The 111,659-nt window shown below is 69.2% G+C and carries 118 protein-coding genes, 1 pseudogene and 2 riboswitches (2 of these 121 only partly in view); of the genes and pseudogenes, 65 read left to right on the top strand and 54 right to left on the bottom strand.

What is annotated here, in order from left to right; translation table 11 throughout:
* The 5 genes from BN1193_RS06080 to ilvA all read left to right on the top strand — a co-directional run.
* Positions 1-484, top strand: partial view of an alanine racemase gene (locus BN1193_RS06080; RefSeq protein ID WP_040164882.1) — the 3' portion only. It extends 740 nt beyond the left edge of the window; 484 of the gene's 1,224 nt are visible here — the last part of the coding sequence; its start codon lies off the left edge, out of view; its stop codon occupies positions 482-484.
* 54 nt (positions 485-538) lie between these two features.
* Complete coding sequence (locus tag BN1193_RS06085) at positions 539-1,852, top strand: D-arabinono-1,4-lactone oxidase (RefSeq protein WP_040164884.1); 1,314 nt, start codon at positions 539-541, stop codon at positions 1,850-1,852.
* A gap of 90 nt (positions 1,853-1,942) precedes the next feature.
* A complete protein-coding gene (locus tag BN1193_RS06090; RefSeq protein WP_040165560.1) occupies positions 1,943-2,512 on the top strand; it encodes a LemA family protein in 570 nt (189 codons plus the stop codon).
* 55 nt (positions 2,513-2,567) lie between these two features.
* The gene (locus BN1193_RS06095; RefSeq protein ID WP_040164887.1) at positions 2,568-3,743 is read left to right on the top strand and encodes an AI-2E family transporter; all 1,176 of its coding nucleotides are present in this window, start codon (positions 2,568-2,570) and stop codon (positions 3,741-3,743) included.
* Positions 3,740-4,972 carry a threonine ammonia-lyase gene (gene ilvA, locus BN1193_RS06100; protein WP_040164888.1) on the top strand — a complete coding sequence of 411 codons (1,233 nt, stop codon included), beginning with the start codon at positions 3,740-3,742 and terminating at the stop codon, positions 4,970-4,972. Before BN1193_RS06095 ends, ilvA begins: the two co-directional genes overlap by 4 nt.
* Before the next feature lie 102 nt (positions 4,973-5,074).
* On the opposite strand, the gene greA is transcribed toward ilvA, so the two are convergent.
* On the bottom strand, positions 5,075-5,566 hold the full coding sequence (gene greA, locus BN1193_RS06105; protein ID WP_040164890.1) for a transcription elongation factor GreA: 492 nt from the start codon (positions 5,564-5,566) through the stop codon (positions 5,075-5,077).
* An 81-nt stretch (positions 5,567-5,647) separates the two neighbouring features.
* On the bottom strand, positions 5,648-6,043 hold the full coding sequence (locus BN1193_RS06110; protein WP_040164892.1) for a DUF4307 domain-containing protein: 396 nt from the start codon (positions 6,041-6,043) through the stop codon (positions 5,648-5,650).
* Positions 6,044-6,107: 64 nt separating this feature from the next.
* Between BN1193_RS06110 and BN1193_RS06115 the strand changes: the two genes are divergently transcribed.
* On the top strand, positions 6,108-6,425 hold the full coding sequence (locus tag BN1193_RS06115; protein ID WP_040164893.1) for a hypothetical protein: 318 nt from the start codon (positions 6,108-6,110) through the stop codon (positions 6,423-6,425).
* A 10-nt stretch (positions 6,426-6,435) separates the two neighbouring features.
* On the opposite strand, the gene trhA is transcribed toward BN1193_RS06115, so the two are convergent.
* The gene (gene trhA, locus BN1193_RS06120) at positions 6,436-7,173 is read right to left on the bottom strand and encodes a PAQR family membrane homeostasis protein TrhA (RefSeq protein WP_052460498.1); all 738 of its coding nucleotides are present in this window, start codon (positions 7,171-7,173) and stop codon (positions 6,436-6,438) included.
* A 68-nt stretch (positions 7,174-7,241) separates the two neighbouring features.
* Here trhA and BN1193_RS06125 point away from each other — a divergent pair, with 68 nt between their 5' ends.
* Positions 7,242-8,027, top strand: coding sequence for an isoprenyl transferase (locus tag BN1193_RS06125; RefSeq protein WP_040164895.1), 786 nt, complete (start codon positions 7,242-7,244; stop codon positions 8,025-8,027).
* Positions 8,028-8,318: 291 nt separating this feature from the next.
* On the top strand, positions 8,319-9,638 hold the full coding sequence (locus BN1193_RS06130) for a PhoH family protein (RefSeq protein ID WP_230206467.1): 1,320 nt from the start codon (positions 8,319-8,321) through the stop codon (positions 9,636-9,638).
* Between the two features lie 228 nt (positions 9,639-9,866).
* On the opposite strand, the gene BN1193_RS06135 is transcribed toward BN1193_RS06130, so the two are convergent.
* From BN1193_RS06135 to xseA, 7 genes are read right to left on the bottom strand one after another with little or no spacing between them, the layout of a single operon-like run.
* Entirely contained in the window at positions 9,867-10,526 is a 660-nt protein-coding gene (locus BN1193_RS06135; protein ID WP_040164898.1) for a response regulator transcription factor, read from the bottom strand.
* Positions 10,523-12,082, bottom strand: a complete 1,560-nt coding sequence (locus BN1193_RS06140) for a sensor histidine kinase (protein WP_040164900.1) — start codon at positions 12,080-12,082, stop codon at positions 10,523-10,525. Before BN1193_RS06140 ends, BN1193_RS06135 begins: the two co-directional genes overlap by 4 nt.
* 49 nt (positions 12,083-12,131) lie before the next feature.
* Positions 12,132-13,526: a class II fumarate hydratase gene (locus BN1193_RS06145; RefSeq protein WP_040164903.1), complete on the bottom strand. Its 1,395-nt coding sequence runs from the start codon at positions 13,524-13,526 to the stop codon at positions 12,132-12,134.
* 28 nt (positions 13,527-13,554) lie between these two features.
* A complete protein-coding gene (locus tag BN1193_RS06150; RefSeq protein ID WP_040164905.1) occupies positions 13,555-14,199 on the bottom strand; it encodes a carbonic anhydrase in 645 nt (214 codons plus the stop codon).
* Positions 14,196-14,852 carry a DUF4245 family protein gene (locus BN1193_RS06155; RefSeq protein WP_040164907.1) on the bottom strand — a complete coding sequence of 219 codons (657 nt, stop codon included), beginning with the start codon at positions 14,850-14,852 and terminating at the stop codon, positions 14,196-14,198. Before BN1193_RS06155 ends, BN1193_RS06150 begins: the two co-directional genes overlap by 4 nt.
* Positions 14,852-15,088 carry an exodeoxyribonuclease VII small subunit gene (locus BN1193_RS06160; RefSeq protein ID WP_094770314.1) on the bottom strand — a complete coding sequence of 79 codons (237 nt, stop codon included), beginning with the start codon at positions 15,086-15,088 and terminating at the stop codon, positions 14,852-14,854. The genes BN1193_RS06155 and BN1193_RS06160 overlap by 1 nt, the downstream gene beginning before the upstream one ends.
* Position 15,089: 1 nt before the next feature.
* On the bottom strand, positions 15,090-16,367 hold the full coding sequence (gene xseA, locus BN1193_RS06165) for an exodeoxyribonuclease VII large subunit (RefSeq protein WP_040164909.1): 1,278 nt from the start codon (positions 16,365-16,367) through the stop codon (positions 15,090-15,092).
* A 76-nt stretch (positions 16,368-16,443) separates the two neighbouring features.
* On the opposite strand from xseA, the gene BN1193_RS06170 reads away from it, so the two are divergent.
* Together BN1193_RS06170 and BN1193_RS06175 are read left to right on the top strand one after the other, a co-directional pair.
* Positions 16,444-17,478 carry a 4-hydroxy-3-methylbut-2-enyl diphosphate reductase gene (locus tag BN1193_RS06170; protein WP_052460499.1) on the top strand — a complete coding sequence of 345 codons (1,035 nt, stop codon included), beginning with the start codon at positions 16,444-16,446 and terminating at the stop codon, positions 17,476-17,478.
* Entirely contained in the window at positions 17,475-18,023 is a 549-nt protein-coding gene (locus tag BN1193_RS06175) for a DUF6264 family protein (RefSeq protein WP_040164911.1), read from the top strand. The genes BN1193_RS06170 and BN1193_RS06175 overlap by 4 nt, the downstream gene beginning before the upstream one ends.
* 105 nt (positions 18,024-18,128) lie before the next feature.
* Here the strand turns inward: BN1193_RS06175 and fbaA are convergent, their stop codons facing one another.
* Entirely contained in the window at positions 18,129-19,157 is a 1,029-nt protein-coding gene (gene fbaA / locus BN1193_RS06180; RefSeq protein ID WP_040164914.1) for a class II fructose-bisphosphate aldolase, read from the bottom strand.
* 189 nt (positions 19,158-19,346) lie between these two features.
* Here fbaA and glpX point away from each other — a divergent pair, with 189 nt between their 5' ends.
* On the top strand, positions 19,347-20,333 hold the full coding sequence (gene glpX / locus BN1193_RS06185; protein WP_040164916.1) for a class II fructose-bisphosphatase: 987 nt from the start codon (positions 19,347-19,349) through the stop codon (positions 20,331-20,333).
* Between the two features lie 162 nt (positions 20,334-20,495).
* A complete protein-coding gene (locus BN1193_RS06190) occupies positions 20,496-20,744 on the top strand; it encodes a hypothetical protein (protein ID WP_040164918.1) in 249 nt (82 codons plus the stop codon).
* Here the strand turns inward: BN1193_RS06190 and rmuC are convergent.
* Positions 20,738-22,009, bottom strand: a complete 1,272-nt coding sequence (gene rmuC, locus BN1193_RS06195) for a DNA recombination protein RmuC (RefSeq protein ID WP_040164920.1) — start codon at positions 22,007-22,009, stop codon at positions 20,738-20,740. The two genes, BN1193_RS06190 and rmuC, sit on opposite strands and share 7 nt — an antisense overlap.
* 31 nt (positions 22,010-22,040) lie before the next feature.
* Positions 22,041-22,634: an exonuclease domain-containing protein gene (locus BN1193_RS06200; protein WP_040164922.1), complete on the bottom strand. Its 594-nt coding sequence runs from the start codon at positions 22,632-22,634 to the stop codon at positions 22,041-22,043.
* A 71-nt stretch (positions 22,635-22,705) separates the two neighbouring features.
* Between BN1193_RS06200 and BN1193_RS06205 the strand changes: the two genes are divergently transcribed.
* The 3 genes from BN1193_RS06205 to BN1193_RS06215 are packed head-to-tail and all read left to right on the top strand — an operon-like array spanning position 22,706 to position 25,081.
* A complete protein-coding gene (locus BN1193_RS06205) occupies positions 22,706-23,455 on the top strand; it encodes a class I SAM-dependent methyltransferase (RefSeq protein WP_040164924.1) in 750 nt (249 codons plus the stop codon).
* A 43-nt stretch (positions 23,456-23,498) separates the two neighbouring features.
* Complete coding sequence (gene ychF, locus BN1193_RS06210) at positions 23,499-24,572, top strand: redox-regulated ATPase YchF (protein ID WP_040164926.1); 1,074 nt, start codon at positions 23,499-23,501, stop codon at positions 24,570-24,572.
* 50 nt (positions 24,573-24,622) lie between these two features.
* A complete protein-coding gene (locus BN1193_RS06215) occupies positions 24,623-25,081 on the top strand; it encodes an AAA family ATPase (protein ID WP_052460583.1) in 459 nt (152 codons plus the stop codon).
* A gap of 262 nt (positions 25,082-25,343) precedes the next feature.
* Here BN1193_RS06215 and BN1193_RS18475 read toward each other — a convergent pair whose 3' ends face one another.
* Positions 25,344-25,640, bottom strand: coding sequence for a VOC family protein (locus BN1193_RS18475; protein WP_326845046.1), 297 nt, complete (start codon positions 25,638-25,640; stop codon positions 25,344-25,346).
* Between the two features lie 45 nt (positions 25,641-25,685).
* On the opposite strand from BN1193_RS18475, the gene BN1193_RS06225 reads away from it, so the two are divergent.
* Positions 25,686-26,042, top strand: a complete 357-nt coding sequence (locus BN1193_RS06225; protein WP_141396633.1) for a MarR family winged helix-turn-helix transcriptional regulator — start codon at positions 25,686-25,688, stop codon at positions 26,040-26,042.
* A gap of 64 nt (positions 26,043-26,106) precedes the next feature.
* Positions 26,107-26,499: an ankyrin repeat domain-containing protein gene (locus BN1193_RS06230; RefSeq protein WP_195907818.1), complete on the top strand. Its 393-nt coding sequence runs from the start codon at positions 26,107-26,109 to the stop codon at positions 26,497-26,499.
* Positions 26,500-26,650: 151 nt separating this feature from the next.
* On the opposite strand, the gene BN1193_RS06235 is transcribed toward BN1193_RS06230, so the two are convergent.
* From BN1193_RS06235 to BN1193_RS06260, 6 genes are all read right to left on the bottom strand, one after another.
* Positions 26,651-27,346: a class I SAM-dependent methyltransferase gene (locus BN1193_RS06235; protein WP_230206431.1), complete on the bottom strand. Its 696-nt coding sequence runs from the start codon at positions 27,344-27,346 to the stop codon at positions 26,651-26,653.
* Positions 27,347-27,375: 29 nt separating this feature from the next.
* Positions 27,376-27,822, bottom strand: a complete 447-nt coding sequence (locus BN1193_RS06240) for an SRPBCC family protein (protein ID WP_052460502.1) — start codon at positions 27,820-27,822, stop codon at positions 27,376-27,378.
* Positions 27,819-28,142 (bottom strand): ArsR/SmtB family transcription factor, encoded by a 324-nt coding sequence (locus tag BN1193_RS06245; RefSeq protein ID WP_052460503.1) that lies wholly within the window; start codon positions 28,140-28,142, stop codon positions 27,819-27,821. The genes BN1193_RS06240 and BN1193_RS06245 overlap by 4 nt, the downstream gene beginning before the upstream one ends.
* Positions 28,143-28,293: 151 nt before the next feature.
* Positions 28,294-28,767, bottom strand: coding sequence for a MarR family winged helix-turn-helix transcriptional regulator (locus BN1193_RS06250; RefSeq protein ID WP_040164932.1), 474 nt, complete (start codon positions 28,765-28,767; stop codon positions 28,294-28,296).
* A gap of 39 nt (positions 28,768-28,806) precedes the next feature.
* The gene (locus BN1193_RS06255; RefSeq protein WP_195907819.1) at positions 28,807-29,454 is read right to left on the bottom strand and encodes a DUF998 domain-containing protein; all 648 of its coding nucleotides are present in this window, start codon (positions 29,452-29,454) and stop codon (positions 28,807-28,809) included.
* Positions 29,455-29,625: 171 nt separating this feature from the next.
* Positions 29,626-30,321: an alpha/beta fold hydrolase gene (locus tag BN1193_RS06260; RefSeq protein ID WP_040164935.1), complete on the bottom strand. Its 696-nt coding sequence runs from the start codon at positions 30,319-30,321 to the stop codon at positions 29,626-29,628.
* A 123-nt stretch (positions 30,322-30,444) separates the two neighbouring features.
* On the opposite strand from BN1193_RS06260, the gene BN1193_RS06265 reads away from it, so the two are divergent.
* From BN1193_RS06265 to BN1193_RS06285, 5 genes are all read left to right on the top strand, one after another.
* Positions 30,445-30,894, top strand: coding sequence for a MarR family winged helix-turn-helix transcriptional regulator (locus BN1193_RS06265; RefSeq protein ID WP_040164936.1), 450 nt, complete (start codon positions 30,445-30,447; stop codon positions 30,892-30,894).
* Between the two features lie 65 nt (positions 30,895-30,959).
* Positions 30,960-31,781, top strand: a complete 822-nt coding sequence (locus BN1193_RS06270) for a siderophore-interacting protein (protein ID WP_040164937.1) — start codon at positions 30,960-30,962, stop codon at positions 31,779-31,781.
* A gap of 160 nt (positions 31,782-31,941) precedes the next feature.
* Entirely contained in the window at positions 31,942-33,405 is a 1,464-nt protein-coding gene (locus BN1193_RS06275) for an MFS transporter (RefSeq protein ID WP_326845047.1), read from the top strand.
* A gap of 29 nt (positions 33,406-33,434) precedes the next feature.
* The gene (locus tag BN1193_RS06280; RefSeq protein ID WP_040164939.1) at positions 33,435-33,839 is read left to right on the top strand and encodes a VOC family protein; all 405 of its coding nucleotides are present in this window, start codon (positions 33,435-33,437) and stop codon (positions 33,837-33,839) included.
* Positions 33,840-33,862: 23 nt separating this feature from the next.
* Positions 33,863-34,315 carry a GNAT family N-acetyltransferase gene (locus BN1193_RS06285; RefSeq protein ID WP_040164941.1) on the top strand — a complete coding sequence of 151 codons (453 nt, stop codon included), beginning with the start codon at positions 33,863-33,865 and terminating at the stop codon, positions 34,313-34,315.
* Between the two features lie 188 nt (positions 34,316-34,503).
* Here the strand turns inward: BN1193_RS06285 and BN1193_RS06290 are convergent, their stop codons facing one another.
* Complete coding sequence (locus BN1193_RS06290; RefSeq protein WP_040164942.1) at positions 34,504-34,818, bottom strand: MmcQ/YjbR family DNA-binding protein; 315 nt, start codon at positions 34,816-34,818, stop codon at positions 34,504-34,506.
* A 59-nt stretch (positions 34,819-34,877) separates the two neighbouring features.
* On the opposite strand from BN1193_RS06290, the gene BN1193_RS06295 reads away from it, so the two are divergent.
* Positions 34,878-35,291, top strand: a complete 414-nt coding sequence (locus BN1193_RS06295; RefSeq protein WP_040164943.1) for an NUDIX hydrolase — start codon at positions 34,878-34,880, stop codon at positions 35,289-35,291.
* Positions 35,292-35,326: 35 nt separating this feature from the next.
* Here the strand turns inward: BN1193_RS06295 and BN1193_RS06300 are convergent, their stop codons facing one another.
* Together BN1193_RS06300 and BN1193_RS06305 are read right to left on the bottom strand one after the other, a co-directional pair.
* Positions 35,327-35,698, bottom strand: a complete 372-nt coding sequence (locus BN1193_RS06300) for a transcriptional regulator (protein WP_052460504.1) — start codon at positions 35,696-35,698, stop codon at positions 35,327-35,329.
* The gene (locus tag BN1193_RS06305) at positions 35,691-36,251 is read right to left on the bottom strand and encodes a hypothetical protein (RefSeq protein ID WP_040164944.1); all 561 of its coding nucleotides are present in this window, start codon (positions 36,249-36,251) and stop codon (positions 35,691-35,693) included. Before BN1193_RS06305 ends, BN1193_RS06300 begins: the two co-directional genes overlap by 8 nt.
* Positions 36,252-36,367: 116 nt before the next feature.
* Here BN1193_RS06305 and BN1193_RS06310 point away from each other — a divergent pair, with 116 nt between their 5' ends.
* Both BN1193_RS06310 and BN1193_RS18260 read left to right on the top strand, forming a co-directional pair.
* A complete protein-coding gene (locus tag BN1193_RS06310) occupies positions 36,368-36,565 on the top strand; it encodes a hypothetical protein (RefSeq protein WP_040164945.1) in 198 nt (65 codons plus the stop codon).
* Between the two features lie 157 nt (positions 36,566-36,722).
* Positions 36,723-37,496 carry a GNAT family N-acetyltransferase gene (locus tag BN1193_RS18260; protein WP_230206432.1) on the top strand — a complete coding sequence of 258 codons (774 nt, stop codon included), beginning with the start codon at positions 36,723-36,725 and terminating at the stop codon, positions 37,494-37,496.
* 523 nt (positions 37,497-38,019) lie between these two features.
* Here BN1193_RS18260 and BN1193_RS06330 read toward each other — a convergent pair.
* Positions 38,020-38,409 carry a hypothetical protein gene (locus BN1193_RS06330; RefSeq protein WP_040164947.1) on the bottom strand — a complete coding sequence of 130 codons (390 nt, stop codon included), beginning with the start codon at positions 38,407-38,409 and terminating at the stop codon, positions 38,020-38,022.
* 119 nt (positions 38,410-38,528) lie between these two features.
* Here BN1193_RS06330 and BN1193_RS06335 point away from each other — a divergent pair, with 119 nt between their 5' ends.
* From BN1193_RS06335 to BN1193_RS06355, 5 genes are all read left to right on the top strand, one after another.
* Positions 38,529-40,055 carry an MFS transporter gene (locus tag BN1193_RS06335; protein ID WP_040165573.1) on the top strand — a complete coding sequence of 509 codons (1,527 nt, stop codon included), beginning with the start codon at positions 38,529-38,531 and terminating at the stop codon, positions 40,053-40,055.
* Positions 40,042-40,599, top strand: a complete 558-nt coding sequence (locus tag BN1193_RS06340) for a TetR/AcrR family transcriptional regulator (RefSeq protein ID WP_040164948.1) — start codon at positions 40,042-40,044, stop codon at positions 40,597-40,599. Before BN1193_RS06335 ends, BN1193_RS06340 begins: the two co-directional genes overlap by 14 nt.
* 455 nt (positions 40,600-41,054) lie before the next feature.
* Positions 41,055-42,467, top strand: coding sequence for a GTP pyrophosphokinase (locus BN1193_RS06345; RefSeq protein ID WP_040164949.1), 1,413 nt, complete (start codon positions 41,055-41,057; stop codon positions 42,465-42,467).
* A 150-nt stretch (positions 42,468-42,617) separates the two neighbouring features.
* A complete protein-coding gene (locus BN1193_RS06350) occupies positions 42,618-42,998 on the top strand; it encodes a DUF2695 domain-containing protein (RefSeq protein ID WP_052460506.1) in 381 nt (126 codons plus the stop codon).
* Positions 42,999-43,076: 78 nt separating this feature from the next.
* Positions 43,077-43,979 (top strand): alpha/beta hydrolase, encoded by a 903-nt coding sequence (locus BN1193_RS06355; RefSeq protein ID WP_195907820.1) that lies wholly within the window; start codon positions 43,077-43,079, stop codon positions 43,977-43,979.
* On the opposite strand, the gene BN1193_RS06360 is transcribed toward BN1193_RS06355, so the two are convergent.
* The 3 genes from BN1193_RS06360 to BN1193_RS06370 are packed head-to-tail and all read right to left on the bottom strand — an operon-like array spanning position 43,928 to position 45,319.
* On the bottom strand, positions 43,928-44,275 hold the full coding sequence (locus tag BN1193_RS06360; RefSeq protein ID WP_052460508.1) for a hypothetical protein: 348 nt from the start codon (positions 44,273-44,275) through the stop codon (positions 43,928-43,930). The two genes, BN1193_RS06355 and BN1193_RS06360, sit on opposite strands and share 52 nt — an antisense overlap.
* Complete coding sequence (gene arfB, locus BN1193_RS06365) at positions 44,276-44,716, bottom strand: alternative ribosome rescue aminoacyl-tRNA hydrolase ArfB (RefSeq protein ID WP_040165581.1); 441 nt, start codon at positions 44,714-44,716, stop codon at positions 44,276-44,278. It abuts the gene before it with no gap.
* Between the two features lie 27 nt (positions 44,717-44,743).
* Positions 44,744-45,319, bottom strand: coding sequence for a 1-acyl-sn-glycerol-3-phosphate acyltransferase (locus BN1193_RS06370; RefSeq protein WP_040164950.1), 576 nt, complete (start codon positions 45,317-45,319; stop codon positions 44,744-44,746).
* Positions 45,320-45,450: 131 nt separating this feature from the next.
* Here BN1193_RS06370 and BN1193_RS06375 point away from each other — a divergent pair, with 131 nt between their 5' ends.
* Together BN1193_RS06375 and BN1193_RS06380 are read left to right on the top strand one after the other, a co-directional pair.
* On the top strand, positions 45,451-45,837 hold the full coding sequence (locus BN1193_RS06375; RefSeq protein ID WP_230206433.1) for an HIT family protein: 387 nt from the start codon (positions 45,451-45,453) through the stop codon (positions 45,835-45,837).
* Positions 45,838-45,981: 144 nt separating this feature from the next.
* The gene (locus tag BN1193_RS06380; protein WP_040164951.1) at positions 45,982-46,368 is read left to right on the top strand and encodes a hypothetical protein; all 387 of its coding nucleotides are present in this window, start codon (positions 45,982-45,984) and stop codon (positions 46,366-46,368) included.
* Positions 46,369-46,374: 6 nt separating this feature from the next.
* On the opposite strand, the gene BN1193_RS06385 is transcribed toward BN1193_RS06380, so the two are convergent.
* On the bottom strand, positions 46,375-47,022 hold the full coding sequence (locus BN1193_RS06385; protein ID WP_052460509.1) for a CPBP family glutamic-type intramembrane protease: 648 nt from the start codon (positions 47,020-47,022) through the stop codon (positions 46,375-46,377).
* A gap of 24 nt (positions 47,023-47,046) precedes the next feature.
* Between BN1193_RS06385 and BN1193_RS06390 the strand changes: the two genes are divergently transcribed.
* Positions 47,047-48,024 carry an NAD(P)H-binding protein gene (locus BN1193_RS06390; RefSeq protein ID WP_040164954.1) on the top strand — a complete coding sequence of 326 codons (978 nt, stop codon included), beginning with the start codon at positions 47,047-47,049 and terminating at the stop codon, positions 48,022-48,024.
* A 4-nt stretch (positions 48,025-48,028) separates the two neighbouring features.
* Here the strand turns inward: BN1193_RS06390 and BN1193_RS06395 are convergent, their stop codons facing one another.
* From BN1193_RS06395 to BN1193_RS06415, 5 genes are all read right to left on the bottom strand, one after another.
* Positions 48,029-48,382, bottom strand: coding sequence for a cupin domain-containing protein (locus BN1193_RS06395; RefSeq protein WP_040164955.1), 354 nt, complete (start codon positions 48,380-48,382; stop codon positions 48,029-48,031).
* A gap of 112 nt (positions 48,383-48,494) precedes the next feature.
* Positions 48,495-49,682, bottom strand: a complete 1,188-nt coding sequence (locus tag BN1193_RS06400; protein WP_040165584.1) for a glycoside hydrolase family 3 N-terminal domain-containing protein — start codon at positions 49,680-49,682, stop codon at positions 48,495-48,497.
* Positions 49,683-49,718: 36 nt separating this feature from the next.
* A complete protein-coding gene (locus BN1193_RS06405) occupies positions 49,719-49,946 on the bottom strand; it encodes a hypothetical protein (protein WP_040164957.1) in 228 nt (75 codons plus the stop codon).
* Positions 49,947-50,037: 91 nt separating this feature from the next.
* Positions 50,038-50,787 carry an ABC transporter permease gene (locus BN1193_RS06410; protein ID WP_040165585.1) on the bottom strand — a complete coding sequence of 250 codons (750 nt, stop codon included), beginning with the start codon at positions 50,785-50,787 and terminating at the stop codon, positions 50,038-50,040.
* Positions 50,788-50,795: 8 nt separating this feature from the next.
* On the bottom strand, positions 50,796-51,944 hold the full coding sequence (locus BN1193_RS06415) for an AI-2E family transporter (RefSeq protein ID WP_230206434.1): 1,149 nt from the start codon (positions 51,942-51,944) through the stop codon (positions 50,796-50,798).
* 138 nt (positions 51,945-52,082) lie between these two features.
* Here BN1193_RS06415 and BN1193_RS06420 point away from each other — a divergent pair, with 138 nt between their 5' ends.
* The gene (locus BN1193_RS06420; protein WP_052460511.1) at positions 52,083-52,376 is read left to right on the top strand and encodes a hypothetical protein; all 294 of its coding nucleotides are present in this window, start codon (positions 52,083-52,085) and stop codon (positions 52,374-52,376) included.
* Positions 52,377-52,564: 188 nt separating this feature from the next.
* Here BN1193_RS06420 and BN1193_RS06425 read toward each other — a convergent pair whose 3' ends face one another.
* Complete coding sequence (locus BN1193_RS06425; protein ID WP_040164959.1) at positions 52,565-54,019, bottom strand: MDR family MFS transporter; 1,455 nt, start codon at positions 54,017-54,019, stop codon at positions 52,565-52,567.
* Between the two features lie 128 nt (positions 54,020-54,147).
* On the opposite strand from BN1193_RS06425, the gene BN1193_RS06430 reads away from it, so the two are divergent.
* On the top strand, positions 54,148-54,783 hold the full coding sequence (locus BN1193_RS06430) for a DUF1345 domain-containing protein (RefSeq protein WP_040164961.1): 636 nt from the start codon (positions 54,148-54,150) through the stop codon (positions 54,781-54,783).
* Here the strand turns inward: BN1193_RS06430 and BN1193_RS18015 are convergent, their stop codons facing one another.
* Positions 54,784-54,933 carry a hypothetical protein gene (locus BN1193_RS18015; RefSeq protein ID WP_154670781.1) on the bottom strand — a complete coding sequence of 50 codons (150 nt, stop codon included), beginning with the start codon at positions 54,931-54,933 and terminating at the stop codon, positions 54,784-54,786. It lies immediately after the preceding gene.
* A gap of 427 nt (positions 54,934-55,360) precedes the next feature.
* Between BN1193_RS18015 and BN1193_RS06435 the strand changes: the two genes are divergently transcribed.
* Together BN1193_RS06435 and BN1193_RS06440 are read left to right on the top strand one after the other, a co-directional pair.
* Positions 55,361-56,752, top strand: coding sequence for an HNH endonuclease signature motif containing protein (locus BN1193_RS06435; RefSeq protein ID WP_040164963.1), 1,392 nt, complete (start codon positions 55,361-55,363; stop codon positions 56,750-56,752).
* A gap of 613 nt (positions 56,753-57,365) precedes the next feature.
* Positions 57,366-59,369: an ABC transporter ATP-binding protein gene (locus BN1193_RS06440; RefSeq protein WP_094770319.1), complete on the top strand. Its 2,004-nt coding sequence runs from the start codon at positions 57,366-57,368 to the stop codon at positions 59,367-59,369.
* A 28-nt stretch (positions 59,370-59,397) separates the two neighbouring features.
* Here BN1193_RS06440 and BN1193_RS06445 read toward each other — a convergent pair whose 3' ends face one another.
* Positions 59,398-60,369, bottom strand: coding sequence for a glycosyltransferase family 2 protein (locus BN1193_RS06445; protein WP_195907821.1), 972 nt, complete (start codon positions 60,367-60,369; stop codon positions 59,398-59,400).
* Between the two features lie 246 nt (positions 60,370-60,615).
* Here BN1193_RS06445 and BN1193_RS06450 point away from each other — a divergent pair, with 246 nt between their 5' ends.
* From BN1193_RS06450 to gcvP, 4 genes are all read left to right on the top strand, one after another.
* The gene (locus BN1193_RS06450) at positions 60,616-60,789 is read left to right on the top strand and encodes a hypothetical protein (RefSeq protein ID WP_230206435.1); all 174 of its coding nucleotides are present in this window, start codon (positions 60,616-60,618) and stop codon (positions 60,787-60,789) included.
* Positions 60,790-60,837: 48 nt separating this feature from the next.
* Positions 60,838-60,921, top strand: a riboswitch (glycine riboswitch).
* 1 nt (position 60,922) lies between these two features.
* Positions 60,923-61,008, top strand: a riboswitch (glycine riboswitch).
* Between the two features lie 48 nt (positions 61,009-61,056).
* Positions 61,057-62,229 carry a glycine cleavage system aminomethyltransferase GcvT gene (gene gcvT, locus BN1193_RS06455; RefSeq protein WP_040164965.1) on the top strand — a complete coding sequence of 391 codons (1,173 nt, stop codon included), beginning with the start codon at positions 61,057-61,059 and terminating at the stop codon, positions 62,227-62,229.
* On the top strand, positions 62,226-62,609 hold the full coding sequence (gene gcvH / locus BN1193_RS06460; protein WP_040164967.1) for a glycine cleavage system protein GcvH: 384 nt from the start codon (positions 62,226-62,228) through the stop codon (positions 62,607-62,609). Before gcvT ends, gcvH begins: the two co-directional genes overlap by 4 nt.
* The gene (gene gcvP / locus BN1193_RS06465) at positions 62,606-65,476 is read left to right on the top strand and encodes an aminomethyl-transferring glycine dehydrogenase (protein WP_040164969.1); all 2,871 of its coding nucleotides are present in this window, start codon (positions 62,606-62,608) and stop codon (positions 65,474-65,476) included. Before gcvH ends, gcvP begins: the two co-directional genes overlap by 4 nt.
* Positions 65,477-65,570: 94 nt before the next feature.
* On the opposite strand, the gene BN1193_RS06470 is transcribed toward gcvP, so the two are convergent.
* Positions 65,571-66,515 (bottom strand): hypothetical protein, encoded by a 945-nt coding sequence (locus tag BN1193_RS06470; RefSeq protein WP_141396635.1) that lies wholly within the window; start codon positions 66,513-66,515, stop codon positions 65,571-65,573.
* Positions 66,516-66,669: 154 nt separating this feature from the next.
* A complete protein-coding gene (locus BN1193_RS06475; protein WP_040164970.1) occupies positions 66,670-67,431 on the bottom strand; it encodes a CPBP family intramembrane glutamic endopeptidase in 762 nt (253 codons plus the stop codon).
* Positions 67,432-67,630: 199 nt separating this feature from the next.
* Here BN1193_RS06475 and BN1193_RS06480 point away from each other — a divergent pair, with 199 nt between their 5' ends.
* From BN1193_RS06480 to BN1193_RS06500, 5 genes are all read left to right on the top strand, one after another.
* The gene (locus tag BN1193_RS06480; RefSeq protein ID WP_094770320.1) at positions 67,631-69,265 is read left to right on the top strand and encodes a peptide ABC transporter substrate-binding protein; all 1,635 of its coding nucleotides are present in this window, start codon (positions 67,631-67,633) and stop codon (positions 69,263-69,265) included.
* Between the two features lie 156 nt (positions 69,266-69,421).
* On the top strand, positions 69,422-70,351 hold the full coding sequence (locus tag BN1193_RS06485; RefSeq protein WP_040164971.1) for an ABC transporter permease: 930 nt from the start codon (positions 69,422-69,424) through the stop codon (positions 70,349-70,351).
* Between the two features lie 79 nt (positions 70,352-70,430).
* Entirely contained in the window at positions 70,431-71,372 is a 942-nt protein-coding gene (locus BN1193_RS06490) for an ABC transporter permease (protein ID WP_040165594.1), read from the top strand.
* On the top strand, positions 71,369-73,063 hold the full coding sequence (locus BN1193_RS06495) for a dipeptide ABC transporter ATP-binding protein (protein ID WP_052460514.1): 1,695 nt from the start codon (positions 71,369-71,371) through the stop codon (positions 73,061-73,063). The genes BN1193_RS06490 and BN1193_RS06495 overlap by 4 nt, the downstream gene beginning before the upstream one ends.
* A 98-nt stretch (positions 73,064-73,161) precedes the next feature.
* Positions 73,162-73,722 (top strand): PH domain-containing protein, encoded by a 561-nt coding sequence (locus tag BN1193_RS06500; protein WP_141396636.1) that lies wholly within the window; start codon positions 73,162-73,164, stop codon positions 73,720-73,722.
* A 242-nt stretch (positions 73,723-73,964) separates the two neighbouring features.
* On the opposite strand, the gene BN1193_RS06505 is transcribed toward BN1193_RS06500, so the two are convergent.
* From BN1193_RS06505 to BN1193_RS06520, 4 genes are all read right to left on the bottom strand, one after another.
* On the bottom strand, positions 73,965-75,671 hold the full coding sequence (locus BN1193_RS06505; RefSeq protein WP_040164975.1) for an ABC transporter family substrate-binding protein: 1,707 nt from the start codon (positions 75,669-75,671) through the stop codon (positions 73,965-73,967).
* Positions 75,672-75,753: 82 nt separating this feature from the next.
* Positions 75,754-77,817 carry an ABC transporter ATP-binding protein gene (locus BN1193_RS06510; protein ID WP_040164976.1) on the bottom strand — a complete coding sequence of 688 codons (2,064 nt, stop codon included), beginning with the start codon at positions 77,815-77,817 and terminating at the stop codon, positions 75,754-75,756.
* Positions 77,814-78,824 carry an ABC transporter permease gene (locus BN1193_RS06515; protein WP_094770321.1) on the bottom strand — a complete coding sequence of 337 codons (1,011 nt, stop codon included), beginning with the start codon at positions 78,822-78,824 and terminating at the stop codon, positions 77,814-77,816. The genes BN1193_RS06510 and BN1193_RS06515 overlap by 4 nt, the downstream gene beginning before the upstream one ends.
* The gene (locus BN1193_RS06520) at positions 78,824-79,765 is read right to left on the bottom strand and encodes an ABC transporter permease (RefSeq protein ID WP_230206436.1); all 942 of its coding nucleotides are present in this window, start codon (positions 79,763-79,765) and stop codon (positions 78,824-78,826) included. Before BN1193_RS06520 ends, BN1193_RS06515 begins: the two co-directional genes overlap by 1 nt.
* Positions 79,766-80,083: 318 nt before the next feature.
* Here BN1193_RS06520 and typA point away from each other — a divergent pair, with 318 nt between their 5' ends.
* Positions 80,084-81,994, top strand: a complete 1,911-nt coding sequence (gene typA, locus BN1193_RS06525) for a translational GTPase TypA (protein WP_040164978.1) — start codon at positions 80,084-80,086, stop codon at positions 81,992-81,994.
* Between the two features lie 241 nt (positions 81,995-82,235).
* On the opposite strand, the gene BN1193_RS06530 is transcribed toward typA, so the two are convergent.
* Positions 82,236-82,784: a helix-turn-helix domain-containing protein gene (locus BN1193_RS06530; protein WP_040164979.1), complete on the bottom strand. Its 549-nt coding sequence runs from the start codon at positions 82,782-82,784 to the stop codon at positions 82,236-82,238.
* 82 nt (positions 82,785-82,866) lie between these two features.
* On the opposite strand from BN1193_RS06530, the gene BN1193_RS06535 reads away from it, so the two are divergent.
* The 6 genes from BN1193_RS06535 to BN1193_RS06560 all read left to right on the top strand — a co-directional run bounded on the left by BN1193_RS06535 (position 82,867) and on the right by BN1193_RS06560 (position 87,269).
* Positions 82,867-83,589 (top strand): AzlC family ABC transporter permease, encoded by a 723-nt coding sequence (locus tag BN1193_RS06535; protein WP_052460515.1) that lies wholly within the window; start codon positions 82,867-82,869, stop codon positions 83,587-83,589.
* Positions 83,586-83,900, top strand: coding sequence for an AzlD domain-containing protein (locus BN1193_RS06540; protein ID WP_040164980.1), 315 nt, complete (start codon positions 83,586-83,588; stop codon positions 83,898-83,900). Before BN1193_RS06535 ends, BN1193_RS06540 begins: the two co-directional genes overlap by 4 nt.
* Before the next feature lie 39 nt (positions 83,901-83,939).
* The gene (locus BN1193_RS06545; RefSeq protein WP_040164981.1) at positions 83,940-84,332 is read left to right on the top strand and encodes a hypothetical protein; all 393 of its coding nucleotides are present in this window, start codon (positions 83,940-83,942) and stop codon (positions 84,330-84,332) included.
* A 47-nt stretch (positions 84,333-84,379) separates the two neighbouring features.
* Entirely contained in the window at positions 84,380-84,703 is a 324-nt protein-coding gene (gene fdxA, locus BN1193_RS06550) for a ferredoxin (RefSeq protein ID WP_040164982.1), read from the top strand.
* Complete coding sequence (gene dapC / locus BN1193_RS06555) at positions 84,700-85,809, top strand: succinyldiaminopimelate transaminase (RefSeq protein WP_040164983.1); 1,110 nt, start codon at positions 84,700-84,702, stop codon at positions 85,807-85,809. The genes fdxA and dapC overlap by 4 nt, the downstream gene beginning before the upstream one ends.
* 164 nt (positions 85,810-85,973) lie before the next feature.
* Complete coding sequence (locus BN1193_RS06560) at positions 85,974-87,269, top strand: citrate synthase (RefSeq protein WP_094770322.1); 1,296 nt, start codon at positions 85,974-85,976, stop codon at positions 87,267-87,269.
* Between the two features lie 111 nt (positions 87,270-87,380).
* On the opposite strand, the gene BN1193_RS06565 is transcribed toward BN1193_RS06560, so the two are convergent.
* On the bottom strand, positions 87,381-88,313 hold the full coding sequence (locus tag BN1193_RS06565) for a DapH/DapD/GlmU-related protein (RefSeq protein ID WP_040164984.1): 933 nt from the start codon (positions 88,311-88,313) through the stop codon (positions 87,381-87,383).
* 92 nt (positions 88,314-88,405) lie between these two features.
* Here BN1193_RS06565 and dapE point away from each other — a divergent pair, with 92 nt between their 5' ends.
* The 3 genes from dapE to BN1193_RS06580 all read left to right on the top strand — a co-directional run bounded on the left by dapE (position 88,406) and on the right by BN1193_RS06580 (position 90,979).
* Positions 88,406-89,476 carry a succinyl-diaminopimelate desuccinylase gene (gene dapE / locus BN1193_RS06570; RefSeq protein WP_040165603.1) on the top strand — a complete coding sequence of 357 codons (1,071 nt, stop codon included), beginning with the start codon at positions 88,406-88,408 and terminating at the stop codon, positions 89,474-89,476.
* Entirely contained in the window at positions 89,464-90,696 is a 1,233-nt protein-coding gene (locus BN1193_RS06575) for a glycosyltransferase family 39 protein (RefSeq protein WP_040164985.1), read from the top strand. Before dapE ends, BN1193_RS06575 begins: the two co-directional genes overlap by 13 nt.
* Positions 90,697-90,805: 109 nt before the next feature.
* Entirely contained in the window at positions 90,806-90,979 is a 174-nt protein-coding gene (locus BN1193_RS06580; RefSeq protein WP_094770323.1) for a DUF3117 domain-containing protein, read from the top strand.
* 70 nt (positions 90,980-91,049) lie between these two features.
* On the opposite strand, the gene BN1193_RS06585 is transcribed toward BN1193_RS06580, so the two are convergent.
* Entirely contained in the window at positions 91,050-91,685 is a 636-nt protein-coding gene (locus tag BN1193_RS06585; protein WP_040164986.1) for an O-methyltransferase, read from the bottom strand.
* Positions 91,686-91,758: 73 nt separating this feature from the next.
* Between BN1193_RS06585 and BN1193_RS06590 the strand changes: the two genes are divergently transcribed.
* Complete coding sequence (locus BN1193_RS06590) at positions 91,759-92,142, top strand: Sec-independent protein translocase family protein (protein WP_052460516.1); 384 nt, start codon at positions 91,759-91,761, stop codon at positions 92,140-92,142.
* Between the two features lie 9 nt (positions 92,143-92,151).
* On the opposite strand, the gene BN1193_RS06595 is transcribed toward BN1193_RS06590, so the two are convergent.
* Genes BN1193_RS06595 through BN1193_RS06605 form a run of 3 tightly spaced genes read right to left on the bottom strand, consistent with a single transcriptional unit; the run spans position 92,152 to position 95,056 of the window.
* Entirely contained in the window at positions 92,152-93,282 is a 1,131-nt protein-coding gene (locus BN1193_RS06595; RefSeq protein ID WP_040164987.1) for an Mrp/NBP35 family ATP-binding protein, read from the bottom strand.
* Positions 93,279-93,800 carry a DUF1003 domain-containing protein gene (locus BN1193_RS06600; RefSeq protein ID WP_040164988.1) on the bottom strand — a complete coding sequence of 174 codons (522 nt, stop codon included), beginning with the start codon at positions 93,798-93,800 and terminating at the stop codon, positions 93,279-93,281. Before BN1193_RS06600 ends, BN1193_RS06595 begins: the two co-directional genes overlap by 4 nt.
* Entirely contained in the window at positions 93,800-95,056 is a 1,257-nt protein-coding gene (locus BN1193_RS06605; protein WP_040164990.1) for a magnesium transporter MgtE N-terminal domain-containing protein, read from the bottom strand. Before BN1193_RS06605 ends, BN1193_RS06600 begins: the two co-directional genes overlap by 1 nt.
* A 66-nt stretch (positions 95,057-95,122) precedes the next feature.
* On the opposite strand from BN1193_RS06605, the gene BN1193_RS06610 reads away from it, so the two are divergent.
* Both BN1193_RS06610 and BN1193_RS06615 read left to right on the top strand, forming a co-directional pair.
* On the top strand, positions 95,123-95,875 hold the full coding sequence (locus tag BN1193_RS06610) for a general stress protein (protein ID WP_040164992.1): 753 nt from the start codon (positions 95,123-95,125) through the stop codon (positions 95,873-95,875).
* Complete coding sequence (locus tag BN1193_RS06615) at positions 95,872-96,519, top strand: alpha/beta hydrolase family protein (protein WP_040164993.1); 648 nt, start codon at positions 95,872-95,874, stop codon at positions 96,517-96,519. The genes BN1193_RS06610 and BN1193_RS06615 overlap by 4 nt, the downstream gene beginning before the upstream one ends.
* A gap of 52 nt (positions 96,520-96,571) precedes the next feature.
* On the opposite strand, the gene BN1193_RS06620 is transcribed toward BN1193_RS06615, so the two are convergent.
* The gene (locus tag BN1193_RS06620) at positions 96,572-97,990 is read right to left on the bottom strand and encodes an aminopeptidase P family protein (protein WP_040164994.1); all 1,419 of its coding nucleotides are present in this window, start codon (positions 97,988-97,990) and stop codon (positions 96,572-96,574) included.
* A gap of 27 nt (positions 97,991-98,017) precedes the next feature.
* On the bottom strand, positions 98,018-99,046 hold the full coding sequence (locus tag BN1193_RS06625) for an endonuclease/exonuclease/phosphatase family protein (protein ID WP_040164995.1): 1,029 nt from the start codon (positions 99,044-99,046) through the stop codon (positions 98,018-98,020).
* 64 nt (positions 99,047-99,110) lie between these two features.
* Here BN1193_RS06625 and BN1193_RS06630 point away from each other — a divergent pair, with 64 nt between their 5' ends.
* Both BN1193_RS06630 and BN1193_RS18265 read left to right on the top strand, forming a co-directional pair.
* A complete protein-coding gene (locus BN1193_RS06630) occupies positions 99,111-99,980 on the top strand; it encodes a PHP domain-containing protein (protein ID WP_040164996.1) in 870 nt (289 codons plus the stop codon).
* Between the two features lie 43 nt (positions 99,981-100,023).
* Positions 100,024-100,986 carry a DUF817 domain-containing protein gene (locus tag BN1193_RS18265; protein ID WP_040164997.1) on the top strand — a complete coding sequence of 321 codons (963 nt, stop codon included), beginning with the start codon at positions 100,024-100,026 and terminating at the stop codon, positions 100,984-100,986.
* Between the two features lie 31 nt (positions 100,987-101,017).
* Here the strand turns inward: BN1193_RS18265 and BN1193_RS18480 are convergent.
* Both BN1193_RS18480 and BN1193_RS06645 read right to left on the bottom strand, forming a co-directional pair.
* Positions 101,018-102,613: pseudogene (locus tag BN1193_RS18480) on the bottom strand (DUF222 domain-containing protein); the annotation flags it as partial.
* Positions 102,614-102,755: 142 nt separating this feature from the next.
* Positions 102,756-104,237 (bottom strand): DEAD/DEAH box helicase, encoded by a 1,482-nt coding sequence (locus tag BN1193_RS06645; RefSeq protein ID WP_040164998.1) that lies wholly within the window; start codon positions 104,235-104,237, stop codon positions 102,756-102,758.
* Positions 104,238-104,418: 181 nt separating this feature from the next.
* Here BN1193_RS06645 and BN1193_RS06650 point away from each other — a divergent pair, with 181 nt between their 5' ends.
* Together BN1193_RS06650 and BN1193_RS06655 are read left to right on the top strand one after the other, a co-directional pair.
* Positions 104,419-105,132, top strand: coding sequence for a ferritin-like fold-containing protein (locus BN1193_RS06650; protein WP_040165000.1), 714 nt, complete (start codon positions 104,419-104,421; stop codon positions 105,130-105,132).
* Between the two features lie 86 nt (positions 105,133-105,218).
* The gene (locus tag BN1193_RS06655) at positions 105,219-105,917 is read left to right on the top strand and encodes a Type 1 glutamine amidotransferase-like domain-containing protein (protein ID WP_040165002.1); all 699 of its coding nucleotides are present in this window, start codon (positions 105,219-105,221) and stop codon (positions 105,915-105,917) included.
* Between the two features lie 109 nt (positions 105,918-106,026).
* Here the strand turns inward: BN1193_RS06655 and BN1193_RS06660 are convergent, their stop codons facing one another.
* The gene (locus tag BN1193_RS06660; RefSeq protein ID WP_040165003.1) at positions 106,027-106,317 is read right to left on the bottom strand and encodes a hypothetical protein; all 291 of its coding nucleotides are present in this window, start codon (positions 106,315-106,317) and stop codon (positions 106,027-106,029) included.
* A 1-nt stretch (position 106,318) separates the two neighbouring features.
* A complete protein-coding gene (locus BN1193_RS06665; protein WP_040165005.1) occupies positions 106,319-106,543 on the bottom strand; it encodes a DUF3107 domain-containing protein in 225 nt (74 codons plus the stop codon).
* A gap of 125 nt (positions 106,544-106,668) precedes the next feature.
* On the opposite strand from BN1193_RS06665, the gene BN1193_RS06670 reads away from it, so the two are divergent.
* Complete coding sequence (locus BN1193_RS06670; RefSeq protein ID WP_040165006.1) at positions 106,669-109,932, top strand: ATP-dependent DNA helicase; 3,264 nt, start codon at positions 106,669-106,671, stop codon at positions 109,930-109,932.
* Positions 109,929-111,659, top strand: partial view of an ATP-dependent DNA helicase gene (locus BN1193_RS06675; RefSeq protein WP_040165007.1) — the 5' portion only. Its footprint extends 1,656 nt past the window's final position; the window shows 1,731 of its 3,387 coding nt (coding positions 1-1,731); it begins with the start codon at positions 109,929-109,931; its stop codon lies beyond the right edge, outside the window. Before BN1193_RS06670 ends, BN1193_RS06675 begins: the two co-directional genes overlap by 4 nt.

Below are 111,659 nucleotides of genomic sequence, written 5' to 3' on the forward strand. Positions count from 1 at the left end.
GGACCTCGAGTTCGTCAACGGCGGCGGCACCGGGTCACTGGAGTACACCTCCGACGACGTCGCCGTCACCGAGGTCACCGCCGGCTCCGGCCTGTTCGGGGGACACCTCTTCGACGGCTACCGCGCCTTCACGCCGGCCCCGGCGGCATCGTTCGCCTTCGACGTGGTCCGCAAGCCGTTGCCGGACATCGCGACGGTCCTCGGCGGCGGCTGGATCGCGTCCGGACCGCCGGTCGCGTCCCGCCAACCACGGCCGGTCTGGCCCACGGGCCTCGCGATGCAGCCGCGCGAAGGCGCGGGCGAAGTGCAGACCCCGCTGCGCGGCGAGAACGCACGGGCTCTGGCGGCGGGGGACCGGGTCTGGTTCCGCCACGCGAAGAGCGGTGAGGGGTCGGAGCGCGTCGCCTCCTACCACCTGGTCGCCGACGGCGCCGTCGTCGACGAGCTGCCGACCTATCGGGGCGAGGGCAAGGCGTTCCTCTGAGCCCGAAGCCCTCGGATAGCATCAGGTTCGGAACTCCAACGGAAGGCAGGCGCGGTGACTCGACCCGGCGGCGAATGGCAGAACTGGGGCCGGAGCGCGCACGTGCGTCCGCAGATCTTCGAACGCCCGCGGACGCCGGAGGCCGTTCAGCGCGCCGTCCTGGCCGCACGCCAGCGCGGCCTGATCATCAAGGCCGTCGGCGCGGGCCACTCGTTCACCGGCATCGCCGTCGCCCCCGGCGTACTCCTTGACCTGAGCGATATGTCCGGCATCGTCTCGGTGGACCGCGAACGCTCCTACGTCACGCTGCTCGCCGGCACCCGCCTGCACCAGGTCCCCGCGCTCCTGGCCCCCTACGGCCTTGCGATGGAGAACCTCGGCGACATCGACCGCCAGTCGATCTCCGGCGCCATCTCGACCGGCACGCACGGCACCGGTGCGGGCTTCGGCGGCATCGCGACCCAGGTCGTCGGCGTCACCGTCATCACGGCGGCCGGGGAATTCCGCCGCATCGACGAGGACCACGACCCGCACCTCCTCGGCGCTTTCGCCCTCGGCCTCGGGGCGCTCGGCATCCTCGTCGAGGTGACGCTGCGCTGCGTCCCGGCCTTCGTCATGCACGAGCTGGACCGACCAGAGCCGCTCGAGGAGGTGCTGGACGGCGTCCTGGACCGCATCACGAACGTGGACCACTTCGAGTTCTACTGGTTCCCGCACACGGACATCGCGCTGACGAAGACCACGACCCGCCTGCCGGAGAGCGCGAAGCGCAAGCCGCTCCCGCCCGTCGGGAAATGGATCGACGAGACCCTGCTCTCGAACGGCCTGTACCGCGTGGTGTGCGGCGCCGCGTCCGCCGTGCCCGCGATCGCGCCCGGATTCAACCGCCTCGCCGTCCGCCTCACGGGGGACCGGGAGTACACCGACCGCTCGTTCAAAGTCCTCACGCAGAGCCGAACCGTGCGCTTCCGCGAGATGGAGTACGCCCTGCCGGCCGAGCACGTTCCGGCCGCCTTCCGCGCCGTGCAGGCGCTCATCGCCGAGCGCGGCTGGCGCATCACCTTCCCCGTGGAGGTGCGCTTCGCCGCCGCGGACGACCTGTGGCTGTCCACCGCCCACGGCCGAGCCACCGGGTACATCGCCGTGCACCGGTACTGGCGCGAGGACCCGACCGAGTACTTCACCGCCGTCGAGGCGATCATGCGCACCTTCGGCGGCCGCCCGCACTGGGGGAAGATGCACACCCGCGATGCCGCATCGCTGCGAGAGGCCTACCCGCGCTTCGACGACTTCATCACACTGCGCGACGAGGTCGATCCCGACCGACGCTTCCGCAACCGCCACCTGGATCGCATCCTCGGCGCCTGAGACGGCACCGAGGGCCCTGTGAGAATCCGGTGAGCCCGATTCCCGCGGTTAGGATTGACGGGAAGTAGAGGGGATCCTTCGAACATGGACATGCTTGCTTGGCTCATTCCAGTCATCGTCGTCGTGGTGGTGGTCGCGGCCATCGGCATCTACCTGTGGGCCACCTACAACTCCCTCGTCCAGCTCAACGTCCGCGTTGACGAGGCGTGGAGCGACATCACCGTGCAGCTGAAGCGTCGTGCGGACATGATCCCGAGCCTCGTGGAGACGGTGAAGGGCTACGCCGCCCATGAACGCTCGGTCTTCGAGAACGTCACGCAGGCGCGCGCCGAGACGCTGAACGCCTCCGGACCCGCGGCCGCGGGAGTCGCCGAGGGGCACCTGGAGCAGGCGCTGAAGAGCCTGTTCGCGGTCGCCGAGGCGTATCCGCAGCTGCAGGCCAGCCAGAATTACCTCCAGCTGCAGCAGGCGATCGTCGACACCGAGGACAAGATCCAGGCCTCGCGCCGGTTCTACAACGGCGGCGTGCGCGAGCTGAACACGAAGATCAAGGTGTTCCCGAACAACCTCTTCGCCCGCAACCTCGGCTTCTCCGAGCGCGAGTTCTTCGAGGTCGTCGACGGCGCGAACGTCTCCGAGCCGCCCCGCATCCAGTTCTGAATCACGCCCGCGCCGCATGCCGGTGCGCGCATTCGTCCAGCCCTAAGCTGGGAGGATGACCGACCAGAGCGACCGTCCCGGCTTCTGGGACGCCGTCCGAAACCGCGTCGTCTCCTCCGCCGAGGCCGAGCAGGTCCCGTCGGCGCTGCGGATCACGACCGCCTACGCGTGGCGCCTGCTCGTGATCGCGGGGGCGATCGCGGTGATCGTGTGGCTCGTGATCCAGCTGAAGCTGCTCGTGGTCCCGATCCTCGTCGCCCTGCTGCTGACCGCGCTGCTCTCCCCGGCGTTCACCTTCATGCTGCGGCATCGGTTCCCGCGCTGGCTCGCGATCGTGATCTCCGTCGTGGGCACGCTCGCGATCGTCACCGGGCTGCTGTGGCTCGCGATCTGGCAGATCTCGCAGCAGTGGGACGGGGTCCGCGACCGCGCCGAGGAGGGGATCGAGCAGCTGCGGGTGTACCTCATGAACGGCCCACTGAAGCTCTCCGAAACGCAGCTCAATGACTACGTGCAGAAGGGCCTCAACCTGATCCAGGGGCAGGTCGACCTGCTCCTGAACGGCGCGCTCGCCATCGGAACGACCGCGGCGCACGTCGCCACCGGGGCTCTGCTCGCCCTGTTCGTCCTGCTCTGCGTCCTCTTCGACGGTGCCGGTATCTGGCGCTGGGTCGTGCGCTTGTTCCCGCGCCGCGCCCGCGCGGCCGCTGACGGCGCCGCCCGGATGGGCTGGACGACCGTGGTCAACTACGCCCGTACCCAGCTGATCGTCGCGGTCATCGACGCGGTCGGCATCGGTCTCGGCGCGTTCCTGCTCGGCGTTCCGCTGGCCGTACCGATCGGCATCCTCGTCTTCCTCGGCGCGTTCATCCCGATCGTGGGGGCGGTGCTGACCGGCATCATCGCCGTCGTCATCGCGCTCGCGTACAACGGTGCCTGGATCGCCCTGGCGATGCTCGCCGTCGTCCTGCTCGTCCAGCAGGTCGAGGGCCACGTGCTGCAACCGTTCCTGATGGGTGCAGCCGTGAAGGTGCACCCGCTGGCCGTGGTGCTCTCGGTCGCCGGTGGTGCCATGATCGCCGGCATCCCCGGCGCCCTCTTCGCGGTTCCCCTGGCCGCGTTCGTCAACGTCGTCGCGGTGGCCCTCGCCACCGGGGCCTGGCGCGGCGGACACGTGCAGGAAGGCCAGTTGATCTGGCAGACGATTCCGAGAGAAAGGCGGGCCCGATGACTGCCGGACCCACGCTGTCCGACATCGAGCTCGCGGCACAGGAGCTGTCCACGCACATCTCCCGCACGCCGCTGGAGTACTCGCAGAACCTCTCCGACGTCCTCGGTGCGCCCGTGCACCTGAAGATGGAGAACCTGCAGCGCACCGGATCGTTCAAGGTCCGTGGCGCGACGTACCGGCTCCTGCACCTGACCGACGAGGAGCGCGCCCGCGGTGTTGTGGCCGCTTCGGCCGGGAACCACGCACAGGGCGTCGCACTGGCCGCGCGAGAGCTCGGTATTCCGGCGACGATCTTCATGCCCCTCGGCGTGCCCGTGCCGAAGCTGCTGTCCACCCGGGGTTACGGCGCGGAGGTCATCCTGGAGGGTGAGACGGTGGAGACGCCGCTGCGCCTGGCCCAGGAGTTCGCCGAGCGCACGGGCGCGGTCTTCATCCCGCCGTACGACAACCTCGACGTCGTGACCGGTCAGGGCACGCTGGGCCTGGAGATCATGGACCAGCTTCCGGAGGTCGACACGATCCTCGTCGGCATCGGCGGCGGTGGACTGATCGCCGGCGTCGCGGTGGCCGCCAAGGCGCGCGCGGCGGCGGCCGGACGCACCGTGCGGATCATCGGGGTGCAGGCCGAGAACGCGGCCCCGTTCGTGCCCTCGATGGCTGCGGGGGAGCCGATCGAGGTGGTCACGAAACCCACGATCGCCGACGGCATCCTCGTCGCCCGTCCGGGTGACATCCCGTTCGCGATCATCAAGGACCTCGTCGACGAAGTCGTCACGGTCTCCGATGACGACATCGCCCGCGCGATCGTCGTCCTCATGGAGCGGGCCAAGGTCGTGGTCGAGCCGGCCGGTGCGGTCGGGATCGCCGCTCTCCTGGCCGGGAAGATCACCGCCACCGGACCGACGGTGTCGGTCCTCTCCGGCGGCAACATCGACCCGTTGCTGCTGCAACGCGTGATCGCGCACGGCCTGGTGGCGTCCGGACGTTACATGACGATCCGCGTGCCGCTCCCGGACCGCCCCGGCCAGCTCTCCCGCGTGTCCGAGATCATCTCGCAGGCCGGGGCCAACGTCGTCGAGGTGCTGCACACACGCCACGGCCAAGGAATGCAGATCTCGCAGGTGATCCTGCAGATCTCGGTGGAGACGCGCGGGCTGGAGCACCAGGCGCTCACCCTGCAGGCACTGCGTGACGCGGGCTTCGCCCCCGAGGAGATCGTGGACGCCTGACTCCGCCGACCCCGTCAGCGAAACACCCAGGCACGTCCGGAACACCCCGCAATGCGGGAGGTTTCGGACGTGCCTGGGTGTCTCGCGAGAAGGAGCGGGGGGTTACTGACCGGTGTACGTCTCGACCTTGATGACCTCGACGGTGATCTGCTTGCCGTTAGGGGCCTCGTAGGACGTGGACTCGCCCTCCTTCAGGCCGAGGACGGCAGCACCGAGCGGGCTGGCCTCGCTGTAGACGTCGAGGTCGCCGTCGGCGGCGATCTCGCGGCTGCCGAGGAGGAAGACCTCCTCGCCACCGGCGACGTTGGCCGTGACGACGGTGCCCGGCTCGACGACTCCGCTGCTCTCCGGGGCGACGCCGACCTTGGCGTTCTTCAACAGCGCCTGCAGCGTGCGGATCCGCGCCTCCTGCTTACCCTGCTCGTCCTTCGCGGCGTGGTAACCGCCGTTCTCCTTGAGGTCGCCCTCTTCGCGCGCCGCTTCGATGCGCTTGGCGATCTCATCGCGTCCGGTGGTGGACAGCTGCTCGAGCTCGGCGGCGAGACGGTCGTACGCCTCCTGCGTGAGGAACGGGACCTGTGCGTCGTCGGTCATGACGGGACTCCTTCCCGGAAGGGAACGGTGAATACGGAAGACGCCCCGGCGTGGTGCGGGGCGTCGGTGAGTGGGACCAGTCTAGGAAACCCAACACCCTTCGACCAAACCGGTCGTCGCTTCGGCGACCGTTCGGATGGTCTCCGTCGTGGTCTGCGCGTGGGTCTGGCCGGCCGGAAAGCGGATGACGCGGTACCCCACGACGCCGAATTCGGTGTCCTGCGCGGCCAGAGCGCAGGTGACGTCGGTGGTCGTCGGAGCGGAGAACTGGAACCGTACGGTGACGGTGTGCTCGTCGACCACCTGGAATCCGAGACCGTCGACCGAGACGTTGTAGAGGGAACTCTGAACGGTCGTCCAACCGAGGTAACCGATGGCGGCGGCCGCGATGACGCCCACGACGACCCACCACGTACGCCGTCGGCGCGGGCTGCGCACGCGCCCGTATCGGTCGTCGAGTTCGGCGGTGGTCGTCATGAGGTCCGTTCGAAGATTAGGCTTGATTCCAGGCTATCCCGGAAAGCCTTGGAGAGAAGACGTGATGCGACCCCTCGATGCCCTGCTGCTGGCGGCTGCGACTCCGGAGCCGACGCCGACGATGACGGTTCCGGCCGAAAGCGTCACGCCGGGACCGGCCGGCGTCATCTGGATCGCGATCATCGTGATCGCCGTGTTCCTCCTGGTGTGGGACATGCAGCGACGGGTTCGCCGCACCCGCTACCGCGCCGAGGTCGCCGCAGAACTGGACGCGGAGCAGGCCGCCGCCGCGGCTGACGCGTCGGCTGTGGACGACCAGTTCGTGGACGCGGACCAGAGCGAGCAGCCCTCGGACCTCGAGCCGCCCGCTCCGCGCAGCTGACCCGCGGCGGTCAGCCCGGCATTCCCAGCGAGGGCACCACCGGGTGCATCGCGATCAGCAGGCACGCGACCCAGTGGCACAGGAACGCCAGCACCGTGCAGACGTGGAAGATCTCGTGGAACCCGAAGCGTCCCGGCCACGGGTTCGGGCGCTTGAGCGCGTAGACGATCGCACCACCGGTGTACAGCAGGCCGCCGGCGATGACGAGGATCATCATCGCCGCGTCCGCGTTCCACAGATCCACGATGTACATCACCGCAGCCCACCCCAGGGCGAGGTAGATCGCGACGTACAGCCAGCGCGGCGCGTTGATCCAGAAGACCCGGAACAGGATGCCCAGCAGTGCCCCGCTCCACACCAGGACGAGCAGGAGCGTGCCCTTCTGCGGTGGCAGGGCCATCACCGCGAGCGGGGTGTAGGTGCCGGCGATCAGCAGCAGGATGTTCGCGTGGTCGATGCGCTTGAGGACCAGCTTGGTCTTCGGACCCCAGTTGAAGCGGTGGTACAGCGCGGAGTTGCCGAACAGCAGCATGGACGAGGCCATGAAAACGGCGCTCGCCCACTTGCCGGGGGTCCCGTGCGTGAGGCAGATCAGCACGATGCCGGCCGCGATGGTCACCGGGAAGGTGCCGGCGTGGATCCAGCCGCGCCAGGTCGGCTTGACCTCCTCCGCGGCGGCGTCGGCCGCGTCCTCCAGGAGGGGGAGGTGAGGAAGGTCGACGTCGTCGGACTCAGTGTCAGGGGCCACGAGACCGAGAATAGGCCACCCACCATTCCCGAAGCCGTACATAGGGGTCGGCACGGTAGCGTAGGGACGTGAGTGGACGTCGTGGATCAGCGGGCTCGGGCTTCCTGTACCGCCTGTACGGTTCTCGGCTGCGTCGTGAGCTGACCCCGGAGCAGGTCCCCGCCCACGTGGCGATGATGATCGACGGCAATCGGCGCTGGGCGCGGCAGCTCGGCTACGCGACCGCCGCGGAGGGCCACCGTGCGGGCGCCGCCAAGATGCAGGAGTTCCTGGGCTGGTGCGATGACCTCGGAATCGGGGTCGCGTCGCTGTACCTGCTCTCCGCCGACAACCTCCGCAAGCGGGACTCGCAGGAACTCGATGACCTGATCCAGATCATCGCCGAACTCGCCGATTGGCTCTCGAAGGCTCGGGACTGGCGGGTGCAGATCGTCGGCCGACTCGAACTGCTGCCGCCCGAGTTGGCGCGCGTGCTCCGGGAGGCGTCCGAACGAACGGCCGAGAACGTCGGAATGCACGTGAATCTGGCCGTCGGCTATGGCGGGCGCAACGAGATCGTGGACGCGGTGCGGCGCATCGTCGCCAAGCACGACGCCGCCGGGGCGTCCATGGAGGAGCTTGCGGCCAACCTCACGCCGGAGAGCATCGGCGAGCACCTCTACACGGGCGGTCAGCCGGATCCGGACCTGGTGATCCGGACCTCCGGTGAGCAGCGCCTCAGCGACTTCCTGCTGTGGCAGAGCGCCCACAGTGAGTTCTACTTCGTCGAGGCGCTGGGCCCGGACCTGCGCAAGGTCGACTTCCTGCGCGCGATCCGCGACTACGCGCATCGGGACCGCCGCTTCGGCAGCTGACACCGTGCGCGAACGGTCGCTGCTCGCGGACGCGTTGGCCGGGATGCGGACCCGCTGAGACGCGCGAGCGCAACCCGACGTTCACCGGATCGTCGCCGACACGCCGGGCGTGTCCGTCGGCGCACCCGGGCGCGTTCGGGTTAACGTTCCAGCAACGGGCAGAGCGCCCGTTCGGGTCGGCCTTCGGTTTCACGACTCGTGGGTTCGTGGCCGACACGGTGAGCCGGGTGAAACACCCGGGTCGGGAGTCGGGCTGTGACCAATGCGACACGACAGCAGAGCCAGCGCCGGGTGGCGGGGGAGAGGGACCGGTCGGACACCGACCTGCGCACCTACGTCCTGGACACCTCCGTCCTGCTGAGCGATCCGCGAGCGTTCTTCCGCTTCGCCGAGCACTCCGTCGTCATCCCCGTGGTGGTGATCTCGGAGCTCGAGGGCAAACGGAACGATCCGGAGCTCGGCTACTTCGCCCGACAGGCGCTGCGCCATCTCGATGACCTGCGGGTGGAGCACGGCCGACTGGACTTCGCGGTTCCGACCGCCGCCGGCGGAACGCTGCGGGTGGATCTCGCCGGCGGCGACCCGAGCGTGCTCCCCGCCGGCCTCCGGCTGAGCGATAACGACACCCGCATCCTCGCGGTCGCAATGAGCCTCGCGTCCGGGGGCGAGGATGTCACCATCGTGTCGAAGGACCTGCCGATGCGCGTCAAGGCCGCCTCCATCGGCCTGAGCGCCGAGGAGTACCTGGCTGAGCAGGCCGTGGACTCCGGTTGGAGCGGCATGGCCGAGCTCACCCTCGGTTCGGACGAGATCGCCGATCTGTACGAATCGGAGATCGGCACCAGTGACGAGGTCCGTGGCCTTCCGGTGAACACCGGGCTGGTCCTGCACTCGGATCGCGGATCGGCACTGGCCCGCATCGTGGGCGACGGTGAGTTCCGTCTCGTGCGTGGCGACCGAGAGGTCTTCGGACTGCACGGCCGGTCCGCCGAGCAGCGGGTCGCCATCGATCTGCTGCTGGACCCCGAGGTCGGCATCGTCTCGCTCGGCGGACGCGCCGGGACCGGCAAGTCCGCGCTCGCGCTGTGCGCGGGACTCGAGGCCGTCCTGGAGCGGCAGACGCAGAAGAAGATCATCGTCTTCCGGCCGCTGTTCGCCGTCGGCGGGCAAGAACTGGGATACCTGCCCGGTGACCAGGGCGAGAAGATGTCGCCGTGGGGTCAGGCGGTGTTCGACACGCTGGGCTCGGTGGTCAGCGGCAACGTGCTCGAGGAGGTCATGGCGCGCGGACTGCTCGAAGTCCTGCCGCTCACGCACATCCGTGGTCGGTCTCTGCACGACGCGTTCGTCATCGTGGACGAGGCGCAGTCCCTCGAGCGCAACGTGCTGCTGACCGTGCTGAGTCGCATGGGTCAGAACGCCCGCGTGGTGCTCACGCACGACGTCGCGCAGCGCGACAACCTGCGCGTGGGGCGGCACGACGGCGTCGCCTCCGTGATCGAGACCCTCAAGGGGAACGACCTGTTCGCGCACGTCACGCTGACGCGCTCGGAGCGCTCCGCCATCGCCGCGCTGGTGACCGACCTGCTGGAATCGGATGAGCTGTACTGACCGAGGGGTCCGGGCGGCGTGAGAACAGTCTCATGGCCAGACGAGCCCGATTCGGGTCGATGTCCCTGAGAATCGAGGTGCGGCCCTTGGGTCGTGATCCCGTCTCCCCGGGATGAAAACAGGTGAGAGTTCAGCCGGCCGACGCGATCGTGTCAGCCGCTGGGACGGTTTCGGGTCCGTCTTCCTCTCATTCGGCCCCCGGTGCCTCGGCATCGGGGGCCGGTCTGTTCAGAGCCAGCGGTAGCCGGCGCCGCGCACCGTCTCAATGCGTTCCGCCCCGAACTTTCCCCGCAGATAACGGACGTAGACATCCACGACGTTCGAGCCCGGATCGAAATCGAGACCCCAGACGCGGCTGAGCAGCTGCTCGCGGCTCAGCGTCTTGCCGGGGTTGCGCAGGAACTGCTCGGCGAGCGCGAACTCGCGCGCCGACAGGTCGATCTCGCGGCCGCTCGCGACCGCGCGGCGGCTCAGCATGTCCAGCGTGACGTCGCGGTGCGTGACCGTCATCGGGGCGGTGGCGGTGCTGCTGTCGCGGATGCGGGTGCGCACGCGCGCGAGCAGCTCGTCGAACTTGAACGGCTTCGGGATGTAATCGTTCGCACCGGCGTCCAGGCCCTCGACGGTGTCGCGCGTCGACGTGCGCGCCGTCAGCATGATGACCGGGAGCGTGGAGCCCTGCCCGCGGAGACTCGCCAGGACGTCGAAACCGTCCATCGTCGGCAATCCGACATCCAGCAGCAGGAGGCCGTAGTCGCCGGTCATCGCCAGCCGCAGGGCCTCTGCGCCGTCTTCGACGATCTGCGTGTCGTAGCCGGCTGATTCAAGTCCCTTGCTCACGAAGGACGAGATTCGTGGCTCGTCCTCGGCGATGAGAATGGCGGTCATCCGGTTTCCTCTCGCTGGATCACGGTCCCCGCGCGGATGGGCTCGGGGAGCGTTGTCGCCGACCGTCCCCACTGCAGCGGGATCCGGATGATGAAGGTGGCTCCGCCACCAGGCGTCTCTGCGACAGTACAGGAGCCACCGTGGGACCGAGCGATGGTTTCGACGATGGCGAGGCCGAGACCCGAACCGCCGACGTCGCGACGCCCGCCACCACGATCGAAACGGCGGAAGATGCGATGCCGGAGCGCCGGAGCGATTCCGGGACCGTGGTCGCGAGTCCAGAGGTCCACGGCGTCACCGGTGACCGTGCTGCCGATCTCTATCGGCGATCCGGACGGGGTGTACTTCACGGCGTTGTCGGCCAGCGCCAGCCACGCCTGCAGCAGCCGGTCCGCGTTGCCGCGCACCATGACCGGGGCGCGGTCGGACACAGCCCAGGGATGACCGGGGAGCACGACCACGCGGTCGCCGACGCGGTCGGTCAACGTGGCGATGTCGACCGCTCCCATCGTGTACTCATCGTCCTCGACCGTCGCGAGCAGATCGATGTCCTCCACGAGCCGCGCCATGCGGTCGAGCTCGGAGATGCCGATCTCGCGGGCGGCTTCCACGTCGGCGGCATCGGCGCTGTTCATGATCTCGAGATGGCCGCGAACGATGGTGATCGGCGTCTTCAATTCATGGCGGACGTCATCCAGCAGGCGGCGCTGCGCCTCCGTGGAACCCTCCAGCAGGTCAAGGACATCGCCGACGGACTCCGGGCGGAGCGCGACCGGTGCCGGGCGCCGCACGGGCGCGGGATGGGTGCCGGAGACCGGCGGCGGCGGCGGGGGCGTCGTTCCTCCCGGGGACGAGGCCGCCGCGGGGGGAGCGGCGGTGTCTGCGGCGCCCACGGCGCGCTGGGCCGCCCGCGCGGAGGTACCCAGCAGGAACCAGGTCGCCACGCCGATCGGAATGAGCGCGAGCAGGACGCCGAGGCTGAAGGTCAGCACCCCGTCCCGGAGCTGCGTGAGGCTGGTCTTGATCAGGATCGCCCGCACGTACACCATCGTCGGCGACGTGTCCGTGCCCACCGTGATGGGCACGGCGAGGTAGCGCAACGGTCCGGCGTCGATGTCGATCGTGCCGCTGACGGCCGTGCCGGCGGAGGCTGCCTCCTTGGCGATCCCGCGAATCAGCGCGGAATCCGCGGACAGGGCCACCCGTGCGTCGGCAGCGGAGCGGGACACGATCTGGCCGTCGACGACGCCGAGTGCGACCTCGCTCGGACCGAGCGGTGAGGCCGTGACCAGCTCGTCGAGGAAGACCAGCGGCTCCGCGCCGCCCGCGTTCGGCTTGAGGACGGTGTCGCCGTCCACCGTGGTCAGCACGCCGGAGCGATCCTCCGCGTCCGTTCCGAGTGCGGAGCGCAACCGCGCATCCGCGTCCGTGATGATGCGTTGGTTCATCACGAGGAAGGTGACCACACCCACCGCGACGAACACGAGCAGCACGACGGCGAGAATCGCGAGAAGCGACTGCCGGCGTGCCGACGCGCTTCCACCGGCCGTGGCCATCATCCGATTATGCCGGGTGAGCGCCCGCGGCGCCCACCCGGCCGCAGGGTCAACCTGCGTGAGTCATCGACAGCAGGTCGAGCTTCTCGTCCAGCTGCGCTTCGGTCAGCTCTCCGCGCTCGACATAGCCGAGATCCAGGACCGCCTCGCGAACGGTGATGCCCTTCGCGACGGCGTGCTTGGCGATCTTCGCGGCCGCCTCGTAGCCGATCAGCTTGTTCAGCGGCGTGACGATCGAGGGAGACATGCCCGCGAACGCGGCGGCCCGCTCGAGGTTGGCCTCGAGACCGTCAACGGTCTTGTCGGCGAGAACGCGCATGGCGTTGGCGAGCAGACGGATCGACTCCAGCAGCGCCGTCCCCATCACCGGGATCGCGACGTTCAGCTCGAACGAGCCGGAGGCGCCGGCCCACGCGACGGTGGCGTCATTGCCGATGACGCGAGCACACACCATCAGGGTGGCCTCCGGCACGACCGGGTTGACCTTGCCGGGCATGATCGACGAACCCGGCTGCAGGTCCGGGATGTGCAGCTCGCCGAGGCCCGTGTTCGGCCCCGAGCCCATCCAGCGCAGGTCGTTGTTGATCTTGGTCAGCGAGACGGCGATGGTCCGCAGCGCACCGGAGGTCTCAACCAGACCGTCCCGGTTGGCCTGAGCCTCGAAGTGGTCCTCCGCCTCGGTGATCGGCAGGCCGGTCTCGGCGGAGAGCAGCTCGATGACCTTCTGCGGGAAGCCCAGCGGGGTGTTGATTCCGGTACCGACGGCGGTGCCGCCGAGCGGGACCTCCGCGACGTGGGGGAGAGCGGCCTGGACGCGCTCGATGCCGAGACGCATCTGGCGGGCGTAGCCGCCGAACTCCTGACCCAGCGTGACCGGGGTTGCGTCCATGAGGTGGGTGCGTCCGGACTTGACGGCGTCCTTCCACAGCTCCGCCTTGACATCGAACGCCGCCGCGAGGTGCTCGAGCGCGGGCACCAGGTCCTGGATGAGGGCCTCGGTGACGGCGACGTGCACGGACGTCGGGAAGACGTCGTTGGAGGACTGCGATGCGTTCACGTGGTCGTTCGGGTGCACCGCCTTGCCGAGCTTGCGCGTGGCGAGAGTCGCGAGGACCTCGTTCATGTTCATGTTCGAGGACGTGCCGGACCCGGTCTGGTAGGTGTCCACCGGGAACTGGTCGTCGAACTCGCCCGTGATGACGTCGTCCGCAGCGGCCGCGATCGCGTCGGCGATGTCGCCGTCGAGCGTGCCCAGCTCCTTGTTCGCCAGCGCCGCGGCCTTCTTGATGCGCGCGAGCGCGGCGATCTGGCGCGACTCGAGGCCCTTGCCGGAGATCGGGAAGTTCTCGACGGCGCGCTGGGTCTGGGCCGAGTAGAGCGCGTTCACGGGAACGCGGACCTCGCCCATCGTGTCGTGCTCGATACGGTATTCGGTGTCAGCCACGTGGCCTCTCCTTGCTTTCTCGGTTTGTTCAGGCGCTCGCGTCGGCGAGGCCCACGGCGAAGTCCGCGACCGCTTCGCCCTCGGCGAGTCGGTAGTTCGCGGCGACGATGGCGAGGCGGCCCTCGGCGACCGCCTCGGAGATCAGTTCGGACGACTGCAGGATCTCGCCCACGGTCGTGCGCAGGTGCTCGCGTCCGACCAGCTCGGCCGACACGGTCGCGGAGGTGGTCCTGGTGTCACGCATCGACTTCTGCACGGCCGGCACGATCGGTGCGATCTGCTTCCACACCTGCGGCGGCAGGACGGGGGCGTCCTCCCCGGTGGCGTCGATGGCGGCGCGGACGGCGCCGCAGGCGTCGTGTCCGAGCACGACGATCAGCGGCACACCGAGCGCCGCGACGGCGTACTCGAGCGAGCCCAGCACCGACGGCGAGACGACCTGGCCGGCGTTGCGGATGACGAACAGATCGCCCAGGCCCTCGTCGAAGATGATCTCGGCGGCCAGTCGCGAGTCGGCGCAGCCGAACAGGGCGGCGTGCGGCCGCTGCGCGGCGGTGAGTTCGTGGCGTCGCTCGACGCCCTGGCGGGGGTGGCGGGGGGTTCCGGCGACGAAGCGTCGGTTGCCGTCGACCATCTCGGCCCAGGCCTGGGTCGGTGTGGGGTTGTAGCTCATTGCTTGGCCGCCTCCAGCGTGACGAGCTGCGGCGCGAGGTTCGCGGCGTAGCGCTCGATGTTCTTCATGCTCGCCGCGCCGAACAGCAGGACGTAGTCCGGGCCGGCCTGCGTGCCGAGGGCGTTCGTGACGTTCTTGCTGTCGGCGGTGTCCGGGATGCGGTATTTCGTCCACGTCACGCCGTCGACCACGACCGTGCCGTCGGCGCGTGCTCCCGAGACCACGGTTCCGACGATCGCGTCCGTCGTGTCGAAGACCTGATTCAGCGTCACGAAACCGGCGATGTCGCTGTCCTTATCGGGAGCGTAGGTGACCGTCCAGCTCTGCGGGAGGTCGTCGCCGAGCTCGGCGACGTTGACCTGCCACCCGGTCAGCGGTTCGACGGCGACGACGGGCCGGTCACGGTCCGCCGTGGCGCGTTCGGCGATCGCCACCGGGTCCTTCGCGGGTGCCGCGGCGAGATCTCCACGCGGGACGATCGCGATGATCACCACCACGATGGCGATGGTGACCAGCAGCGCCCCGATGAGGGCGCGGAAGGTCTGGCTGGACCGGTAAGCGGCGGAGGACTCGGCTTTGCGCGCCGCCGTCTCCGCAGGGGTTTCCGGACGGCCGAGTTCGGCGACGATCCGCCCGGAGGGGCCGGAGGCCATCAGGCGTCTCCTCCGACGGGGCCGCGGGCCGCATCCAGACGCTGCTTCGCGCCGACGAGCCACTGCTCGCAGCGATCAGCGAGCGCCTCGCCGCGCTCCCAGAGAGCGAGCGAGCGTTCCAGCGTCGGCGCACCCTGCTCGAGCTGAGCGACCACCTGGGCGAGTTCGTCCCGGGCCTGCTCGAAGGAGAGTTCGCTGACCTCGACGGGAGTCACGGCGTCGGTCATGGCATCCATCCTAGTTGCGTCCGGGCGATGACTCGGCCGGCGCCGGACCGCCCGAGATCGCGGTGATCGTGCCGTCCGCGAGGCGGACGTGCAGCGGGGTTCCGTCGGGCGCGTCGGCGGCCGCGCGCACGATGCCGTCGCCGTCCCGTTGCACGATGGCGTAACCGCGCTCCAGCGTGAGCTGCGGGGAGATGGCGGTGAGGGTCGCGCGGAGCCGGGCCACCTCGCCGCCGGCCTGCTCCCACGCGAGGCGGGCCGCGGCCCGGGTCCGCGAGAGGGCCTGTTCGATCACCAGCTGGCGATCGTGGAGCAGCCGCTCCGGCTGACGCAGCACCGGTCGGGACCGAAGCTGCTCGATCGTGTGCGCGTGGTGGGTGAGCACACTGGAGAGACGATTCGTGATGCGGGCGCGGGCGTCGCGGACGGCGGCGAGCTGCTCGGAGACGTCCGGCACGACGCGCTTGGCGGCGTCGGTCGGTGTGGAGGCGCGGAGGTCGGCGACCTCATCCAGCAGCGGACGGTCGTTCTCGTGGCCGATCGCGCTGACCACGGGAGTGTCGAGCGCCGCCACGGCGCGGAGGAGGCGCTCGTCGCTGAACGGCAGCAGGTCCTGGAAGTCGCCACCGCCGCGGGCGATGATGATGACGTCCACGGCGGGGTCCAGGTCCAGAGTGCGCAGCGCCGCGAGAACGTCCGGGACGCACCGATCACCCTGGACGGACGCGTGCTCCACGCGGAATTCGACGTGCGGCCAGCGCAGCTCGGCGTTGCGCAGGACGTCCTTCTCCGCATCGGTGGCGCGGCCGGTGATGAGTCCGATCCGGTGGGGGAGGAAGGGCAGCCGGCGCTTGCGGGCGGGGTCGAAGAGTCCCTCCTCGCGCAGAGTGCGTCGCAGCAGCTCGAGCTTTTCCAGGAGGTCGCCGAGGCCGACGTGCTTCATGCTCGACACGACGAAGGACAGCTCGCCGCGCTGGACCCGGTACTCGGGCTTCACGCAGACGACGACACGGTCGCCGACGGCGATGTCCTTCGGAATCCGGTTCCGGACGCTGGACCAGACCACGAGGCGGACGGCGGCATCGCCGGAGAGGTCACGCAGCGTGGCGAAGGTGCCCACCGCACGCTGGTTCCACTCCGTGATCTCACCCTCGACCCACGGGGAGCCGAGCCGGGCGATGTAGTCACGCATCGAGCGGCCGAGATCGCCCACCTGGCACGGAGCGTCCGGCGTGGAATCGCGGGGGCTCACCGGCGGGCTGAACTGCGGTCGCGGCGCGGCGTCGGCCATGAGTTCCTCTCCGGGGGCGGACTCAGCGGCGCGCCCATAGAATCAAGGGGTGAGTACCCCTGCTGTCCACCTTCCCGTGCCCCGGATTCCGGGTCGGCGCGGACGCCTTCAGGATAACCCGGTCGACGGACACAAGCGGGTGCTGCTGGCGGCCCCACGCGGCTACTGCGCCGGTGTCGACCGTGCCGTCGTCGCTGTGGAGAAGGCGCTGCAGCGCTACGGCGCTCCCGTTTACGTGCGCAAGCAGATCGTCCACAACATCCATGTGGTCACCGAGCTGGAGAAGCAGGGTGCCATCTTCGTCGACGAGGTCGACGAGGTTCCCGAGGGCGCGCACGTCGTCTTCAGCGCGCACGGGGTGTCTCCCGCCGTGGTCAGCGCCGCCGCCGACCGCGGCCTGCAGGCGATCGATGCGACGTGTCCGCTCGTGACCAAGGTGCACCGCGAGGCCGTCCGTTTCGCCCGCGACGACTACGAGATCCTGCTGATCGGCCACGACGGGCACGAGGAGGTCGAGGGCACCGCGGGCGAGGCCCCCGATCACGTCACGATCGTGAACAACCCGGCGGAGGCCGAGACCGTTCAGGTCAAGGACCCGTCCCGCGTGGTGTGGCTCTCGCAGACCACGCTGTCGGTGGACGAGACGATGGCCACGGTCGAGAAGCTTCGTGAGCGCTTCCCCGAACTGCACAATCCGCCTTCGGACGACATCTGCTACGCGACCCAGAACCGCCAGGTCGCGATCAAGAAGGTCGCGCAGGACGCGGACCTCGTGATCGTCGTGGGCTCGGCGAACTCGTCCAACAGCGTCCGCCTGGTCGAGGTGGCGCTGGAGTACGGTGCGAAGGCCGCCTACCGTGTGGACTACGTCGATGAGGTGCAGCAGGAGTGGCTGGACGGCGTGCACACCGTCGGCGTCACGAGCGGCGCTTCCGTACCGGAGGTCCTGGTGCAGGAGGTCATCGAAGAGCTGGCCGGTGCCGGCTACCGCGATGTCGAAGAGGTGCGCACGGCGGAGGAGGACCTCATGTTCTCCCTGCCGAAGGAGTTGCGCCAGGACGCATCCGGGAAGCAGGACGAGCGGGCCCGCGGCGGGCGGGCGGCACGATGAGCGATCAGGACCCGCGGCCGCGCCCGCAGTACGGCGAGTACGCCACGCCCGAGCAGCAGCGTGCGCACATTCGCCAGCCGGTGCCGGAGCACGTCACGCCCGCACCGGTGACGCCCACGGCACCGCAGCAGCGCCCGGCGGCTCCCGCACCCGTCGCGCAGCCGGTCCAGCCGCAGCGTCTGGTGACCATCGTGCTGCTCGCACTCGGTGCGGTGAACGTGCTCCTCAGCGCGTTCTCGTTCCTGTCCCTCAGCCAGACCCTGCCGGAGATCCTCCGCGCGCAGGGCCTGCCCGACGACATCGCCGACATGGATCGCGGTCAGGGCTGGGGTTTCGCCATGGCCGCCGCATTGATCGTCGGCTACCTGCTGACGCTCTGGATCACGATGCGCCGATTGAAGGCGCGGCGCTCGGCCTGGTGGATTCCGGTGGTCGGAGCCCTCGTGACGTGGCTGGTGGTGTGCGTGCTGATGGCGGCGCTGCTGCTCTCGGACCCCGCGATCGTCAGCTACATGACCACGCACACCCCGACGTCGACTCCGTGAGCGGCATCCCGCCCACCACGGGCGGGTGTCCCTGCGCGGGAGAGGGCGCGTGAGGACGGCGACGGCCCGCCCCGAGATCGGGGCGGGCCGTCGCCGTCAGGGGTTTCAGCTCTGCGAGTGACCGAACGAGCCGAGCTGGCGGGTGGCCTCCACGACGCGGGCGGCCATGGCGGTCTCGGCGACCTTGCCCCACGCGCGCGGGTCGTACTGCTTCTTGTTGCCGACCTCGCCGTCGATCTTCAGCACACCGTCGTAGTTGGTGAACATGTAGCCGGCGATGGACCGGGTGAACGCGTACTGCGTGTCGGTGTCGATGTTCATCTTCACCACACCGTTGGCGACCGCGGTGGCGATCTCCTGATCCGTCGAACCGGATCCGCCGTGGAAGACGAGGTCGAGCGGCTTCGGACCGGTGCCGAACTTCTCCGCGATACCGGCCTGGATCTCGCCCAGCAGCTCCGGGCGCAGCTTGACGTTGCCCGGCTTGTACACACCGTGGACGTTGCCGAACGTGAGGGCCGCGATCCAGCGGCCCTTCTCGCCGAGTCCGAGCGCCTCCACGGCCTGGGTGACATCGCCGACCGTGGTGTACAGCGCGTCGTTCGACCCCTCGTGCCGGACGCCGTCCTCCTCGCCGCCGACCACGCCGATCTCGACCTCGAGGATCGAGTTGATGTTGCGCATGCGGGGGAGAAGCTCCTTGGCGATCTCGAGGTTCTCCGCCAGCGGAACCGCCGAGCCGTCCCACATGTGCGACTGGAAGATCGGCTCACCGCCGGCCTTGACCTGCTCCTCGCTGGCCGCGAGCAGCGGCAGCAGGAACGAGTCCAGGGCGTCCTTCGGGCAGTGGTCGGTGTGCACGGCGACCGTGACGGGGTAGTTCTTGGCCACCTCGGTGACGTAGCGGGCCATCGCCAGAGCGCCCGTCGCGCGGGCCTTGACCGTCTGGCCGGCGAAGTAGTCGGCGCCGCCGGTGGTGACCTGGAGGATGCCGTCCGATCCGGCCTCGGTCAGGCCCTGAAGCACGGCGTTGATCGTCTGCGAGCTCGAGACGTTGATGGCCGGATACGCGAAGCCGCCCTCCTTCGCGCGGGCGAACATCTCGGCGTACTGATCCGGGGTTGCAACGGGCATGATGCTCCTTTGAGAGAGGGAGGAGGGTCGGTTGCAACTCTACCGATATCGCGATGCTTCGCCCCTTTCCCGAGCCGGACCGTCGAAAGCTCAGGGCTCCTGACCGGCGCGGCAAGAAGCGCGATTCCTTCGCGTCGTGTCGGCGATATTTCGCTGTTTCCTCGCCCGTGTCCTGCCACGATGGGGTCCATGGTGAGCCTGACCGACGACATGAGTCCCCTCCACCCCGACCGTAACCTCGCGCTGGAGCTGGTGCGCGCCACGGAGGCGGCCGCGATCCGCGCCGTGCCGTGGATCGGACGGGGGGAGAAGGAGAAGGCCGACGGTGCCGCGGTGGACGCCATGCGGGCGTTCCTCGCGACCGTCGCGTTCGACGGTCGCATCGTGATCGGTGAGGGTGAGAAGGACCACGCGCCGATGCTGTTCAACGGGGAAGCGGTCGGTTCCGGTCGCGGCCCGCAGTGCGACGTCGCGGTGGATCCCATCGACGGCACGTCTCTCACCGCCGCGGGACGCAACAACGCCCTCTCGGTGCTCGCCGTCTCGGATCGCGGCACGATGCTGGACGCGTCCAGCGTGTTCTACATGGACAAGCTCGTCACCGGTCCGGCCGGCGTGGGCGTCGTCGACATCCGCCTGCCGATCGGGGAGAACATCCGCCTGCTGGCGAAGGCCCTGGACAAGCCGGTTTCCGAGATCGTCGTCTCGGTGCTGCACCGACCGCGCCACGAACAGCTGATCGAGGAGATTCGCGAGGCCGGGGCGGGCACGCGCCTGATGAGCGACGGCGATGTGGCCGGCGGGATCAACGCCGCCCGACACAACGCCCGCACCGATATGTGCGTCGGCATCGGCGGCAGCCCGGAGGGCATCGTCACCGCGTGCGCCATCAAGGCGCTGGGTGGACACATCCAGGGCCGCCTTTGGCCCCAGACCGATGAAGAGCGGCAGCGCGGACTGGATGCCGGGCTGAAGTTCGATCACGTCTACGAGGCGGATGAACTGGTCACCAGCAACAACACGATCTTCGTCGCGACCGGTGTCACCGACGGCCAGCTCGTGGACGGTGTCCGTCGCGAGGACGGGTACATCTTCACCGAGTCCGTGGTGCTGCGCAGCGCCTCCGGCACCCTGCGGCGGATCTCGTCGGAGCATCTCGTGTCCAAGTGGCTCTGATCCGGCGGGCTCGCTGACTCACGAAGAACGACGTTCCCGGGGATTCCCCGGGAACGTCGTCGTTTCGTGACCGTGTCCCACGCGTGCGTTCAGGAGAGGGTGCGAGAATCGAGGACGGTGCGAGGGCGGGACTGGCCTCAGCGCCGAGAGGAGGGGACGAGCATGACCATCAACGCGGACCGCCCCATGACCGGCGCGCAGGCCGTCATCAAGAACGCGACCGGATCTCACGCGATCATCACGACCCCGGCCGTCACGGCCCCGAAGCCGGACCCGGCGCGGCGTCAGGACGTGCTCTTCCGCGTGCGGCACAAGCCGGGGGAGATGAGCGTGTGGTGGCCGATCTCCGCGTTCGTCCTCGTCTCCGGCAGCGTGGTGGCGCTCCTGAGCCTCATCCCCGGCGGTCAGTGACCGTTCAGGCGCGCCCGTAGCGCTCCGATGTCGGCGCCCGTGACCGGAATGGTCGCGGGCGCTTCGTCATCGGTGGCCTCGGTGGTCAGCTCGACAGCGGTGAAGCCCCGGGCCGGCACGTCGACCTCTCCCGGCGCGGCGACCGCGTCGAGCTTGGTCGCATCGATGCCGGGGAACCGACGCGCCGTGACGAGGACGCGGCTCTCCAGCGAGCCGGCGAAGCGGTTGTACGCCGTCACCGTCTTCTCCAGCGAGGACCGCAGGTCCGAGGCATGCCCGGCGAGAGTGCCGAGCCGTTCGTACAGCTGGTTGCCGAGGCGGAACAACTCGTGCGCCTGTGCGGTCACGTCCTGCTGGGTCCAGGTGTAAGCGACCGACTTCAGCACCGACCACAGAGTCACGGGGGAGGCCAGCGCAACACGCTGCGCGAAGGCGTGATCGAGGAGGGTCGGGTCGGCTTCCAGGGCGGCGGAGAGCATGGCCTCGCTCGGAAGGAAGCACACCACCAGCTCGGGGCTGGACTCGAGCCCGGCCCAGTAGGCGCGCTTGGCCAGCGCATCGACATGGCCGCGGACGGCCTTGGCATGCTGGCGGAGGGCGGGGGCCTGGTCGGCGTCCTCCAACGCGCTCGCCGTGAGGAACGCGTCCATCGGGGCCTTCGCGTCAACGGCGAGCGCCTTGCCGCCGGGGAGTCGGACCAGGAGATCGGGGCGACCGACGGTGCCGTCCGGAGCGGTGATCGTGGCCTGCAGCTCGAAGTCGACGTGCGCGGTCATGCCGGCGGCCTCGACGAGACGGCGCAACTGCGCTTCGCCCCAGGTGCCGCGCGCGGTCGTCGAGCGCAGTGCGCCGGCCAGCGAGTGCGTCGCCTGGCGCAGTTCGTCGTCGGACTCCTGCGCGCGCCGCAGCTGCTCGCTGAGGGCGCCGAACTGCGCCTGGCGGTCGCGCTCGAGCGAGCTGACCGAGCGGTGCATCTGCTGCAGCGTCTCCTGCACCGGGCCGAGGGCGGTGAGCACGGACGCCTCGCGGCGGTCGCGTTCGCGCTGGACATCGCGATCGGCGCGAGCCTGCTCCTGCGTCTGCTGCAGGAGCGCACGGTGCTGACCGACCTGGTCGCGCAGTTCTGCCGCGCGTGCCTCGCTGGCGGCCAGGCGCGCGAGCAGGGCGGTGTCATCCGTCGTCACCCGCGCGCGCAGGAACCACCCGAGCGCGAGGCCCGCGGCCAGGCACAGGATCGAGGCGATGGCGATCAGCAGGGCGTCCATGGTGACAGTGTGCGGCGAGCCACCGACATTCTCACGCGACGGCGTGCAGAAGCTCCGGCGCGGGGATCGCCCCGATGCGGACGCCGACCGCGGCGGCCAGGGTATCGAGGTCGCCGGAGCCGGTGCGCCGTGCGGCGTCGATGATGATGTGCGCACAGGCGAGGGCGTCCGCCGCGGCGTCGTGGTGCGCGAACCCCGTGAAGCCGGCTTCGGCGGCGGCGAACGGCAGGCTGTAGGAGGGCAGCTCGTACACGCGCCGGGCGACCTGGACGCTGCACAGGTAGCGGTACGGCGGGCATTGATCCCCGGTGGCGGCGCAGGCGCGGCGCAGCACGCTCATGTCGAACCCGGCGTTGTGCGCGACCAGGACGTCGGCACCGGCGAACGCGGCGATCCGGTCCAGCTGATCAGTCCAGGGCGCCGCCGAACGGACGTCCTCCGGATGGATGCCGTGGATCTCAATGTTGCGAGGATGGAACTCGTCGTGTCCCGGAGGGGGCTGGATCAGCCATCCCGCCGTCGCGACCACCCGTCCGTCGCGCACTCGGGTGAGACCGACCGCGCACGCGGAGGCTGTGGATGCGTTCGCCGTCTCGAAGTCGATCGCTGTGAAGTCCACTGGCACGCCTCCACCCTCGCGCCGAGGGCGCGGGACACCGGGCAGGCGCGCCGGATGCGGTCGGATACGCTCGCCGTATGGCCAGCCGTGATGAGATGTCCCGCTCCTTCGGAGCCGAAGCCGATGCGTACCAGACCGGACGCCCGGAGTACCCCGCCGAGGCGGTGGCGTGGTTGCTGGAACCGGTCGCCGATCGGTCCCCGCGCGTCGCGGACGTCGGCGCCGGCACCGGAAAGCTGACGCGCGCGGTGCTGGCTGCGGGAGCGTCCGAGGTGGTCGCAATCGACCCGGATCCGGACATGCTGGCGTCGTTGCGCGCGGCGACGACGGGCGTTCCGACGCACGAGGGCACCGCCGAGGCCCTGCCGCTGCCCGACGCATCCGTCGACGCGGTCGTGCTGGGCCAGGCGTGGCACTGGGTCGACCCGGAGTCCGGCTCGGCCGAGATCGGGCGTGTGCTCACCCCCGGTGGCGTGCTCGGCCTGATCTGGAACATCCGCGACTCGTCCGTTCCGTGGGTCGGTCGGATGGGCGAGATCATGCACAACTCGAACGCGGAGATCATGATCGCCGACGGCGGTCCCGTCGTGGCGGCACCGTTCGGCGAGCCCGAGCGGCGCGACTGGTCCTGGTCTCGGACGATCACTCGTGACGGACTGTTCGCGATGGCTCGTTCGCGGTCGTACCTGATCACCGCCTCGGACGAGGATCGTGCCGCCGTTGAGGCCGAGCTCGGCGTCCTGTTCGATGAGATCGGCGCCGTCGGCGAGCAGACCGTCGAGCTGCCGTACATCACCAGCGCGTTCCGCTACCGCCGGGCCGACTGACGCGCGGTGGAGAGGGTCCACCGCCCACGTAGACTGGTGTCCCGTGGCCCTCACTATCGGAATCGTCGGACTGCCCAACGTCGGCAAGTCCACCCTGTTCAACGCGCTGACGCGCAACAACGTTCTCGCCGCGAACTACCCGTTCGCGACGATCGAGCCGAACGTCGGCGTGGTGAACCTGCCAGATTCCCGCCTGGACAAGCTGGCGGAGATCTTCAGCTCCGAGCGGATCCTGCCCGCGACGGTGTCGTTCGTCGACATCGCCGGCATCGTGCGCGGAGCCAGCGAGGGGGAGGGGATGGGCAACCAGTTCCTCGCGAACATCCGCGAGGCGGACGCCATCGCGCAGGTCGTCCGCGGCTTCACCGACGACGACGTGGTGCACGTCGATGGCGCGGTGAACCCGGCCAACGACATGGAGACGATCAACGCCGAGCTGATGCTCGCCGACCTGCAGACGATCGAGAAGGCTCTTCCTCGCTACGAGAAGGAGACCAAGCAGAAGAAGATCGACGGGTCCGTCCTCGAAGCCGCGAACGCCGCGAAGGACGCGCTCGAACGCGGTCAGCTGCTCTCCACCGCCGGCATCGACCTCGCGCCGATCCGCGAGCTGGGGCTGATGACCGCGAAGCCCTACATCTACGTGTTCAACGTGGACGAGGCCGTGCTGACGGACGATGCGAAGAAGGCTGAGCTGGAGGCTCTCGTCGCGCCGTCCAAGGCGGTCTTCCTGGACGCGAAGATCGAGTCGGAGCTGATCGACCTCGACCCCGCCGACGCGCAGGAGCTGCTGGAGGCGACCGGCCAGACCGAGTCGGGCCTGGACCAGCTCGCCCGCATCGGTTTCGACACCCTCGGCCTGCAGACCTACCTGACGGCGGGCCCGAAGGAGTCGCGCGCCTGGACGATCCCGCAGGGCGCGAAGGCCCCGCAGGCCGCCGGCGTGATTCACACCGACTTCGAGAAGGGCTTCATCAAGGCCGAGGTCATCTCCTTCGAGGACCTCGTCGCCACCGGCTCCGTCGTCGAAGCCCGTTCGAAGGGCAAAGCCCGCCTCGAGGGCAAAGACTACGTGATGCAGGACGGCGACGTGGTGGAGTTCCGCTTCAACGTCTGATTCGCTCCGTGCGGTTCGAATAGGGTCAGGACATGGCACGGGTCGTCTTCATGTGCGGGCCGGCGGGTTCGGGGAAGTCGACCGTTGCTCGCGTCATGGAAGAGGGGGGCTTCGTTCGCCTCTCGTTCGATCAAGAAGCCTGGGCCAGGGGGATCCGGCACATGCCTCTGGCGGAGGATGTGCACCGGGACATCGAGGTCGAGCTTCGCCGCCGGCTGGTGGACCTCATCAGCGACGGTCGTGATGTCGTCCTGGACTTCTCCTTCTGGTCGCGAGCCATGCGCGCGGAATGGCGACGCGTCGCGGAGTCGCTCGGCGTGGCTCCGGAGACGATCTACCTTGCGACTGACCGGGCGACGTGCTTGGAACGGGTGGCGGCTCGCGGTCGTGCATCGGGTGACGATTTCGCCTTGGACGCGGTGACTGCCGCCGCCTATTTCGATCACTTCGAACCCCCGGACCCGAGTGAGGGTGCAGTGACCGTGGTTGATGGGTGGGCAGCCTCGTGACATCTCGCCGCCAGGGTGCGAAGTCCGGGCGAAGCCGGACCTGGTAGCACTCGTCATCGGCGATGGTGCCGATCGCCGTGAAGCACTGGACGAGGTCTCCGCCGCGCATGGTGGTTCGGGGTGAGTAGATCGCGATCCGGTCGCCGCGGGACAGAAGGGAGAGCCGACGCAGGCTGCCGTGAGCGGCTTGCACGATTCCCTCGCGCAGGCCCACGACCGCGTGGTCGAGGGACACGACGTTGAGCCAGGAGGCTATCACGAGTCACTCGTGGACAGTGATGGTGTACCCATCAGGGTCGGAGAAGGCGAAGTGAAGACCGAATGGCCCTTCGGACGGTGAAGTGAGGACGGGCACGCCGGCCGCACGGAGGCGATCATGGAGTGCCTGCGCATCATCGACGCGGAGCCAGAGCGCGACGCCGAGGCCCGCCGGTCCGGCGTCGAGGTCGGTTCCCGGCAGGGGGAGTGCGCAGCGCCATCGGGATCGGCTCGGTGAAGAAGATGATCGCGTCAGGCTGCGTCCGTCCGCGGGTGAGGCCGAGATGAGCTGGGGCAGCAAGTCGGGTACGTCCTCAAGCAGGTGGATGCCCGGCTCCGCAGCGAAATGGACGACGTGCTTCGTCCGCTGGGCATGACCGTGTCGCAGTACGCGTGTCTGGAGGTGCTGCAGCTGCGCGGGGCGCAGTCCAGCGCTGAGCTGGCACGATCGTCCTTCGTCTCGCGGCAGTCCGTGAACGTGATGCTGAAGACGATGGGCAGGAACGGCTGGGTCGAGGTGTCGTCCGAGCCGGTGGGTGGCCGAGCCAAGCCCTACCTGATCACACCACATGGGGTGGGGGACCTCGTTTCTGCGCGAGCCGCGGTCTTGGCCGTCGAGGAGCGGATGGTCGCACGGATGAGCCAGCGCGATCGCGCCACACTGCTCCGCCTGCTGTCGGACTGCCTCGGGGGCCTCGAGTGAGCCGCCGCACGTGCGCCGGCCCGGTGACGACGATGAGCCGGTGTGGATGTACGACACTGGTGGGGTGAAGGACGATGGCCTCTACCGCGCGGTGATGCAGAACGACTCCGCGCTGGCGCAACGTCTGTTGGGGGAGGGCGCTGACCCCAGCGTCGCGCCGAAGCGCAACGGCAACACGCCGCTCCATCTCGCTGCCTTCTACGCCGATTCGGACATGGCGCGAGTGCTGATGGATGGCGGTGCGCCCATCGAGGCGCGCGATGCGAACGGCTGCACGCCCCTGTTGACGGCCACGCTGTCGTACGGCAAGGGTACGGAGGTCATCCGTCTGCTCCTGGCCGCCGGTGCGAACCCCGCTGTGGAGAACGATCACGGTGTCAGCCCGCTCAGCCTGAGTCAAACGCTCGCGGGGTTTCCCGACGATGGGCGTGCGGAGCTGCGCAACAGTCCGCAATGATCCGGCTGGTCGCGACCACTGGGCGTCAGCTCTGGTGGTTGAGCCGGACATTCGCGGGCAGCGCGGGACTCTGGTGTTGATGGTCTGACGTGCCGAACTGCGGTGGACTTCCGGTTCAACGCGCCGCCGCCGCAGATCGCCCGGCGCCGGTTCACCCCGATGCGGGCTTGGTCCACTCGATGGTGTGTCGGAACCCCAACTGGCGTCGGACCTGGGCGCCCGGCATCGCTCTCTGCACGGCGCCGCGGATCGTCGCCAAGGTGTCCTCCGGATCCTTGACCGGGTGCGGCGCGGCTTCGGCGGTCGGCTGCGCCACCCAGGGGTGTCGGACGAAACCGATGACCGGATTGGTGATCATCGACGCGACATCCCAGAGCTGGTCGATCGCAGAATCCGGTCGGGCGAGGCCAACGCAAAGGAAGCGTCCGCCGGGTGCGAGGACACGGCGCGCGTGCGAAAGCGCGTCCTGGAGGTCGAGGTGGTGAAGCACCGCGACCATGGTCACCAGGTCCTTGCCCGGGGGGATCTCGCTGAGGGGAGTGGCATCCACGGTGACGTTGGGCAGACCGGCGCACCGTGCGGCGGTCGCCTGTCGCATCTCGGCGTCGATATCAGTCCCGTGTACGTGGGCGAATCGATCGGCCAGGAGAGCGGCGAGCGCGCCTCGACCGCAGCCGACGTCGAGCGCTTCGGCGCGCCCTGCCGGCAGCCGGGACAGGATCCACGGGTGGAACGCGTCATTGTGATTCCACGGGTGGCGGCTGTTCAGTGCGTGCATCGCCGCAGCGGCACGAGCACCCACCCTGTTGCGCAATGCGTGCCGGACATCCACACCCCAGTTTCCCACGTGGTGCTCGTTCGAGCGCTCGGCGCGCGTCAGGGGTGGGTGTCGAGCGGTGAATCGATCAGGTCGAGAGCGTCGAGCACGTGGTTCCAGCCCTGACGATAGTTCTCTGCGGGTTCGGGTGTCGTCCACGGGCCGGTGTGCTCCACGGTCACCCGTGTGCCGTCGCCGTCGGGCGCGAAAGTGACGCGCACTCGCTCGGTCGGCCCGTCGTGCCCGTCGTCGGACCAGATCCAGCTGAAGTCGAGCCGTGCACAGGGGTCCCATGTCAGGTATTCGCCGTGCACGGCGATGCCGTGGTCGGCGGCCTCGATGCGATAGCGGCCTCCGACGCGGCCGTCGACGAAGTAGCGGGTATCCGGCCACGTGCTCCACCACCAGGCACGAAGACCGTCTTCGGTCGTCCAGGCCGACCACAGTCGTCCCACGCTGCCGGTGAAGGTGCGGCTGAGTTCCAGGTGATCCATCGGAACGGTCATGGCTTCTCCAGGTGTTTCTCGAGGGAGTCGAACTGGTTGTCCCAGAACGACTTGCGGGTGGCGATCCAGATCTGCAGCTCATCGAGACCGGACATCCGGGCGTGGTGGGTGACCACGCGGCCCGACTTGTGCGATGTGAGGAGACCGGCGTGGGCCAGGATCTCGGCGTGCTTGGCGATTGTCGGAAGTCCGACTCCGGTCAGCTCGGAAAGCTCGGAACTGGTGGCGCCCCCGACGTCGAGTCGGCTGAGGATCTGCCGTCGCGTGGCGCTCGCCAGTGCTGACGCCACGGTGTCGAGCCCGTCCGCATACTTCGTCATATAGCGAAGTATTGCATGCTCGCCGCTGGCGTGTCCAGGCCGAGATGCGCCGACAAATCGGCGGGAGCGGGCCGCGCTCGATCGGTGGCGGCGATCTCCGGTGCGGCCATCACGAGGGGCACGCGGCATGAGCGTCGACTGATGTCGCTGATCACACCCCGCGCAGGCGGTCGATCTCCACTCGATTGACCTCGGAAGCCGCGCGGAACAGCTCGATCGCGAACGCCAGTTGGTCCTCGGTGAGGGTGTCGAGGTAGGCGTTCCAGCGTTCCTCAACCCTGTCGTAGATGGGCCCGACTCTGTCCTTCACGACGGCTGCGTCCGCCGTCACGATCACTTTCCGCCGGTCGTTCGGGTCACGCTCCCGGGTGACGTATCCGGCCCGCGCGAGCCGATCGATGACAGCCGTGATCGCTCCGCCGGTGGTGAGTCCCGTCCGTTCGGCGAGTTCGCCGGGGGTCGCGGGGCCCTCGTTCATGAGGATGCTGACCGCTTGGAGATCGGTGCTGTTGACTCCACCCGCGCGCGCGGCCGCGTCCTGGAAGATGACGGCGTTCGCCATGAACTCCCGCATCACAGCGCTGACGCGTTCGTGCCGTCCGGCACGCTTCTTCGGCTCCGTCAACTCGCCCCCTCGTTTCGGGAATCAGGCTACCCGCCCGCTTCAGCGAGTCACTGCGGCGCGCGAGTCCATCCGAGTTGATCGCACCGAGCGTGTCGAGAAGGCTGTGGTGACGAGGAGCACGCCCACCATCGTGATGACGATCAGTACCCGTTGAATCGCGCCGGAGTATCCCGTATTGCCGCCTGCGCCGGTCGCGTCGAACGTGGCCATGAAGGCGGCGAACAGCACCAGCGATGCGCAGCCTGTGAGAAGGGACGTGCGTGCGACGGCGGTCGATACGCGGTGCAGCGGACGCCACGCGAGGAGCAGGCCGAGAGCGGGCAGGGGGATCGCCAGCAGGAATCCGGTGAGGTGCATCATCATCGACTCCAGGGTGAACAGGCCGCAGATGATCATTCCGGGACCCATGAGTGCCAGGAGGATGCCCGCCCACCGCGCGAGACTGCCGCGCGGCCACCAGGCGCGCAGCGCGCTGACGTGCGTGGTCAGGATCAACGCCCCACCCACGATGAAGGCGGCGTTCATCGCCGGACCCGTCACGCCGAGACCCAGACCGCTGATGGGTTGGCTCACCCATGAATACGGTTCGATCCGGTGGCCGAACAGTGTGTAACCCGGGCTCATCAGTCCGAGGATCACCCAAGCCAGGGTGAAGATCGTGCCGCCCACGAGGGCGAACCAGCTCATGCGTGACATATCGTCCCTTTCTCTCGCCGATAGAGATACTCTAGATCAGAGAGGTTCTTACGGCAAGCGGAGTGGTGATTGTCCGGGTGCGTCGGTGGGGGGAGTGCGGCACGACGAAGCGCCCGGACTCCGGCCAATGGCTGAGAGAGTCCGGGCGCTCGGCTGTGTGGGTCAGCGTCCGGCGGCGCGGTCGATGACGTCGGCGACGGCGACCGGCTGGGAGTTGTAGACGGAGTGGCTGCCGGGGCTCTCGGCGATCGTCATGCCCGCACGCTCCGCCATCCGGCGCTGCAGCTGCTGACCGAGCATCTGGTCATCGAGCGCGATCAGGTAGTAGCTGGCCTTGTGCGCGTAGGCGGGGTCGGCGACGGTCGCGTTCGCGGCCTGCACGCCCCAGCCGGGCATGGCGTCGGCCATGAAGGCCGATTCCGCCGCCGGGAGGTCCGCGGCGAACGCCGTCGGGAACGCATCGTGATCGATCATCAGCATGCCGTCGACCGGCGGGAGGATCGGCGGGACCGGGGTCCCCTCGGGCAGGTCGGCGATGAGGTCGTTGACCGACTCACCCTCGCCGGGCGCGAAGGCGGTGACGTACACGAGCGATGCGACGTTGGGGTGGCTGCCGGCCGCTGAGATTATGACGCCGCCGTACGAGTGTCCGACGAGCACGGTCGGTCCGTCCTGAGCGTCGAGTACGCGGTGGACATCGGCGACGTCGTCATCGAGGACGGCGCATCGGTGCTGTGTGACCGAGACCGAGTATCCGCGGCGGACCAGCTCCTCGTAGGCGTTGCGCCACCCGGATCCGTCCACCCATGCGCCGTGCACGAGGACGACGTTCTTCACCGCGGCCGACTCTGCTTCCATGACTTCCTCCAACTATCGAGCAATATTAAATCGCGCGATAAAGAATACACCACGAGTGAATCGGCGAACAGGGTGGTCACGGGCGGATACTGGACGGACGCACCCCATCGCATCCGAGGACCCATGCCCCACGCATCGACGCCCATTCCCCTTGATCAGCAGCTCTGCTTCTCCCTCTACTCCGCATCGCTCGCGGTGCAGCGTCTCTACCGGCCGTTCCTCGACGAACTCGGCATCACCTACACCCAGTACCTCGTGCTCTGCACGCTGTGGGAGAACGGACCCCTGGCGGTCGGCGCCATCGGACGACGGCTGGTCCTCGAGGCCAGCACGGTCACCCCGGCTGTGAAGCGTCTCGAGGCGGCGGGGCTCGTCACGCGCCAGCGTTCGGTCAAGGACGAACGTCGCGTGCTCGTGGATCTGACGCCCCGGGGGCTCGCGCTTCGCTCGGGTACGACGCACCTCAACGACGAACTCCTGCGCAACTCCGGACTCGACCCCGCCGGAATGATCGCGCTCACGGCTGCGGTTCGCACTCTCACGGATCATCTGCGCGAGCCGGACGAGGACTGACCTCGATTCGCTGGGTTGCGAAGTTCCCCTTCGCTCAGAGACATGGTTAGGCTACCCTTACCGGCATGGGTAGGAAGAAGAACACTCCGGCCGAGCGCCAGTTCCTGATGGCGCACGTCGTTCGCACCGAGCGGCTGAGCGCCAACTTCGTCCGGGTGACGCTCGGTGGGCTGGAGAGCCTCGAGGTGCGCGGGGATGACCACTGGTGCCGGCTCTTCTTCACGCGGGAGGGGCAGGACGTGCTGGCGCTGCCGACGCACACGACGGAGATCGGCTGGTACCTGCAGTACCTCGCGACGCCCAAGACGCGCCGCCCGTGGGTGCGCGCGTACACGGTGCGGGACGCGCGCCCCGAGGTCGGTGAAGTGGACATCGACTTCGTCATCCACGCCGACCGCGACGGCAACACCGGGCCCGCCGCGCGGTTCGCGCTCGAGGCGCAGCCGGGCGACCGGGTCGGATTCCTCGATCAGGGTGCCGCCTACACCCCCGACCACCCGCATGACTGGACGCTGCTCGTCGGCGACGAGACGGCGCTGCCGGCTATCGCGGGGATCTGCCGCTCGCTCCCGGCCCAGACGCGCGGGGTCGCGATCATCGAGATCCCGACTGCCGGTGACCGTCAGGACTTCCCCGCTCCGTCCGGGATGGAGATCACCTGGGTCGCGCGGGATGAGTCGGCCGACGCGGCCGGCCGGCCGGGTGAGCTCGCCCTGCGTGCGCTGACTGCGGCGACGCTGCCGGACGGTGACGTCCACGCGCACACCATCGGGGAGTCCGCCCTGGCGACCGGAGCGCGTCGTCACCTCGTCAACGACCGGGGCGTGCCCAAGCGACACGCGGACTTCTCGGGGTACTGGCGCCAGGGGCGCGCGGCGACGAGCTGACACCCCCGGGACTGCACGCACCTGCGCGCCGCCGGTCGCACCTCCCGCCGTCCAAGTGGTAACCTGCGAGGCAGCAGAGGTAGAAACGTCCTGTCCGCATCGGGGGACGCGCATACACGGCTCGAACGGGCCGTCACTTCTTCATCAGAAGGAGTGCACCGTGCTTTCCCGCCCGTCACGTCCCCGCACCATGCGTGAGTCCTGGCTCGCGCTGACCGGCTTGTCGCTCGTGTTCCTCTTCGAGATGCTCGACAACTCGATCCTGAATGTGGCGCTGCCCACGATCGGGCGAGATCTGAACGCGACGACCACCGCGGTGCAGTGGGTGACGGCTGCCTATGCGGTCGTCTTCGGTGGCCTGATGCTCATTTTCGGTACCCTCGCAGACCGGATCGGGCGCCGTCGGATCATGCTCCTCGGCCTGGTCCTGCTGGGCGTGGCGAGTCTCGCCACCGCGCTCGTGACGACGGTCGGCGAGCTCATCGCCGTGCGGGCGGTCATGGGCGTCGCCGCCGCGATGACGGCACCGGGAACGCTCGCACTGGCGTTCCGACTGTTCGACGAGGAGGCCCAGCGCCTCCGGGCGATGACCATCATCTCCACGGTCGGTTTGGTCGGCCTCGCGATCGGACCGCTCGCCGGCGGACTCGCCCTGGGCTCGATGCCGTGGCAGACGTTGCTGCTCGTCAACGTGCCGGTGGCGGCGATCGCGTGGCTGGCGATCCGCGCCGGAGTGCCCGCCGATCGTCCGGACGAGCTCCATCGCGGTCCCGTGGACGGATGGGGTGCACTGCTCGGCACGGGAGCGATCCTCGCGGCGCTGCTCGCACCGACGTTGTTCGTCGACGTGGGCGCCGGCTCGTGGGCCCCGTGGGCCGGCGTCGCCGCGGCGGTCCTGCTGGGCGTGGCCTTCGTGGCTCGTGAGCGTCGGTTCCTGCATCCGATCCTGGATCTCGCCCTGATCGCCCGGCCCCTCGTCGCGAGCGGCCTCGCGTTCAAGGCCGCGGCCAATCTCGCCGTCGCCGGACTGGGATATCTGGTGACGCTGCAGTTGCAGCTCGCGTGGGGGTGGACGCCGGCACAGGCCGCGATCGGCATGCTGCCCCAGGTCGTCGTCCTGATCGCCGGGGGAGCGGTCATCGGGGTCGTGGTGCGCCGTTGGGGGATCGGGCGTGCCGCCGTGTTCAGCGCGCTCGCAGTCGTCGCGGGCCTTGCCGTCTATGCGTTCCTCGGCGGAGCCGGTTACGTCTGGGTCGCGATCGCCCTCGCGCTCGTCGCCGGTGGGATGCGGCTCATCGGGGTGGTGGCCGGGAACAACGTCATGAAGGGCGTCCCGGCCGATCGGACCACACTCGGGGCCGCGCTCGCGGATACCGCCGGGGAAGTGGCGACGGCCACCGGCGTCGCGCTCAGCGGGACCATTCTGGCCACGATGTTCACGGGACGACTGGCCGCGGGCGCGTGGACCGCGGCACAGGCCGCCGATTTCACTGCGGGGCTCCGGTGGGGCGGGATCGGCCTCGTGGTCGCCGCCGCCCTCCTCGTCGGTGTGGGTATGGTCTGGACGCGTCGAGGCAGTGACGCGCCCACGGCTGCGCCGGGTCGCTTTCGTCAAGACGCCTGACGGGCGCCCGTTCGCCGTAGGCTCCTCGCATGCAGGGCATCGTCTGGTGGGAAGTGGAGACGGCTCGTCCGGAGGAGTTCATGCGGTTCCATGCGGAGCTGTCCGGGTGGTCGTTCGTGCCCGCGTTCGCCGACACGGGGCTGGGCGCCGACTACTGGGAGATGCGCTCCGCCGGTGCGGACATCGGCGGGCTCCAGCGGGCGGCGTCGGCCGCGCCCGCCCCGTCGCCCGGGCCGCGCCTCTACACGGCGGTTGATGACCTCGAGGCGGAGTTGGATCGTGTTGTCGCGCTGGGCGGCACCATCGAGCGAGGGCGCATCAGCCTCGGCGGCGATGATCGGTGGTTCGGTGTGTACCGAGACGCGGCCGGCGTTTCCTTCGGCCTCTGGACGCCGAACCCGCCACGTCCCGGCGGGATCCGTGCACCATCGTGACGGAATCGAATCACGCACCCCTGATGCGGACCGCGCGGCCCGACGAGGCGGGTGAGATCTCCGCGCTCGCGCTGCGCTCGAAGGGTCACTGGGGCTATTCGGCCGCGTTCCTGGAGGCGTGTCGGGACGAGCTCACCGTCACACCGGAGGAGTGCGCCGCGGGTTCGGTGACCGTCGCGGACATGGACGGAACGATCGCGGGCTTCTTCTCCGTTTCGGGCACGGTTCCGACGGGCGTGCTGGACGCGTTGTTCGTCGACCCGCAATGGATCGGCAAGGGCGTCGGTCGCGCGCTTCTGCTCCGGGCGCTGCGCATCGTTCGGGCGGACGGATTCCGCAGCCTCGAACTCGACGCCGATCCGGGTGCTGAGGGTTTCTACGCGAAGCACGGCGCCGTCACGATCGGCACGGCACCGAGCGGCTCGATCCCGGGACGGATGCTGCCGCACATGCGGTTCGACCTCGGAGGCGAGTGAGTTCGCGCTCGCGGTAGGGCAGGAGACCATCGGGCGCCGGACGGAGATCGGAGAATCCGTCGGTCCAGATCGCGTGCACGGTGTCGAGGTCATCCGCGTCGGCAGCGGCTCCCATGGCTTCGATCGCGCACTCGCGAGAGCCCTGGTCGACCATGCCGCCGGAGCGAGCCGCGGAGCCTCCGGACTGATTACGGCCGTGCGCGGGCTCGACGCTGCCTGTCCCAGCTCAGGCGGATGGCAGATCGGATGGCGTCCGCGTCGCCGTCGAGGCTGGCCTGCACCTTTTCGTGGGTTTCCCAGTGCGGCGGCACGCCGAACGTGTCCGGGTTCGCCGTGAGGAGCGCGTCACGCTGCGCTCTGTCGACGCGGATCAGGATGGTGCCCGGCTCGTCGGGCCGCACGACGAGCAGCCCATCGACGTACCACCCGACACGTCCGGCGGCACGACGTCGGCGGCACCCGTCCAGCGAGCCGGCGAACGCAGCCACGTCATCGAGGTTCATCGGCTGATGGTAGGCCTTGAGCCTTGGTCGGTCCAGACGCGTCGGCATACCGTGGGGCCATGGAGCGGGTACTCGCCGCCGGCGCGGTCATCCTTGACGACCGCGGTCGGATTCTGCTCGTCCGGCGCGGGACGGAGCCGGAGAAGGGCCGGTGGTCGGTTCCCGGCGGGTCTGTCGAACCGGGGGAGTCCGCGGCCGAGGCGGCGAAGCGAGAGACGTTCGAGGAGACGGGACTGCGGGTCGAGATCGGCCGCCGGTTGTGGACGGTCGACGTGCCCGCAGGCGACGGGCGCGTCTATGCAGTCCACGATTTCGCCGGCACCGTCAGCGGGGGCGTCCTGGTGCCGGGTGACGATGCCGACGACGCTCGATGGTTCGCACCTGACGAGCTGGATCGGGTCACGCTCACTCGCGATCTCCATGACCTCCTCGCGGACGCCGGCATCGTTCCTCCGACGTCTGCGACCGAGTGATGCTTCCCGACAGCGGCAACGCCGCGGGACGTGTTCTAGCGGACGTGGACGGATCCCGTCGGATCGTCGAGGCCGGCGGCGTCCACGACTGACTGCAGGGCGCGGACGTGGGTCTCGAACGCCTCGCGGCCCGTCGCGGACGACGAGAACCAGCGGGTGCGCCGCTTGCCGGTGAACGTCTGGTTCGACTCGACATAGCCGACCTCGGTCAGCACGGACAGGTGCGCGGCGAGGTTCCCGTCGCTGAGTTCCAGTGCCTTGGCCAGGGCGGTGAACCGGATCGCTCCGTCCCGCGGAATGCCGTGCAGCGCGGCTTGGATCCGCAACCTCGTGGGATCGGACAGCGTGGAATCGAACGGCGCGCGCAGGGCGTCCAGCACGGGATGAAGGTCGACGGATTCACGCACGGGACGCCTCCGGCATGATTCGGCGCACTCCGAGACCGAGCAGGGTCACTCCCGCTGCGAATCCATACCAGAGCAGGGGATGCGGCAGTTCGAGAAGTGCGACCGTACCGGCGATCACGACGCCGAAGCCGGCGACTGCGGCGAAGGCCCGATCGCCGGTCGCCACACCGTACAGGCACATGGCGAGTCCCCAGATCGAGCCGACCAGGAGGACGGCGTGCGTGAGCGTCGCGGGCTGGGCCGCGGCGACGAGGAACGGCGAAGCGCACAGCACGATGCCCCAGCCCCAGCGCAGGCGCGTCTCGATGCCCGTGCGGATCGGGCGGGCGGGAACCCAGGACAGGGTCATGCCCAGCACCCACGCGACCGCCACGACGGCGATCCGCCACGGGCCGTCCAGCAGATCGAGCGCGGCCAGGCCGATCGTCCAGGCGATGCCCCGTCCGACCAGCGGCAGGCCCGTCGACAGCGCCCGGCTGGCCCGTCGAGTCGTCGCGGTGAGTCCACCGATCTCCTGCAGGGACCGCTGTGCGGCCTCCGGGCCGTCCGACATGATTCGAGCCCCTTTCCCCGGGCCGTCCGCCAAATCTGCGAGGCACCTTCCGCCGGAGGCCCGATGGGAATACTCTGCCGCACAAAGTATCTCAATCGCAATGAAGGGACGGGGCCATGGGGCGGTATTTCGCGAGCGGACTGCTGGCCGGGGTGACGGCGGCTGTGATCTGGACATCGATCTGCCTGATCACCGGGATCGAGGCGAAGACGATCGGATTGTGGGCGTTGATCTTCCTCGTAGTGGGCACGGTGCTCACCATGGTGATCGCGAACGTGATCGGAACGAGGAAGGCTGAGAGCAGTCGAGCCTGACGATGAGGTCGGCAACCGATGATCCCGGACGCGCGGCGTCCGGGATCATCGCCTTTTCGGCAGTGGCTCGGCGGCGTCACGTCTGCCGGCGAGTTCGGCCACGAGAACATTCATGACCACATCCGATGCGGTCGTGTCAGCGGGGTAGCGTGGGCGCATGACCTCCCCCGACGATCTCGTCGCCGGCCGTGGAGCGCGCGGGGCCAGCGTGGGGCTCCGGCGACTTCGTCACGCGGATGCACCCGCGGTGCTCGCGGCGTTCGCATCGAACCCGGACATGGCGCGGCAGGGTGATGCGACATCCCTCGACGCTGCCGAGCGCTACGTGACGCGGCTCCTCGCGTCCGGGGGCTCCCAAGAAGCCTGGGTTGTCGCGGATCGGGGCGCGCTGGCCGGTCTGGTGGCGGTGAGCGTGGACGAGGAGAACCGGAGCGGCTGGTTCTGGTACTGGATGACGGATTCCGTGCGCGGACGGGGATGGACAGGGCGAGCCGCGGCGACGGTGGCGGAGTGGGCGCTGACGGTTCGTGGGCTCGAACGTCTGGAACTCGGGCACCGGGTGAACAATCCGGCCTCGGGGGCGGTCGCGCGGCGGGCGGGGTTCCTTCGGGGGGGGACCCAGCGCGGGAAGGTCCTCAACGGTGGGGACCCGGGCGGCGGGCGAGCCGCGGCGACGGTGGCGGAGTGGGCGCTGACGGTTCGTGGGCTCGAACGTCTGGAACTCGGGCACCGGGTGAACAATCCGGCCTCGGGGGCGGTCGCGCGGCGGGCGGGGTTCATTCGGGAGGGAACCGAGCGCGGAAAGTTCCTCATCGATGGGAACCGGATCGACGTCGCCACCTACGGTCGGCTGCGCACCGACCCGGCGCCTGCGTTCGACCCCGTCCCCATGCTCGACGAAAGATTCCTCGGTGCGGGCGCCCGGCGATGACCTCACTCGTGGACACCGCGCAGCGTCGCCGGCAACGGGTGGCGGGACGATCCGTCGATCACGACCTGCGATGGTCGACCTGGCCTCGAACCGCTTGTTCTGGAAGGTCGGTGACCCGTTCATCCACCCCTACGAGGTCGCGGTCGATTTCCGGGTGGAGCGCCCGCGTGTGGGTCTCGGAGGGCGTCACGTTCAGTGCCGTGGGCTCGACGCTCACCGCCGCGGACATGCTCGCGAACGGGGATGCGCACCTGATTCGCGCCGAGGGGGAGCGGCTCCGGCCGTACCTCGAGCGCCTGAGCCGCGGTGAGCGCGTCACGCAGAGGGTGCCGAACTCCTCGCCGGTCGCCGCGTCGTGGGGTCGGTGTTCGGCGAGGATCGCGAGGATCGCCGACTCGGCATCACGGTCCGCCTGCGTGGCGAAGTCCGTTCCGCCCTTCGGGAACCGCGTCTCGTCTCGGTGATAACCGCGGGCGACCGCGGCGGCGGCGATCGCGACCTCGGCGTCGGTCAGGTCCGGACCTCAAGCACCGCCGCGATTCAGGGCACGCTGCACGGTGGCCAGTGTCGATTCCGGCCCGTCATTGAAGCAGAGCGGAACGCCCGGTTGCAGTGCGTGGGAAGCCGTCACCACCCGCTCGAAGATCTCGGTGTACTCGGGTGCGGTCCGCAGCCCGGACCCGATCTCGATGACGTCGAAGGCGTCCGCGGTGAGGAACCGTCGCACCTGAGCCTCGGCGAGATCGGCATCGTCCGGAACCGCGCAGACCGTGACCTCGAATCCGGCCCCGCGCAGGTCGGCCTCCACCTGAGCCAGGCGCGCGCGGAGGGTGGCCGCGCTCTGTCCCGGCCACGGGGCGAAGTCGACGACCGACGGGTCGATGCCGATCTGGAGGACACGGGGTGCAGACACGCGGTCAGCCTACGGCGCGAGCGGACGAGTCCGTGTGATGCCGATGGAATCGGCGTCCCTCGGCGGATTCTCAGCCGCCCGATTCGCTAACGAACCATATGGTTCGTTAGCCTGGGGTGGTGCAAAACGCCCCCACCGCTGTTCGTGCCGGCCGCCGTGAATGGGCGGCGCTGGTCGTCCTCATCCTCGCCGTCACCCTCCTCGCGATCGACGGAACCGTTCTGTACCTCGCGGTTCCCGCGATGGTCGCCGACCTCTCTCCGACGGCGACGCAGATCCTGTGGGTGGGCGACATCTACTCGTTCGTCCTCGCCGGTCTGCTCGTCACGATGGGAAACCTCGCCGACCGGATCGGTCGCAAGCGCCTCCTGCTGATCGGCAGCGTGGGTTTCGGGATCGCCTCCCTGATGGCGGCGTTCGCGCCGTCGGCCGAGGTGCTCATCGCCGCTCGCGCTCTGCTCGGTTTCGCGGGCGCGACCATCATGCCCTCGACGCTGTCCATCATCCGCAACCTCTTCCTCGACCAGGTGCAGCGGACCAAGGCGATCGCGATCTGGTCCGCGGGTGCGATGGCCGGCGGCGCGGTCGGTCCACTCGTCGGCGGCGCGTTGCTGGAGCACTTCTGGTGGGGGTCGGTCTTCCTCATCAACGTTCCGATCATCGCGCTGATCATCGGGTTCGGGCTGTGGCTGCTGCCGGAGTCGAAGAACCCGGACGCGGGACGCATCGATCTTCTGTCCGCTGCGCTGTCGGTGCTGGCGATCGTGCCCATCGTCTACGCCGTGAAGCAGGCCGTTGGCAGCAAGCTTGACTGGACGGTGTTCGCCGCCGTGATCCTCGGCCTCGTCGCGGGGTGGATCTTCATCCGCCGCCAGCGCCGTCTCGAGACGCCGCTCGTGGACGTGTCGCTGTTCCGGATCCCCGCCTTCAGCGGCGCCGTGTCCGCCAACGCGCTGTCGATCTTCGCGTTCTTCGGAGTGCTGTTCTTCTTCTCGCAGTATCTGCAGCTGGTGCGAGATTTCTCGCCGTTCTGGGCCGGGCTGGCGGAGCTTCCGGCGACGATCGCGTCGCTCGTGGTCGTCGTCGTGGTCGGCGTCGCGCTGGCGAAGCTCGGGCTGGGTCGGGCGATCGCCGTGGGCCTCCTCGTCGGAGCCGTCGGCCTGGTGGCCGTCGGCCTCACTGCAGAGGTCACGAACTTCGTGTGGATGGGCCTCGCGCTCGCGGTGATCGGCCTCGGCACCGGACTGTCGATGACCCTGTCCACGGATGCCATCGTGTCCGCCGCGCCGCCCGCCCGCGCCGGCGCCGCGTCGTCCATCTCAGAGACCGCATACGAACTCGGCATCGCACTGGGCATCGGGGTGCTGGGGTCCCTCCAGGTCGCCATGTATCGCGGGGGACTGCAGATCCCGGACGGGACGGCCCCGGAGGCACGCGCGGCGATGGAGGACTCGCTCGCGACCGCGGCGAGTACGCTCGGCCCGGAGGACGCCGACCTCCTGGCGATCGCGCAGCACGCGTTCACCCACGGCATGCAGGCGACCGCATACATCGCGGCCGGACTGCTGGTCGTGTCGGCGTTCATCGCGTGGCGGCTCATTCCGTCGGCGAAGATCACGAAGGAGACCGCGCATGGAGCACACTGAGCGCGCGACGCGCGACAAGGAGCGCACGCGTCGGGCGATCATCGACGCGGCCGCGGCGATGATCTCCGCGCACGGCTCGGGCGTCAGCCTGGCGGACATCGCGAAGGAGGCCGGCGTGTCCAAGGGCGCGCTGACCCATCACTTCGGCAGCAAGCGCGAGCTGGAGGACGCCCTCCTGGCCGACACCGCCGAACGGTTGCGGGCCGAGGTCTACGCGCACGTCGACGCGTCGGAGACCACCCCCGGCAAGCTCCTCCGGGGCTACATCCGTGCGATCACGTCGGACAGCTCGGTGGTCCGCGAGCTGTACTCTCCGTCGGCGATGCTGATGATGCTCGGGATGGACCAGCCGAGCAGTCCGGCGCTGGAGCGGGACGCCGAAGCCTGGCGTGAGGAGTTCGCCGCGGACGGCGTCGATGAGGCGACGTCCCTCATGCTGCGGTTGGCCGCAGACGGCTGGGCGGCCTCGAACGACACGCCGTACCTGACCGCGGGGGAGCGCGAACTGGTGCGCGCGCGACTGCTCAAGCTCGCGGGCGGCTGACCGTGCTTCGTGTCGGTGGTCCCGGATACGCTGGCCGGGTTGACGATCGAGCGCGCCTACGCCGTGTCCGCTGTTCACGGGTTCCTGGCGCCGTTCCGGTCCGCTCTGGAGCTCATCGATCTCGACGGTGCCCCGGTGCTGAGCTCTGTTGGGCGACCACATCGATCGGGGCCCGGACAGCTTCGGGGTTCTTCGGACGATCCGGGACCTGCCAGAGCGGCACCCGGGCCGGGTGGTCGCCCCGCTCGGCAATCACGATGACGGGATGCTGGACTGGCTAGACGGAGCTTCGCGGCCGCCTCGGCCGCGCGGACCGACAAGCGAGTCCCGGTCTCGACGGATGAGTGGGTGCGGACCAGGTGACGTCGCGCGTCAGCAGGCGAGCAGCGCGGTTGGGGTGCCGGCCTATCATCGAGGCGGGGGGATCGGGCGCATCGCCCGTTCGATCAAGGGGGATGGTTCTCGTGGCCGACGGCTCGAACATCGACTACACGACGTGGGACTGGCTGCCGGAAGCCGCCGAGGAGATGCAGGCGTACATCAGCCGGCTTCTGGCCGAATCGGGGATCCGTGCCCACGACGTCTCGGCGCGTGCGAAATCGATCGCGTCCTTCCGCCGCAAGCAGGAACTGAAGGGCTACGAGAACCCGCTGACGCAGATCACGGACATCGTGGCGATCCGCATCATCACGTACTCGACGATCGATCGCGACCGTGCCGCGGACCTCGTACGCGAAAGGTTCGTCATCCCGGATGGCGAGGACCGGAACCCCGGCGAGGACCGCGGCAGGCCAGACTCCCGCCGAGGCTACGACTGCCGGCACCTCGTCGTCACGGGCGAGAAGCCCCCGGCCGACTCCGGCTGGGTCGTGGCCGGCGGGAAACTCCAGAAGTACTTCGCCGAGTGCGGCGGCCTGGAGATCCAGATCCGCACGGTCGCCGGACACGCGTGGGCGGAGTTCGAGCACGCGCGGCGATACAAGGGCGCGCAGTACGCGGCGATCAGCGCGCAGGACCAGAGTGTGATCGACGGATTGTTCGGCGCCGCGGCGGACGCTCGCAGCGCGCTTGACTCGATCTTCAAGGCGATCGACGGTTTCCTCGCGAGCCCGTCCGCGGCCACCAACCGAGCGGCCACGCTCGAGGAGAGTGACGATCGAGCAGTGAACACTGAGGGGCCCGCCCTCGAGATCGACTCGCTGACCAGGCTGCTGGCTGACCGCTACCCGGAGGACGGCGCCGGAAGCGAGAAGGGAGTGGAATTCGCGCTCGACCTCGCTCGCGCCTGCGGTCTCACAACGATCGGTGCTGCGGAGACCGCGCTTGACACCGTGGACCATGAGCAGGTCGTCAGGCTGATGGACACCAGTGTCCCGGTCACTCGCGTCCGGCGTTTCGATGACGATCTGCTCGCGCGATTCGAAGAGGAGTACATCTCGCGGACCGGTGCGGTCGGGGCCGTCGCCAATCGTCGGCAACAGCTCGAATGGCGATTCGACCGACTGCGGGGCAAGACGCGCTACAAGACCTACACCTTCGAAGGTGAGGACGCTCCCGACGATCTCACGTCTCGGCCGTTCACGGCCTCGCTCGCGGTGCGAGAACTCGCGCGCGCCGTGGCCCACCGTGCCGGCGTGGACGTCGTCCTCGTACCGGACGCGATCAGCCGACTTGACGACCTCAAGGTCGGCTCGCGCGCCGTGGAGGTGTCGCTCGCCGACGGGACGTCGATCTGGGTCGCGACGAACATCGGGCGTGGCTACGCGGAGGAGATCATGCAGACGATCCTCCGACAGGCGCCGGGCCTGGACGTCCGCGTGCGTCGGGAAGGTTTCCCGGTGGCCGGATTCGATACGGACCCGTCCTGACCGAGGCGAGGCCAGGGCCCTATCGGCTCTCGCGTGGGCCGCGCTCATGACTCTGGTCCGGTCTGGCATCGGTGGTCGAGCGGACGATCAGGCCGGAGGCACCGCCACAAGACCGGTGCGGATGTCCGCCACCGGGTGCATGATGCATGCATGAACCTGGAACCGGAGATTCTTGATGCGGAGGCGATCGTATCGAGCTACGCGCACGACGTCCTGGCTCCCGCCGAAGGCGAATGCCTGGCCTGCTACGTCGAGCGCCAGCTGACCGCCTTCGCGTGCGATGGCAGTCTGCGTTTCGCGACGCTCTTCCGTGACACCGTCGCACCGCGGAGCACCGCACTCGAACGGCGGTTGGAGGGCATGGGCGGCTTCTGCGACTGCGAGATCCTGATGAACGCGTTCGGGCGGGTGGACGCGTCCGGAATCGCTGACCTGGACGCGGACGACGTGCCGGTGCGTCCGTGCGCCGGTGTGCGGCGTGGTTCGGCGCAGCCCTGCAGCGTGTGGGGCAGGTGGCGCCGCGGCTGGTGAATGTCCGAGGCATCCGCACGGATCGGCGTGGCGGTCCGTCGTCGTCGTTATGCTGTCCGGCGTCCGACAGGAGGTCCGATGAGTATTGCGATGAAGGCGACGGTGACGGCGCTGGAACTGTTCGGCCGCAAGGGGCACGCACAGATGACGGACGGTCCGGGGTTCCTGGCATCGCTCGATCCGGCCCGGACGGGTGCCGAGCCGTCGGCGGCGATCCGCCGGGCGGGGACGGTCACTCGGCTCAAGGACACCCGATCTCCCGCCTACCGCTTCGAGCCGCCGCACCGGTACCTGGATCGCGAGGTGCTCTACATCCCGGGCGGCGGGTACGTGAATCCGATGCTCGCGGTGCATTGGGACATCGTGCAGCGGATCGGCATCGCCGCGCACGCGGCCGTGACGGTGGCGACCTACCCGGTCGCACCCGAGCATCACGCCGCCGACACGATCGCGGCGATCGACGAGGTGTACGCCCGGGTCCGGCGAAACGGTGCGGTCACGGTCGTCGCGGGGGATTCCGCGGGCGGCAATGCGGTGATCACCCTCGCCGGCCGGCATCGGGCCTCCGGGGACGCCCCCGACGGTGTCGTCGGCCTGTCGCCGTGGATCGATCTCACCCTGTCCAACCCGGCGGCCACCGAACGACAGCACCGCGACCCCATGCTGGCGGTGCCCGGGCTCCGAGCCGGAGCGATCGCCTGGGCCGAGCCGTCAACCCCCGACGACCCGGCTCTCAACCCGGCGACGATGGACGTCTCCGGACTGCCGCCCCTGCTGCTGGTCCAGGGTGCGCGTGACATCTTCTACGCCGACACCCTCGCCTTCGCCGACCGAGCCGCGCGCGCGGACGTGCCGGTCGAGCTGCTGACCGCGGCCGACGGATTCCACGTCTACCCGGCCGCCTGGTGGACGCACGAAGCACGCACGGCTTACCGTCGGATCGGAGTCTTCGTTGACCGGCTGGCCCGCGCTCGCCGCTGAACGGCGGGGTCCCGGCGGCGGGCCGTCACGATGAGCGTGAGGCCGAGCGCCGCCTGAACCCCGCCGGCCAGTGCCCACCATGCCGGACCGCTCACGGCCGGGAGCCAGGCCATCGCCGCTGCCGTGCCGAGGTGAATTCCGCTGTGCACGCCGATCGCCGCCCAGAGCGAGCCGGTGAGGAGCATCGCGCCGATGGCGAGGAGCGAGAACCCGAACGGCAGGCACAGGTAGATGACGCGTTCGAGGGCGTTCTGCTGGCCGCCGCTGGAGACCAGGTGGATGACCGTGAAGGTCACTCAGTCGGCGGCGGGACGCCGCCGGTTCTGCTTCGTCTCGCCGCGAGAGCGCTTCGCCGCCAAGCGGCGCGTCTGCGATCCACGGGTGGGCCGCGTGGCCCGTCGCGGCGTCTCGGGGACGAGGGCTTCCCGGAGCACTTCGGCGAGGCGCTCCCGAGCGGCGGCGCGGTTGCGCAGCTGGGAGCGCTGCTCGACGGCGGTGATGGTGAGCACGGTGCCGGAGAGCCGCGTCGTGAGGCGTCTCAGAACTCGCGTGCGCTGGTCGTCGGTGAGCGCCGTCGTGGTGCCGAGATCGATCGTGAGCTGGACGCGCGAGTCCGACGTGTTCACCCCCTGGCCGCCGGGTCCGCCGGCGTGGGAGAACTGCTCGTCGAGGTCCCGCGCCGGCACCACCAGTCCGCGCGGAATCCCGGGGCCCGGAGGCACGCGCAGATCGTCCACCCGACGAGTCTGCCGCATGAGGGCCGGTCAGGCCTCCGCGGACTCCTCGCGCAAGCGCGGTTCGACGCGGTGGGCGGGACGGAGCCCGGCCTTGTCGGCGTAGAACGCGCGGATACGGTCCATGTCCGCGGCGACGTCGCCGGTCAGTTCGACGGTCGGGCCGAGTCCCGTGGTCATCGTGGTGCGATCGACGTAGCCGAGCGTGACGGGCATCCCGGTCTCCCGTGCGATGCGGTAGAAGCCGGACTTCCAGTGCGTGTGGCCGCTGCGCGTGCCGTCCGGGGTGACGACGAGGCTGAACACCTCACCCGAGCGCAGACGGGCGACGACCTCATCGACCACGCGCGCGGGATCGCTGCGGTCCACCGGAATGCCGCCGAGGCGACGCATGATCGGGCCGCGCCAGCCGCCGAACAGGCTCTTCTTGCCCAGCCAGTGGATGTCGATGCCGAGGTGCCAGGCGATCGCCAGCATGAGCACGAAGTCCCAGTTGGAGGTGTGCGGGGCGCCGATCAGCACCGTCGCGCGGTCCGGAGCCGGAGTGGTGACGAGTTTCCAGCGAGAGAGGACCCAGAACACGCGGGAGAACAGCCGGGGAAGCATCCCTCAACCGTAGGTGAGCGAGCATGCGTCCGCCGACATGTGTCGAATGCGCGGTTTCCGACGGTGCTGCCGACTCCGGACCGGCGGTCTGTTAGCGTCGGGAGCTTGATTCCGGAACGGAAGGACGGGTGATGAGCCAGACCCCCACCACAGACTGGACGACGGACCGCGTGGGAGCGGCCGTCGCCGGCGAAAATCCCACGGTGCTCGCCGAACTCGGTGCGTCGTTCGCCGTCATCGGGGATGTGCAGTTCTTGCCCGGCTACAGCCTCGCCCTGACGAAGGTGCCCGGAGCCGATCGCCTCTCCGACCTGCCCCGCGCCGAGCGGGTGCGTTACCTGGCTGACGTCGACCTCGTTGCAACGGCAGTGGAGAACGTCTGCACCAGGATCGATTCCGACTACCGCCGCGTGAACGTCGAGATCCTCGGCAACACCGACGCCTTTCTGCACGCTCACGTGTGGCCGCGCTATGCCTGGGAACCGGCCGAGATCATCCCGAAGCCGGTGTGGGCGTAGTCCCCTGACCGCTGGCGCGACCCGGCGACGGCACTGGACGAGTCGCACGACGTGCTGCGGGCGGCGCTCACTGCCGAGGTGCTGCGGCTGCGGGACGACCCGAGCTTCTGACGCGACGTCCGCCGTGGGCCGTAGCCTGAGCGCATGGCGACGATCGACGACTTGCGACGCGTCGCAGCCGAGCTGCCCGGAAGTGAGGAGCGGCAGATGACCGGCGGCGTGGCGTGGTTCGTGCGCAACCGGCTGTACGCGTGGGAGTGCCACCCGTGGCCGAGCATCCCGGACGACATGCGCGAGATCATCGCCGGCGAGCCCGTAGTGGGCGTGAAGGTCGGTGACTCGGACGACGCTCGTGCTCTGCGACAGATGATGCCGGAGGTCTTCCTCCGGGAGACGACGCGGTGGGGCGAACCGAAGATCGCGTTCCGGCTCGAGCGGATCGCGTCCGATCACCTCATCGAGCTGGTCACGGAGGCGTGGCGCACGCAGGCTCCGCGGTATCTGGCTCGGGAGCTGGACGGGCCGAGCTGAGCCACGTCAGCGCACGACGAGCGGGAAGACGAGAACCATCGTGATCGTCCAGACCGCATGCACCACGAGGGGCGCCCACCATCGTCCGGTCAGCTCGCGGGCCGTGGTCGCGGCGAGACCGAGCACGGGCGCCACCAGCGCGAGCGCGAGATTTCCGGTCGCGATCGTCACGAGGGCGTACAGCACGTTCGGTACGACCCACCGCCAGACGCCGGAGAACAGGTTCGCGAACCCCAGGCGGAAGAAGAGCTCCTCCGCCGCGCCGGCCACGAGGGCGACGACCACCACGGTGAGAAGGGGGCCGCTGTCGGCCGCGAGGAGCGCTCCGCCGATCCACTCCGATGTCCAGGGCAGCCGGCGCAGAACCGCCCCGCCCACGAAGCAGAGCGCCGCAGTGCCGAGCGACACGAGTGCCGTGGCGAGGACCGGGAGAGCGCTCCACCGTCGGGGCGGAGGGACGCCCGGGGTTCGGGTGAGGAAGAGGAGCACGAGCCCTCCTGCCGTCCAGACGGCGGCGAGGACGAGGCTCCACACGGGGAGGGCGTCGCCGACTTCGGCGAACGTCTTGCGCAACACGATCGCGGCGCACAGGATGGTGACCGCCGCGACGGCCGCGGCGAGCCATGCTCGTCTGGGGAACGCGTCGGTCGGCACACTTCCACCCTAGGAGCACCGCTCATGCGTGTCTTGGTCATCGGAGCAACCGGCTACATCGGCAGCCGCCTGATCGGAGCGCTGCTGGAACGCGACGACACCGTCATCGCAGGCGCTCGTGATCTCGCCTCCCTGGACGCGTTCTGGTGGTCTGACCGCGTCGAGCGCGTGCCGCTGGACGTGCTCGAGGAGGATTCGGTCCGCGCGGCCGTCACTGCGGACGTGGACGCGATCGTCTATCTGGTGCACGGCATGGCCGCGGCCGATTTCGTCGAGACGGATGCCGCCGCGGCGCGGCATCTGCACGCAGCGGTGGACGCCGTCGGCGTGCGACGTGTGGTGTATCTGTCCGGGATCATCCCGCCGATCCCGGAGGAAGAGCTCTCGGAGCACCTGCGCTCGCGGTTGCAGGTCGAGCGTGAGCTCTCCGCGAGCAGTGCGAGCGTGATCACGCTGCGCGCGGCCATGATCATCGGGTCCGGCTCGACGAGCTTCGAGCTGATGACACAGCTCAGTGAGCGCCTGCCGGTCGTGGTGGTGCCGGACTGGATGCGGCGCGAGGTGGAACCGATCGCCGTCATCGATGTCGTGAGCGCGATCGTCGGAGCGCTCGACGTCGCGGCGGACACGATGCACCTGGATGTCGGCGGTGGGGAGCGCCTGCCGTATCCGGATCTGATCGAGCGCGTCGCGGCGGTCCGGGACACGGAACGCCCGCAGTGGGGGATCCCGCTCCTCCCCGAAGCGCTCGTGGCGAAGATCGCGTCCTGGATCGCGGACGTGCCGGGGCCGACGGTCGAGGCGCTGATGGAGAGCCTGCGCGAGGACATGGTCGCGCAGGATGACACCTGGGTCGAGCGGCTGGAGTGCACGCCGCCGCTGGCGCTCACCGACGCCCTCGAGCGCGCGTCCACGGCGTCCGATCCTCAGCGCCGGCCATCCCGACGCGACCCCATGGCGGCTCTCCCGGGGGACCCGGACTGGGCGAGCGAGATCTCCTGAGGACTCAGATCTCGCGGTCGCGCTGGATGTCGACGGAGATCTCCACGACGGGCACGTCGCCCCGGTTCTCCAGCCAGTGCAGAGTGTGCGAATCCTCGGTCCATCCGGGGCCGGGACCGTACTCGGTGGTCGTCCCGTCGCGGTGCTCGGTGAGTGTCCCGGAGAGGACGTAGACCACACCGGGCCGGTCCACGTGGTCGTGCATCGGACCGAGCACGCCGCCCGGCTCGACCGTGATCAGCCGCATGCGCAGGTGGCGCCCCTCCATTCCGACGATCTCCGGACCCAGGTCCATGTTCACGATCTTCTCCACGGTGACGCCTCGCGTCATCGGAACGCTGGTTGGATCGGTGGTCATCGCCCTTCCTCTCCGTCATCGCCGGTCCCCGCCGGCGGCCGTCGTCCGTGACTGATGGACAGTGCCTCCGGTCTAGCACTCCGACATGCGCGGCAGAAGGGGGCGGGACGGATCAGCGAGCCAGGGTGAGGCGCTCGGTCAGGGCGACCGTCGCGGCCGCGTCGATCGTCGTCTCGGGGATCCGGCCGTCCTCCACCGCCGTGGTGAGACCGTCGATCAACTGCGTGGGGGTGACGGGCGTCGGGCCGTCCGCGACGTACAGCAGCATCGTCATGCCGGCGTTCAACGCCGCGACGCCGTTCGTCACGCGGTCGCCGTACGCGGGATCCCCGGAGTTCTCCAGCATGCCCATGTCGTCGGTGATGGAGACGCCCGTGAAGCCGAGGTCGTCGCGCAGGATGTCGTGCCACACCGGGGACACGGAGGCGGGCCGCGAGTCCACGGCGCTGTAGACGAGGTGGCCGAACATGACGAACTCGGCCCCGGCATCGATCCCGGCGCGGAAGGGGACGGCGTCCACGGCCTCCCACTCCGCCCGAGAACGGTCGGTCCGCGGCAGCGATGAGTGCGAATCTCCCGGTGCGGCGCCGTGGCCCGGGAAGTGCTTGAGCGTTGACAGCACGCCGGCGGCAGACTCGCCGCGCACGGCCGCCGCGACGTGCGCGGCCGCCGTCGCCGGGTCCGCGCCGAGGGTCCGGTCGAAGATGAAGGAACCGGGGTCGGCGGTGACGTCGGCGACGACGCCGAAGTTCAGGTTTAGCCCGGCGTCGTGCACGATCGTTGCGCGCGTCGTGAAGGCGGCGGTGACGTCCGCATCGGTGGCGCCGTGCAGGGCGGCGCCGGCCGGGCCGTCATCTCCGGGGAGTCGGCGGACGACGCCGCCCTCCTGATCGATGCCGAGGAGGAGCGGCGGCCCGTCCGGGTCCTGAACAGCGGCCGCCAGTTCGGCGACCTCCGCCACAGAGCCGGCGACGTTGTCGCCCATCAGGATCAGTCCGCCCGGATGCGTCTCGTCGACGAACGCATGCACCACGGCCGGGTCGGTTCCGGCCACGTGCAGCACGAGCAGCGAGGACACCCGGTCGCGCAACGACATATCTGCGACGAGCGCGGCGGCGCGGTCGTCCGGGGTGGCGGGCGTCGCCGCCGCGGTGGGCGCGGAACTCGCCGGGTTCGCCGCGGTCGGGCTCTCGCTGCGCCCCGTCTCCGACGCGGTCGGCGTCGAGCACGCGGACAGCACGGCGGTCACCCCGAGCAGCGTCAGGAGGAGGGCAGGGGTGCGGAGGCAGGCGGAGGACATCACCCCCAACGGTACGCCGGGTCGCGGACGCGCGTGTCAGCCGGACAGCGCCGTCGACCGCGGGGTGGGGCGGTCCTCGTCAGCGACGAGGCACAGCAGGGTGGTCGGCACGTCCGGCGCGGGACGGCGACGCAGCGCCGGGGCCGGCCGACGCCCGGGGCGTGCCAGGCGGCGTTCGATCGCGGCTGCGGCTCGTTCCAGGGCGGAGGTGGCCCGGTCCGCGGTGGTGGTGCCATGCACCGGGACGGTGTGGTGATCGGTCATGATTTCCCCTTCGCCGCGGCACGATCGGTGCGGCGCGACGATGATCGCGGGGGGAGGCGAACGGCGCGTGAACGGCGGCTGTGAGGTCGCTTCACGCGGGGACGACGGGGCGGGTGCGGACGTCGCCGAGCCAGGTCACCACGAGCGTGGCCGTCACCGCCCCGGCGGCGAGGATCCCGGCCAGCACGACGATCTGGAAGCGCCCGGCCTCCCAGGGGGAGAGCCCGCCGAAGATGGCCCCGACGAAGGCGCCCGGGAGAACCACCAGTCCGGTCGTCTTGGTCTGATCGATCGAGGGGATCAGGGCGTCGCGGACCGCCAATCGGGCGCGCTCGATCGTCGCCTGACGCGGAGTCGCTCCGACGGCGAGCCATCCCTCGACCTCGTCCCAGTGATCCACGAGACCCGAGGTGAATCGCCGTCCGGTCAGGGTCGCGATGCTCATCGCGTTGCCGATCACGATCGCGCCGAGTGCGAGCGCGTAGCGAGAGGTCAGTTCGAGAGCTCCGGTCAGGAAGATCCCGGCGGCGGCGACGATGACTCCAGCCAGGATCGAGGTGGACATCGCCGCGAACATCGGCCAGGACCATCCGGATCGCCGCGTGGCGACGGCACTGGCGATGAGGAACATCGCGGCGAGCGCGACGGCGATCCATGCGGGGTGACTGATGACGCCGGTGAGGATGACGCTGATCAGCGCCAGCTGGACGGCGCCGCGCAGGATCGCGATCGGGGCTTCGTTCCACCGCGGCACGCGGAACGCCCACAGCACGCCCGTGGTCACTGCGGCCAGCACCGCCACGCCGACGATCGTCGGACCGAGGACCGCCAGTTCGGGCAATGCGGGGATCACTCCTCAGTGACGCTGATGGCGGTTCCCGGAGGCGGGCTGGTCTTGGCGTCCTGAGCCGGGAAGACGACCTTCTGGATGATGATGATGACGCTCGCGGCCACCGGGACGGCCACCAGAGCACCCAGGACGCTGCCGAGCGCGGCGCCGGCCACGGCGGCGATCACGACGACCGCCCCGGGGACGGAGACAGCCTTGTTCATGATGCGTGGGCTGATGACGTATGCCTCGACCTGCATGTAAACCAGGTACCACACACCGACCACGATCACGGGCCACATCGGGCCGTTGCTGACGAGGGCGGCGACCAACACGATGCCGGTGTTGATGATGGACGCCGAGAGGGTTCCGACCAGGGGGATGCATGAGCCGATGAACGCGATCATCGCCATCAGTGCGGGGACGGGGGCGCCGACGATCAACATCAGGATCAGGGTGCAGACGCCGTTGATGGCGGCGAGGCTGATCTGGCCGATGACGTAGCGGCCGACGGCGCTGGAGACGTCCTCGAGCAGGTCCGCGAAGCCGGCACGGCGGTAGGCGGGGACGAATCGGGCCGCCACGTGCTTCATGCTGCGCAGGGAGGCCATGAAGTACAGCGTCAGGATCAGGACGATGATCACACCGGTCACGCCACCCGCGATGCCGGAGCCCACCTGGAGCACGCCGCCGCCGATCTTGCCCCAGTCCGCCTTGCCGAGGAAGTCGGTCACGCCCTTGAGTGCGTCCTGGATGGTCGAGCCGTAGCCCGCGAGCAGGTTCTTGTACCAGTCCGATTGGGTGACGTCGTCGATGAATTTCGGCAGGGTCTCCGTGAGGTTCGTGACCTGAGTGATGACGACCGGAACGATGGCCCAGATGATGCCGCCGAAGAGAATGAGCACGATCGCGACGACGATCGCGATGGCGGCCGGGCGGGGAACGAGCTTCTCCAGGCGCGAGACCACCGGATCCAGGCCCAGGGCGAGGAACAGCGCGATGCCCACGTAGACGAGGACCGTGACGAGCTGCTGGACCATGCCTCCGATGAGGAGGGCGACCAGGACGCCGAGACCGCCGAGCAGGCCGAGGGTGAACGGCTGGATTCGCATTCCGCCGCCGGTCGGCGTCGGTGTCGTGGCGCGCGCGCCCGTGTTCCTGACTTTCACGATCTCTCCTGTCCCCGTCCGCTCGCGGCGGTTACCCCTCGGGAGCCCAGCGTAGACGTGTTCCGGTCGCGGAATGGGAGCATCGCCGATGTCGGACGCCGCCCGTACCGTGGCATCAGGCCGGGGGAGAGGAGCCCGGTGGGCAGTACGAAGGTGACGGACGAGAAGCTCGAGCTCGTCCTGGCGAACATGGCGCCGTGCACGTTGCCGCAGCAGGCGTACGGTCACGCGCCGATCCACTGGGAGCGCCCGGGCAAGGCGGTGTGGGCGTGGGTCACGTGGCCGCACCGACCGGCGGAGCGCGTGAGCGCGTTCGCGGTGGGATGGAACGACCGCGTCGTGATGGTGCGGTGGGACAGTCCACGAGGCGAGGTGCAGACGGTGGTGTGGCGGGGTGCCGTCACGACCCGCAGCACATCGAGCAGGGGTTAGCATGGCGCCATGAGCACTCCCGAGACCACCACTCCCGTGGCCGCTGCGCCGGCCGCCCCCATCCAGCTGAACCTGCTCGGCACCGACATCGACGCCGGTTCGTCGTGCTGCGGCGGTTCCTGCCAATGACGGCGAATGTGAGAGGGCCGCGGATCGAATGATCCGCGGCCCTCTCACGTTGCTCCGGGTCAGTGCCCGGGGATGCCCTCGGGGCTGTCGTCCGGCTTGCGGACGAAGAACGACAGCACGATCGGGACCAGCGACAGAACCGCCGCGATCAGGAACGCGCTGCGCGTGCCCGCCGCGCCGGCGGCGGTCCGACCCTCACCGGCGGAAGCAGCGGTGACGGCGGACATCACGGTCACCAGCAGAGCGATGCCGGCGGCACCGGCGACCTGCTGAACGGTGCCGACGACCGCGCTGCCGTGCGAATACAGCTTCGGCGTGAGCGAGCCGAGCGACGCGGTGAACAGCGGAGTGAACGACATCGCCAGTCCGATGCAGATCAGCGTCTGCGCGGCGCCGATCACGACGGGCGACGTGGTCTCGGTGACGGTCGTGTAGAACCACAGCACCGCGGCGGCGATGATCGAGCCCGGGATGAGCAGAACCCGCGGCCCCTTCGCATCGTAGATTCGTCCGATCAGCGGGCCGAGCAGACCCATCGCCAGGGCGCCGGGAAGGAGGACCAGAGCCGCTTCGAACGGCTTCAGTTCGAGGACGTTCTGCAGGTAGAGCGGAAGCACCGTCAGCGCACCGAAGAAGGCCGCCGACAGGACGGTCATCTGAATCATGGTGATGGTGAAGTTGCGGGACAGGAAGACACGCAGATCCAGCAGCGCGTCGTCCCGCTGCTGCAGCACGAGCTGGCGCCAGACGAACAGGGCGAGCGAGATCACGCCGACCGTGAGAGCGATGATCATCGCGGTGGCGGAGCCACCGGTGGACTCCGCCGAACCGAGCTGGCTGAGACCGAACACGATGCCACCGAACGCGAAGGCGGACAGGATCACGCTGAGGATGTCCAGCGGGGCGTGACCGGGCTCGCCGGTGTTGGTCATCCAGCGCCAGCCGGCGACGAGCGCGATGAGCGCGATCGGCAGCACGATGCCGAAGATCCAGTGCCAGCTGAGCGACTGCAGCACCAGCCCCGCCATCGAGGGGCCGATCGCCGGGGCGAGGGACATCACGATGCTGATGCGGCCCATGAATCGGCCGCGGGATTCCGCCGGGACGAGCGTCATGACCGTGGTCATCAGCAGCGGCATCATGATCGCCGTGCCGGAGGCCTGCACCACGCGGGCCGCGAGGAGGACCTCGAAACCGGGCGCGACCGCGGCGACCGCGGTGCCGACGCTGAACAGCGAGATCGCGGTGAGGAACACCGCGCGGGTGGTGAAGCGCTGCAGCAGGAAGCCGGTGGTCGGGATGACAACCGCCATCGTGAGCATGAAGGCGGTCGTGAGCCACTGCGCCTGGACGGCGGTGATGCCCAGGTCCTTCATCAGGTGGGGGAGGGCGACGCTCATCGTGGTCTCGTTGAGGATCGCGACGAATGCGGCTGCGAGCAGCAGCCAGATCAGGCTGGATTCCTGGCGCGTGAGGGCGCGCGAGGCAGCGGTCGTCTGGACCGTGTCAGTCATGGGAGGTCTCCTGGTCGGAAGCGCGAGTGCGCTGGAAGAGACTAACCCCTGCCACCGACATCTCATTCCCACCGGTGTCGGCAGATGGACCTCTCGCGTCCGGACCGGGAACGTGGCACGATTCCGCCATGTCTCCGTGGCACCATCAACCCCTCGTTCGTCTCGCTGTCGGGGCGGTCGTCGGCGCCATCTGCGCCGTCCTGCTCGTGCCCTTGTTCGGCGTCGCCGCGGCGGTGGTCGCCGGGTGGGGCGTGGCGGCGCTGGTGTACGCGGTGTGGATGCTGCTCGTGGCCTGGCCGATGGATCCCGAGCAGACGCGCACCCATGCACAACGGGAGGATCCCGGCCGGAGCCTGGCACGTGCGGTGGCGACGATCGGCAGTCTGGTCAGCCTCGTCGGGGTCGTGCTCGTCGTGGGACAGAGCCGAGGTTCGGCCGGATCGACGACCGATGCTCTCGCTGCGATCGCGGTGCTGAGCGTGGTCGCGTCCTGGCTGCTCATCCACACCGACTACATGATGCGGTACGCGAAGGTCTACTACGCCAAACCGATCGGCGGCATCGACTTCAACACGAAGGAGGAGCCGCAGTACACCGACTTCGCCTACTTCTCCGTGGGGTTGGGAATGACGTACCAGGTCGCGGACACCAACGTGTGCACGAAGGAGTTGCGCAAGATCGTGATCGGACAGACCTTGCTGGCCTACCTGTTCGCGACCGTGATCATCGCCACGGTCGTCAACCTGGTGACGAGTCTCGGCTGATCAGTCCTCGGTCGGGCCACCGATCGGGTCCGTCGGCACGGGCTCCGGAAGGATGCCGCCGAGGAGGGTCTCCTCCGGTGCTTCGAGGTTGTCCTCCGCGTGCTCCAGCGCCCGCTCGGCTTCGAACTCGTTGTGCTGCTTGTCGCTCATGCAGTCATCCCATCACGTGCCTTCGCGGCGGGGAAGAGGGGCTCCCGCTCTCGTCGGGTCAGGTTCGTTCGCTGGGGACGGGCTCGTGGATTGTTTGGTTTCGAAGGCCGGGTTGCGTTCTTGTTCGGTCCGGTTCTTTCGCCTGAGACGGGCTCGTGGATGGTGGCGTTTCGTACGGCGGCTTACGTTCTCGTGTGGTCCGGTTCTTTCGCTGGGGACGGGCTCGTGGATGGTGGCGTTTCGCAGGCCGACTCGCGTTCTCGACCCCGCGTGGGGCGCCCCGTTGAGCGGCCGTCAGCGAGACGAAACGCGGTGGCGAGCGTGGCGGGATGGGGGTGAGAGAAACCTCATCTCCACAGGCTGAAATCTATCCACAGCCTGGGATATTCAACGTCGAATGTCGGTGCCCCGGCGTAAAATATGGGTTATGAACACGACGATGGAACGGACCCGGGAAACGATGGCTCACGCCGTCGCCGACCTCCGCTCCATCCTCACCTCCGGCACCCTCGGTGAGGCGTCTCGGGAGGACGTTCTCGGGTTCGCGATCAGCGTCGGAGACATGCTCCGGCAAGCCGAAGCCGCCGCGATTGAGCTGACCGGTGTCATCGAGAAGCGCTCCGCTACGGCGGAGCGCTTCGACGTTTCCTCCGACTGCCGCAGTGCGAACGAAGTCCTGCAGCGCACCACCGGTGCCGCCCCCACCACCGTCAAGCGATGGAGTCGCCTGGCCGCGACGATCAAGCCCGCCCGGGTGTTGTCCTCGGGTGAGGAGAAGCCGGCCGAGTTCCCCGCGCTCCGTGAGGCGCTCACCACAGGGGCGATCGGCGCGGACGGGCTGGAGGCCGCGACCCGGCCCTTGCGGGAGATCAAGGACCGCGTCAACGCGACTGATCTCGCGGAGGTCGACGAGGTTCTCGCCGCGATGACGACGACGACCGGTGCTCCGGTGATGTGCGACACGCTCCGGGATGCTTCCCTCCGTTTGGCCACCGACCTGAACATCACGGGTGCCGAGGATGAAGAAGAGAAGGCATTCCGGGGCCGGGCGCTCCGGCTCGGCGTCAAGCGCAACGGGCTCGTCCCGATCACCGGTCAACTCGTCCCGGATGTGGCCGGTGCACTGTCGGTCCTGTTGGATTCGATCAACAACCCCCACGGCCAACCCGCGGGCGTGAAGTTCCGACCGTCGGACGAGTCCGACGAGAACGCGGATGTGCGGAGCATGGCGCAACGCAACCACGACGCCCTCGGCACCATCCTCGCCGCCGTTCCGAACGCACCGGACATGCCGACGAACGGCGGCGGGGCACCGGTGCTGGTGATCCACGCGACCGAAGACACTGTCCGTGCCGGTGAAGGCTGGGCCACGATCCCTGGGGCCGATGCGACCGGCACCGATGTGCCGGTCCCGTTCGCCGCGGCGAAGCACGTCGGATGCGGTGGCACCATCCAGCACCTCACCACCGCCCCCAACGGACGGATCGTGAAGCTCACCATCGACAAGCGGGTGTTCAGCACCGACCAACGGCGTGCGATCAGCCACCGCGACCGGTCGTGCGTGGTCCCGGGATGCCACACCCCGGCCCGGTGGTGTGAGATCCACCACGTGAAGGAATGGTCCAGGGGCGGTGAGACGGATGTCGATAACGGGGTGCTGATCTGCTGGCACCACCACAGATTCATCGACCGCATGGGCTGGGACATCCGGATGAACGACGGCGTCCCCGAAGTCCGTCCACCGGACTGGATCGACCCCACACAATCCTGGCAACCTACGGGCCCGCGGGCCGCGGGCCGGCCGAAGCGGGGTGCGTGATGTCCGGGGAGAACTCCGCCCGCACGGCGCCCACCGCGCCCGCCACACTTCGACCCGCTGACGCTCGCATGAGGATCGGGACAGGGAACCACGTCGAGAACATGACCGGCGCAATGGCAACCCCTTCACGAACGCGCGCCGGCAACCAAAGCCGAGCAGACGTCCACCGTCCCCAGCCGAAAGACCCGACCACGCCGGAACGCGACCCGCACCGCACGGCGGCACCCGCCACTCACCCCGCGACGCTTCGGCCCGCCGGCGCTCACGTGACGAGCAACGAAAACGAGACCGACGCGATGGCAACCACCCCGCGAACGCGACCCGGCGACGCGACCCGATCCGCGCCGGACGGTCTGAAGCCGAAAACCCAACCCCGCCGAAACCCGCAGCGCCGAACGGAACGCACCAACCGCACCCCCAGCGCACCCGACCCGACCACCCCGACATCAGCGCGCCGACGCGTGAACCGAACCACCCCGACAACCCGTGCCGTCTTAAGCCGTAAGAACGCGACAACGCTGGAACGCGACAAGCGCACCCCCGCCACCGAACCCGCCGTGCCCGGCTGCAACGCGCTGATGCCCCACCGCGGTCCTAGGCTGGCGAGATGAGCATGGGCATGGGTATGGGAGGCGGACGCGGCGGCGGATTCCGCGGCGTGGATGCGGAAGCGCAACGCAAGGCCAACGCGACCGCCCCGAAGATCGCCAACCTCGGTCAGCGAGTGCTCACCCTGTTCCGTCCCTACCGCGGCAAGATCGTCATCACGATGGCCCTCGTCCTCATCGGCGCGGCCCTCGGCGTCATCCCGGCATTGCTCGTCCAGCGCGTGTTCGACGATGCTCTCTTCCCCAGCGGCGGCTCGCCCAACCTCCGTCTGCTGCTCATCCTCGTGCTGACCATGATCGCGCTGTTCCTCCTGAGCGCCGTGATCGGCGTCGCCCAGACCTGGTACACGTCAACGGTCGGCAACAAGGTCACCGGCGACCTCCGTGTGCGGCTGTTCGAGCACCTCCAGGCGATGGAACTCGGCTTCTTCACCCGGACGAAGACCGGCGTCATCCAGTCCCGCCTGCAGAACGACGTCGGCGCGGTCTCGAGCGTGTTGACCAACACCGTCACCTCGATCCTCGGCAACACCGTCACCGTCATCGCGTCCGTGGTCGCCATGGTGCTCATCGACTGGCGCCTGACACTGCTCGCGGTCGTCCTGATGCCGATCCTGGCGTTCGTCCAGCGCCGCGTCGGCCAGGTCCGCGCGCGCATCGCCGGCAAGACGCAGGAGTCGCTGAGCGAGCTGTCCGCAATCACGCAGGAGACCCTGAGCGTGTCGGGCATCCTGCTGTCGAAGTCCTTCAACCGTCAGCGCGCTGAGTCCGGCCGCTACCGCAAGGAGAACGACAACCAGATCCGGCTCCAAGTGCAGCAGGCGATGAGCGGCCAAGGCTTCTTCGCGATCGTCTCGGTGATCATGGCCTCGGTGCCGGCCGTCATCTACCTCGTCTCCGGATACCTCATCACCGGCGGCGCGGAGATCACCGCCGGCACGATCGTCGCGTTCACCACCGTGCAGGCCCGCCTGCTGCAGCCCCTGATGGGCCTCATGCGCGTCGCTCTGGACGTGCAGACCTCCGGCGCCGTGTTCGCCCGCATCTTCGAGTACCTGGACCTCAAGCCGGCGATCACCGACGCCCCCGACGCCATCACGGTGGCCGACGCCCCGGGGCCTCTCGGCCGCATCGAGTTCCGCGACGTCACCTTCCGATACCCGGACGCCGCGGCGGATGCCCGACCCACCCTGGATGGAGTTTCCTTCGTCGCCGAGCCCGGTCAGAACGTCGCGTTCGTCGGTCCGTCCGGTGCAGGTAAGACCACCGTGCTCTACCTTGCGCCCCGGATCTACGAAGCGGAGTCCGGGTCTGTGATGTTCGCGGGGGAGGACGTCAAACGCCTCACGGCTGAGTCCATCATCGACAACATCGGCATCGTGTCGCAGGAGACCTACCTCTTCCACGCCACGATCCGCGAGAACCTCAGCTACGCCAAGCCGGACGCCACCGAAGACGAGATCGTCGCGGCCTGCAAAGCGGCGAACATCCACCACGTCATCGAGAGCTTCGAGCAGGGCTACGACACGATCGTCGGCGAGCGCGGCTACCGCCTCTCCGGCGGCGAGAAGCAGCGCATCGCCATCGCGCGCGTCCTGCTGAAGGATCCGCCCGTGATCCTCCTCGACGAGGCCACGAGCGCCCTCGACACCGTCTCCGAGCGCGTCGTGCAGGAGGCCCTCGACGAGGCGTCCCGCGGCCGCACCACCCTCTCGATCGCCCACCGCCTGTCCACCGTGATCGGCGCGGACATGATCCACGTCGTCAAGGCCGGCCGGATCGTCGAGTCCGGCACGCACGACGAGCTGATCGCGCTCGGCGGGCTCTACACGGAACTGGCGGCGCAGCAGCTCGAAGCGTCCCGCATCCTGCACGAGGACGTCCAGGTCACCCGCACCGTGGAACGTGCTCCGGACCGGGCTCCGTTCGAGGAGGACCCGGACGAACTGGTGGGGCACCTGCGCCGCCGCCTCCCGGCTTTCGGCGGAGAGCCGGACGACGCCATGTGACCCGTCCGGTCGTTGACCCGGGCGCGCCTCAGAGCCAGCCGAGCACGCGGTCGTAGACCTCGCCGACGGTCGCCGAGGGGCCGGCGTCGGCCGCCACGGACTGCGTGCGGGCGGCGAGGTCCGCCGGCGTCGGTTCGAGCGTCGCCGCGAACCGGGCCAGGCTCGTGCGCGCATCGGGCGAGACCACCTCAGCCAACCGGGGCAGGTCCATCCGGAGGATCTGCGTCGTCCGCCGGGCGGCGCCCGCCGGAGCACGGGACCGAAGCACGTCCAGCCCCGCCGCCATCTGCCGGACGCAATCGCCGAGCACCGTCGGGTCCGACTCGCGCTGCGTGATCGATGCGGCCTCACGGCGGATGCGCCAATCCACGAACACGTCCGGAACGACGTCGATGCCCCGCGCCGCCGTGTACATCCGCGCCGCCACGACCTGATCCTCATAGAGGACGTCTGCGGGGAAACGCAGGTTCTCGCGCTGCCACAGACCGATCCGTGACACCTTCGACCACGCCACGATGTTGCCCACCACATCCGGGTGCTCGGCCACGGTGACGCCGTCGCGCGCGGGCGAGGTCGACGCCGCGACCCACGGCTGAACCGCCCCGCGCACCCAATCACCGTCCACGTAGCGCAGCCGCGTGTACGCGCCGACGACGACCTCACTGCCGGTGCGCTCCAACGTCCGCAACGCGATCCCGAGGGCGTTCGGACGCATCTCATCATCAGCGTCCAGGAACGCCACGTACGGCGTGGTGACCAGATCGAGCCCGACGTTACGGGCCATGCCGAGGCCGACCGAGGCGTCGTGTCGGATCACCGTGCTGCGATCATCCGACGCGGCGAAGCGCTCCATGACCGCACCTGTGTCGTCCACGGACCCGTCATCGATGAGGATCGCGCGCCAGCGCGGGTCGGTCTGCGCCTGCAGCGACGCCAGGGCCGCGCCGACGAGGTCGCCGACGTCGCGTCCGGGAACGATCACGGTCACGAGGGGGAGCACATCTCGATCGTAGGCCGCGCTCATGACAGGCTGGGACGGTGATCGAGCTGCGCGACGTCGACCACACCGACCCCGCCGAGCGCGCGGCCCTCGCCGTCCTGCTGACCGAGATGACCGCTCCGTTCCACGTCGGCCGCCGCCCGGGTCTCGCGACCGCCCGCGAACGCGTCACCATCACCGACTACTCCGCCGTCCTACTCCGCCGTCGACCGCTTCGAGGGGCAGACGCGCGAGGACAACGTCGCCATGCGTCGCACATTCCGTGCCGCGGGGTGGACCAAGGAGGCGCACTACCGGCGCGGCTGGCCGGTGCCGGGCGGCGAACCGCTCGCGTCCATCGCCTACGCGATCCTGCGCAGCGAGTGGTCCACCGGTACCCGGGTTCCGCTGGTCTGGGAGGACGAACCCACAACGGCCTGACCGGGTCGTTCCCACCCGCTATGCTGGCGGGACAATCGAACACGACCCATGGTCGCCGCGGGAGAGTCCATCCGGACACCGAAGGAGCAAGCCTCCCCGCCAATCTCTCAGGTCCAACACCGCGATGACCCGGTCACTCTGAAAAGCGATCCCGCGAGGATCCGCCGACGGTGAAAGCGCCTCCGGGCGTGAAACTCTCAGGCCGATGACAGAGGGGGAGTCTCAGTCGCCGTCCGGCGTCTGACTCGCCCTTCCGCCGGGAGAATCATGACGGAACCCCGCTACACCCCGCTCCGCGAACGCCACGAGGCGCTCGGCGCATCGTTCACCGATTTCGGCGGCTGGATGATGCCCGTCCGCTATACATCCGACCTCGCCGAGCATCAGGCGGTCCGCACCGGCGCCGGGCTGTTCGACATCTCGCACATGGCCGAGTTCGTCGTCTCCGGCGGACCGGCGGCACCGTTCCTGGACTACGCGCTCGCCGGACGCCTGTCCACGATGAAGGTCGGCAAAGCGAAGTACTCGCTCCTGCTGGACGAGCGCGGCGGCATCATCGACGACCTCATCGTGTATCGCCTCGGTGACGACCGCTTCCTCATCATCGCGAACGCCGGCAACCACGACGTCGTCGCCGCCGCCCTGCGCGAGCGCGCCGGGCAGTACGCCGAGCACCTGGCCGAGACCGGACCGGTCGCGGTCCCGCTGTCCACCGCCCCCGGGCCGCAGATCGCGTCGGTCACCGACATCACCGACAAGTTCTCGCTCATCGCCGTCCAGGGGCCGCGGGCGGAGGAGATCGTCACCACGATCACCGGCCTCGAGGTCACCGGCGTCGCGCTGGACGAGCTGGGCTACTACGCGTGGAGCTCGGCGGAGTTCCTCGGCTCGCCGGTCCTGATCGCACGTACCGGGTACACCGGTGAGGACGGTTTCGAGCTGCTCGTGGCGAACGAACTCGCCGCGCAGCTGTGGGACGCCGCGCTCGCCGCGGGGGAGCCCTTCAACCTGACGCCGGCCGGACTCGCCGCCCGCGACACCCTCCGCCTGGAAGCGGGGATGCCGCTGTACGGTCACGAGCTCTCGCTCGAGACCGCGCCGGCGCAGGTGGGGCTCGGTCGCGTTGTCGTCGCCGACAAGGAGCTGTTCGTCGGCAAGGACGGACTGTCCGCTCGCGACCTCACGGACGCGCCGGTCCTCGTCGGCCTCGTCGCCGAGGGCCGCCGTGCGGGACGGGCCGACTACGACGTCTACGCCGGTGAGGAGAAGGTCGGGGTCATCACTTCCGGCGCCCTCAGCCCGACGCTCGGCCACCCCATCGCGATGGCCCTCGTCTCCCCGTCGGCATCCGCCGTCGGCACCGCCCTCGAGCTGGACGTGCGGGGCACCCGCATCCCTGCGACCGTGACCGCACTGCCTTTCTACCGGAGGAACTCATGACCGATCTCAACGCCCTCAAGTACACGTCCGAGCACGAGTGGATCGCCGTGGACGGCGACATCGCGACGATCGGCATCACCTCCTACGCCGCCGAGCAGCTCGGTGACGTCGTCTTCGTCGAGCTGCCCGAGGCCGGCAGCGACGTGGCGGCGGCTGCGGTCGTCGGCGAGATCGAGTCCACGAAGTCCGTGGGCGAGCTCTACGCGCCCCTGGACGGCGAGATCGTCGAGTCCAACGAGGCCGTCGTGAACGAGCCGGCGCTGGTCAACTCCGACCCGTTCGGTGCGGGCTGGCTGATCAAGGTCCGCTTCACCGGCGATCTGCCGGCCGACGTGATGGACCACGCCGCCTACCAGGCCCTCGTCGGCGGCGAGGCATGACCCGCCCCTTCTCCTCGCGCCACATCGGAACGGACGCCGCCGCGCAGCAGCAGATGCTCGACGCGCTCGGCATCGCCGCGGGCGATGACCGCCTCGGTGCGCTGATCGAGGCCGCGCTGCCCGCCGCGATCCGCGCCGAGCAGGACGGCCCGTCCGTGCTGCCGCCGGCCGCGTCCGAGGCCGAGGCCCTCGCCGAGCTGCGCGCGCTCGCCGCGCAGAACCGCGTCACGACGCCGCTGATCGGACTCGGGTACTACGGCACCCTCACGCCGTCGGTGATCCAGCGCAACGTTCTGGAGAACCCGTCCTGGTACACCGCGTACACGCCGTACCAGCCGGAGATCTCGCAGGGCCGACTGGAAGCGCTGATCAACTTCCAGACGATGGTCACCGACCTCACGGGCCTCGACACCGCCAACGCATCGATGCTCGACGAGAGCACCGCCGTCGCCGAGGCCATGCTGCTGGCGCGCCGCGCGTCCAAGGCCAAGACGAACGTCTTCGCCGTCGATGCGGATGCGCTGCCGCAGACCAAGGCCGTGCTCGCCACGCGTGCCGCCGCCGTGGGTGTCGAGCTCGTCGAGGTCGACTTCGCGGCGGGGGAGCAGCTGCCCGAGGCCTTCTTCGGGTCCGTCGTGCAGTACCCCGGTGCGTCCGGACGCGTGTGGGATCCCACCGCCGTCATCGACGCCACCCACACCGCGGGCGGCCTGTCCGTCGTCGCCGCCGATCTGCTCGCTCTCACCCTCGTCCGTTCCCCGGGCTCGATGGGCGCGGACGTCGCCGTCGGCACGACGCAGCGCTTCGGTGTTCCGCTCGGATTCGGTGGTCCGCACGCGGGCTACATGGCCGTGCACTCCGGCCTCGAGCGCCAGCTGCCCGGACGGCTCGTCGGCGTCTCCGTCGACGCGGAGGGCAAGCCCGCCTACCGCCTCTCTCTGCAGACGCGTGAGCAGCACATCCGCCGCGAGAAGGCCACCTCCAACATCTGCACCGCGCAGGTGCTGCTGGCCGTCATGGCGTCGATGTACGCCGTGTACCACGGCCCGGACGGGCTGAAGGCGATCGCCTCGAACGTCGCCGGTACCGCCGGCAGCTTCGCGAAGTGGGTGTCCGGCGCCGGTGCGGAGATCGTTCACGAGTCGTACTTCGACACCGTCCTCGTCCGGGTCCCCGGTCGCGCGTCGGAGATCGTCGCTGCGGCCCACGACGCCGGCTTCCTCCTGCGTGAAGTCGACGCCGACCTGATCGGCGTGGCGTTCGACGAGGCCACCACGCTGGCCGATGCCGCCCGGCTCGCCGGCATCTTCGGGGCGACCGAGGGCCTGTCCTTCCTCGCCACGGGAGGGTTGCCCGACCGCCTCGCGCCGCTGGCTCGCCAGGACGACTACCTGACGCACCCGGTGTTCCACGCCCACCACAGCGAGACCGCCATGATGCGCTACCTCAAGCAGCTCGCCGACCGGGACTACGCGCTCGATCGCGGCATGATCCCGCTCGGGTCCTGCACGATGAAGCTCAACGCGGCCACCGAGATGGCGGCGATCACCTGGCCGGAGTTCGCGGGCATCCACCCGTTCGCCCCCGTCGAGGACGTCACCGGCTACCTCACGCTGATCGATCAGCTCGAGTCGTGGCTCACCGAGGTCACCGGCTATGACGCGGTCTCGCTGCAACCGAACGCCGGTTCGCAGGGCGAGCTCGCGGGCCTGCTCGCAATCCGCGGCTACCACCTGTCCCGCGGCGACGACCAGCGCACGATCTGCCTCATCCCGTCCTCCGCGCACGGCACGAACGCCGCGTCCGCGGTCCTGGCCGGGATGAAGGTCGTCGTCGTCGCCACGGACGACCTCGGCAACGTCGACCTCGACGACCTGCGCGTCAAGATCGCCACGCACGCCGACCAGCTCGGCGCCCTGATGATCACGTACCCGTCCACGTTCGGCGTTTACGAGGCCACCGTTCAGGAGATCACCGCGGCCGTGCACGAGGCCGGGGGACAGGTCTACATCGACGGTGCGAACTTCAACGCGCTCGTCGGCGTCAGCCGCTTCGGGGACCTCGGCGGCGACGTCTCGCACCTGAATCTGCACAAGACGTTCGCCATCCCGCACGGCGGTGGCGGACCGGGCATCGGTCCGGTCGGCGCGAAGGCGCACCTCGCGCCGTTCCTGCCCGGCCACCCGATGGCGCAGCAGGCCGAGCACGCCGGTGGTCACGTCTTCGACGGCGGTCCGGTCTCGGCGGCGCCGTACGGCTCGGCCGGAGTCCTGGCCATCTCGTGGGCGTACGTCCGGATGATGGGCGCGAACGGCCTCGCGGAGGCGACGGCCGCCGCCGTCCTGTCCGCGAACTACATCGCCGCACGGCTGACGGATCACTTCCCGGTGCTCTACACCGGCGAAGGCGGCTTCGTCGCGCACGAGTGCATCCTGGACCTGCGTCCGCTCAAGGAGGCCACCGGCGTGACGGTGGACGACGTGGCCAAGCGCCTGATCGACTACGGCTTCCACGCTCCGACGATGTCGTTCCCGGTGGCCGGCACGCTGATGGTGGAGCCGACCGAGTCCGAGGACCTCGGCGAGGTGGAGCGGTTCATCGAGGCCATGATCCAGATCAAGGCGGAGGCCGACCAGGTCGCCGCCGGTGTCTGGCCCGCCGACGACAACCCGCTCGTGAACGCGCCGCACACGGCGGAGTCGATCGTCGCCGCGGAGTGGACCCACCCGTACTCCCGCGAGCTTGCGGTGTACCCGGTCCGAGCCCTGATTCGTACGAAGTACTGGCCCCCGGTGAGTCGCATCGACCAGGCCTACGGCGACCGCAACCTGGTCTGCGCCTGCCCCCCGATCGAGGCCTTCGCCTGACCTGTCCTGACCTGTCCTGATCCGCGAAACACCCAGGCACGTCCGAGAAACCCCGCAACGCGCCGGGTTTCGGACGTGCCTGGGTGTTTCGGCGTCATGAGACGAACCGGCGGCCCCGGGCGAGGAAGCGACATGTCGCCAGCAGCGTGCCGTCCGGTGGTTGAACCTCACGGAGACCGGCCGCACGCAGCTTGTCTCGGAGTCGGTCCGGTTCCAGGACGTCCGCGAATCCCCAGCGAACGAACCCGGACATGTGGCGCCGCAGCCTGTCCTCTCGGATCTTCTCCGCGGTCAGGACCTCGCGCGCTCGATCCGTGCCCTTGAGGAAGTACTTGCCGTTGCCATCCGCCTCGCCGGCGATTCGTTCGTGCGCCCAGAAGAAGTCCAGGCGGTCCGATGCACCCTCGGCCGTGAACGACACCTGGATCGCCGGTGCCGGAAAGCCAAGCCACGCGATGACCGCACGGCTCACTGATTCCAGGGGTGACTCCGCGCGGCCATCAGCGGTGGCGGTGAGCCAGGACAGCGTGCGGGTGCCGCGCGAATTCGACTGGTGGTGCCAGATCTCGGCGAGATCGGCCCTGTCGCAGCGCACGGTCAGCGCCGCGTCCCATACGGCCAAAGCCGCCGCCGGCGCGATGACGCGTCCCAGATCGACGGCGGTGTCCGCGAGGCCGGTGACGAGGGAGCTCCCGACTCGTCCCACCTCGCGTTCGTCCTCGCTCGTGTGGATCAGGACGTCGCCGGCACGTTTGGTCTTGGACCGGCCCGAGTCGAAGACGTGCACATCCCGTGGTTCTCCGAAGATCGGCAAGCCGTGAAGGACGGCGGCCGACTCGTGACTGAACACAGCCTGCGGCGAGACGGCGGCGAAGGCCAGCACACGGTGCCGATATCGCTCCCATGGTGGGAGCGCATCCCAGTCGGCGGTCGGCGAATACACGCCGTGTCGAATGCGCGCGAGGGATCGATCGCTACGCAGGCGTGTGTGATGGCTCTCGTCGCGCGTGCGGAAGAGGGGGATCAATGGGTCCGTCATGGTGACACCCTGAGCTCCCCATGGCCGCGAATTCGGCCCGTATCTCGATCGGGGGACGGGAGTCCGCCCGGGGAGGAACCGCGAAACACCCAAGCGCGTCCGGAACACCGCGCAACGCCGGGTGTCTCGGACGTGCTTGGGTGTCTCGCGGGAGTCAGGCGGGGGTCAGGCGGGGGCGGAAGGCGACGGCGTCGATGAGGGTGTGTGCGATGACCAGCGGCATCACGCGGCCCCACCGGCGGTAGGCCCACCCGAACACCAGGCCCATCACGAAGTTGCCGATGATCGGACCGACGCCCTGGTACGAGTGATAGAGCCCCCGGACCACGGCGCTGGTGACGATCGTCGCCCAGGGGCCCACGCCGATGCGGCGGAAGCGGTCGAACAGCCATCCGATCATCACGATCTCCTCCATGAGACCGGAGCGGAGGGCGGACAGCAGCAGGGTCGGCACGGTCCACCACGTCAGGTCGGTGGCGGAGGTCTGCACCGCCACCGTGAACCCGAGCGAGCGACCGACCAGGTACAGGCCGATACCGGGGATGCCGATCGCGAGCACCAGGACGACACCGCGCACGGTGTCCGAACCGATCCGGCGGAAGTCCAGGCCGATGGCGCGCAGCGCGTTGCGGCCGGGTTCCCAGAGCAGATAGACCACGAGGGCCACCAGGGCCAGATCGAAGAACACGTCCAGGACGTTGTAGATGACGTCCCACACCGGGACGGTGTCGCGCTGCGGGTTGAGTTGCGTCGACTGCTGGGACAGCGGCACGGTTGCCAGGAACCGGCGCAGCAGCGTGATCAAGGAGTAGACCGCCGACTGCCCGAACGTCACGCACAGGACGAGGACGATCTCCCAGCGCAGCCGTGTTCGCGAAAATCGGTTCGCCGGTGCGGGCGTGGGGAGATCGGCCATTCCGCGATCGTATCGGCGGCGATCGATGAATCCGCCGTGCGCTGATCAGAACGCACCGCGGGGTGGGGCCGCGGTAAAAGATGTGTAACGGTTCGACCCGGTTCTTTGCTCACATCCCGCGCCACCCCTAACCTTGCGATATCCCGTATCTGTCACAGGAGACACGTGCGGACCAATCAACCCACTCTCAGGAGGACCAGTGAAGCGCACGAAGATCGCCCTCAGCGGCATCGCGCTGGTGAGCGTCGCAACCCTCGCTCTCGCCGGCTGCGCGTCCAACGGCGGCTCTGGCGACGACAAGACCGGTGGCAGCACCGGTGGCGGCGACACCTCGGCCATCATCAAGACGAACGGCAGCGAGCCGCAGAACCCGCTCATCCCGACCAACACCAATGAGGTCGGCGGTGGCAAGATCCTCGACTCCATCTTCGCGGGTCTGGTCTACTACGACGCCAAGGGCGCCCCGGTCAACGACATGGCCGAGAAGATCGAGACGGTCGACCCGCAGACGATCGAGATCACCCTGAAGAAGGGCCAGAAGTTCACGGACGGCACCGAGGTCAAGGCCGACAACTTCATCAAGGCCTGGAACTACGGCGCGAAGTTCTCCAACAAGCAGCTTTCGGCCTACTTCTTCGAGGACATCGAGGGCTACGACGCCGCGAAGGACTCCGAGCTGACGGGTGTCACCAAGACGGATGACTACCACTTCACGATCAAGCTGAACAAGCCGGCGTCGGACTTCGCTCTGCGTCTGGGCTACTCGGCCTTCTACCCGCTTCCGGACTCCGCGTTCGCGGACATGAAGGCGTTCGGTGAGAAGCCGGTCGGCAACGGCCCGTACAAGCTCGCCGGCGACGACGCGTGGAAGCACGACGAGTCCATCTCGCTCGTGAAGAACGATGACTACACCGGTGGCCGTCAGGCCAAGAACGGTGGCCTGGACATCATCTTCTACGCCACCCAGGAGGCCGCGTACTCCGACCTGCAGGCCGACCAGGTGGACGTCATCGACGCCATCCCGTCGAGCTCGCTGGCGACGTTCCAGGACGAGCTGGGTGACCGCGCGGTCAACCAGCCGGCCGCCATCTTCCAGTCCTTCACGATTCCGTCGCGTCTGGACCACTTCAGCGGCGAGGAGGGCCAGCTGCGTCGTCAGGCGCTGTCGATGGCCATCAACCGCGAGGAGATCACCAAGACGATCTTCCAGGGCACCCGCACCCCGGCCAGCGACTTCACCTCGCCGGTCATCAAGGGCTGGTCGGACAAGCTCACCGGCGCCGATGTCCTGAAGTACAACCCGGACAAGGCGAAGGAACTGTGGGCCAAGGCCGACGCCATCAAGCCGTGGACCGGCACGTTCCAGATCGCGTACAACGCTGACGGTGGCCACCAGGCCTGGGTCGACGCGGTGACCAACTCGATCAAGAACACGCTGGGCATCGACGCGTCGGGCAACCCGTTCCCGACCTTCGCCGAGGCGCGCACGCAGATCACCGACCGCACCATCAAGACCGCGTTCCGCACCGGTTGGCAGGCGGACTACCCGGGTCTGTACAACTTCCTCGGCCCGCTCTACGCGACCGGTGCCGGTTCGAACGACGGTGACTACTCGAACAAGGACTTCGACGCGCTGCTCGCTCAGGGCATCTCGCAGACCGACTCGTCGAAGGCCAACGACGACTTCCAGAAGGCTCAGGAGATCCTGCTGCAGGACCTCCCGGCCATCCCGCTGTGGTACTCCAACGTCACCGGCGGCTTCTCGAAGAACGTCGACAACGTCGAGTTCGGTTGGAACTCGGTTCCGCTCTACTACGAGATCACCAAGAAGTAATTCCCGGTTGATCGCACCCGCGAGGCGGTGACAGTCGTCACCGCCTCGCGGCGTGTCCCATAACTGTGCTCGCGTTCCGATCCAGAACCGGGCACGATGCTGTGTGGGGATTCCTGACGCGGAGTCCCCGTGCATCCACACGGAAGGGAGCGCGGTTTGGTCGGCTACATCGTCAAACGCCTCTTGCAGGTCATCCCGGTGTTCTTCGGGGCGACGCTGCTCATCTACTTCCTGGTCTTCGCCATGCCCGGCGACCCGATCCTGGCGATGTTCGGTCAGCGCACGCCGACCGAGTCCCAGTTGCAGGCGCTGCGAGACCAGTACCACCTCAATGAGCCGTTCATCGTGCAGTACCTGCTGTACATGAAGGGCGTCTTCACCGGCGACATGGGTCAGACCTTCTCCGGTCAGGACGTGTCCACGGTGCTCGCGCGGACCCTGCCGGTCACCGGGCGCCTGGCCGTGATGGCGATCGCCATCGAGTTCTGCCTGTCGATCATCATCGGAACCGCATCCGCCCTGCGCAAGGGCAAGGCGCTCGATAACATCATGCTGATCGTCAGCCTGATCTTCGTCGCCATGCCGGTGTTCGTGCTCGCGTTCCTCGCCCAGTACTTCCTGGCCGTCCAGTTCGGCTGGTTCAAACCGACAGTGGGGTCGGACAACGACTGGGGCGGCCTCTGGTTGCCCGCGATCGTGCTCGGCGTGAGCCTGTTCGCAACGAGCATGCGCCTCATGCGCGGTTCTGTTATCGAGACGCTGAACCAGGACTGGGTGCGCACCGCGTACAGCAAGGGACTCTCGCGCGGACGCGTGATCCCGGTGCACGTGCTGCGCAACTCCCTGATCCCGGTGATCACCAACTCCGCGACGAACTTCGGCGTGCTGCTGGTCGGTGCGACCGTCACCGAGGGCATCTTCAACGTGCCCGGTGTCGGTAACACGCTGTACCAGGCGGTCATCCGACACGAGAACGCGACCGTGGTCTCGTTCGTCACCGTGTTCGTCATCCTGTACGTGCTGGTCAACCTCGTGGTCGACCTGCTGTACGGACTGCTCGACCCGAGGATCCGTTATGCCAAGTGATGAGAAGATTCCCCAAGACGCCACGATGAACCTTCGTGACGCGACGTCCTTCGACCCGAGTCAGATCCCCGACGAGGTGATGCCGGCCACCCGCGCCGACCACTACGTCGCCGATGTCGCCACGCAGACGGTGGCGGTGGACGCGGTCCGCGTGTCGGAGAAGACCAGCAACCTGTGGCTGGACGCGTGGCGGGACCTCCGCCGTCGTCCGCTGTTCTGGATCTCGCTGGTCATCGTGATCGTGATCATCGCCATGGCCGTGCTGCCGCAGCTCTTCACGCAGCAGTCTCCGACCCTCAACTGCGAGTTGTCGAACTCGAACGGCGGCCCCGCCGCCGGTCACCCGCTCGGCTTCACGTTCCAGGGCTGTGACATCTGGGCGCGCATCGTGTACGGCACCCGCACCTCGATGGTCGTCGGTCTGCTGTCGACCATCATCGGCTCCGGAATCGGACTGATCATGGGCGCCCTGGCCGGCTTCTACGGCGGCTGGCTCGACTCGGTGCTCTCCCGCATCGGCGACATCTTCTTCTCGATCCCCTACATCCTCGCGGCCGTCGTGGTCATGAGCGTGTTCTCCAGCTCGCGCAACGAGCTGACGCTCGCGTTCGCGATCGGCGGGTTCGCGTGGGCCTCCACGGCACGCGTCGTGCGCGCCGAGGTGATGCGGGTCAAGCAGAACGACTTCGTGATGGCGTCGCGGGCACTGGGCCGGTCGCGCTTCTCCACGATGGTCACGCACGTCGTGCCGAACGCCATCGCCCCGCTGCTCGTCATCGCGACCTTGAGCCTCGCCGGCGCCATCGTCGCCGAGGCCACGCTGTCCTTCCTCGGGGTCGGACTGCCCTCCTCGACCATGTCGTGGGGCAATGACATCGGACAGGCGCAGCAGTCGCTGAAGGTTGCCCCGATGGGTCTGATCTATCCGTCGATCGCGCTGACGGTCACCGTTCTCGCGTTCATCATGCTGGGTGAGCTCGTTCGAGATGCGCTCGACCCGAGGGCGAGGGCGCAGCGATGAGTTTCCCGGAGACGAATGTGAGCAACCAGGAATACGTCGACGCACGCGAACCGCTGCTGCGGGTCCGGGATCTGAAGATCGCCTTCACCTCGGACCGCAAGCAGCGCGAGGTCGTGCACGGTGTCAACTTCGACATCTTCCCCGGTGAGACCGTGGCGATCGTGGGGGAGTCGGGTTCCGGCAAGTCCACGACCGCGTCGGCGATCATCAACCTGCTGCCCGGTACCGGAAAGGTGACCGGCGGTTCCATCACCCTGGACGGACGAGAGCTCACCACGCTCTCGCGCGGCCAGATGGAATCGCTGCGCGGCCGCGAGATCGGTTTCGTGCCGCAGGACCCGATGTCCAACCTCAACCCGGTCTGGTCGATCGGCTTCCAGGTGAAGGAAGCCGTCAAGGCCAACGGCCTCGCCCAGGGGCGACAGGCCATCAAGGCCCGCGCCATCGAGGTGCTGAAACAGGCCGGTCTCGCGGACGCCGAACGGCGTCTCGGGCAGTTCCCGCACCAGTTCTCGGGCGGCATGCGCCAGCGCGCGCTGATCGGTATCGGCCTCGCGGCCGACCCGCGTCTGCTGATCGCGGACGAGCCGACTTCGGCACTGGATGTCACGGTCCAGCGGGTGATCCTCGATCACCTCGCTTCGCTGACGCGGGACAAGGGCACCTCGGTGCTGCTGATCACGCACGACCTGGGACTCGCCGCCGAGCGCGCCGAGAAGATCGTCGTGATGAACCAGGGCGAGATCGTGGAGTCCGGCCCGAGCCGGGAGATCCTGCAGAACCCGCGACACCCGTACACCAAGCGGCTGGTGGCCGCGGCGCCCTCACTCGCGTCGCAGCGCATCCAGATCGCCGCGGAGGAGCGCGGGATCGAGCGCGAGATCGGGGGCGTCCCGACGGTCGCCGTCAAGGGCCTGACGAAGGACTACAAGATCCGGCAGGGCGCGTTCCACACGGAGCCGTTCCGTGCCGTGGACGACGTGTCCTTCGAGATCCCGCGGGGCAAGACGCTGGCACTGGTGGGGGAGTCGGGTTCCGGCAAGTCCACCGTCGCCAAGATGGTCCTCAAGCTCGAGGAGCCCACTGCCGGTGTGATCGAGGTCGACGGCAAGGACGTGTCGCGTCTGAACAACGCCGACACGTTCACCCTGCGCCGGCGCATGCAGCCGGTGTTCCAGGACCCGTACAGCTCGCTGGACCCGCTCCGCAGCATCGGCAGCCTCATCGAGGAGCCGCTGGTCATCCACAAGGTGGGCGACGCGGCGTCTCGTCGGGCACGTGTGCTGGAGCTGCTCGAGCAGGTCGCCCTGCCGCAGTCCCTGATCAGCCGCTATCCGAACGAACTGTCCGGTGGACAGCGCCAGCGTGTCGCCATCGCGCGTGCCCTCGCGCTCAAGCCCGACATCGTCGTGCTGGATGAGGCGGTCTCGGCGTTGGACGTGCTCGTGCAGGACCAGATCCTGCAGCTGCTCGCTCAGCTGCAGGAGGAACTGCAGCTGACCTACCTGTTCATCACGCACGACCTCGCCGTCGTCCGTGTCGCCGCGGACCTCGTGTGCGTCATGGAGCAGGGCAAGATCGTCGAGCAGGGCACCGTGGACGAGATCTTCGCCAATCCGCGTGAGGACTACACCAAGCGCCTGCTGGCGGCCATCCCGGGCGCCGACATCGAGCTCGGCATCGGCGGCTGATCCGGCCGATCATCACGCGAGGGCGGACGGGGCATCCCGTCCGCCCTCGTCGTCCGTCGGCGGCGGGTTCGTCCGGCGGGGGCGGGTAGTCTGCTGTGGTGAGTCCAGCACCCGGAAACCGCTACGTCATTCGCTCCATCGGCGGTCTCATCGCCACCGGAGTCGCCGTGCTCATCGCGGCGTACTTCATCATCGACGCCGGTCTGCGCGCGGGCTGGGGCACCACGATGCTGTGGGTGCCGTGGATTCTGCTGCTGCCGTGGGTGACGTACGTCGCGATGGCTTCGTCCACGATCGCCGTGGATGACGACGGCGCGACGGTCCAGAACCTGTTACGGCGCTACCGGATGCCGTGGGCGCGGGTCACGGACGTCGAGATGCGGATGCAGCTGACCTTCCACCTCGACTCCCGCAAGCCGGTCGTCTGCATGGGCGGCCCCTCCGTGGCACGTCCGGGGCAGCAGGTCACGCGCATGGGCAAGCAGAAGCAGGAGAACGGTGAGGCGACCGTACAGGGCCTCCTGCAGCGCTGGAGCGCCGGCCGCCACCGCGACGGCGCCCAGGGCCCGGTGACGGCCTCCTGGGACTGGCTGCTGATCGGCTCCCTCGCTCTCATCCTCGTCTGGGCCGCGGTCGCCACTCTGCTGGCCAACGCCTGACGCCCTCCGGGCCTATCTCCGGGGCCGCTCCGAGTCAGCCCGGAGACGAATCTGACGTCGCCCGTCCGGGAAGCACGAGCACGCGATCGCGTCGACATCGGCGGGGGAGCCCGGCGTGGCGGCGTGCCGCGCTGCGTCCCGCCGTGCGGGAGCCGCCGCGCGGGGGAGCCGCAAGCGGACGGGATGCACGAAGGGCCGGGAGCATACGCTCCCGGCCCTTCGGCGTCAGACGACTGTTGGAATTACTTCTCCCAGCCGAGGTCCTGCGGCTTGCCCTGGAAGAACAGACCGGCGCCGTAGTTGGCCAGGCCCTTCTTCACGGCGACGATGGTCGGACCGTTGTACATCGGCATGATGCCCGCGGTCTCCTTCAGCAGCTTCGCCTCGAGCTCATTGCCCTGCTTGATCTGGTCGTCCGGGTTACCGATCTTGGCGATCTCGGCGATCTCCTTGTCCATCTCCGGCGTGGCCGTGCCCGACAGGTTCAGAGTCGAGTCGGAGCAGTAGATCTGGCAGAAGTACGCGAAGCCGAACGGGTCAGAGGAGCTGAAGCCCATCATGAACATGCCGAACTCGCGCTTGGTGTAGACCTCGGAGAACTCGCTGGAGGGGCGGTTCTCGATCTTCGCGTCGACACCGATCTCAGCCAGCATCGAGTTGATGGCCTTGGCCTCGGCGGCCGAGGTCGGGTCGTCACCGAGCGTGGTGAACTGGATGGACAGCTTCTTGCCGTCCTTCTCGCGGATGTCGCCGTCCTTGGCCTGCTTCCAACCGGCCTCGTCGAGCAGCTTGGCGGCGGCGTCCTTGTCGAAGCCGAGGCCCGCCTTGGCGTAGTTGTCCTGGTAGCCCGGCTGGTAGCTGAACTGGTTGAACGAGCCCGGCTCCTTCTCGGTGTAGTCCAGACCCTGGAACTCGATCTTGGCGATGACCGAGCGGTCGATGCCCTTCATGATGGCCGTGCGGACCTGCAGGTCATCGAGGCTGGGCGCCGCCGAGTTCAGCATCAGCAGGTAGTTGGCGGTGCTGCCGCCGCGAAGGATGTTGATGTCCTTCATGTCCTTGACCTGCGCGAGGCGGTCCTGGCTGCTGGCGCTCGTCGCGTCGATCTCGCCGTTCTTGAAGGCGTTGATCGAGGCGCTGGATTCCATGGTCTTGAACGTGCGGGAGTCGAGCAGACCCTTGTCGCCCCACCACTTGTCGTTGCGCTTGAACGAGATGGTGCCGTTGTTCTTGTCGTAGTTGTCGACCGTGTACGGACCGGCGCCCCACTCCGCGTGCGGCGTCTCGACGTACGCGGTGTTGAACATGTTCGCGTCCTTGACCTCAGGGTTGAGGAGGAAGTTGAACAGTCCGTCGACCCAGGCGTACTCGCCCTTGAAGGTCACGACGGCCTGGCGGTCGTCCTTACCGGCCTTGACGGACTCGATCTGCACGTAGCCGTCGGTCGAGCTCACAGCGTAGTCCTTGTTCTCGCCGTCGTTGGACTTCCAGGTGTTCTCGAAGCTCTTCCAGTCGATCGGCGTGCCGTCGTTGTACTGGGCCTTCGGGTTGATCGTGTACGTCACGACGGTCTTCCCGTCGACGTCTTCCTTCTTGACGTCGCTCAGGTAGTCCTCGTTGGCGTGCCACGTGCCGTCCGCGTCGAACAGCGCGATGACCGGGTTGTACCAGCGCCACACGTTGGACGTGTACAGCGTGCCGTCCGCGTGGAACGGGTTGAACTGCGCGCTGATCTCGGTGGTGGCGGTGGTGAAAGTGCCGCCCTCCTTGAGGTTCTCGCGCGGCTGCGGGTTGTAGTCCGCCTGATCCTTCGCTGCGTCGGCGGACCCGGAGGCGCCGCTCGTGGACCCACCGCCGGAGCCGCCGGTGCTGCAGCCGGACAGCAGCAGCGCGCCGGCAGCAACGGCAGCCGCAGCGGCGATCAGCCGCTTCTTGGTTGCAATTGACATTCTTGACCTCCTCGGCCGCCGAAGCGGCTGGACTGTGTGATGGTGCGAGAGGACTCGCGGTCTCCTGAGACTCGGCGGGTTGCTATGCCACCTCCCGCGTGAGAACTCCGGAGCTGAAGTGACAAGCGTCCGCGTGGTCGCGACCATGCGTGATGAGGGCCGGCGGTACGGTCTCGCACCGGCGTCGGTCCTCCTCGCTCGTCAGAGTCTGGTACAGCGGGCAGCGCGTCACGAACGGGCAGCCCTGGGGGCGCGACGCGGGCGACGGCAGATCGCCCGTGAGGACGATGCGGTCGCGCGTGCGCTCGATCTTGGGGTCCGGGATCGGGATCGCGGACAGCAGCGCTTTGGTGTACGGGTGCGTCGGATTGTCGAAGATCTCCTCAGTATCGCCGAATTCGACGAACTTGCCGAGATACATCACACCCACGCGATCGGCGATGTGGCGGACCACGGACAGATCGTGCGCGACGAAGAGGTAGCTCAGCTTCAGCTTGGCCTTGAGCTCTTCGAGCAGATTGATGACACCCGCCTGGATGGACACGTCCAGCGCCGAGACCGGCTCATCGAGGACCACCAGCCGCGGGTTGGTCGCGAGGGCGCGGGCGATGCCGATGCGCTGACGCTGGCCGCCGGAGAACGCCGAGGCGAAGCGCTCGACGTGGGCGCGGTTCAGTCCGACCAGGTCCATCAGCTCGGTCACCCGGGCCGAGATGTCACCGTCGTAGCCCATGGAACGCAGTGGCTCGGCGAGGATGTCGCCGACCGTCATGCGCGGATCCAGTGCGCCCATCGGGTCCTGGAACACGATCTGCGCGTTTCGACGCAGCTTGCGCTCCGCCCGGCCACCCTTGATCGTGGAGACGTCGACACCGGTCAGCTCGACCGAGCCGGACTGCGGCTTCATGTCCATGATCTCGAGGAGCGTCGTGGACTTGCCCGACCCGGACTCGCCGACGATCGCCAGGGTCTCGCCCTCGCGGATGTCGAAGGACACGCCGTCCACGGCGTGCACCGTGCCGATCCGGCGCTTGACCAGCGCACCGCGGGTGAGCGGGAACTCCCGCCCCAGGTCGGTGACCTTGAGGATGGTCTCGCGCTGCTCGCGCGGCACGTCCGCGATGGGCGAGGGCGGGATCTCCGGGGTCGGGTAGACGTGGCCTTCGGCCGTGCGGTCCAGGCGGATGCAGGCGGCCATGTGCTCCAGATCGCCGTCCACCGGGATCAGCGGCGGCTCGGACGTGCGGCACGCCTCGGTCGCGATCGGGCAACGGGCGACGAACGGGCACTCGTCCGGCAGGCCGATGAGGATCGGCGGGTTGCCGGGGATCGGCGTCAGCGGCTCGTCGGCGGTCTGGTCGACGCGCGGGATCGCGGCGAGGAGGCCGATCGAGTACGGCATGCGGGTGTTCTCGAAGACCTCGTCGACCGAGCCCTTCTCGACCGGCTTGCCGGCGTACATCACGAGGACGTCGTCCGCGCTGTGCGCGACCACGCCCATGTCGTGCGTGATCAGCAGCACACCGGCGCCGGTCTCCTCCTGCGCGCGGTCCAGGACATCCAGGATCTGCGCCTGGATCGTGACGTCGAGCGCGGTGGTGGGCTCGTCGGCGATGATGACGCGCGGGTTGTTCGCCATCGCGATCGCGATGACGACGCGCTGGCGCATGCCGCCGGAGAACTCGTGCGGGAAGGAGCGCAGGCGCTCCTCCGGACGCGGGATGCCGACGATGCGGAGCAGATCGACGGCGCGGGCGGCGGCAGCCTTCTGCGAGAGGTGCTTGTCGTGCACCTGCAACGCCTCGATGATCTGGTCACCGATGGTGAACACCGGGGTCAGCGAAGACAGCGGGTCCTGGAAGATCATCGAGATGTCCTGGCCGCGCAGGCGCGACATCTGCTGGTCGGACAGTCCGAGCAGCTCGCGGCCCTCGTACTGGATCGAACCGGTGATGCGCGCGGTCTTCGGGTGCAGACCCATCACGGCCAGCGAGGTCACGGACTTGCCGGAACCGGACTCGCCCACGATCGCGAGCGTCTTGCCGGCGTGCAGGTCGAAGCTCACTCCGCGCACGGCGTCCACGATGCCCGCTTCGGACGGGAAGCTGACGGCGAGATCTCGCACGGACAGCAGCGGAGCGCTCACGCGGTTCCTCCAGAGTTCGAGTTGGGGTCAAGCGCGTCGCGCAGACCGTCGGCGACGAAGGCCATGGACACGGTCAGCAGCGTCAGCACACCGGCCGGGAAGTAGAACAGCCACGGGGCGCTGGTGACCGTGTTCGCGCCCGAACCGATGAGGGAGCCGAGCGAGACGTCCGGAATCTTCACACCGAAGCCGATGAAGGACAGTCCGGTCTCGGCCATGACGGCGCCGACGATGCCCAGCGTGAACGAGATCACCAGCAGGGAGCCGATGTTCGGGATGATGTGGCGCAGCACGATCGTGAATCCGGGGACGCCCATGTAGCGCGCTGCGGTGACGTAGTCCTGCTCGCGCACCGACAGGGCGATCGCCCACACGGTGCGGGCCGTCATGAACCAGCTGATCGCCGTCATCACGATGGCGATCACGAGCCAGTTGCCGCCGGCCTTGTTCGAGATGAGAGAGAGGACCAGGAAGGTCGGCATGATCATCAGGAAGTGGATGATCGCCAGGATGATCTGCTCGGTGCGGCCGCGGAAGTACGCGGCGCACGCGCCGACGATCGCCGCGATCACGGTGGAACCGATGGCCACGATCAGGGCGATCAGGATCGACTGACGCAGGCCGTGTGCGGACTGGGCGAACAGGTCGTTCCCGGCGTTGTTCGTGCCCCACCAGTGGTTGTTGGTTCCGGGAGGCGACGTCAGACTCATGAAGTCCGTGTTCAGGAAGTCGTACGGCGCGATCATCTCGCCGAAGATCGCGAACAGCGCGAGCGCGGCGAAGATGATCAGGCCGGCCACGGCGGTCTTGTTGCGGCGGAAGCGGCGGACGTACAGCTGGAGCGTGCCGCGGGACTTGGCCAGCGGCAGCGGTGCGTTGCCCGCCTCGATGGAATCCGTCGTCTCCTCAACCAGGGCGGCGTCCGTCGCCGTCAGCGCACCCCCGGTCGGGATGTCGGCATCCGGTCGGGCGCCGGCGAGTTCGCTCTCGCGGTCGGAAAGGGCCATCAGCTCACCCTCACTCTCGGGTCGATCGCAACGACGGCGATGTCCGCGAGGATGGCGCCGATCGCCGTCATGAGGGCGCCGAAGGCCGCGATGGCGACCACGCCGTGGATGTCGTTCTTGGCGATGGTGGTGATGAAGTACCTGCCCATGCCCTCCCACTGGAACACCGTCTCGGTCAGCACCGCACCGGTGAACATGCCGGGGATCGAGAACGCCACGGAGGTGACGACGGGGATCAGGGACGTGCGCAGCGCGTGCTTGCGAACGGCCTGCTGGCGGGTGAGGCCCTTGGCGCGCGCCGTGCGCACGTAGTCCGCGTTGATGTTGTCCAGCAGCAGCGAACGCTGCATGAAGTAGGTGCCGGCGTATCCGGTCAGGACCAGGGTGATCGTCGGGAGCGTGAGGTGCTGCAGCACGTCGACGAAGACCGGACCGAATCCGGACACCCCGTCACTTCGAGAACCGGTGACGAAGAAGATGCGCGTGCCGACGGTCTGGTTCAGCCAGATCGCCAGCAGCACGATGCCGAGGCCGGCCACCACGATCGGAAGGTTCATGGTGATCGTCGAGGTGAACTGCACGGTGCGGTCGGTGGCGCTGTACTGGCGCGACGCGGTCCAGACAGCCAGACCGATGCCGATCAGCGTCATCAGGATGGTGGCGCCGAGCAGCAGTTCGGCGGAGTTCCAGATGCGGAAGGACACCTGATCGTTGACGCTCTCGCCGACCGGGCTCTTGCCCCAGTCCCAGCGCGTGATCACGCCGGTGAACCAGGTCCACCAGCGCTCCACGAGCGGGGTCTTGTCGTTCAGGTTGTACTGCGACAACGCGGTGTCGGCGACGCTCTCCGCGACGGGAGGGTTCCGACCCGCGTAGTTCGAGCGCGGGTTCAAGAAGATCGTCGCCAGGAAGTACGTCAGATTGGTCGCCAAGAAAATCATGGCCAGCCAGCCCAGCGTGCGGCGGAAGAGATACCTCAGCACAGAGGTCCTCTTCCAGTTTTGCGTTCGTGCATCCCCACTGTCCTTACATTCCTGTCACGTCAAGGTGTCCTCGGGTTGAACTTCTGCACGTTACCTCGTTTCCGGCGAGTAAGGGAAACTCCTGTCGGGATGTTGTGGGTTTGTTGTACCCCGTCTCAGTGATTCCGGACCCGCGTCCCACGCCGCAGGGGCGGCGTTCAGCGGCCGTTCGGGCGCGGTTGGTAGGATGGTCCGTCCGCATCTCGCGGAATCTCCCGACTTCAAGGATCTTCTTCCATGGCGCATGCCCTCCGCACTGACCTTCGAAACGTCGCGATCGTCGCTCACGTCGACCACGGCAAGACGACCCTCGTTGACGCGATGCTCCGTCAGACGGGTTCCTTCGGTGAGCACGCTCACGTCGAGGAGCGCGCGATGGACTCCAACGACCTGGAGCGTGAGAAGGGCATCACGATCCTCGCCAAGAACACGGCGATCACCTACAACGGTGAGCACACCGACGTTCCGGTGACGATCAACGTCATCGACACCCCGGGCCACGCCGACTTCGGTGGTGAGGTCGAGCGCGGCCTGTCCATGGTCGACGGCGTCGTGCTGCTGGTGGACTCGTCCGAGGGCCCGCTGCCGCAGACCCGCTTCGTGCTGCGCAAGGCGCTGGAGGCCAAGCTCCCGGTGATCCTCGCCGTGAACAAGACCGACCGCCCCGACGCCCGCATCGCCGAGGTCGAGGCCGAGGCGCAGGACCTCCTGCTGGGTCTCGCGTCCGACCTCGTGGACGACGTCCCGGACCTCGACGTCGACGCGCTGCTCGACGTCCCGGTCGTGTACGCGTCCGGTCGTGCCGGTGCCGCCTCGCGCAACCGTCCGGTCGACGGCACGCTGCCGGACAACGACGACCTCGAGCCGCTGTTCGGTGCGATCCTCGAGCACATCCCGGCCCCGTCCTACGACGACGAGGCGCCGCTGCAGGCGTGGGTGACGAACCTCGACTCCAGCCCGTTCCTCGGCCGCCTCGCCCTGCTGCGCGTCTTCAACGGCACGCTGCGCAAGGGCCAGACCGTCGCCTGGGTCCGTGCCGACGGCACCACCAGCAACGCCCGCATCACGGAGCTGCTGAAGACCCGCGCCCTGGAGCGCTACCCGGCCGAGGAGGCCGGTCCCGGTGACATCGTCGCCATCGCCGGCTTCGAGGACATCACGATCGGTGAGACCATCGCCGACCCGGAGGACGTCCGTCCGCTGCCGATGATCCACGTCGACGACCCGGCCATCTCGATGACCATCGGCACCAACACCTCGCCGCTGGTCGGCAAGGTCAAGGGTCACAAGCTGACCGCGCGCATGGTCAAGGACCGCCTGGACCGTGAGCTCGTCGGTAACGTCTCGCTCAACGTCGTCGACGTGGGCCGCCCGGACACGTGGGAGGTCCAGGGCCGCGGTGAGCTGGCGCTGGCCATCCTCGTCGAGAACATGCGTCGCGAGGGCTTCGAGCTGACCGTCGGCAAGCCGCAGGTGGTCACGAAGAAGATCGACGGCAAGGTCAACGAGCCGTTCGAGCACCTGACCGTGGACGCGCCGGAGGAGTACCTCGGCGCGATCACGCAGCTCCTGGCGTCCCGCAAGGGCCGCATGGAGGGCATGTCCAACCACGGCACCGGCTGGGTGCGCATGGAGTTCGTCGTCCCGTCGCGCGGCCTGATCGGCTTCCGCACCGAGTTCCTGACGACCACGCGCGGCACCGGTATCGCCAACGCCATCTCGCACGGCTATGAGCCGTGGGCCGGTCAGATCGTCACGCGTCAGAACGGCTCCATCGTGGCCGACCGCTCCGGCGTCGTCACCCCGTTCGCGATCATCGCCCTGCAGGAGCGCATGAGCTTCTTCGTGCAGCCTCAGGACGAGGTCTACGAGGGCATGGTCATCGGGGAGAACTCGCGCAACGACGACATGGACGTGAACATCACCAAGGAGAAGAAGCTCACCAACATGCGCTCCTCCACGGCCGACACGTTCGAGTCGATGACGCCGCCGCGCATGCTCTCCCTCGAGGAGAGCCTCGAGTTCGCCCGCGAGGACGAGTGCGTCGAGGTCACGCCGGAGAAGGTCCGCATCCGCAAGGTGAACCTGGACGCCACCGAGCGCGCCCGCGCCACCGCACGCCTGAAGAAGCAGGACCAGAACGCCTGAGTTCCGCCACGAACGCCCCGCCTCCCGGCGGGGCGTTCGTCGTTCCGGCGTCCGTGCTCGTGCACACCGGCGGGCCTGGCCCCCGACACGCCGTCCGGGAGCCAGTGGGTGCGGCGTGTCGTCCGGGAGCCCCGCCGCTGTGCTCCCGGCGGAGATCAGCCACGGCGGCGCGGGGTCCAGCGCGTGAGCAGAACGAGGGGTGAGGCGCCCGCGCCGGACGACGCGGCGCGCGGGGGCGGCATCAGCGCAGCTCGTTGATCAGGACGGCGGCGGTACCCGGCGAAAGCGCGCGGAACACGTGCGCGACGTCGGCGGTATAAGAGAGGTAGTCGCCCGGGGCGAGCTCGACCGGCTCGAGCTCCGGACCCACCTGCGCGCGGCCGGCCGTCAGGATCACGTGCTCGACGGCACCGGCCGCGTGCGGCTCGGCGACGTGGGCGTTGCCGGGCTCGGCGGTGATGACGTAGATGTCCCGCCGGGCGCCGGGCGGACTGGCGGACAGCAGGGTGGCCAGGTATGGCGCGGCGGCGGCCGGGATACCGGCGTAGTCCCCGGCGCGGACGAGTCGCGGTCCGGTGGCGGGTGCCTCGACGAGGGTGGAGAACGGCACGCCCAGGGCATCGCCGATGGCCCACAGCGTCTCGACGGTGGGGTTCGCGGTTCCGGATTCCAGTTGGGAGACGGTGGCCTTGGAGATCCCCGCGCGACGGGCGAGCTCCGACACGGCGAGTCCGCGCGATTCGCGCTCGGAGCGGAGCCGTTCGGCGATGCGGGTGCGAAGGTCGTCCATGTGCACAGCCTGCCACAACCGTTCGATGAAATAAACGATCGTTCGACTTGACGATCGATCTTGTCGTCCGCACAATGGCGACATGACTCCCGACGCCGCGGCGGACGCGCCCCCGACCGACGGGTCCGTGTCCCGTCGCGCGTGGCGTGACGGAGTGGCCGTCGCCCTGGCCACCAGCGCCTACGGTGTCTCCTTCGGCGCGCTCGCCGTCGCGAGTGGGTTCGACATCTGGCAGACCTGCACCCTGAGCCTGCTGATGTTCACCGGCGGATCGCAGTTCGCGTTCATCGGCGTGATCGCCAGCGGCGGGGTGGCGGCGGCGCCCGCTGCGATCGCCTCGGCGGCGCTGCTGGGTGTCCGCAACATCGCGTACGGGATGCGCATGGCGCCCATCGTCGGGACCACGCTCGGGCGTCGGATCGCCGCCGTTCCGGTCACGATCGACGAGTCGACGGCCGTCGGTCTGGCGCAGTCGACTCCGCGCGCGCGACGGATCGGGTTCTGGGTCACCGGTGTCGGCATCTTCCTCGGCTGGAACCTCACCACGCTGCTGGGTGGACTGCTCGGCGACCTGCTCGGCGATCCGAAGACGTACGGACTGGATGCCGCGGCCGCGGCGGCTTTTCTCGCCCTGCTGTGGCCCCGGTTGCGCGGCCGCCAGCCCATCGCCGTCGGCATCGCGGCCGCGCTCGTGGCGGTCCTGCTCACGCCCGTCGTGATCCCGGGGCTGCCGGTGCTGGTGGCGGCACTCGTCGCGGTCGTCGTGGGCTGGTTCAACCTGTTCGGACGACGGGTGGCCGCATGACGCTGTGGACGGCGGTGCTGCTGGCCTCCGTGATCTGTCTCGCTCTGAAGGCGGTGGGGTATCTCACGCCCGCGCACTGGCTGGAAGCGGAGCGGCCGTCACGCATCACGGACCTGCTGACCGTGGCGCTTCTGGCCGCGCTGGTCGCGGTGCAGACGTTCGGCGACGGTCAGTCGATCGTCGTGGACGCGCGGGTGCCGGCGGTGCTCGTCGCGGGCGGGCTGCTGATGCTGCGCGCGCCGTTCCTGGTCGTGGTCGTCGCCGGCGCCGTGGTCGCGGCGGGTGCGCGCGCCCTCGCTTGGGCGAGCTGACTCGGAGATCGCGGAGGGTGTGCGAGTAGGATCCGAGGCGTGTCCGTCGTCTCCAAGATCATCACCTGGCTGCTCGCGCTGATCATCGGCGCCGTCTTCGGAGCAGCCGGGACGGTCGGGGTGTCCTCGGCACCGCCCGTCGGGTTCATCGTCTCGCTGATCGGGTGCCTCGCGATCCTGATCGCGCTGCGGTCGTTCGGCGAGGATCGGTGGGCCGCGGTCGCGGGCGGTGTGGGGATGTACGGCATGGTCTTCCTGCTCTCGCAGCGTGGCCCGGGCGGTTCCGTCCTGCTCCCGGCCGCCAACCCGTACTCGACGTGGTGGTTGATCGGTGTCGGTGCGATCATCCTGGTCGTGCTGGCCTGGCCGAACCTCCGCGCGCACACGCCGGTGTCCGGTCCGCAGGCGCCGAGCGTGCGCGCCGGCCGCTGAGCCGCGCGTCGGGACGACGAGCTCCGGCCGACGCGTAGACTGTCCGAGTGACGTACGTGATTGCCCTGCCGTGCGTGGACGTCAAAGACCGCGCCTGCATCGATGAGTGCCCCGTCGACTGCATCTACGAGGGGGAGCGTTCGCTGTACATCCACCCCGATGAGTGCGTGGACTGCGGTGCCTGCGAGCCGGTCTGCCCTGTCGAGGCCATCTACTACGAGGACGACCTCCCCGAGGAATGGGCCGACTACTACAAGGCCAACGTCGAGTTCTTCGACGGCGTCGGTTCGCCCGGGGGAGCGGCCAAGGTCGGGGTCATCCCCAAGGACCACCCGGTGATCTCCGCCCTTCCGCCGCAGGCGGGGGCGTGAGCGTCCGCGACCTCGCGGACTATCCGTGGGACGCGGTCGTCCCGTACCGCGACCGAGCCTCCGCTCACCCCGGTGGCCTGGTGGACCTGTCCATCGGTTCGCCCGTCGATGAGACGCCGCGCATCATCCGCGAGGCTCTGGCCGCCGCAACGGAGGCGCACTCCTACCCGGCGACGGTCGGAACGACGCAACTGCGCCGCGCGATCGCGGACTGGTTCGCGCGTCGGCGTGGGGTCCCCGCACTGACCGAGGCCAACGTCCTGCCGACCATCGGCTCCAAGGAACTCGTGGCTCTGCTGCCGACGCTGCTCGGACTCGGCGCCGGCGATGTCGTCGTGCACCCGCGCGCGGCGTACCCGACGTACGAGGTCGGCGCGGTCGTCGTCGGCGCGACCCCGGTGGCGGCGGATGACCCGGCGGAGTGGCCCGAGGGCACGCGCCTGGTGTGGCTGAACTCGCCCGGCAACCCGGACGGACGTGTGCTCGATGTCGCCTCGTTGCGCGCCGCAGTGCAGCGCGCCCGCGAACTCGGCGCCGTGATCGCGGGCGACGAGTGCTACGCGGAGCTCGGTTGGGACGCGCCCTGGGACACCGCGCCCGTGCCGAGCGTCCTGGATCCGCGAGTCACCGATGGGGACCTGACCGGTGTCCTGTCGGTCTACTCCCTCTCCAAGCAGTCCAACCTCGCCGGCTATCGTGCGGCCTTCGTCGCCGGCGACGCCGACGTGATCGCAGCCCTGCTGACCGCGCGCAAGCATCTCGGCCTGATGCCGCCGGCACCCGTGCAGCACGCCATGGCGGTCGCGCTCGGTGACGACGAGCACGTCGCGCAGCAGAAGGAGCGCTACCGCGCCCGCCGTGCCCTCCTGCGTCCGGCGCTGGAGTCGGCCGGGTTCCGCGTGGACGCGAGCGAGGCCGGTCTCTACCTCTGGGCCACCGAGGGACGCGATGCCTGGGAGAGCATGGGACGCCTCGCCGATCTCGGCATCCTGGCTGGTCCCGGTGTCTTCTACGGCCCGCACTTTCCGCAGCACATCCGGTTGTCCCTCACGGCGACCGACGAGCGCATCGCGGCCGCCGCTGACCGCCTGCGGTCCGGTTCGTAGCAAACCTCTATCGCCACGCTCGATCCTTTGGCGCTTGCACCAGTAGGGGGATCGGGCGACTAGGCTGTAAAAGCGGTCAGCCACTCGTGCTGACCGACGCCCGCCGGGCGACAGGAAGATCGCCGGCACATTTTCCGGACGACCAGAAATCGCAAGGAGGCGCCGTGAGCGACGTGGGAGCACAGCCCGAGAAGGCCACGCTGACGGTCGGGGACCGCACCGCCGAACTGCCGGTGGTCACGAGCACGGACGGCGCTTCCAGCATCGACGTGTCGACGCTGACCAAGCAGACCGGGTACACCGCCCTGGACTACGGCTTCGTGAACACCGCGGCGACCAAGTCGTCGATCACCTACATCGACGGTGACCAGGGGATCCTGCGTTACCGCGGATATCCGATCGACCAGCTCGCGGGCCACAGCTCGTACCTCGAGGTGGCCTGGCTGCTGCTGTACGGCGAGCTGCCCTCGGCATCCGAACTGGCGGAGTTCGACGAGCGCGTGCGCCGTCACACGCTCATCCACGAGGATCTGAAGCACTTCTTCAACGCCCTGCCGCACACCGCGCACCCGATGTCCTCGTTGTCGTCGGCCGTGTCCGCACTCTCGACGTACTACGAGGGTCAGCACGACCCGGCCAACCCGGAGCACGTCGAGCTGAACACCGTGCGCATGCTCGCCAAGCTTCCGGTGCTCGCCGCGTACTCGCACAAGAAGAGCATCGGCCAGGCATTCCTGTACCCGGACAACTCGCTGAGCTTCGTCGACAACTTCCTGCGCCTGAACTTCGGCGTGATGAGCGAGCCGTACGAGGTCAACCCGGTGATGAGCCGCGCCCTCGAGCGCCTGCTCATCCTGCACGAGGACCACGAGCAGAACGCCTCCACCTCCACGGTCCGCCTCGTCGGCTCCACGGGCGCGAATCAGTTCGCCTCCATCTCGGCGGGCATCCACGCGCTGTCCGGTCCGCTGCACGGTGGCGCGAACGAGGCCGTGCTGCAGATGCTGGCTGACATCCGCGACTCGGGCGAGACCGTGAAGCGTTTCGTCGAGCGCGTGAAGAACAAGGAAGACGGCGTGAAGCTCATGGGCTTCGGGCACCGCGTCTACAAGAACTACGACCCGCGCGCCAAGCTGGTCAAGGAGTCCGCGGACGAGGTCCTGAAGGAGCTCGGCGTCAGCGACCCGCTGCTGGACCTCGCCAAGGAGCTCGAGGAGATCGCGCTCAACGACGACTACTTCCAGTCGCGCCGCCTCTACCCGAACGTCGACTTCTACACCGGCGTGATCTACAAGGCGATGGGCTTCCCGACCCGGATGTTCACCGTGCTGTTCGCGATCGGCCGCCTGCCGGGCTGGCTGGCGCAGTGGCGCGAGATGAACCTCGACCCGCAGACGAAGATCGGCCGCCCGCAGCAGCTGTACATCGGCTCGACCGAGCGGAACTATCCCGGCGTCTGAGCCGAATCGACGAAGCCCTCGCGATCTCGCGGGGGCTTCGTCGTCGCTGCCGACGTCGTCCCGGATGCCGCGCGGACCGTGCCGCGCGACAGCCGGGGGAGCCGGAGTCGCTCAGGCGTGCAGGGCGTCGTTCAGCGTGACGCCGACACCGGAGCGACGCCGAGCTTCGACGGCGCCGGTCTGGGAGTTGCGCAGGAACAGCAGACCGTTCACGCCGGACAGGACCGCCGCCTTGACCACGACCGCCTCGCCGGCGTCGTCGGTCGTGGTGACCTTCGTGCCGGCCGTGACGTAGAGCCCGGCTTCCACGACGCAGTCATCGCCGATCGCGATGCCGATGCCGGCGTTCGCGCCGATGAGGGAGCGCGCGCCGACGGAGACCCGCTGCGTGCCTCCGCCGGAGAGGGTGCCCATCGTGGACGCGCCGGCGCCGATGTCCGTGCCGCCCTGCACGACGACACCCTGCGACAGGCGACCCTCGACCATGACGGCGCCGAGGGTCCCGGCGTTGAAGTTGACGAAGCCCTCGTGCATGATCGTCGTGCCCGGGCTGAGGTGGGCGCCCAGGCGGACGCGGGACGCGTCCGCGATGCGGACGCCGTCCGGCAGCACGTAGTCGGTCAAGCGGGGGAACTTGTCCAGCCCCTGAACCTGGATTCCGGCGCGGACGAGCGCGGGGCGGCGAGCGGTGACGTCGTCCGGATGCATCGGCCCGGCCGTGGTCCAGGCGACGTTGGGCAGGTGCCCGAAGATGCCCTCGAGGTTCACCTCGTTGGGACGCACGAGCAGGAGCGAGAGGGCGTGCAGGCGCAGGTAGGCGTCCGCGGTGGAGGACACCGGTGCGTCCAGATCGGTCTCGATGCTGATGACCTCGAGGGAGACCTCGCGTCGCTCATCGACGCCCGCGTGGGGCTGCAGCGCGGTGAGGTCCGTCGTGGCGGGCCGGCGTCCGGCGTGGACCTGCGGGAACCACGCGTCCAGCGTCGTGCCGTCGGCACGCACCGTGGCCAGTCCGTCAGCGTTCACCCATCGTGCATCAGTCATGTCTCCACGGTACCGGCGCGGCGGTCGGCCTCCGGACGTGTGACGCCGGAGGTCGGAGGGCCGTTTCCGCGCACGCCGGTAGCATGTCCTTCATGGCTTCGCTCGATCTGACCGCGTCCGCAGCCGAGATCACCCGGGCGGTGTGCGACGTGCCGAGCGTGTCCGGGGACGAAACGCACCTGGCCGACCTGATCGAGCAGGCGCTCTCGGGATGCGCGCACCTGGACGTGCTGCGCATCGGGGACACGATCGTCGCTCGCACGAACCTCGGCCGCGCCCAGCGCGTGGCGATTGCCGGCCACATCGACACCGTGCCGATCAACGCCAACCTGCCCACCCAGAAGCGCACGGAGGACGGGGAGCCGATCCTCTGGGGTCGCGGCACCGTGGACATGAAGGCCGGCCTCGCGGTGCAGCTGAAGCTCGCCGCGGAACTGACCGAGCCGCGCGTTGACCTGACCTGGATGTGGTACGACCACGAGGAGGTCTCCAGCGACCTGAACGGCCTGAACCGGCTGTCCCAGAGTCACCCGGAGCTGTTCGCCGCGGACTTCGCCATTCTCGGTGAGCCCACGCGTGGTCAGGTCGAAGGCGGATGCAACGGCACGCTGCGCGCGGTCGTTCGAACTTTCGGCGTCCGGGCGCACAGCGCGCGCGCCTGGGTGGGGGAGAACGCCATCCACGCCGCGGCTCCGATCCTGGCGCGCCTGGCGGAGTACCGTCCCCGCACGGTGCGGGTGGACGGATTGGATTATCGCGAGGGGCTGAACGCGGTCCGGATCACCGGTGGGGTGGCGGGCAATGTCATCCCGGACCTCTGCGAGGTCGAGGTGAACTTTCGCTACGCGCCGGATAAGAGCATGGCGCAGGCGGAGAACGTGGTCCGTTCCGCCTTCGAGGGATTCGAGGTCGAGATCACCGACCTCGCCCCGGGCGCGCGGCCCGGCCTGGACGCCCCGCTCGCGCAGGAGTTCCTGGCCGCCATCGGGGCGACCCCGTACCCGAAGTACGGGTGGACGGACGTCGCCCGATTCAGCGCCCTCGGCGTTCCGGCGGTCAACTACGGTCCCGGCGACCCGCTGCTGGCGCACCACGATGAGGAGCGAGTGCCGATCGCGCAGATCGTCGCCGTGGAGAACGGATTGCGCGCATGGCTGACCTGACCACACTCCGGTCCGCGGAGATCCCGCGTCCGAACGCCAAGCGCGTGCACCCGATCCTCGCGATCCTGGGCATCTACGCCGCCTCGCGGATCGTGACGCTGATCTACCTCTTCATCGCTTCCGGGCTCGCTCAGGAGGGGTCGCGCTTCGGCGCCGGGTCCTCGATCGAACGGTTCATCGTCGGCTGGGACGCACAGTGGTACTGGATCGTCGCCTACAGCGGCTACCCGTCCACCCTGCCGGTGACGGAGACCGGCCACACGGCGGAGAACGCGTGGGCCTTCATGCCCCTGTACGCGTGGATCTCCAACGTCGTCGGCATGCCGTTCGGCAGCTGGGCCGTGGGCGCGAGCATCACGTCCCTGGTGTGCGGGTTCCTCGCATGCGTGGGCCTGTACCGCCTCCTGCGCAACCGCATCTCGCACGTGCCCGCGATGTGGGCCGTGGTGTTCCTGGCCAATTCGCCGCTGGCCGCGCTGTTCCACGTCGGGTACGCCGAAGCGATGTTCCTGGCGCTGCTGCTGTTCGCCCTGGACGCGGTGCTCAAGCGGAACTGGGTCGTGCTCTACGTCCTGATCCCGGTGATGGGCTTCACTCGACCGGGCATCCTGCCGTTCTCCCTCATGCTCGGGCTGTACCTGATCTGGCGCTGGACCCGACGCCGCATCGACCCGTTGCCCGGTGCGGAGATGGCGAACATCATCGCGCTCGGCATCCTCGGAGCGGTCATCGGCTTCGCCTGGCAGACCATCGCCGGCCTCGTCACCGGGGACATGGGCGCGTACCTGTCCACCGAGCTCGCCTGGCGCCGGAACTGGATCCCGGACGCGGTTCCGCACTTCTACCCGTTCGACGGGTGGATCGCGGGGCTGGACTTCTGGTTCGCGCAGTGGCACGTCCCGTCCGTGCTGGGGTGGACGATCTTCTTCGCCGCCCTCATCGCGACGGGGTGGGCGCTGATGCGGGCGCGCCCCATCGTCGCCCTCGGCGTGGAGATCCGGCTGTGGTCCGCCTCCTACCTGCTGTACCTGCTGGCGGTGTTCTTCCCGCAGTCCTCCACACTGCGCCTCCTGCTGCCGCTGACGCCGCTCGTGGGCGCGTTGGCGCTGCCGCGGGCGTGGTGGTGGCGCCCGCTCGTGCTCTGCGCGAGCCTGATCTACCAATGGTTCTGGATCTACTTCTGCTACGCCCAAGGCGTTCAGATCTGGCAAATCCCCTGATCGGTGGCCCGATCACCGGAAGATTCGTGACGGCGGACGACACGCGTTCACGGCGTACGTCCGGGAACCGATAAACTGGACGCCAGACCAGGATGAAAGGGAGCCCGCGATGGCAGCCATGAAGCCGAGGACAGGCGACGGACCGATGGAAGCGGTCAAGGAAGGTCGTCTCATCATCGTTCGAGTTCCGCTCGAAGGGGGAGGCCGTCTCGTCGTCTCCGTCAACGACGACGAAGCGAAGGAACTCCACGATGTGCTGGCAGGCGTGGTCAACGCCGCCTGAGACACCTCTCACATGACGAAGGACGGTCGGGCTCATGCCCGGCCGTCCTTCGTCGTTTCGTCGTGGGGCGTCAGTGCTCGGCGAGCACGGTCAGCTGCAGCAGTCCCTCGGACACCGTCGACAGTGCACCGACGACGGCCGGCGAGGACTGGATCTCCTGGATGAGCGAGCGGTAGGCGCGGGTGGTCTCATCGCGCTGGGTCGGCTCGGCGACCTTGCCCCCGTGCAGGACCCGCGGAACGAGCACCGTCCCGCCGGCGCGCACCAGGCGGAGTCCGTGCTCGACGTAGGCGATCACGTTCTCCGGGTCGGCGTCGACGAGCACGAGGTCGTAGGAGCCCTCGTTCATCCGGGGCAGGACCTCGAGCGCTCGTCCGGTGATGAATCGGGAGCGGGCGGACGGCACGCGGGCGTCGTGGAAGGACTGTCGGGCGACCCCGAGGTGCTCCGGTTCCTTGTCGATCGTGGTCAGGATCGCCGTGGGCGCGCCGTGCAGCAGCCAGAGGCCGGACACGCCGGCACCGGTGCCGATCTCCATGATCCGCTTGGCAGCGGACGCCGCCGCGATGACCGCGATCTGGGAACCCACCCCGGGGCTGACCGGCGCTGCGCCGACTTCCAGCGCATGCACGCGCGCACGCGCGATGTGATCGGGTTCGAGCACCGATTCGCGCGCGAATCGGGCGACGGCATCGAGTTCGCTCATAGGGGGATCCTCCTCACCCAGGTTAGCGGGCGAGGATCAGCGGACCGAGAGGCGCGGCGGGTAATCTGAACCCATGGACCTGTTCGGGCTCACCTTCCCCAAGTTGATGCTGATCCTCGTGATCGGCGTCGTCCTGGTGGGCCCGGAGAAGCTGCCGACCTATGCGGAGGGGTTCGCCCGGCTGATCAAGCGCGGACGCGAGGTCATGCAGGGGGCGAAGGAGCGGGTCGTCGATGAGATGGGGTCCGACTTCACGGAGGAGGACTGGCGGCGGCTGGATCCGCGCCAGTACGACCCGCGTCGCATCATCCGCGAAGCGCTGCTTGACGATGACCCGGTCGCGGTGTCCGCGAGCGGACCGAGCGTCGCCCTGTCGGCGCCGGCCGCCCCGGTGCGCCCACCGATCGAGCGCCTCAGCGCGGGGGAGCGCCCGCCGTTCGACGACGAGGCCACCTGATCGGGACGCTCACCGCGTCCGGAACGGCAACGATCGCCCGGCCAGGCCTCGACCGAGGTCGGCGACCGCGGCGGCGAGGGTTTCAATGGCGTGCGCGGCGGGATCGTCCGGGGCGGAGCTGACCACCGGGGTGCCGGCGTCACCGCCGGCGCGGAGCGCGGTGCTCAGCGGGACCGACGCGAGCACGGGGACCGGCTCGGTGTCCGTGCTGAGCTCGGCCGCGACGCGTCGGCCGCCACCGCTGCCGAACAGGTCCACGACGGTGCCGTCCGGCAGCGTGAACGGTGACATCGTTTCGACGACGCCGATCACGCGCTGACCGGTCTGGCGGGCCACCAGTCCGGAACGGACCGCGACCTCCGCCGCGGCGGGCTGCGGGGTGGTGACCACGAGCACGTCCGCGGTCGGCAGAAGCTGACCCACGGAGATCGCGACATCGCCTGTTCCCGGCGGCATGTCCAGCAGCAGGATGTCGAGGTCGCCCCAGTGCACGTCGGTGAGGAACTGGGCGATCGTGCGGTGCAGCATCGGTCCGCGCCAGGCCACCGCGCCGCCGGACGCGTCGCCCTCGCGCAGGAACATGCCGATCGAGATCACCTTCACGTCGTGCGTCACGGCCGGGAGGATCATGTCGTCCAGCCGCGTCGGCGTGGTGCCGGCGGGCAGCCCGAGCAGTCCTGGGATGGAGAATCCGTGGACGTCGGCATCGAGCAGCCCGACGCGCAGACCTCGGCCGGCCAGCGCGACCGCGAGGTTCGCGGTGACCGTGGATTTGCCGACCCCGCCCTTGCCGCTCGTGACGGCGATCACCCGGGTGAGGCTGTCGGCGTCGAACGGATTGACGCGCGCGGGGCGGCCGCCGCGAAGCTTCTCCGTGAGTGCGTGCCGCTCCTCGGGCGTCATCACACCGACGGCGACGGTGACCTCGGCGATGCCGGGCACACGCGCGGCGGCATCGTGCACTTCACGCTCGATGCGCGTCGCGGCCGGGCACCCCACGATCGTCAGGGCGATGCCGACGGTCGCCGACGCATCGGTGACCGCGATGTCGCGGAGCATGTCCAATTCGGACAGCGGACGGCGCAGCTCGGGGTCCACCACGGCGCCGACGGCCGCGCGGACGGCGTCGACGACGCTCATGCGGCGGGTTCCGGTTCCGGTCCGGTCCCGGCGTCCCGGGCGTTCAGCTCGGCCAGCATCGCGGACAGCTCGTGGCGGAGCACGTCGCGAGTGACGAGTTCATCGGTGGCCTCCTGCAGGGCCATGCGCAGTGCGACGACCTCACGTGCGAGGTATTCGGTGTCGGCGAGGTTGCGCTCGGCGCGCTGGCGGTCCTGTTCGATCTGCACGCGGTCGCGGTCGTCCTGCCGGTTCTGCGCGAGCAGGATCAGGGGAGCGGCGTATGAGGCCTGCAGGCTGAGCACGAGCGTGAGCGCGGTGAAGCCGTTGGAGATCTCGTCGAAGCGGACCGCCGCCGGCATGAACGTGTTCCACGCCAGCCAGGCCGCGCAGAACAGCGTCAGGATCGCCAGGAACGTCGGGGTGCCCATGGCGCGGGCGATCCACTCGGTGAACCGGCCGAAGCGGTCACTGCTCTGCTGCGGTGCGCGACGTCCGCCGCGGCCGAGCGGGGCGGACAGGCTCTCGTCCGCGGCCATCACGCCGGCACTCCGGTGTCATCAGTGTCCTGGGAACGCCAGTCATCCGGCAGCAGGTAGTCCAGCACATCATCGATGCTGACCGCGCCGAGCAGACGCTTGGCCGGGTCGACCACGGGCAGCGAGACGAGGTCGTAGGTGGCGAGCATGCGGGCCACGACCGCCGCCGAGGCGTTCACCGCGACCGGCTCGAGGCCGTCATCGAGGATCGCGCCGAGCCGTTCGCCGGGCGGATAGCGCAGCATCCGCTGGAAGTGCACGACGCCGAGCAGCCGGCCGGTGGGCGTCTCGTACGGCGGGAGCGTCACGAACACGGCGGCGGCCAGGGCGGGGTGCAGTTCGTGTCGGCGGATCAGGGCCAGCGCCTCGGCGACGGTCGCCTCGGCGGACATGATGATCGGTTCCGGCGTCATCAGGCCGCCGGCGGTGTCCGGGTCGTACTGCAGCAGCGTGCGGACGTCCTCGGCCTCATCCGGCTCCATCAGCTCCAGGAGATGATGCACCCGCACCTCGGGCAGCTGGGCGAGGAGGTCGGCGGCGTCGTCCGGCTCCATCTGGTCGAGGATGTCCGCGGCGCGCTCATCGCCGAGCTGCTCGAGGATGTGCATCTGCTCGTCCTCGGGCATCTCCTCGAGCACGTCGGCGAGACGCTCGTCCGGCAGCTCCTCGGCGACCTCCATCATCCGCAGCTCGGGCAGATCGAGCATCGTGTTGGCGAGGTCCGCCGGCTTGAGTTCGGAGTAGGAGGCGACCAGGTGCTCCGCGGACTGCGCCTGTCCGGGGGTGTGCTGCTCGGTGACCTGCTGCCACGTGGCGAACGTCGTCGGGCCCTTGGCGAACGGTGACGCGCTCGTCTTCGGTTTGCGCAGGAACAGTTGACCGACCGCCCACTCACCGATCCGGTTCCGCTCGATCGCGACGTCCTCGATGGTCGCGGTGCCGGTGCCGTCGGCGAAGTCAACGCGGCGGCCGACGAGCTCGGCGAGCACGCGCACCTCACCGCCGCGCTGCTCGAAGCGGCGCACGTTCATCAGCCCGGTCGTGATGACCTGGCCCTGCGCGATCGAGGTGACGCGCCCGATCGAAAGGAACACCTGGCGGCGGCCGGGAATCTCGCAGACCAGTCCGACCACGCGCGGCGGATCGGATTTTCGGAACACGACGACGACGTCCCGGACCTTGCCGAGGCGGTCGCCGGCGGGGTCGAAGACCGTGCACCCCTGCAGGCGCGCGACGAATACCCTCTGGCTGCTCACCGTCCCAGCGTAGTCGCCGAGCCCCCGTTCCCCGCCCGTATCGGACGTGCATGGGACAATGGACGCATGAGCATGATGACTCCGCCGAACGGCAAGCTCGAGGTCGGTGAACGGGTCGCCTCGTTCGCCGACTACACCGGCGCGCAGAAGGCGGTCTCGAAGCTGATCGAATCGAACGTGCCGGCACGGGACATCGCGATCGTCGGGACCGGGTTGCGGTCCATCGAGAAGGTCACCGGCAAGCTCGGTTACGCGGCCGCGGCCCGCTCCGGCGCGATCAACGGTGTGCTGCTGGGCCTGCTCCTGTCGATGTTCTGGGTCCTCGGTGTTCCGGACGCGCCGATCCAGCTGTTCTTGGGCATCATGCTCGTCGGCATCGCCCTGGGCATGCTGCTGTCGATCATCTCCTACATGATCATCCGCCGTCGGCGCGACTTCGCCAGCGTCATGCAGGTCATCGCCGATCACTACGACGTCACCGTGCAGGCCTCGAGCATCCACAGGGCTCGGGAGGTGCTGGGCACGGCACCGGTCGGTTCGGTGGCGCCCCCGTCGTCGCAGCCCGCGGCCGCACCGGTGGTGCGCCCCGCTGCCCCGCCCGTGGAGGCCGCGCCGCCGCGCTACGGCGAGCGCATCCCGCCGGTCGGGGTGCCGGAACCCGTCGCGCAGCCGGAGCCTCCGGTGGCCGGGCCGGGTGCGGCACCGGTGGACCCGCAGCCGCCGGCGTCGCCAAGCGCTCCCGAGGACCCGCAGACGGCCGCTGATGCGGGCAGGGTCGACCCCGGGCAGCCACCGTCGAGCGGTCCGGCTCCCGCGTGATCTCTCGCGTCGCGGTCGAGCTGCCGACCGGGCCGACCTCCGTGTCCGTGGCTGACGAGACGCCGACGAGCCCGTGGACGACGCTCGTGATCGCGCACGGTGCCGGGGCGGGGATGGATCATCCGTTCCTCGTCGGCTTCGCCGCCGGCATGCGGGAGGAGGGCGTGCGCACGGTCCGGTTCACCTTCCCGTATCTCGAGGCGGGTCGGCGGATGCCCGGGCCGGCGACGCACGCGATCGCCACGTGGCGCGCCGTCGTGACCGCCGTCTCCGCGGCGACGCCCGTCTGGCTGTGCGGCAAGTCCTACGGCGGTCGGATGGCGTCGATGGCGGTCGCGGACGGCCTGGCGGCGGCGGGGCTGGTTTATCTCGGTTACCCGCTGCACGCCCCGGGCAAGCCGGACAAGCCCCGCGCCGAGCACCTGTCGGCGATCACCGTGCCGCAACTGTTCCTGTCCGGCACGCGTGACCCGTTCGTCGATCCGCACGCGCAGCTCGAGGAGGTCGTGGCCGCGTGCCAGGACGCCACGCTGCGGTGGGTGGACGGGGGCGGGCACTCGTTCGAGATCGCCGGCCGCAAGCGTCCGGCCGATGTCATCGGGGCCGAACTCGCCCCGGTCGTGGCCGACTTCCTCCGCCGCTGACAGCTCACCCTCCGGACCCGAGGGGTGCGGAGGGTGAACGTACGGCTGCCGATCAGGCGCGCAGGCGAGCGATCCAGGCCTCGACGTCGTCCGCGGTGCGCGGGATGTCGGCGGAGAGGTTCTCGGCGCCGTCGGCGGTGACGACGATGTCGTCCTCGATGCGAACGCCGATGCCGCGGTACTCCTCCGGCACGGTCAGGTCGTCGGCCTGGAAGTACAGACCGGGCTCGATCGTGAAGACCATGCCCTCTTCGACGATGCCGTCGTAGTACATCTCGCGGCGGGCGGCCGCGCAGTCGTGCACGTCGATGCCGAGGTGGTGGCTGGTGCCGTGCACCATGTACCGGCGGTGCTGGCCGCCGCGGTCGCCGTCCAGCGCCTCCTGAGCGGTGACCGGCAGCAGCCCCCACTCGGCGACCTTCGCCGCGATGACGCCCATCGCGGTCTCGTGCACCTCGCGGAACCGGATGCCCGGACGGACGATCGCGAAGGCGGCGTCGGCGGCTTCGCGAACGGCTTCGTAGACGCGGCGCTGGACCTCGGAGAACGTGCCGCTGATCGGCAGCGTGCGGGTGATGTCCGCGGTGTAGAGGCTGTCGACCTCGACACCGGCGTCGACGAGGATGAGCTCGCCGGGCGTCACTCGACCGTCGTTGCGGGTCCAGTGCAGGTACGTGGCGTGCGCACCGGCCGCGGCGATCGTGTCGTAACCCTCCCAGTTGCCGTCGCTGCGGGCGCGCTGGTGGAAGGCGCCCTCCACGATCCGTTCGCCGCGCGGGTGCGCGACGGCGCGGTCGAGGTCCCGGATGATGTCCGCGAAGCCGTCCGCGGTGACGCGCACCGCCTCGCGCATCTGGGTGAGTTCATAAGCGTCCTTGACCAGGCGCAGTTCGCCGACGAACGTGGTCAGGCCATCGTCCTCACCGACGACCAGGTCGTCGTCGGTCGTGGCGAAATCGTCGATGTGCGCGGTCGTGATGCCCAGGTCGGCGGCGACGGCGCGCAGCGACGGACGCGGGCCGACCCAGAACTCACCGATCGCGGCGTTGGAGTAGAACTCGGGGGTGGAGCGGTCGGCGCGCTCACGGAAGTGCAGGGTGACGTCGTGCCCCTCGGCGGTCGGCTCGAAGACGAGCTGAGCGTCCGGAACGGCGTCGACGCCCCAGCCGGTGAGGTGGACGAATGCCGAGTGCGCGCGGAACGGGAAGTCGGTGTCGTTGCTGCGCTGCTTGACGTCGCCGCTGCCGATCACCAGTCGCTTGCCGGGGAAGGCCGCGGAGAGGGCCGCGCGACGAGTTGCGGCGAAGGGCGCCTGCTCGCGGGGCTCCGGAAGGGTCTCCTCACGCTCGGTCCAGCCGGTCGAGATCGTGTCGAGAAACCCTTGGGGGAAGGGCTGACGGCGGTTGGTGACGGATGCGGCTTCGATCTCGTTCTCGGCCGTTTCAGCGTTCGTTTCGCCTGTCGTGTTCATGCCCCCCATTCTCGCACGGGGGTGTGGTCACTTCGCCGGTTCGAGCTGGACGACCAGTGGCCGGTGGTCGCTGCCGGAACCATCGAGTCCGGTGAGGACGACCGACCCGGTGGCATGCCACCCGCTCGCCGTCATGACGTGATCGATCGGTGCGCCGGCGAGAGCGGGGACATCGGTCGGCCACGTGCCGATCGCGCCGTTGCCGGTCGCGATGGCCGCGTCGGTGCACCGGCCCATGGTGCCGCCCTTGTAGCCGTACTCGGCCATGTGGTCGGTGGTCGCGTTGAAGTCTCCGAGCAGGATGGTCTGGTCCGAACTGCACTGGTCCGAGATCCACTTCAGGTCGCTCACCCAGGAGGTCATGTCCGCAGGGCGCGGGGCGACGGCGTGGACGGCCACGATGATGGGCCCCGTGCCGTTCACGGGCATCACGACGGCGCTCGGCAGGGTGCCGGTGTTGCTGGAGCCGTCCTCGGAGGATTCGATCACCGAGTACTCGCCGAGGTCGGGGGAGACCAGAACCGTCGTCTCCCACGCCTGGGGCCCGTCGACCACGTCCGCGTGGAAGTTGACGTGGAGCACCCACATCGGCTTGCCGAGGTCGCGCATCGCCACGGCGACACGCTCACCGACGGCCTCGCTGGTCTCGGGAAGTGCGACGATGTCGGCGTCCATGGACACGGCCGTCTGCGCGATGGTGTCCCCGGGGGTGGCCTCGCCGGCGGTGTTCCACGTCATCACGCGCAGGCTCGTGTCGGTCTCCGCGGGCAGGCCGTCCGAACCGAGACCGCGCAGGCCCAGAATCGCGGCGTTGGCACCTGCACCCAGCACGGCGATGATCGCGATGGACGCGGCGAATCCGCGCAACGGCTTGGCCAGCGACAGCAGCAGCGCGAGCAGCGCGACGGCCACCAGCGCGAGGGCCACGACGCCGCGAACGGAGACGATCTGGGCGAACGGAAAGGTCTGCTCGAGCTTGAAGAACTGGGGCCAGGTCACGACCGCGACAGCGATCGCGGAGAGCACCGTGATCAGGAGGCCGAGCAGTCGCAACACGCACGAGAGCCTATGGCGCTCGGCTGTGAGAAAGGTTCGCGCGGTCCCGCGATACGCTCAACGAATGGGTGTCACACAGGGGTTCCACGGTCCGAGTGATCTGCACCTGCATTCCGCCTGCTCGGACGGCACCGAGCCCCCGGCGGAGGTCCTCGCCTCGGCGGCCGCGCACGGAGTGCGGACCGTCGCCCTCACCGACCACGACACGACATCCGGATGGGCGGAAGCGGCGTCGGCCGTTGTGGAGCTCGGGCTGACGTTCCTGCCCGGAATGGAGATGTCCACGCGCATCGACGGCCAGAGCGTGCACATGCTCGCGTATCTGTTCGACCCGACTTCTGCAGGGCTCATGGCGGAGCTCGAGCGCGTGCGGACCGAGCGCGTCACGCGTGCCGAGCGAATGGTGCGGAACATCGCCGCGGACCACCCATTGACCTGGGCGGATGTGCTCGCGCAGCACCCGGATGGCGCCACGGTGGGGCGTCCGCACATCGCCGACGCCCTCATCGCGAACGGCGTCGTCCGGGACCGGACGGAGGCGTTCGCGGGCATCCTGCATCCGGGACACGGCTATACCGTGCCGTTGCACGCGACCGACCCGCGGGAGGCCATCGTGATGATCCTCGACGCCGGTGGGGTGCCGATCATGGCGCATCCGGCCTCCTCCGGCCGGAGCGGCATGCTTCCGGAGCGGACCCTGCGGGAACTGATCGCTCTGGGCCTGGCCGGCTTCGAGATCGAGCATCGCGAGAACAGTGCCGCAGGCAAGCGCGTCCTCCGCCGCCTCGCCGCGGAGTACGACCTCATCGTCACCGGGTCCAGTGATTACCACGGGTCCGGGAAGGGGAACCGGCCGGGGGAGAACACCACGGATGACGCGGACGTCGCCGCGATCATCGCCCGCGGCTCCGGCTCGGAGCCGGTGTACGGCTGACCGCGTGCGGCTCGCGCGCGGGTGCGTGGGCTAGGGTCGCGGCGTGCTGCAACCGACTCGGCTGGAAGCGCGGGTCGATTCCCATGCGCGTCGTCTTCTCGCGCGTGCGCCGTCGACCGGATGGCGGGGAGTCCTCGTCGAGGTCGGTGTCTTCCTGGCCAAACAGGCCTGGGCGTGCATCTTCGGCGCTGCGATCCTGGTGGCGATCGTCGTGGTGCGCACGCTGTATCCGGCGGACCTCTTGCTCACGCGCAACGACCTGCTGACTCTGATCGCGGTGGCGATCCAGGTGGTCATGCTGGTGACGCGGTTGGAGGCGGGTCGGGAGCTGTGGGTGATCATGCTGTTCCACGTCACCGGCACCGTGATGGAGTTGTTCAAGACCGACGCCGGGTCGTGGCAGTACGACGCCGGCGGCGTCCTGCGCATCGCGGGCGTCCCGCTGTTCTCCGGCTTCATGTACGCGGCGGTGGGTTCCTACATGGTGCGGGTCTACCGTCTGTTCGATCTCACGTTCGTCCGGTATCCACCGGTGTGGGCGACGATCGTCGCGGCGGCGGCGATCTACGCGAACTTCTTCACTCACCACTGGTTCTGGGACGCGCGATGGGTGCTGACGGCGCTGGTGGTCGCCCTGTGGGGCCTGACCGTGATGCACGCGCGAGTGTGGCGACGCACGATCCGGCTGCCGCTGATCCCGGTGTTCGCCGGGGTGGCGGTGTTCATCTGGATCGCGGAGAACATCGGCACGATCACCGGCGCGTGGTTGTATCCGAACCAGGTCGACGGCTGGCAGCTCGTCTCGCTGTCGAAGCTGTCCAGTTGGTTCCTGCTGATGATCATCTCGGTCGTGCTGGTGACCGTCGTGTACCCGCCGCGCCGGGTCACGTCCGGATCGCGCGCAGGAGGTTCTGCGCTCTCGTCGGACTCATCGGCGGCGGCGTCAGCCACCGTTGGCGATGGTCGAATCGCGCGGGTGGGCGGAGCTGAACCACCCCGCGCGTGATGCGGAATCGCCAGCCGTCCTGGTGCAGGGTGCGGTGGTGGTGCCAGCAGAGCGTGACCCCGTTGTCCGTGTGCGTCGGTCCGCCCTGCGCGTGCTCGATGACGTGGTGGATCTCGCACCGGGTGGACGGCACGTGACAGCCGGGCACGACGCACTCGCCGTCGCGGGCGATGATCGCGCGGCGCTGGCGGACGGTGAAGGTCCGGCTCTCACTGCTGAGGGCGGTGATCGCTCCGTCCGAGTTCAACGCGACGTACTGGACCGTTCCCCCGCAGGTGAGGGTTCGTGCGGTGTCGATGCTCACGGGGGTGTCGCACCCGTCCAGATGCGCCCATCCGGACCCGGAGCGGAGGTCCTCGTCGCGGACCGTCACGAGCAGGGTGGGAGCCATGCCGGTGACGACCGGGTTCTCGTGCGCGCGAGCCGCGACGGAGAGGACGGCGGCGAGGGCGTCGTGTCGACGCTGGGGGCCGCTGCGGACGACGGTGCGCTCCAGGATGCCGCACATGCAGACGTGACTGTCGCCGGCGGGGATCTGCCCGATCTCGGCCTCGAGAGTCGCGTTCGCGTCAGCCGCTCCGCACTCGCACGGCATCATGCCGTCGTCCTCCCGGAACGCGACGGCGGCGGGTTCGAGGCGCGGGTTCAGATGCGCATCGAAGAGACGCTCCAACTGGGTCGCGACCTCGGGCATGAGGTGACCGCTGATCCGGTACAGGCCCGTGGCGAGCGGGACGAGATTCAGGTGCCGACCGCGCTCGCGGACCGCCTCGGTGGGTTCCGCACCATCCTGATCGATCGCGCAGGCCCACACGCGCGCCATCGCGGCGAGGTCGTCGGCCGTGACCGCCGGTGCGCGAAGTCCGGCGCTTCCGGTGTCGAATCGTGCGTCCGGACCGAGGGGGCGGCAGTCCTCCCCGGCGTAGGTCGCGATCGCCTCCTGCGCGGCCCGCAGGTCATCGGGGGCGGCACGTCGAACGGTGGCCAGCAGCGGGTCGGCGATGGCGAGCACCCCGTCCACACCGAGCGTCCCGTCCAGCATCGCCCGGCGCACCTCCGGCAGCTTCGCCGGACCGACGCCCTCGAGCATCCGCGTGGGGCGCTCTGCCGCTCGAGCCGCCCGTTGCCAGGATGCCGCGGTGCGGGCCGACACCCCGGCGAGACGTTGCAGGAGCTCGACCGCATTTCGACTGCCGTATCGCGTGGACAGTCGAGCCATCCGATCGTTCGCGTCGGCATCCCGACGTCGGACCTCCGCCGTCGCCTCGACCAGGAGTCCCTCCACGCGTCGAAGCAGTGCACCGCCGACCTCGAGGATCTCGACCAGTTCGGCGTCGTTCATCGCCGCGACCCCGTCGTCCGCCACCGCATCGGCCATCGCGCCCACCCACTCCTGAGACGCGGTCGCGATGCGTCCGCCGGGGGTGGTCGGGGTGGTGAACATGCCTCCATTCTTCCCTTCCGGCCCGGCGAACGGAAGCGACTTATCCCAGGTGCAGTGGGAAAAATTGGTTTTCCGTAGAACCTTCCGGGGAGTACGTATGGGACGCGCGCATCGAGCTCTCCCGCGATCGCGCACAGGTACGTTCGCGCGCGCGGAACGGGAGCCGGCGGCGGACTCCGCCATGCCGGATCCTGTCGTCCTCAGCTGTCGTGGCGCACCCGACGTGAGTCGCCGGCGGAGGTCCCATGGCACCCACCGTGCGGAGGCCCCGCATGAGGAACGCCGAAGGCCCGCCCCGACGAATCGGGACGGGCCTTCGCAGGAATCACTCCGCGGGTGCGGCCGGCGCGTTACCGCCGCCACCGCCCGGACGACGGCGCCGACGGCGACGACGCGCGGGAGCGGTGTTGCCGTCGTGGCGCTCGGAACCGCCGCCGTCGTGGACGCCGCCTCCCTCCGCCTTCGGGTCGGTCTGCTCGCCGTGCGCGGACGGAACCACATCACCCGTCCCGGAGTCGCCGGAGCGCCGACGGCGACGGCGCGAACGCCCATCGCCGCTCTCGGCGTCGCCCGATCGCTCGCGCTTGGGCTGTGCGGTGCGGACGGTGCCCGTGGCGGGAATCTTCGCGATGCGGCCCTTGGTGCCCTCCGCGATGTCCAGGTCGGAGTACAGGTGCGGGCTGGACGAGTACGTCTCGGTGGGTTCGGGCTGGCCGAACTCCAGCGCGCGGTTGATGAGCGCCCACTTGTGGACGTCCTCCCAATCCACGAACGTCACCGCGATGCCGCTGCGACCGGCGCGGCCAGTGCGGCCGACGCGGTGCAGGTAGGTCTTCTCGTCGTCAGGGATGGTGTGGTTGATGACGTGGCTGACATCGTCCACGTCAATGCCGCGGGCGGCGACGTCGGTGGCGATCAGGACATCACGCTTGCCGGCCTTGAACGCGGCCATGGACCGCTCGCGCGCCTCCTGGCTCATGTCGCCGTGCACGGCGGCGGCGTTGAAGCCGCGGTCGCCGAGCTCGTCGACGAGCTTCTGCGCGGCGCGCTTGGTGCGGGTGAAGATGACGACCTTCTCGCGACCGTTCGCCTGCAGGATGCGCGAGATGATCTCGTCCTTGTCCAGCGAGTGGGCGCGGTAGACGAGGTGCTTGATGTTCGCCTGGGTGAGGCCCTCGTCCGGGTCCGTCGCACGGATGTGGATCGGGTTGTTCATGAAGCGGCGCGCGAGGGCGACGATCTGGCCCGGCATGGTGGCCGAGAACAGCTGCGTGTGCCGGACCGGCGGGACCTTCGCGAAGATCTTCTCGATGTCCGGCAGGAAGCCGAGGTCGAGCATCTTGTCGGCCTCGTCCAGGACGACCTCGGTCGCGTGGGAGAGATCGAGCAGGCGCTGGCCGGCGAGGTCGATCAGGCGGCCGGGGGTGCCGACCACGATCTGCGCGCCGGCCTTGAGCTGGTCGATCTGGCCCTCGTACGCCTTGCCGCCGTAGATGGCGACGACGCTCGTGGAGCGGTTGGAAGTGAGCAGGTCCATGTCCTCGTACACCTGCACCGCGAGCTCGCGGGTGGGGACGACGATCAGGGCCTTGACGCCGGGCTCCGGGTTCAGACCGAGGCGCTGGACGACGGGGATGCCGAAGCCGAACGTCTTGCCGGTTCCGGTCTTGGCCTGACCGATGACGTCCTGCCCGGGCAGGGAGAGCGGAATGGTCTGCTCCTGGATGGGGAAGGCGTCGACGATGCCCTTGGCGGCGAGCGCGTCGAGGATGTCCTGATCGACGCCGAGATCAGCGAAAGAAGTCACGTGTATGCGTTGCCTGTCTGGCAGCGGAGGGCTGCCGATTCGGGATCCACGCCCTCACTCAGCGGCAGGCGCGGGGCTCCGGTCCATCGCCGGAACCACACCAGCCTACCGGAGACCCCCGGAGGGGAGCCGGGACCCGGTCGGTTCGGCGCGCCCGACCGGCCTTGAGTAGGCTGAGCGCGTGGTCAACTGGTTCTGGAAACGGCGCCCCACCGGACGCCAACTGGTGCTCCGATCGCGGGGGGACATGGGCGGCGCGCTGCGCGTCGACTTCAGCGAACTCGCGCCGGATATCGACACCTTCCTGGGCCAGGCCGCCTACCTCCAGCTCGGCTACTTCGAGACCCTGACGCGCCTCATCCGTGCGACGCCGGATCTCGCGGAGAAGGAGGCCCTGTCGCAGGCCGCCGGCGCCGCGCTGCTGAAGCATCGCCGGCTGATCGCCATCATCCGGGACCGCGGTGAGGACCCCATCGAGGTCATGCTTCCGTTCCGGGAGGATCTGGACGCCTTCCGGTGGAAGACGATCGGTGCGCGACCGCGGGAGACGATGCTGTCCGTGCACATCACCGCCGGCATGCTCGATGACTTCTACACGACCCTGGCGGCGACGTACGGCGAGACCGGACGCAAGGTGGTCCGCGTCCTCGCCGCCGACGACGACCGCGAAGCGATCGCGAACATCATCCGGGAGACCATCGCCAGCGACGACGAGTGGCGCTGGCTGCTGTCGCTGTGGGGCCGCCGCCTCGTGGGCGACACCCTGCTCGTCGCACGCGCGGCGCTGCGCCCGAAGCGCCTGGACACCAACGAGGAGAAGCAGGTCGAGCCCGTCTTCACCGCGCTGATGAGCGGCCACGCCAAGCGCATGGACGCCCTGGGCCTCGCGTCCTGACCCCGGACCGCGGTTCTTCGGCGGGCGCGCGACCGTCTCTCCCGGCGGTCGTCCCGCACCGCTGGGTCGTGTGCGATCCTCATGCGATGAAGATGCTCCTCACCTCCAACGGGCTCGCGAACACGGAGATCCGCGACACGCTCGTCGACCTGCTCGGCAAGCCGATCGCGGAATCCCGCATCGTCGTCGTGATCGATTCGATCCTCGGATTTCCCGGCGACAGCTCGAAACTCGTCGAGCATCTCGACGGACTGCGCAGGCTCGGCTGGGCGGAGTTCAGCGTCGCCTCGCTCTTGGCCGGACCACCGGCGCTGGTGGAATCGCGGTTGCGCGCGGCTGACGTGATCCTCGGCTACGGCGGCAGCAACCTGTGGGCGGCGCACACGTGGACGGCCACGGGCCTGGCGCCCGTGCTGGCCGATCTGCTCGAGGAGAAGGTCTACGTCGGGTGGAGCGCGGGCTCGATGATCTTCCCGCGACTGCTGAATCGATGGCCGGACGCCTTCGATGACCAGGCGGAACTCGAGATGTTCGGGCTCGCGTCGGTGGAATCACCGGTGCCACTGTTCGACTGGTACTTCGTGGGACACCTCGGCGCCGACTGGATGCCGGCGGACGCCGAAACGGCGGTCGCGCGCGGTGCCGCCCGTACGAACCAACCCGTCTGGTTCGTCGACGACGATTCGGCTCTGCTCATCCGCGATCCCGCGGCCGAACCGATCGTCGTCTCTTCGGGCCACTGGCGCCGGTTCGGTTCGGACGGGTCGCTCATCGAATCGCACTGACGGTCGGGGACCCTGCCCACCCGGCAACGTTCGGCACGCGCGGCGCGATGTCCCGCACAACGACGATGCCCGCGACACGAGGTCGCGGGCATCGGAACGTGCGGGTGGCTCAGGCGATGCCGAGTCGCGCCCGCTCGCGGGCGTCGTGCGCGCGACGGGACGCCGTGAGGGCGACCGTGCCGCCGATCGCGGCGATCGCGGCCAAGCCGATGCTGGCGACCCAGGTCCAGATGCTCGCCTCACCGACGCCGGTCCACGTGAAGATCGCGTAGACGAGCGCGGACACGGCGGCGCCGATCGCGCCGCTGACGAGGAGACCACGCAGCTCGCGTCCGGGGATCATCACCTGCGCCACGGCACCGATGACGGTCCCGACGATGACGGCGAGCACGATGAACACGTCAGGCCACGAATCCGACGCGACGTGCTTCCTCGGTGCCGAGTTCGACGTAGGCCAGGCCCGCGGTGGGGACCAGGTAGCTGGTGCCCTTCGCGTCCGTGAAGGTGAGGGCTGCGGCCTTCGACGAGAGGGCCTCGTCGACGCGCGCGCGGATGGCTTCCGCCGACTCGTCGGTCTCGAAGTTGAGCTCGCGGCCGATGTTGGCGATGCCGATGCGGATCTCCACTGGGGTGTCCTTCCTCGCGCCCGCTCGGGCGCTCTTCCCACAGCCTAGGGCACCGCACACATGCCGAGCCGGGCTGCACGCTGAGGGCGAACGGCGATGTCGTCCGTACCGGATAGCGTGGTCGAGTGACCCCCGCCGAGCCGATTCCGGATGCCGCCCAGCGCGCTGTCGTGGCGCTTCCCGCCGCAGCCGAGGGCGTCGTCATCGGGGCGGCAGGCACGGGCAAGACGCACGCGCTCCTGGAACGGGTGGAACGCCTGATCGAGGCGGGGGAGTGCGCCGCGGACGAGGTCCTGATCCTCACTCCGTCCCGGCAGACCGCGACCCGGCTGCGGGACGTCATCGGCCTGCGCGTCGGGTCGGCGACGCCCGGCGCGTTGGCACGCTCGCTCGGCTCGTTGGCGTTCCAGATCGTGCGGGCCGCCATGGTGCGGGCGGGTCGGCCCGCCCCGCAGCTGCTCACCGGAGCGGATCAGGACCGCATCGTCGCGGAGCTGCTGCACGGCGACGAGGCCGACGCCGCGGACGGGACGGCCCGGTGGCCCGAGGAGTTGCCGGCCGCCGCGCGCAACGCCACCGCCTTCCGGTCCGAGCTGCGATCCCTGATGGACGAATGCACGGAGCTCGCCCTGACCCCGGCGGAGTTGGCGGACCTCGGTGACCGCACGGACCACCCGGTGTGGAGCGCCGCGGGAAGCTTCCTGGCCGACTACCGGCACGTCCTCGGACGGATGCGCTCGGAGCATCGGGACGCCGCCGACCTGCTCGCTGAGGCCGCCCGAGTGCTGCGTGAGACGCCGGCGGAGCTCGCCGCCGCGACCCTCGGGCCGGTCGCGCGGCTGCGCGCCGTGATGATCGATGACGCCCAGGAGCTCACCCGCGGAGCGATCGAACTCGTCTCCGCCCTTCGCTCGCGCGGGGTCGCCGTTCTCGCCTTCGGGGATCCGGACATCGGCTCCGGCGCTTTTCGCGGTGTCACTCCCGAACTGTTCGCGCGCCTGGCGGGGTTGCTGGGTGAGGTCCACGTCCTGGACGGCCCGCACCGCTCCGCTGCGGCCATCGCGCGGTTGGCGCGGACCGTGACTCAGGCGATCGGCGCCGGCGGACGCGTCGACCACCGCCGCGACCCGGGTCCGGAGGTGTCGGACGCCCGCGTCGAGGCGCTCATCGCGGCGAGCCCCTTCGAAGAGGTGGACGCGATCGCCCGACGACTGCGCACGTGGCACGTCCTGGCGGGCGTGCCGTGGTCCGCGATGGCCGTGATCGCGCACGACACCCGTCAGGTCGCGGCGCTGGAGACCGAACTGGCCGCCCGTGAGGTGCCCACCCGCGCCGCCGGCGTGCAGCGTCCGCTCGGTCGCGAGAACGTCGTCCGGGACCTCCTGCAGATCATCGCCCTGGCCGTGCAGGAGCCGGCTGAGCGCGATCCGGAACTGATCGCGAACGCCCTGCTCAGCCCGTTCGGAGGTCTGGACGCGGTCGGCCTCCGGCGCCTCCGTGCGGCACTGCGTCATCGCGAGCTCGGTGCGGCGGGCACCGCGACAGCCGCGGACCTGCTCCGCAGCGGATTCGCTCACCCGCTCGAGCTCGGCATGCTCGACGTGCCCGAGGCGCGCCCGGCCGAGCGTCTGGCGACCACGTTCGGCCGAGTCGCCGAGGCGCACCGGCGCGGGGAGACGATCCACGAACTGCTCTGGCTGGTGTGGGACCGCTCGCGCAGTGGCGGTCGGAGCCTCGCCGACGCGTGGCGAGAGACGGCGACCGCGCCGGGGCCCGCAGCGGCCGAGGCCTCCCGGGCTCTGGATGCCCTGGTGGCCCTGTTCGAGGCCGCCAAACGTGCGGTCGAGCGCGGGACGGACGCCGATCCGGACTCCTTCATCCGCAACCTCCTCGACAGCGACGTCCCCGAGGACACGCTCGCCGCCCCGGAACGCGTCGACACCGTCACCCTGATGACGCCGGCGACCGCTCTGGGCGCCGAGTTCGATGCCGTCGTCATCGCCGGGGTGCAGGACGGGGTCTGGCCGAACGTCCGGCTGCGCGGCGGACTCCTGGACTCCTGGATGCTCGCGGACACCGTGGAGGCCGACCGCGTCGGCCGTGTCGCCGAGCCCGCGGCCGTCCTGGATCGCCGCCGCGCCGCCCTGCACGATGAGCTGCGCCTGTTCGTCCGCGCCGTCAGCCGGGCCCGCACCCGTCTGCTGGTCACGGCCGTGGACGATGACGACCTCGGACCCAGTGCGCTGTTCGCTTTCCTCCCCGAGCCGACGCGACCGGACGAGGACCTCGCGGCGCACCACCCGCTCACCCTGCGGGGCCTGGTCGCGCGTCATCGCCGCACTCTGACGGGCGCGCATGTTCCGGATGAGCGGCGCATCGAGGCCGCGGGACAGCTCGGTGCGCTGGCGGAGGCCGGTGTCCCGGGAGCCTCCCCCGAGGAGTGGTACGGGGTGATGGCTCCCTCCAGCGACGCACCTCTGCGCGATCCGCAGCGCTCGCCGATTCCGGTGTCGCCCTCGCGGATGACCGGGTTCGAGGACTGCGGCGTGGACTGGGCGATCCGCGCCCTCGGTGGGGACACCCGCACGTGGTCCTCCGGGCTCGGCACGATTCTGCACGCCGCAATGGAGGACGTTCCCGGGGGCGCCCTCGACGAACTCCAGGCCGTGGTGGACGCGCGGTGGGGCGAGCTGGATTTCGAAGCGCCGTGGCAGTCCGCGAAGGAACGGCGGTGGGCGGCCCTGCTGGTGGAGCGCCTGCACCGGTACCTCCTCGCGTTCCGGCAGTCCGGCGCCCTCCGCGTCGGGGCTGAGGCGGAATTCACCCTGGCGATTCCGCTGGACGAGCACTCCGGTGCCGAAGACGTGCTGGTCGTCCCGCCGGACGGTTCCGGGCTGGACCCGGACGTCCCGTACGCGCTGCTGCGTGGCGCGATCGATCGCGTCGAGGTCTACCCTCCGGGCGAGATGCCGGCCGAGCTCGCGGTTCCGGCGACGCCGGACCGGCCCGCCGCACGTCGTGCCATCGTGGTCGACCTCAAGACCGGACGCAGCGAAGCGCGCGTCGCTGACGACAAGGTCGACGGTGACGCCCAGCTCGCGGCATACCAGCTCGCGGTCGCGTCCGGGGCGGTGCCGGGCGCCGACCCGGCCGATGCCGCGGGCGCCCGCCTGCTGGTGCTGTCGAAGGCGCTGAAGAACACGCACTGGCGGGTCGCGCACCAGGCCCCCCTCGGGCCGGAGGGTGCGGACGCGTTCGTGCAGCGGGTCATCGCCGACGCCACCGGGATGGCCTCGGCGAGCTTTGACGCGAACATCGACAGCCATTGCCGGATCGATCGCTTCGCGATCTGCGGCATCCACACGGTCAAGGCGGTGAGCGCCTCATGAGCACCCCGACCTGGCCCGGCACGCTGTCCCTGTCCGCCGAGACCATCGCGACCGCCCTCGGGCTGCCGAACCCGACGCCGCAGCAGCGCGAGGTGATCGAGGCGCCGCCGACCCCGGCTCTCGTCGTCGCCGGTGCCGGCTCGGGCAAGACCGAGACGATGTCCGGCCGCGTGGTGTGGCTCGTGGCCAACGGGCACGTCCAGCGCGATGAGGTGCTCGGTCTGACCTTCACACGCAAGGCGGCGGGGGAGCTCGCCGAGCGGATCATGGCCCGCTTGCGGCGCATCGACGAGTTCGGACGCCGCGGACTGCTGCCGCACCTGACGGAGATCGTCGCGTCCGGAGCCCTGACGGCGAATCCGGACGCGGAGCGTGGCGCGGTCCTCGACCGCCTCGCCCGCCGATACGAGACCGGGTGGAACCCTCAGGCGTCCGCACTCACCGGTGATGAACTGCTGCGTCCGCGCGTGGCGACGTACAACTCCTTCGCCGACGCGATCGTGCGCGAGCACGCGGCCCGGATCGGCCGCGACTCCGACGTCACGCTGCTCAGCCAGTCCGGCTCGTGGTTGCTGGCGCGCGCGGTCGTGCTGCGGAGCCTCGATGAACGCCTGGCGGAGAGCGATTCCGCGCTGTCCACGATCATTGACGCCGTGCAGAACCTGGCCGCCGAGTCGCTGGACAACCGCGCGGATCTCGCCGACGTCGCCGCGTACGGCGCCGACTTCGCTCGATCGCTGGAACCGTACGTGAAGCCCGACCTCGCCACCGCATCGGACGTGGAGAAGGCGTGGGCGGCCGGCACCGGCCTCGGCGTCATCGCTGACCTCGCCCGCGACTACGCGCGAGCGAAGGCGGAGCAGAGCGTGCTGGACTTCGCCGACCAGGTGGCCGGCGCACTGGAGATCGTCACCGCGAGTCCGGCCGTCGCCGCCGACCTGCGGGCGCAGTACCGCGTCGTCCTGCTCGATGAGTACCAGGACACGTCGGTGCTCCAGACGCAGCTGTTGGCGGCCGTGTTCCGCGATCACCCGGTGATGGCCGTCGGAGATCCGCACCAGTCGATCTACGGCTGGCGCGGCGCCAGTGCGGACAACCTCGAGGCGTTCGCCCCGGCGTTCGCGACGGACGGGGTGAGCGCGCGCTACGAGCTGATGGTGAGCTGGCGCAACGACGTCCGCGTCCTGACGGCTGCCAATGCGCTGCTTCAGCCGCTGCGGGTGCCCGGACGCATCGACGTCGGCGAGCTGCGACCGCGGCCCGGCGCGGGGGAGGGTGCCGTCCGCCTCGCCTGGGAGAACACGATCGACGAGGAGGCGGAAGCCGTCGCCGCCTGGTTCGCCGAGGTGCGCGCCGCGCACGACACCGCGTCCGACGGTGAGCATGCCGGTGCCATCCTGTTCCGCGCGAAGCGGCATATGCAGCTGTTCGCGGATGCGCTGGACCGCCGAGGCATCCCGCACCGCATCCTCGGTCTCGGTGGGCTGCTGTCGACGCCGGAGGTCACCGACGTCACCAGCGCGCTGCGCGTGATCCACGACCCCGGGGCAGGGTCCGCGCTCATCCGCCTGCTCACCGGTCCGCGCTTCGCGATCGGTGTCGCGGACCTGGCTGCCCTGCACCGCCTCGCCACCGTGCTCTCCCAGCGTGACGCCCACGGCGCGAAGTTCTCCGACGAACTGCTGGAGAGGTTGCGCGGCTCCGCGGGAATCGACGAGCAGCTGTCC

Source organism: Microbacterium gorillae, assembly GCF_000826185.2.
Classification (GTDB): domain Bacteria; phylum Actinomycetota; class Actinomycetes; order Actinomycetales; family Microbacteriaceae; genus Microbacterium; species Microbacterium gorillae.

Excerpts from the sequence above, each read along its gene's own strand:
- BN1193_RS06495 (WP_052460514.1), top strand. The coding sequence starts at position 71,369 with ATGAGTTTCCCGGAGACGAATGTGAGCAACCAGGAATACGTCGACGCA.
- BN1193_RS06475 (WP_040164970.1), bottom strand. The coding sequence starts at position 67,431 with ATGGCCGATCTCCCCACGCCCGCACCGGCGAACCGATTTTCGCGAACA.
- BN1193_RS06350 (WP_052460506.1), top strand. The coding sequence starts at position 42,618 with ATGAACCTGGAACCGGAGATTCTTGATGCGGAGGCGATCGTATCGAGC.
- BN1193_RS06400 (WP_040165584.1), bottom strand. The coding sequence starts at position 49,682 with ATGTCCTCCGCCTGCCTCCGCACCCCTGCCCTCCTCCTGACGCTGCTC.
- BN1193_RS06160 (WP_094770314.1), bottom strand. The coding sequence starts at position 15,088 with ATGGATGCCATGACCGACGCCGTGACTCCCGTCGAGGTCAGCGAACTC.
- BN1193_RS06150 (WP_040164905.1), bottom strand. The coding sequence starts at position 14,199 with ATGAGCTACAACCCCACACCGACCCAGGCCTGGGCCGAGATGGTCGAC.
- gcvP (WP_040164969.1), top strand. The coding sequence starts at position 62,606 with ATGACCCGCCCCTTCTCCTCGCGCCACATCGGAACGGACGCCGCCGCG.
- BN1193_RS06595 (WP_040164987.1), bottom strand. The coding sequence starts at position 93,282 with ATGAGCGTCGTCGACGCCGTCCGCGCGGCCGTCGGCGCCGTGGTGGAC.
- BN1193_RS06520 (WP_230206436.1), bottom strand. The coding sequence starts at position 79,765 with ATGATTTTCTTGGCGACCAATCTGACGTACTTCCTGGCGACGATCTTC.
- BN1193_RS06590 (WP_052460516.1), top strand. The coding sequence starts at position 91,759 with ATGGACCTGTTCGGGCTCACCTTCCCCAAGTTGATGCTGATCCTCGTG.
- BN1193_RS06225 (WP_141396633.1), top strand. The coding sequence starts at position 25,686 with ATGGACGACGTGCTTCGTCCGCTGGGCATGACCGTGTCGCAGTACGCG.
- BN1193_RS06260 (WP_040164935.1), bottom strand. The coding sequence starts at position 30,321 with ATGGAAGCAGAGTCGGCCGCGGTGAAGAACGTCGTCCTCGTGCACGGC.
- BN1193_RS06585 (WP_040164986.1), bottom strand. The coding sequence starts at position 91,685 with ATGAGCGAACTCGATGCCGTCGCCCGATTCGCGCGCGAATCGGTGCTC.
- xseA (WP_040164909.1), bottom strand. The coding sequence starts at position 16,367 with ATGGCCGACGCCGCGCCGCGACCGCAGTTCAGCCCGCCGGTGAGCCCC.
- BN1193_RS06575 (WP_040164985.1), top strand. The coding sequence starts at position 89,464 with ATGGCTGACCTGACCACACTCCGGTCCGCGGAGATCCCGCGTCCGAAC.
- BN1193_RS18260 (WP_230206432.1), top strand. The coding sequence starts at position 36,723 with ATGACCTCCCCCGACGATCTCGTCGCCGGCCGTGGAGCGCGCGGGGCC.
- BN1193_RS06310 (WP_040164945.1), top strand. The coding sequence starts at position 36,368 with ATGGGGCGGTATTTCGCGAGCGGACTGCTGGCCGGGGTGACGGCGGCT.
- gcvT (WP_040164965.1), top strand. The coding sequence starts at position 61,057 with ATGACGGAACCCCGCTACACCCCGCTCCGCGAACGCCACGAGGCGCTC.
- BN1193_RS06565 (WP_040164984.1), bottom strand. The coding sequence starts at position 88,313 with ATGACTGATGCACGATGGGTGAACGCTGACGGACTGGCCACGGTGCGT.
- BN1193_RS06265 (WP_040164936.1), top strand. The coding sequence starts at position 30,445 with ATGCCCCACGCATCGACGCCCATTCCCCTTGATCAGCAGCTCTGCTTC.
- BN1193_RS06090 (WP_040165560.1), top strand. The coding sequence starts at position 1,943 with ATGCTTGCTTGGCTCATTCCAGTCATCGTCGTCGTGGTGGTGGTCGCG.
- BN1193_RS06290 (WP_040164942.1), bottom strand. The coding sequence starts at position 34,818 with ATGAACCTCGATGACGTGGCTGCGTTCGCCGGCTCGCTGGACGGGTGC.
- BN1193_RS06355 (WP_195907820.1), top strand. The coding sequence starts at position 43,077 with ATGAGTATTGCGATGAAGGCGACGGTGACGGCGCTGGAACTGTTCGGC.
- BN1193_RS06190 (WP_040164918.1), top strand. The coding sequence starts at position 20,496 with ATGACCATCAACGCGGACCGCCCCATGACCGGCGCGCAGGCCGTCATC.
- BN1193_RS06295 (WP_040164943.1), top strand. The coding sequence starts at position 34,878 with ATGGAGCGGGTACTCGCCGCCGGCGCGGTCATCCTTGACGACCGCGGT.
- BN1193_RS06530 (WP_040164979.1), bottom strand. The coding sequence starts at position 82,784 with ATGGACGACCTTCGCACCCGCATCGCCGAACGGCTCCGCTCCGAGCGC.
- BN1193_RS06405 (WP_040164957.1), bottom strand. The coding sequence starts at position 49,946 with ATGACCGATCACCACACCGTCCCGGTGCATGGCACCACCACCGCGGAC.
- BN1193_RS06280 (WP_040164939.1), top strand. The coding sequence starts at position 33,435 with ATGCAGGGCATCGTCTGGTGGGAAGTGGAGACGGCTCGTCCGGAGGAG.
- BN1193_RS06395 (WP_040164955.1), bottom strand. The coding sequence starts at position 48,382 with ATGACCACCGATCCAACCAGCGTTCCGATGACGCGAGGCGTCACCGTG.
- BN1193_RS06095 (WP_040164887.1), top strand. The coding sequence starts at position 2,568 with ATGACCGACCAGAGCGACCGTCCCGGCTTCTGGGACGCCGTCCGAAAC.
- BN1193_RS06600 (WP_040164988.1), bottom strand. The coding sequence starts at position 93,800 with ATGGCCGCGGACGAGAGCCTGTCCGCCCCGCTCGGCCGCGGCGGACGT.
- BN1193_RS06430 (WP_040164961.1), top strand. The coding sequence starts at position 54,148 with ATGTCTCCGTGGCACCATCAACCCCTCGTTCGTCTCGCTGTCGGGGCG.
- BN1193_RS06135 (WP_040164898.1), bottom strand. The coding sequence starts at position 10,526 with ATGACCGCCATTCTCATCGCCGAGGACGAGCCACGAATCTCGTCCTTC.
- glpX (WP_040164916.1), top strand. The coding sequence starts at position 19,347 with ATGGTGAGCCTGACCGACGACATGAGTCCCCTCCACCCCGACCGTAAC.
- BN1193_RS06110 (WP_040164892.1), bottom strand. The coding sequence starts at position 6,043 with ATGACGACCACCGCCGAACTCGACGACCGATACGGGCGCGTGCGCAGC.
- typA (WP_040164978.1), top strand. The coding sequence starts at position 80,084 with ATGGCGCATGCCCTCCGCACTGACCTTCGAAACGTCGCGATCGTCGCT.
- greA (WP_040164890.1), bottom strand. The coding sequence starts at position 5,566 with ATGACCGACGACGCACAGGTCCCGTTCCTCACGCAGGAGGCGTACGAC.
- BN1193_RS06580 (WP_094770323.1), top strand. The coding sequence starts at position 90,806 with ATGGCAGCCATGAAGCCGAGGACAGGCGACGGACCGATGGAAGCGGTC.
- BN1193_RS06450 (WP_230206435.1), top strand. The coding sequence starts at position 60,616 with ATGCGTCGCACATTCCGTGCCGCGGGGTGGACCAAGGAGGCGCACTAC.
- BN1193_RS06515 (WP_094770321.1), bottom strand. The coding sequence starts at position 78,824 with ATGGCCCTTTCCGACCGCGAGAGCGAACTCGCCGGCGCCCGACCGGAT.
- BN1193_RS06115 (WP_040164893.1), top strand. The coding sequence starts at position 6,108 with ATGCGACCCCTCGATGCCCTGCTGCTGGCGGCTGCGACTCCGGAGCCG.
- gcvH (WP_040164967.1), top strand. The coding sequence starts at position 62,226 with ATGACCGATCTCAACGCCCTCAAGTACACGTCCGAGCACGAGTGGATC.
- BN1193_RS06255 (WP_195907819.1), bottom strand. The coding sequence starts at position 29,454 with ATGAGCTGGTTCGCCCTCGTGGGCGGCACGATCTTCACCCTGGCTTGG.
- BN1193_RS06175 (WP_040164911.1), top strand. The coding sequence starts at position 17,475 with ATGAGCGATCAGGACCCGCGGCCGCGCCCGCAGTACGGCGAGTACGCC.
- BN1193_RS06440 (WP_094770319.1), top strand. The coding sequence starts at position 57,366 with ATGGGCATGGGTATGGGAGGCGGACGCGGCGGCGGATTCCGCGGCGTG.
- BN1193_RS06375 (WP_230206433.1), top strand. The coding sequence starts at position 45,451 with ATGAGCCAGACCCCCACCACAGACTGGACGACGGACCGCGTGGGAGCG.
- fbaA (WP_040164914.1), bottom strand. The coding sequence starts at position 19,157 with ATGCCCGTTGCAACCCCGGATCAGTACGCCGAGATGTTCGCCCGCGCG.
- BN1193_RS06205 (WP_040164924.1), top strand. The coding sequence starts at position 22,706 with ATGGCCAGCCGTGATGAGATGTCCCGCTCCTTCGGAGCCGAAGCCGAT.
- BN1193_RS06380 (WP_040164951.1), top strand. The coding sequence starts at position 45,982 with ATGGCGACGATCGACGACTTGCGACGCGTCGCAGCCGAGCTGCCCGGA.
- BN1193_RS06270 (WP_040164937.1), top strand. The coding sequence starts at position 30,960 with ATGGGTAGGAAGAAGAACACTCCGGCCGAGCGCCAGTTCCTGATGGCG.
- BN1193_RS06505 (WP_040164975.1), bottom strand. The coding sequence starts at position 75,671 with ATGTCAATTGCAACCAAGAAGCGGCTGATCGCCGCTGCGGCTGCCGTT.
- rmuC (WP_040164920.1), bottom strand. The coding sequence starts at position 22,009 with ATGGACGCCCTGCTGATCGCCATCGCCTCGATCCTGTGCCTGGCCGCG.
- BN1193_RS06285 (WP_040164941.1), top strand. The coding sequence starts at position 33,863 with ATGCGGACCGCGCGGCCCGACGAGGCGGGTGAGATCTCCGCGCTCGCG.
- BN1193_RS06610 (WP_040164992.1), top strand. The coding sequence starts at position 95,123 with ATGAGCATGATGACTCCGCCGAACGGCAAGCTCGAGGTCGGTGAACGG.
- BN1193_RS06240 (WP_052460502.1), bottom strand. The coding sequence starts at position 27,822 with ATGACCGTTCCGATGGATCACCTGGAACTCAGCCGCACCTTCACCGGC.
- BN1193_RS06305 (WP_040164944.1), bottom strand. The coding sequence starts at position 36,251 with ATGTCGGACGGCCCGGAGGCCGCACAGCGGTCCCTGCAGGAGATCGGT.
- BN1193_RS06535 (WP_052460515.1), top strand. The coding sequence starts at position 82,867 with ATGACTCCCGACGCCGCGGCGGACGCGCCCCCGACCGACGGGTCCGTG.
- BN1193_RS06655 (WP_040165002.1), top strand. The coding sequence starts at position 105,219 with ATGAAGATGCTCCTCACCTCCAACGGGCTCGCGAACACGGAGATCCGC.
- BN1193_RS06340 (WP_040164948.1), top strand. The coding sequence starts at position 40,042 with ATGGAGCACACTGAGCGCGCGACGCGCGACAAGGAGCGCACGCGTCGG.
- BN1193_RS06140 (WP_040164900.1), bottom strand. The coding sequence starts at position 12,082 with ATGGCCACGGCCGGTGGAAGCGCGTCGGCACGCCGGCAGTCGCTTCTC.
- dapE (WP_040165603.1), top strand. The coding sequence starts at position 88,406 with ATGGCTTCGCTCGATCTGACCGCGTCCGCAGCCGAGATCACCCGGGCG.
- BN1193_RS06215 (WP_052460583.1), top strand. The coding sequence starts at position 24,623 with ATGTGCGGGCCGGCGGGTTCGGGGAAGTCGACCGTTGCTCGCGTCATG.
- BN1193_RS06390 (WP_040164954.1), top strand. The coding sequence starts at position 47,047 with ATGCGTGTCTTGGTCATCGGAGCAACCGGCTACATCGGCAGCCGCCTG.
- BN1193_RS06630 (WP_040164996.1), top strand. The coding sequence starts at position 99,111 with ATGGGTGTCACACAGGGGTTCCACGGTCCGAGTGATCTGCACCTGCAT.
- BN1193_RS18015 (WP_154670781.1), bottom strand. The coding sequence starts at position 54,933 with ATGAGCGACAAGCAGCACAACGAGTTCGAAGCCGAGCGGGCGCTGGAG.
- BN1193_RS06470 (WP_141396635.1), bottom strand. The coding sequence starts at position 66,515 with ATGACGGACCCATTGATCCCCCTCTTCCGCACGCGCGACGAGAGCCAT.
- BN1193_RS06370 (WP_040164950.1), bottom strand. The coding sequence starts at position 45,319 with ATGCTTCCCCGGCTGTTCTCCCGCGTGTTCTGGGTCCTCTCTCGCTGG.
- BN1193_RS06620 (WP_040164994.1), bottom strand. The coding sequence starts at position 97,990 with ATGAACACGACAGGCGAAACGAACGCTGAAACGGCCGAGAACGAGATC.
- BN1193_RS06540 (WP_040164980.1), top strand. The coding sequence starts at position 83,586 with ATGACGCTGTGGACGGCGGTGCTGCTGGCCTCCGTGATCTGTCTCGCT.
- BN1193_RS06425 (WP_040164959.1), bottom strand. The coding sequence starts at position 54,019 with ATGACTGACACGGTCCAGACGACCGCTGCCTCGCGCGCCCTCACGCGC.
- BN1193_RS06245 (WP_052460503.1), bottom strand. The coding sequence starts at position 28,142 with ATGACGAAGTATGCGGACGGGCTCGACACCGTGGCGTCAGCACTGGCG.
- BN1193_RS06490 (WP_040165594.1), top strand. The coding sequence starts at position 70,431 with ATGCCGGCCACCCGCGCCGACCACTACGTCGCCGATGTCGCCACGCAG.
- BN1193_RS06435 (WP_040164963.1), top strand. The coding sequence starts at position 55,361 with ATGAACACGACGATGGAACGGACCCGGGAAACGATGGCTCACGCCGTC.
- BN1193_RS06345 (WP_040164949.1), top strand. The coding sequence starts at position 41,055 with ATGGTTCTCGTGGCCGACGGCTCGAACATCGACTACACGACGTGGGAC.
- ilvA (WP_040164888.1), top strand. The coding sequence starts at position 3,740 with ATGACTGCCGGACCCACGCTGTCCGACATCGAGCTCGCGGCACAGGAG.
- BN1193_RS06155 (WP_040164907.1), bottom strand. The coding sequence starts at position 14,852 with ATGGCCTCCGGCCCCTCCGGGCGGATCGTCGCCGAACTCGGCCGTCCG.